The sequence below is a fragment of the Xanthomonas sp. NCPPB 3218 genome (assembly GCF_056725185.1).
The window spans coordinates 4,454,902-4,560,000 of record NZ_CM161516.1 but is presented as its reverse complement, the minus strand read 5'-3'; the positions used below and the strand labels follow the sequence as shown (position 1 = coordinate 4,560,000).

Below are 105,099 nucleotides of genomic sequence, written 5' to 3'. Positions count from 1 at the left end.
AGTCGTATGTTCGCGTTGGTGGCTTTGTACCCCACACAACACGGCATGTAGCTCCGAGGCAACTTGGGGTTATATGGTCAAGCGAATAAGCGCACACGGTGGATGCCTAGGCGGTCAGAGGCGATGAAGGACGTGGTAGCCTGCGAAAAGTGTCGGGGAGCTGGCAACAAGCTTTGATCCGGCAATATCCGAATGGGGAAACCCACTGCTTCGGCAGTATCCTGCAGTGAATTCATAGCTGCTGGAAGCGAACCCGGTGAACTGAAATATCTAAGTAACCGGAGGAAAAGAAATCAACCGAGATTCCCTAAGTAGTGACGAGCGAACGGGGAGCAGCCCTTAAGCTGGAATGGCTTTAGAAAAACAATCTGGAAAGATTGGCCATAGAAGGTGATAGCCCTGTATTTAAAAGGGCCACTCCAGTGAAGACGAGTAGGGCGGGGCACGTGAAACCCTGTCTGAATATGGGGGGACCATCCTCCAAGGCTAAATACTCCTGACCGACCGATAGTGAACCAGTACCGTGAGGGAAAGGCGAAAAGAACCCCGGAGAGGGGAGTGAAATAGATCCTGAAACCGTGTGCGTACAAGCAGTAGGAGCTCGCAAGAGTGACTGCGTACCTTTTGTATAATGGGTCAGCGACTTACTGTTCGTGGCAAGCTTAACCGTATAGGGGAGGCGAAGGGAAACCGAGTCTGATAAGGGCGCATAGTCGCGGGCAGTAGACCCGAAACCGGGTGATCTAGTCATGGCCAGGGTGAAGGTGCCGTAACAGGTACTGGAGGCCCGAACCCACGTCTGTTGCAAAAGACGGGGATGAGCTGTGATTAGGAGTGAAAAGCTAATCGAACCCGGAGATAGCTGGTTCTCCTCGAAAGCTATTTAGGTAGCGCCTCGGACGAATACTACTGGGGGTAGAGCACTGTTATGGCTAGGGGGTCATCGCGACTTACCAAACCATTGCAAACTCCGAATACCAGTACGTACTATCCGGGAGACACACGGCGGGTGCTAACGTCCGTCGTGAAAAGGGAAACAACCCAGACCCACAGCTAAGGTCCCAAATTCACTGCTAAGTGGAAAACGATGTGGAAAGGCATAGACAGCCAGGAGGTTGGCTTAGAAGCAGCCACCCTTTAAAGAAAGCGTAATAGCTCACTGGTCGAGTCGGTCTGCGCGGAAGATTTAACGGGGCTAAGCAGTGAACCGAAGCTTGGGGTGCATAAAACTTGTTTTATGCGCGGTAGAGGAGCGTTCCGTAAGCCTGCGAAGGTGGATTGAGAAGTCTGCTGGAGGTATCGGAAGTGCGAATGCTGACATGAGTAACGATAATGCGGGTGAAAAGCCCGCACGCCGAAAGCCCAAGGTTTCCTTGCGCAACGTTAATCGACGCAGGGTTAGTCGGTCCCTAAGGCGAGGGCGAAAGCCGTAGTCGATGGGAAGCAGGTTAATATTCCTGCACCTCGCGTGAGTGCGATGGAGGGACGGAGAAGGTTAGGTGTACCGGGCGTTGGTTGTCCCGGGGAAAGGCGGTAGGTTTGGATCTTTGGCAAATCCGGGATCCTTTAAGACCGAGCACCGAGACGAGCCTTTATGGCGAAGTCACTGATACCACGCTTCCAGGAAAAGCTCCTAAGCTTCAGCTCACGAAGACCGTACCGTAAACCGACACAGGTGGGTAGGATGAGAATTCTCAGGCGCTTGAGAGAACTCGGGTGAAGGAACTAGGCAACATGGCACCGTAACTTCGGGAGAAGGTGCACCCTTTTTGGTGGCTCATGCGAGCTATAGCTGAAGAGGGTCGCAGAAACCAGGCCGCTGCGACTGTTTATCAAAAACACAGCACTCTGCAAACACGAAAGTGGACGTATAGGGTGTGACGCCTGCCCGGTGCTGGAAGGTTAATTGATGGGGTCAGCCGCAAGGCGAAGCTCTTGATCGAAGCCCCAGTAAACGGCGGCCGTAACTATAACGGTCCTAAGGTAGCGAAATTCCTTGTCGGGTAAGTTCCGACCTGCACGAATGGCGTAACGACAGCGGCGCTGTCTCCACCCGAGACTCAGTGAAATTGAAATCGCTGTGAAGATGCAGCGTTCCCGTGGCAAGACGGAAAGACCCCGTGAACCTTTACTATAGCTTTACACTGAACGTTGAGTTCGTCTGTGTAGGATAGGTGGGAGGCTATGAAACTGTGGCGCTAGCTGCAGTGGAGCCATCCTTGAAATACCACCCTGTCGTGCTTGACGTTCTAACCTAGATCCGTTATCCGGATCAGGGACCGTGTATGGTGGGTAGTTTGACTGGGGCGGTCTCCTCCTAAAGAGTAACGGAGGAGCACGAAGGTACGCTCAGCGCGGTCGGACATCGCGCACTGTGTGCAAAGGCATAAGCGTGCTTGACTGCAAGATCGACGGATCAAGCAGGTACGAAAGTAGGTCTTAGTGATCCGGTGGTTCTGTATGGAAGGGCCATCGCTCAACGGATAAAAGGTACTCCGGGGATAACAGGCTGATACCGCCCAAGAGTTCATATCGACGGCGGTGTTTGGCACCTCGATGTCGGCTCATCACATCCTGGGGCTGTAGTCGGTCCCAAGGGTATGGCTGTTCGCCATTTAAAGTGGTACGCGAGCTGGGTTCAGAACGTCGTGAGACAGTTCGGTCCCTATCTGCCATGGGCGTTGGAAGTTTGAGAGGGGCTGCTCCTAGTACGAGAGGACCGGAGTGGACGAACCTCTGGTGTTCCGGTTGTCACGCCAGTGGCATTGCCGGGTAGCTATGTTCGGAAGCGATAACCGCTGAAAGCATCTAAGCGGGAAGCGCGCCTCAAGATGAGACTTCCCGGGGCACAAGCCCCCTAAAGGAACCATATAGACTATGTGGTTGATAGGTCAGGTGTGTAAGTACAGCAATGTATTGAGCTAACTGATACTAATGATCCGTGCGGCTTGACCATATAACCTCAAGTTGCCTTGGTCCCAACGAACGTTGGTAGATCACCAAACGCAAGCTACGTCACAAGTTACCTATGCGAGACGAGCGCTATCAAGCGCTGCTCCAACCGTCTCCCTGGTGAAATTAGCGCTGTGGAACCACCCGATCCCATCCCGAACTCGGAAGTGAAACGCAGCTGCGCCGATGGTAGTGTGGCTCAAGCCATGCGAGAGTAGGTCATCGCCAGGGGCTTTACCCGAAACCCTCAGTCCAATAGGACTGAGGGTTTCTTTTTGTGCAAAATTCAGTCGCGAAAAGCCAAAGCCAAAGCCAAAGCCAAAGCCAAAGCCAGAGCCAGAGCTAAAGCCAGAGCTAAAGCCAGAGCTAAAGCCAGAGCTAAAGCCAGAGCTAAAGCCAGAGCTAAAGCCAGAGCCAGAGCTAAAGCCAGAGCTAAAGCCAGAGCCAGAGCTAAAGCCAGGCCAGAGGCAGAGCTAAAGCCGAGTAGCGCCAGGGCAATCGGGCACTCGGACGCTCCAGGCGCATCCCTTGGCACCCTGCCACGCTGTGATCTGGGGGCTCATCGACATGTCACGCAGCACCTGACGCGTCTGCCTATGCATGTCACTGACACCGTCCAAGGTTGAGCTTCTTTCTCACCTCTGTCCCCCGATTTTCACGTCGATGCCGAGAGGTAGGTACTCGCAGCGATGCTGTTGTGTAGCAATGACCTCCCGCTTACTTCTACGCAATGCAGATCTACGAGCACAGCACCTTATGCGGACATCTCGGCACAACAAAAAACCCCGCGATGCGGGGTTCTTGTTTTCCTCAGCAAGCCAAGAGAGATGGCCTGATAGTAGTGGGCCTGGCCCTCAGTCGCCCAGTGTCAGAAGCGAGGCGTTGCCGCCTGCGGCCGTCGTATTGACGGTGACGACCTTCTCGGTGGCAAAACGAAGCAGGTAATGCGGGCCGCCGGCTTTCGGGCCGGTACCTGACAGTCCCTGGCCGCCGAAGGGTTGTACGCCGACGACCGCACCGATCTGATTGCGGTTGACGTAGACATTGCCGACCGCAACACGCGTGGTGATGCGATCGATGGTCTCGTCGATGCGCGAGTGCACGCCCAGGGTCAGTCCGTAACCGGTGGCATTGATCTGATCGATGACGACGTCGAGTTGGTCGGCTTTCCAGCGGATGACATGCAGGACCGGCCCGAAAATTTCGCGCTGCAGCTGCGCGAGCGAGGCCAGCTCGTACGCACGCGGGGCGAAAAAGCTGCCGTTGGCAGTGGCGGGGTCCAGGGTGATGGTGCCGATCAGGCGGGCTTCGCGATCCATGCGCGCCGCATGATCGTCGAGGATCTTGAGCGCATCTGCGTCGATGACGGGGCCAACATCGGTGGACAGCAGCGCAGGATCGCCGATCTTCAGCTCTCCCATTGCACCGGCCAGCATGGTCATGACCTTGTCGGCGATGTCGTCCTGCACGAACAGCACGCGGGCCGCCGAGCAGCGTTGGCCGGCGGACATGAAGGCGCTGGAGATCGCGTCCTTGACGACGGCTTCCGGCAACGAGGACGAGTCGGCGATGAACGCGTTCTGGCCACCGGTTTCGGCAATCAGCACGCCGATCGCGGCATCGCGAGACGCCAGGGTACGGTTGATGACGCGCGCGGTCTCCGTGGAGCCAGTGAAGGCGACGCCCGCCACGCGCGGATCATTGGTCAGCGCAGCGCCGACGGTGGCGCCGTCGCCCGGCAGGAACTGCACGACCGCTTCGGGGATACCCGCTTCGTGCAGCAGCTTCACTGCAGCGTAGCCGATCAAGTTGGTTTGCTCTGCAGGCTTGGCGATCACGCTGTTGCCGGCAGCCAATGCGGCGGCGACCTGGCCGAGGAAGATAGCGAGCGGGAAGTTCCAGGGGCTGATGCAGACGAAGACACCGCGGCCATGCAGCTGCAGTTCGTTGGATTCGCCGGTTGGCCCGGGCAGACGCTCGGGTGCGCCGAACTGCGCGCGTGCCTGGGCGGCGTAATAACGCAGGAAGTCGACCGCCTCACGCACTTCTGCCACGGCGTCGGGCAGGGTCTTGCCGGCCTCCTTGACGCAGATCGCCATGAACTCGGGCATGCGTGCTTCGAGCAGGTCGGCGGAATGCTCCAGGATGGTGGCGCGGCTGGCCGCCGGCGTGCGGTTCCAGGCCGGCTGCGCGGCAGCGGCGGTTGCCAGCGAGGTCTGCACGGTGGCCGGATCGGCCGGCTGCCAGTGCCCGACCGTTTCGCGTCGGTCAGCCGGGTTGCGCACCGCCTCGCTCTGCGTGCTGATCACCGCGCCGGGCACTAGTGGGGTGGCCTTCCACGGCTTGATGGCGGCATTGAGTTGCTCGGCCAGCTGCCGCAGATCGTTGTCGTTGGCGAGATTGGCGCCCATGGAGTTTTTCCTGTGTTGGTTCTGGCTGCGCAACAGATCGGTGGGCAGCGGAATCTTGGGATGCGGAATGGAGCCGAACGAGGACACCGCTTCGACCGGATCGCGGATAAGGTCTTCGATGGCGACGTCCTCGTCGGTGATGCGATTGACGAAGCTGGAATTGGCGCCGTTCTCGAGCAGGCGACGCACCAGGTACGGCAGCAGATCCTCGTGCGAGCCGACCGGTGCGTACACGCGACAGGGCAGCCCCAGGCGATCGGCCGGAATCACTTCGGCATACAGGTCATCGCCCATGCCGTGCAGTTTCTGGTGTTCGTAATGCTTGGTCGTTGCGATTGCGCGTACCGCCGCGATGGTCTGCGCGTTGTGCGTGGCGAACATCGGATACAGCGCATCGCTGTGCGCGAACATGCGGCGCGCGCAGGCCAGATACGACACGTCGGTATTCTGCTTGCGGGTAAAGACCGGGTAGCCGGGGTGACCTTCGATCTGGGCGCGCTTGATCTCCGCGTCCCAGTACGCGCCCTTGACCAGACGCACCGGAATGCGACGGCCGACGCGGCGCGCCAGATCGGCGAGAAAATCGATCGTATACGGCGTGCGCTTCTGATACGCCTGCACCGCCAGGCCATAGCCCTCCCATCCATCCAGCGACGGGTCGGAGAAGGTGGCCTCGATGATGTCCAGCGACAGTTCCAGACGGTCGGCTTCTTCGGCATCGACGGTGTAGCCGATGCCGTAGGACTTGGCCAGTTGCGCCAGCTCGAGCACGCCCGGCACCAGCTCGGCCATCACGCGTGCGCGTTTGGCATGCTCGTAGCGCGGATACAGCGCGGACAATTTGATCGAGATGCTGGGCGCCGCAAAGACATCGGTACCGACGAAGCTGCCGCTGCGGCCGATCGCGTGGATGGCATCGCGGTACGCCTGCAGATAGCGCTGCGCATCCTTCATGGTCAATGCGCCTTCGCCGAGCATGTCGAACGAATAGCGGTAATCGGCGTTGTCGCCCTTGCGCGAGCGCGACAGGGCCTCACCGATGGTGCGGCCCATGACGAACTGGTGGCCCATGATCTTCATCGCCTGGCGCACTGCCAGGCGAATCACCGGCTCGCCGACGCGGCCGATCAGGCGCTTGAACGCACCCGGCACGTCGGCGCGGGTGAGGTCGTTGAGCTGCACCAGCTTGCCGGTGAGCATCAGGCCCCAGGTCGATGCGTTGACCAGCACCGAGTCGCTGCCGCCGACATGTTTTTTCCAGTCCGCATCGCCGAGCTTGTCGCGGATCAGCTTGTCTGCGGTGTCCTGGTCGGGAATGCGCAACAGCGCTTCGGCCACGCACATCAGCAAGACGCCTTCTTCGCTGCCCAGGTCGTACTGGCGCATGAAGGCTTCGATCGCGCCCTGGTCCTGCGCACGTGCGCGGACGCGGGTGACCAGATCGGCGGCCACCGCCTGCACCTTGGCCTGTTCGGCGGCGGGCAGACGCGCCTGGTCGAGCAATTCGCGGACGTGCTCGGTTTCGTCCTTGAGCCAGGCGGCGGTGATCGCCGCACGCAATGCGCCGGGTGCGGCAGGCAGCTCGGGCGCCAGCAGCGGGCGCGCAACTGAGGGAGAGGCAAGCGGGTCGAGCTGAGCGTTCATGCGAAGGGTGCCTGGGAATCCTTGCTCATTCTAGAGAGCCGCAGCCCCTGCGCACTTGTGTGGAAGCGGCAACTTTTCCGCCGTTTTGTGCACGTGGCCGGCGCAGGCCCAAAACGGACTCGCTCCCTGCCGGCCGCAGCCGCGGGCATCGGCACATGCACCGGGAAGTGATTGATTTACGCGTGTTTTTAGCTGCACTGCAGCAATCGAATGATTGCCGGAAACGCTTGCCGCATGCGTTCGTGCGGGTCTACCATCGGGCCATTCCCGCAGTGCGCTGCGTGTTGCCAATGATCGAAGTACTGCCGTTGATGTCCGAAGGGGTCGGGACGCAGTTGCGGTTGCGGCCTCCGCAGGCATTGTCGGCCAGGCAATTCGTGCAGCTGTTCGCAGTGTTGGCGGGAACGATGTGGGTATTTGCGGGCCTGGGGTGGTGGACCGGCAATGCATTCGCGCCGGTGTTCGCCCTGTTGCACAGTGGTGTGGTGGCGCTGGCGCTACGGCAGTTGTGGCGAAGTGGCGAGCGCGAAGAAGCGATCCGGGTAGGGGAGACCGTTGTCGAGGTGTTTCCATCCGGACATGCGCCACCAGCGTTTCAGGCACATCCGCATTGGGTGCGGTTATGCATGGAACGCGACGACAGGGTGGTGCTGGTCAGCAGCGGCAAGCAGATCGAGATTGGAAGTTTTCTCGGGCCGGCCGAACGTGTGGAACTGGCAACTACGCTGAAACGCTTGCTCGCGGCCGCCAATGGCCGTCACCGATGACGTAAGGGTCTAGGCAATGACGCAACGCAGCAGCTGGAAGGCGACGTATCCGAAATTGGCTTTGGCGATGCTGGCGCTGTCGAGCGCCTCGGTTGCCTGGGCGCAATCGGCCGACCCGAAGGAATGGCAGCTCAACATGGGCCGCGGGGTCACCCAGACCGCGCGCATGGCCTACGAGGCGCACATGGTGGCGCTGTGGGTCTGCGTGGTGATCGGCGCGCTGGTGTTCGGTGCGATGGGCTATGCGATCTTCAAGTTCCGCAAGTCCAAGGGGGCGGTGGCCGCGCAATTCAGCCACAACACCACGGCAGAGGTGCTGTGGACGGTGATCCCGGTGCTGGTGCTGATTGCGATGGCCTGGCCGGCAACGGCCAAGCTGATTGCGATGTACGACACCCGCGAGTCGGAAATGACCGTCAAGGTCACCGGCTACCAGTGGATGTGGAAATACGAGTATCTGGGCCAGGGCGTGGAGTTCACCAGCCGGCTGGCGCGCGAATCCGATCGCATTCGCCAGAGTGGCGAGCGTCCGACCGCTGCATCGCAACCGCATTATCTGCTGGACGTGGACAATCGCCTGGTGCTGCCGGTCAACACCAAGATCCGTTTCGTGATCACCGCCGACGACGTGATCCATGCGTGGTGGGTGCCGGCCCTTGGCTGGAAGCAGGACGCGATCCCCGGCATCGTCAACGAGGCATGGACCAATATCGAGCAGCCGGGCGTGTATCGCGGGCAGTGCGCCGAGTTGTGCGGCAAGGATCATGGTTTCATGCCGATCGTGGTGGAAGCGCTGCCCAAGGCCGAATTCCAGCGCTGGCTGGCGGCCCGTCGCAGTGCCAGCGCAGCGCCTGCCGCACCGGCCGGCACCCCGGCGCCGGCGTCCACACCTGCAGCACCGCCTGCCGGTGAGGCCGCTCCAGCCGCAGCGCCTGCTCCGACCGCCGCACCGACCGCCGCTCTTTAATCGCCCGCAACCGCACCGCTTCGTAGAGGTCGTTCCGTCATGGCGCATACCGCAGTCGATCACCACGGACACCACCAGCCCGGTTTCGTCGAGCGCTGGTTTTTCTCGACCAATCACAAGGACATCGGCACGCTGTATCTGCTGTTTTCCTTCGTGATGTTCATCATCGGCGCGGCGATGAGCGTGGTGATCCGCGCTGAACTGATGCAGCCCGGGCTGCAGTTCGTCAAGCCGGAATTCTTCAACCAGATGACCACCGTGCATGCCCTGGTGATGATCTTCGGCGGGGTGATGCCGGCCTTCGTCGGCCTGGCCAACTGGATGATTCCGCTGCAGATCGGCGCGCCGGACATGGCGTTGCCGCGCATGAACAACTGGTCGTTCTGGTTGTTGCCGGTGGCGTTTACCTTGCTGCTGCTGACGCTGTTCCTGCCCGGCGGTGCGCCGGCCGGCGGCTGGACGCTATACCCGCCGCTGTCGCTGCAGGGCGGCTACAACGTGGCCTTCAGCGTGTTCGCGATCCATGTGGCCGGCGTCAGTTCGATCATGGGCGCGATCAACATCATCGCCACCGTGCTCAACATGCGCGCGCCGGGCATCGACCTGCTGAAGATGCCGATCTTCTGCTGGGCCTGGCTGATCACCGCCTTCCTGCTGATCGCGGTGATGCCGGTGCTGGCCGGCGCGGTGACCATGCTGCTGACCGACAAGTTCTTCGGTACCAGCTTCTTCAATGCGGCCGGCGGCGGCGACCCGGTGATGTACCAGCACATCTTCTGGTTCTTCGGGCATCCGGAGGTCTACATCATGATCCTGCCGGCGTTCGGCGTGGTCAGCGAGATCATCCCGACCTTCAGCCGCAAGCCGCTGTTCGGCTATCAGGCGATGGTCTATGCGATCGCGGCGATCGCGTTCCTGAGCTTCATCGTGTGGGCGCACCACATGTTCACCGTGGGCATGCCGCTGGGCGGCGAAATCTACTTCATGTTTGCCACGATGCTGATCTCCATCCCGACCGGGGTGAAGGTGTTCAACTGGGTCAGCACGATGTGGAAGGGCTCGCTGACGTTCGAATCGCCGATGCTGTGGGCGGTGGCGTTCGTGATTCTCTTCAGCATCGGTGGATTTTCGGGCCTGATGCTGGCAATCGTGCCGGCGGATTTCCAGTATCACGACACCTATTTTGTGGTCGCGCATTTCCATTATGTGCTGGTTACCGGTGCGGTCTTCGCGCTGATTGCGGCGGTGTACTACTGGTGGCCGAAGTGGACCGGGCGGATGTACAACGAGACCTGGGCCAAGTTCCATTTCTGGTGGACGATGGTGTTCGTCAATCTGCTGTTCTTCCCGCAGCATTTCCTTGGCCTGGCCGGCATGCCGCGGCGGATCCCCGATTACAACGTGGTGTTTGCCGACTGGAACCTGATCAGCTCTATCGGCGCGTTCGGCATGTTCGCCACGCCGTTCCTGATGGCCGGCATCCTACTCGCCTCGCTGCGCAGCGGCGCCAAGGCCGACGCACGTGCCTGGGAAGGCGCCAAGGGACTGGAGTGGACGGTGCCGTCGCCGGCACCTGCGCATACCTTCACCGTGCCGCCGGTGATCAAGCCTGGAGATCTTGCGCATGAAGACATCGGTCACTGAGTCCGCGCCGCCGGCTGTGGCACGTCTGCTCTCCGCTGCCGAACGGCAGGCGCAACAGCGTCGTGCGGTGCGCCGCACGGCGATCACCGTCGGCATCATCGCGCTGCTGATCTATGCAGGTTTCATTGCGTCGGGAGTCATCGGGCGGTGAACGCGCGGGCGCCCGTACCTGCACCGACGGCCGGCCTGTTCAAGCTGCTGGGCGTGGTGTTGGGCGTGTTCGTGCTGACCTTTTCGCTGGTGCCGTTGTATCGCATCGCGTGCGAAAAAGTCTTCGGCATCCGCATGGAGCGCGCGCCGGGCAGTACGCGTGGCAATGCAGCTGCGATTGCAGGGGCTGGCAAACGCACGGTTCGGGTGGAGTTCGATGCCGGGGTCAATTCCAAACTGCCGTGGACCTTTCATCCCGAGCAGATGACGATGGATGTGGTGCCGGGCGAACTCAATGAGGCGCTGTACTTCGCACGCAACGACAGTGCGCGGGCAGTGGTCGGCAGTGCGGTGCCATCGGTCGCACCGGCGCGGGCATCCGGATACTTCAACAAGACCGAATGCTTCTGTTTTACCGCGCAGACCTTGCAGGCCGGCGAAACGCGCGACATGCCGCTGCGTTTCATCGTCGACCCGGCACTGCCGCCGGAAGTCACCACGATCACCCTGTCCTACACGTTCTATCGCAACGACACCCTGACCTCGGAGTTGCAGGGCGGTGGCGCATCCAGCGCGCCGCGCGCGGCGCCTTGATCCTTCATCCACACGCAGCACCGACACGGAAGCAACGCCATGGCCGACCATAGTCCCAACGCCGATGCGTATTTCGTCCCGAGCCAGAGCAAATGGCCCTTTGTCGGGTCGATTGCGATGTTCGTGATGATGATCGGCGTGGCCAGCTGGCTCAACGATGCGGCATGGGGGCGCTGGACGTTCTTCGTCGGCATGGCGATGTTGCTGGCGACCTTGTTCATGTGGTTTGGCGATGTCATCCGCGAATCCAACGCCGGGCACTACAACCGCCAGGTGGACGGCTCCTTCCGCATGGGGATGGTGTGGTTCATCTTTTCCGAGGTGATGTTCTTCTGCGCCTTCTTCGGCGCGTTGTTCTACACGCGTGTGCTGACGCTGCCCTGGCTGGGCGGCGAAGGCGATGGCGTGATGACCAACGAACTGCTGTGGAACGGCTATTCCGCTGCATGGCCGACCAATGGCCCCGGCACGATCGGTGGGCAGTTCCAGACCATTCCCGCCTGGGGCCTGCCGCTGATCAATACGCTGATCCTGCTCAGTTCCGGCGTGACCTTGACCATTGCGCACCACGCGCTCAAGGGCGGCCGTCGTGGGGCGTTATTGCTGTGGCTGGGCCTGACCGTGCTGCTGGGCTGCGTGTTCCTGTTCCTGCAGGCCGAGGAATACATCCACGCCTACACCGAGCTCAATCTGACGCTGGGATCGGGCATCTACGGATCGACCTTCTTCATGCTCACCGGCTTCCACGGCATGCACGTGCTGCTGGGCACGATCATGCTGGCGGTGATGTGGCTGCGGGTGGCGCGCGGGCACTTTACCCGCGACAACCACTTCGCCTTCGAAGCGGCGGCCTGGTACTGGCACTTCGTCGACGTGGTGTGGCTGGCGTTGTTCCTGTTCGTGTATGTACTTTGAGGGCGGGGATTGGGGAGTCGGGATTGGGGATTCGCAAGAGCGATCCGCGTTTGCTGTTACCAATCCCCAATCCCCAATCCCCAATCCCATCGGCCGCGTCAGCGGCCGAGCCCATGCGGCTTGATCCAGCCGGTGTAGATGCCGAGGATCACGACGGCGATCAGTGCGACCGATAGACCGATGCGCCAGGTCAGTGCGTTGACGGTGCGCTTGGTTTCGCCACGGTCGGTGAGCAGGTAGTACAGGCCCGCACCCAGGTTCCACAGGATCACGATCAGGAAGGCGACAATCAGCAACGTCTTGAGCGAATCGTTCACAACAGCCCCGGTGGTCGTCGGCGTGGTAACGGCATTGCACGCCTTTTTGCGTCGCTTGTCATGATGCGCAGGCACACGGCGATGTTGGGATGGTGTCTGGCCGTGCTGGTCAGTGCGGGGTTTGCGGCGCTGGGTCAGTGGCAGCTGCAGCGCATGCACGACAAACAGGCCTTGCTGGAACGCGCAGCGCATGTGCGGCAGACGCCGTTGACCCTGGTGCAGGCGCTGGCCACGCCGCATGCGCTGGCCTGGGTGAGCGGAGAGGTGCGGTTCCTGCCGCAGCAGGTGCTGCTGGACAACCAGCTGCATGCCGGGCGCGCCGGTGTGCGGATCTATCAACTTGCCGCGCCGCAAGGCAGCCCGGTCACGCTGCTGGTCGATCTGGGCTGGCTGCCGTTGCCGGCCAATCGGCAGTTGCCGACGATCACCCCGCTGCAAGGCACCCGGACACTGCAGGGCTTGCTGAGTGCGCCGCCGTCGGCCGGACTTGCGATCGGGCCGGCGTTGGCCGCCGGCAATGCGCCGCAGACCTGGCTGGCCACGCGCCTGGATACCAGCGCCCTGCGCAGCGCGTTGGGCAGGCGCGACATTTCGTCGCAGGTCCTGCGCCTGGATCCCGCCCTGCCGGTCGGGTATGCACGCGACCTGGAGATGCTGCCGAACACGCTGCCACCCGCGCGGCACTTGGGTTATGCGGTGCAATGGTTCGGTCTGGCCGCGGCCGTGCTGGTCACCGCGACGCTGCTGAGCTGGCGTGCGCGTCGCCGCCGTCGACGCGGGCACTGACGCCTGCGGCATGAGAAAATCGCCGGCATGACGTCCTCCACATCGGCCACGCCGCATTCGGTCAAACGCGGCCGCAGGATGCTGATTGCCCTGGCGGTGCTGTTCTTCGGCTCGATGTTGCTGGCCGGCGTGCTGCGCTTCTCCGGATGGCAGCCGGCATCGATGCGCAATCACGGCGAACTGCTCAAGCCGCCCGCCGACCTGCGCGGGTTGGTGCCGGTGCGCGCGGACGGGCAGCCGTATGCCTGGACGCCTGCCGAACGTGTGTGGCGGATTGCGCTCGCACCGCCTGCCGGCTGCACGCAGCAGTGCGTGATGTTGGCGGCCGAACTGGACAAGGTATGGCAGCTGCTCGGCCATCGCGCCGACAAGGTGGAGGTGTTGTGGATCGGCGCCCCGCCGGCCGGTCTGCCGCCGATGCCGGCCCTGCGTGTGCTGCGCGACGACGCGCGGCTGCGGCAGGGCCTGCCGCGTGCCAACGATGCCGCCGGCGTGCCGGTGTATGTAATCGACCCGAATGGCTTCGTGATCCTGCGGTACGCCCCGGGGTTCGACCCGGCCGGCCTGCGTGCCGATCTGGTCAAGCTGCTGAAACTGATGTGAGCCCGTTTCGATGAATCTGTTTGCGCCACCGGCATTGTTCCGCCACTTCCATCGCATGGCCTGGCTGGCTGCGTTGTTCACTGCGAGCACGATCCTGTTCGGGTCGTTCGTGCGCCTGTCCGATGCCGGCATGAGCTGCCCGGACTGGCCGACCTGCTACGGCCGCGTCACCTGGCCGCAGACCAGCGACGAAGCCAATACGCATGTGGCCAGCAAGATCCGGCCGCTGGAGTCGCACAAGGCCTGGCGCGAGCAGGTGCACCGCTTCCTGGCCGGCGCACTCGGGGTGGAGGTGCTGGTGCTGTCGTTGCTGGCGGTGCGCCGCCGCCGCATGGGCATCGCCCAGGTGGTTTCTGCCGCGGTGCTGGTGGCCTTGTCGATTCCGCTGTACATGTCCGGCTGGCACGCGCCGGCGTTCGGCGTGGCGATTGCCGGCGAGGCCATCCTGCTGCTGGCGGCGCTGCGCTGGAGCAACATCGACCTGGCGCGTGCGGCGGTGCTGACGCTGGCGGTGGTGATCTTCCAGGCGCTGCTGGGCATGTGGACGGTGACGCTGCTGCTCAAACCCATCGTGGTGATGGGCCATCTGCTCGGCGGCATGCTGATGTTCTCGCTGCTGGTGTGGATGGCCTGGCGCGCGACGCACCTGCCGATCACGCTGGCCGATGCCTCGCGGCTCAAGTGGCTGCTGCGCGCGGGCGTGGCGGTACTGGGCCTGCAGATCGCCCTCGGCGGCTGGGTCAGTGCCAATTACGCGGCGCTGGCCTGTGGCGGCGGTAGCTGGTCGGCCGACAATTTCCCGCGCTGCGTCAGTCAGTGGTGGCCGCCGCATGACTTCCGCGAAGGCTTCACGCTGTGGCGCGGGATCGGGGTGGATTACGAAGGCGGTGTGCTCGATGGCGCAGCGCGCATTGCCATCCAGATGGCGCACCGGTTGTGGGCAATTGCGACGGCGCTGTATCTGTGGTGGCTGGCCTGGCGCCTGTCGCGCTCCCCGGGCATGCGGGTGTGGGCCGGTGCGCTGGCGGTGCTGGTGGCGGTGCAGGTGACGCTGGGCATGCTCAACGTCAAGTTGGCGTTGCCGCTGGAAGTGTCGGTGCTGCATAACGGCGGCGCGGTCGCATTGTTGTTCGTGCTGGTCTCGCTGCTGGCGCGGCTGCGCGCGCCGGAGTGAGCATGGCTATCAGCGCACGCGATTACTGGGATCTGACCAAACCCAAGGTGGTGGCACTGATCGTGTTCACCGCCCTGGTGGGCATGTTCCTGGCCATCCCCGATGTACCGACGTGGGTGCAGGTACGCACCGGTGCGTTGGGTTTTCTGGGTATCTGGCTGGCGGCGTCGGCGGCGGCAGCGATCAACCAGTTGCTGGACGCCAAGATCGACGCGCAGATGGCGCGGACCTCGTGGCGCCCGCTGGTGGTGGGTAAGGTACGGCCGTGGCAGGTACTGCTGTTTGCCGGCGTGTTGATCGTGATCTCCATGACCATCCTGGTGGTCTGGGTGAATGTGATCACCGCGGTGCTGACGTTCGCGTCGCTGATCGGTTACGCGGTGATCTACACCGTGTACCTGAAGCGTGCGACCTCGCAGAACATCGTGATCGGCGGCCTGGCTGGTGCCACGCCGCCGATGCTGGGCTGGGCCGCAGTGACTGGCTTGCCGACCAGCGCCGACTGGATCAACGCCTCGCTGCTGGTGCTGATCATCTTCATCTGGACGCCGCCGCATTTCTGGGCGCTGGCGATCTTCCGCCGTGCCGATTACGCCAAGGCGGCGATCCCGATGCTGCCGGTCACCCATGGCGTGCCGCATACGCGCAAGCAGATCCTGGTGTACACGGTGCTGCTGGCGATCGTGACCCTGCTGCCGGTGGCGGTGGGCATGAGCGGGCTGTTCTACCTGGGCGGCGCGGTGGTGCTCAACGTGGTGTTCCTCTGGTACGCCTGGCGCATGCTCGACCCGCCGGACGAGCTGTTCTCGATGAAGATGTTCGGTTATTCCATCGTCTACCTGATGGCGCTGTTCGCGTTTCTGATGGTGGACCACCTGCTGTTGCCGTGGGTGCGCTAGCGGCAGCGAATGCCCGCTGCTGCCATCAAGGCGATCGATAGAGCTGCGACCGAGGCAGCCGTCAGGCGGATGCGGCCGGTGGCTGGGACCGGCCCATCTCGCTCTCACACATCCGTTGTGTGCGCCGTTGAGCATCCGGCGCGCAATCGCTACTTAGCGCACTCAAATTCGCCGCGTAGCGGGCTGCTCGCTCACGCCAGCTCAGCTCAGCCAGCTGGCGCACTCGCTGGTGTTCTTGCTGTCGCAGCTGCTCTGCATCTTCTGCTGCAGGCGCGTCAGCACCGCATTGCCTTCCTGGCGATGCTGCTTGCTCCAGGTCTTCAACGTGGCGCCCAGCGTGGCGAAGCGCTGCCGGGTGCGTTGGCGGTAGCCATCGGGCTGCCCGGCCAGCTCGCCGATCACCTGCGTGGCAGCGGCCTCGATGCCGGCGGTGTCGTCCGGGCTGAGCCGGATCAGGCCATCCACGTACATTACGCCCCATTGCACGCGGGTGGCGGGGCCTTGCGCGCTTTCGTACGCCTTCCTCAGCCAGGACAGCGCGGTCTTCTTATCGCCGCGTTGTTCGGCCAGATCGGCCAGCTCGGGCATGTAGTAGTAAGGCGTCTTGCTGCGCGTCAACTCGGCCAGCAGCAACTGTTCGGCGCCGCTGCGGTCGCCCACCTCGCCGAGCAATGCCGCGGCGGTGCTGATGGTGGATTGGCGCTCCTCATCGGTCCTGGCGGTGTCGGTCGCCCATTGCACGCGTTGCTGCACGGTGTCGACCACGGCCTTGGGCAACGGCGGTTGCGGGCCCTTGGCCTCGGTTTCGGTGGGCTGGCCTTGTGCCAGGCGTGCCAGCTGGATGCGCGCATACGCGGTGCCGAGCCGGTCGGCGATCGGCAGTGCGGTGTCGGCGTAGACCTTGTCCAATGCCAGATTCAGCGCATTGGACAAGGCAGTACGCTCACCGGCATCGCTGCTGGCAGCGGCGACCAGCCGTGCAGGCATGTAGCTCAGCGTGCCGAGATTGGCGCGCACCTCTGCCGGATCGGCCAGCACTGCTTCCAGCAACGTGCGTGACGCCGCGCTGGGTGCAGGCGGTTCCTTGGCTGCGGTAATCGCTGCCAGGGCGAAGCTGCGTTGCAGGGCCGGCTGTGGCGCCGACCTGGACAGGCGCGTGAGCACATCCACGGCCTGCTCCGGCTTGACCAGCCGATCGTCGGTGCCCCAGGCATAGTTGCCGAGCACGGCCCAGTCGTCCGCGCTGAGCTGCTGCGGGGTCTGCAATGCGGTGTCGAGCAGTTGCCTGGCGGTACTGGTGCTCTTGGCCGCGACCCGCAGCACATCGGCCAGACGCGCGTTGTCGGCATCGCCGGCCAGGCGGGTGATCTCGCTGCGATCCGGGCGCAGCACGATGATGGTCGGGTAACCCTTGATGCCGAAGCGTTCGCCCCAGGCCTGTGCGCCCTCCGAATCGCCGTCCAGATGCACCGCCACGAATTGCTGCGTGCGGGCGATGAAGGCCGGGTCCTTGAACAAGGTGGCCTTCAGGCGATTGCAGGGCGGGCACCAGGCCGCACCCCAGTACAGCAGGATCGGCTTGCCGCTTTCCCTGGCCTCGGCGAAGGCATCTTCGACATCGCCCTCGCGCCAGGCGATGCTGGACGCAGGCGCCGGCGTGGCGGCCGCCTTGGTCGGTGTCGGTGTCGGGGCTGGCGGCGTGGCGGGCTTGTTGCAGGCAGTGAGCGTGGCCAGCACCGCCAGCAGCGCGATCAGGGACGGGGCAGGGCGTCGGAACGATAGCGTCATGGCAATCACCGATGGGGGCGGCAGCAAGGTGGATCGAACACTCTAGCGAGCGGCACCGTGCCAGCGTCGGAGTGCGTCATAACCGTTGTATATCTGCTTACAACCGGCGCCGGCACGCAACGCGAACCGGTGTCGCGCCGGGCGTAGCGGGCCGGCGATGGCGCGCAGGCAACGCACCGGCGGCAAGCAAGCCTTTGCAGGGCACGCAGCGTGGGTTGCGCCATGTGTCGTCGATCAGACCACCGCGGTGCAGTGGCCGTTACCTTCAATGACCACCGGGAGTGATCTGCGGCTCGCCCGGCGCGTTGCGCGCATAACGTGCGGCCACGAATGCGCAGACAATGAGCTGTAGCTGGTGATACAGCATGATCGGCAACACGATCGCGCCCAGGCCACCGCCGGCGAACATCACCTTGGCCATCGGTACGCCGGTGGCCAGGCTCTTCTTCGAACCGCAGAACACGATCGCGATCTCGTCGGCGCGGTTGAAGCGCAGGCGCCGCGCGATGAAGGTGATCGAGAGCATCGCCACCGTCAGCAACAGCGCGGCGGCACCGAGCACCGCGAGCAAGGCCGGCAACGGCGTCTTCTGCCACAGGCCTTCGTTCACCGATGCGCTGAAGGCGGTGTAGACCACCAGCAGGATGGTGCCCTGGTCGGTGTAACGCAGCACCGCGCGATGCCGTTCGACCCAGCCGCCGATCCACGGGCGCATGAAATGGCCAGCCAGGAACGGCACCAGCAACTGCAGCAGGATCTTGCCGATTGCCTCGGCCGGGTGCGCCATCGCGCCCTGGCTGCCGACCAGGGCGCCCATCAGCAACGGTGTGAAAAACACCCCCAGCAGGCTGGAAAGCGAGGCGGCACACACGGCCGCCGGCACGTTGCCGCGCGCCATCGAGGTGAAGGCGATCGACGATTGCACCGTGGACGGCAGCGCGCACAGGAACAGCACGCCGATATACAGCTCCGGTGTCAGCGCAAGATGCGCGAGCGGTTTGAACAACAGCCCGAGCAGCGGGAACAGCACGAAGGTGCAGGCCAGGATCACCAGATGCAGGCGCCAATGCAGCGCGCCCGCCTTGACCGCCTCGCGCGACAGGCGCGCGCCGTGCAGGAAGAACAGCGCGGCGATCGCCACGTCGGTGACATCGTCCATGACCGCCGCGGCGGTGCCGGAGACCGGCAGGAACGAGGCCAGCGTGACCGTGCACAGCAGCGCGAGGGTGAATGGATCAATGCGCAACCGCGCCAGCCAGTGTTTGATCATCGTGCGTATTCAGGGGGAGGGCTGTCTGCAGAGTGCCATTGTAGAGGCCAGCGTGCACCGTGCGAGTCGGCCGCGCAGCGCAGGCCGAAGACGCATGCGTGCTCGCACCGGCTCCGGCAGCAGCGTGCGCTTGCGCCTGCCTGCAGCACTGCAGACGGCGCCGCGTGGGGTGATGAGCGATTCGTGCGATGCGTCGAGATTCCGCTGCGCGGGCGCTTCTGGCACGCACATCCTTTGTTAGATTCCGGTTGCACACGCCGTGCGCATCCGTGCCCGAACGGTGCCCGTGCGCCGCGTCCGTGTTCGATCGTGTATTCCACGCAAGGCCTAAGGAAAGGAGCCAGTCCATGCACTACGACCAATATCAACAGACCTTTGCGCTTTCCGCCCTGGCCAACTGGGTGGGCGATCGCAGGGGCAGCCAGCCGGCGTTGCAGGCGGACTACCAGGCCACGTTGCTGCAGACGCTGGCATCGGCCGACACCCAGGACAGGATCGGCGACTGGCAACTGGTGTGGGGGCCGCAGGTCTGGCAGGCGGCCGATTCGTCGCTGTCGGGCAATGCCATGTACGTGGCCCATACCGATGCCATGCCGGGCATCGGCGAGGCGTATGTGGTCGCGCTGAGCGCCACCAACCCGGAGTCGCTCTACGACTGGTTCACCGAAGACTTCGATGTGTCCTCGGTGGTGGATTTTGCGACCTACACGCCGTTGCTCGGCACCGCGCCGGTTGCGGCGAAGAAACCCGTCAAGCCAGGTTCGGCGGTCATCTCGATGGGCGCCGCCACCGGTGTGTGGCATCTGCTCAACATGGTCAGCCCCTCCACCGCACTGGCGCCGAACACGACGCTGCTGGATTTCCTGCAAGCGCTGGATGGCAGCAAGGCGACGGTGATCTTTGCCGGGCACAGCCTGGGCGGTGCGCTGTCGCCGACCTTGGCGACCTGGTTGAAGACCAACGGCAAGCTGGACAATTTCAGCGCCGTGCACTGCTATCCCACCGCCGGCGCCACGCCGGGCAACGGCGGGTTCGCCGCGCTGTATGCGCAGGCATTGCCCTCTCCAGCGCCGGGCGCGGCGCCGTATCAGATCTGGAATGCCGACTTGTGGAACACGCTCGATTGCGTGCCGCATGCCTGGACCGTGCCGATGCTCAGTCAGATCAAGACGCTATACGGGAATGCGCCGATCAAGGAGATCGATGTGCTGGTCGATGTGGCCATCGCCAATGCGGTGGCGTCCACGGTGAACTACCGGCAGATCGCCAACCAGCCGCTGACCGGCACGCTCACCGGCACCCCCACCACGGTCCTGCAATTTCTCGAGCAGATGGCCTACCAGCACACCACCGCCTACCAGGCCTTGATTGCCCCGTGTCTCACGCCGGTGTCCGGTACGCCGCAGAGCCAGAGTGCCGACGAAGCGCCCGCGCGCGATGCCCTGATCGAGCGGCTGACCGCGCATGCCGGCCAGGCCGCACTGGCCGATGCCGACAAGATCGAAGCGGTCAGCGCGGCGCTCGGCTCGATGGCCAAGACCTTGTTCAAGCAGCTATGAGCGCGCACCTGCATGCGACGGCCAGGGCTGGCCGGCTGCGTCGGCAACAGCTGGTCTGACAGCATGCGCCGGGTGCTCAGTGCGCGCCCGAACGCAGGCGCGGCAATGCGCAGTGCGTGCTGGTCGATCTCGTCGAGTCCGTGTGCGCGTTGCCTTGTCTGCAGCGCTTCAATGCGCTGCTGCAGCAGTTGCCGGTGCAACTGGGCCATGGCGTCGTGCAGCGTGCGCGCCTGGCCCGCACACGACAGCGTAAGTCGATCCCCTCGCGCTACCCGCACTACAACGCAGCAAGCGCCTTGAACAGCTCGCGCAATTCGTACTTGTCGGTGTCGTCCAGGCCCTGCGCGCGCTGCTTGTCCTGCAGTTCGTCCAGGCGCTGGCGCAGCAATTGCTTGTCCAGTTGCGCAACGACGTCATGCAGTTCCATCGCCCAGCTGTGCTCGTCGCCGGGCAATGCCTGTGCGGCCAGTTTCTGCAGCGCGGCCTGTTCGTCGCGTTCGGCGAAGTGTTCCAGCAGCGCGCCCGTGCTGATTTCCGGGCGTTGCCGCACCAGTGCCAGCAGTTCCATCAACAGGTCGATGCCGGGCAGGCGCAGGCCGGAAAAATCGTGGTCGCCCTCCAGGCTCATCGCCAGCGACGGCCGCTGCAGCAGGATCGCGATCGACGCGCGCACCAGGCTGCGTTTCTGCGCGGGCGCGCCCATGCGGGCAGGTGGCCGTGCCTGCGATGTGGACGCCTGCGCCGCCTGAGTGACGCCCACGCCGGTCAGGCGCGACAGCTCCTGCTTCATCAGGTCGCCGAATGCGCCTTCGGGGATTTGTGCAAGCATCGGCTTGGCGCGTTCGGCCAGCCGCGCCTTGCCATCGAGCGTGTGCAGGTTGATCTCGCGCGACATCTCGTCGAAGAAGAACTGCGACAGCGGCGTGGCCTGCTTCAGACGCTGATCGAAAGCCTGCGCGCCCTCCTTGCGCACGATGGTGTCCGGGTCCTCGCCATCGGGCAGGAACAGGAAGAACGCCTGGCGGCCGTCCTTCATGCGTGGCAGCACCGATTCCAGTGCACGCCAGCCCGCCTTGCGGCCAGCGTTGTCGCCGTCGAAGCAGAAGTACACATCCGGCGCGTTGCGGAACAGCAACTCGGCATGTTCGGGCGTGGTCGCCGTGCCCAGCGTGGCCACCGCCTGGGTGACGCCAAACTGGAACAGCGAGACCACGTCCATATAGCCTTCCACCACGATCAGCCGCTCGATCTTCTGATTGGCCTGGCGCACCTGCCACAGGCCGTACAACTCGCGGCCCTTGTGGAACAGCGCGGTTTCCGGTGAGTTGAGGTACTTCGGCCCCGGGTCGCGGCCATCGGCCGGCGCACCCATGATGCGTCCGCCGAACGCAATCACGCGGCCGCGGCGGTCGAAGATCGGGAACATCACCCGGTCGCGGAACTTGTCGTAGACATGGCCGCGATCGTTCTTGGAAAACAGCCCGGCGCGTTCGAGCACGCTCATGCGGCGCGCATCGGTGCCCAGTGTGTCCTTCAGTGCGCTGTAGCCATCGGGCGCGTAACCGATCTGGAAACGCGCGCGGTTGTCGGCATCCACGCCGCGGCCGTCCAGATAGTCGCGGGCGCGTTCGCTGCTCTCGAGCTGACGCTGGAAGAACTTGGTCGCCGCTTCCAGTGCCGAATACAGCTCGCGGCTGTCGTCCTGCTGCTGCGGGGTGCGTTGCTGGGTCTCGCGCGGAATTTCCATGCCGGCACGCTTGGCCAGCTCGTCGACCGCATCGAGAAATTCGAGGCGGTCGTAATTCATCAGGAAGCTGATCGCGGTGCCGTGCGCGCCGCAGCCAAAGCAGTGGTAGAACTGCTTGGTCGGCGAGACCGTGAACGAGGCCGAGCGCTCGTCATGGAACGGGCAGCGCGCCGAGTATTCCTTGCCCTGACGCTTGAGCGGCACGCGACCGCCCACCACCTCGACGATGTCGGTGCGTGCAAGCAGTTCGTCGATGAATGCGTCGGGGATGCGGGCCATCCCGCTAGGATATCCCAGCCGCCGGCGTGCGCCGATTTCAGCGAGCGAGGGACCTCAGCGAAGCGCTGGATGCCGCCTGGGTACGTGCGGCAACCGGCGCGGCATGCGCAATCAATTGCGCGTGGGTGCTTCCTGCGGCAGCGGCGCGGCATCCGGTTCGGCGGCGACCGGCGGCAGGTTGTCCGTATCCACCCCGGCCTCGCGCAGCTTGCGATGCGAGCGTACGCGCTCGTCGATCACCGCGGTCAGCAGGGCGCCGACGAAGAACACCACCGAGGCGTAGTACATCCACACCAGCAGGATGACCAAGGTGCCCATCGAACCGTATGCGCTGCCAGGCGCGGCCTTGGCGATGTACAGGCCAATGCAGTAGCGGCCCAGTGCGAACAACAATGCAGTGATCACGCCGCCGACAAAGGCCTGCCGCCAGTTGACGGTGCGATCGGGCAGATAGCGATACAGGAAAGCGAAGGCGAGCGAATACAGCGCCAGGGTGGTGACGTAGCCGATCGCCGGCAGCACCGATGGCAGCCGTGCGAACACTACCTGCAACGCGGTGGTGGCAATCATCGACACGATCAACAAGAAGCCCAGGGCCAGGATCACGCCGAACGAGAACACGCGCTTCTTCAGCCACGCCATCAGGCCTTCCAGGCGCTGCTTGTCGGTGCGGAAGATCAGGTTCAGGGCGTTCTGCAACTGCGCAAACACCGCCGTGGCGCCGATGAACAGCAGCAACGTGCTCCACAGTCCGGCCAACGATCCTACGCCGGGTTGATCGGTGGCGTTGCGGATCACCGTGTCGGCCACCTCCGCCGCGCTGCCACCGGCCAGTTGCGCGATCTGCTGCACCAGCGCTTCCTGCGCAGGCGGATACAGCGATGCGGTCAGCCACAGCAGCAGCACTAGCAGCGGTGCCAGCGACAGCAAGGCGTAGAACGACAGCGACGCGGCCTGCGTCATCACGTCGATCTCGAGAAAGCGATTGAGCAGTGCCATCGGCAGGCTGCGCTGCAGGCGGCTCAGATGTTTCTGCAGGTGTTCGGTTGAGAGCTTCGTCACCGGCGGGAGAATCCTTGGACATACCGTTGTGTGCGCAGGCGTCGTAAGGCGAAGCCGGCATGCGGAATGCTTCACCCGGACCTGTGCTGGCGAAGGTGTTCTAACAGGGCGTGTTCAAAGATCGGGTGAAAGCGGGCGCTGGATGTTGCGCGTGTGCTGCCGTTGAAACTGCGCTGCAGCCAGCCGCACGCAGGCGGCTCGCTACAGTGCCCTGGCCATCGGGCACAGGGCACTGTGCAGGCGAAGACTCAGCCTGCCAGATGCTGCTTGACCAGCGTCGAGACCAGGCCCATGTCGGCCTGCCCGGCCAGCTTGGGCTTGAGTGCGCCCATCAGCTTGCCGATGTCGGCCGGGCTGCTGGCGCCGGTCTGCACGATGGCTGCCTGGATGGCAGCGACGATCTCGGCTTCGCCCATCTTGGCCGGCAGGTAGCGCTCGATCACCACGATCTCCTCGCGCTCGACCTGCGCCAGGTCGTCGCGTGCGGCAGCTTCGTACTGGGTGACCGAGTCCTTGCGCTGCTTGACCATCTTGTCGAGCACGGCGATCACGGCGGCATCGTCCATCTCGACGCGCTCGTCCACTTCCTTCTGCTTGATCGCGGCATTGATCAGCCGGATCACGCCCAGGCTGTGCTTGTCGCCGGACTTCATGGCGGCTTTCATGTCATCGGTGAGCTGTTGCTTGAGGGGCATGGTGTAACTCCTGGGAGTGCGTGTTGCAGATGTGCCGATGCGCCACGACGGGCGCAGTGCATCGGCAGGAAGTCGGGCCGGGCAGGCGCGGATCGCGGCAGCGATGCCCGTCGGCTCTGCAGCTGCGCAGAACGCAGCGGCCGCCTGGCATCGAACCAATGCAAAAAGCCGGCGACGCTTGCGCGTGCCGGCTCTTGGGTTCCACTCCGATGGGCCGCGCCTTCAGCGCATGCCCGTCGGTAAGGAACCGCGTTCGATCAGTACAAGCGCTGGCGCTTGGTGACGTCGCGCGAGGAACGACGCAACTGACGCTTCACAGCAGCGGCAGCCTTACGCTTGCGCTCCTGGGTCGGCTTTTCATAGAACTCGCGCTTGCGGGTTTCGGCCAGCACGCCGGCCTTTTCGCAGGTGCGCTTGAAACGACGGAGCGCAAATTCGAAGGGCTCGTTCTCGCGGACTTTAACGCTGGGCATGGGTTCTCCAGATAATGGGATTTCCGTCCGGGAGCCCCGGGCGGGTGCGAGCGGACTCGCGTGACGGAATTTCCGGGTTGCCCCGGCGAGCCGCGCATTATAACGACTTGCCAACGACCTGCAAGCCCCCTGCGGCATCTGCGCGAGCAAGCCTGATAAAGCCTGCGCTTGCGGGTGATCCGGTGGCGAGCACACGGCCGCGCAGCAGATCGCCCCTGGCCGATCTGCGCAGGGCAAAAGCTGCGAAAATAGGCCGCATGTCCCTGCCTGCCGAGTTGCCGTGAAAGTTCTTGGGATCGAATCATCATGCGATGAGACCGGCGTGGCGGTCTACGACACCGCGCTGTCGGGCGTGCCGGCGCTGCGGGCCCACGCGGTCTACAGCCAGATCGCGCTGCATGCCGAATACGGCGGCGTGGTGCCCGAGCTGGCCAGTCGCGATCATGTGCGCAAGCTGCTGCCGCTGATCCGCCAGACCCTGGACGAGGCCGGATTGCGGATCGACGAACTCGATGGGGTGGCCTATACCGCCGGCCCGGGCCTGGTCGGCGCACTCCTTGTTGGTGCCGGTGTGGCGCGGTCGCTGGCCTGGGCGCTGGACGTGCCGGCGATCGGCGTGCATCACATGGAAGGCCATCTGCTGGCGCCGCTGATGGAAGACGACCCGCCGCAGCCGCCGTTCGTGGCGCTGCTGGTCTCCGGCGGCCACACCCAGCTGGTATCGGTGAAGGCGCTGGGCGAGTACGAGGTGCTTGGCGAGACGCTGGACGATGCGGCCGGCGAGGCTTTCGACAAGACCGCCAAGATGATGGGCCTGCCGTATCCGGGCGGGCCGCAACTGGCGGCGCTGGCTGAAACCGGCACCCCGGGGCGCTACAAGTTCGCGCGGCCGATGACCGACCGGCCCGGGTTGGATTTCAGTTTCAGCGGGCTCAAGACCCAGGTGCTGCTGGCCTGGCGCGGCAGCTACCAGTCCGACACCACGCGGGCGGACATCGCGCGCGGGTTCGAGGATGCGGTGGTGGAGACGCTGGCGATCAAATGCCTGCGCGCGCTGGATGCGGCCGACTGCAACACCCTGGTGGTGGCCGGCGGCGTGGGCGCCAACAAGCGCCTGCGCGCACGCCTGCAGGACGCGGCGCAGCGGCGCGGCGGCCGGGTGTGCTTCCCGCGGCCGGCCCTGTGCACCGATAACGGCGCGATGATCGCCTTCGCCGGCGCGCTGCGGCTGGAGGCCGGCGAGCGCGCCGACGCGGCAGTGCATGTGACGCCGCGTTGGGATATGGCTGGCTTGCCGTCGCTGGCGGCGGCGCGGGATTCGGGAGTGGGGATTGGAGATTCGTAGAAGCTAGTCCCTCTACCTGCTGTCTGTCGCGCTCTTGCCAATCCCCCAATCCCGAATCCCCAATCACGGCTCCCAATGGACAAAGTTTTTATCGAAGGCCTGGAAATCGATGCGCTGATCGGCATCTACGACTGGGAGCGGCGCATCCGCCAGACGCTGCGGTTCGATCTGGAGATGGGCTTCGACAACCGCATTCCGGCCGCCAGCGACGACATTGCCGATACCCTGAACTACAAGGCGGTGAGCAAGCGGCTGATCGAATTCGTGCAGGCCTCGGACTTCGGGCTGGTGGAGACCCTGGCCGAGCGCTGCGCGGCGATCGTGCTGGACGAGTTCGGCGTGCACTGGCTGCGGTTGAAGCTGAGCAAGCCCGGTGCGGTGCGCGGCGCGCAGGCGGTGGGAGTGATCATCGAGCGCGAGCGGGCCCGCTGACGGCCACCGGCCGCCGGCTCGCTCAGCGAGCTCCGATCCTTGGCCGCGCCCCGGAAAACCTAGGTGGCACCGGACCGAGATCTACGACCACGCCAACGATCCACAGCCCTAAGGCGCGGTTCAACCGGACCCGACAAATCCCGAATCCCGAATTCCAAATCCCGGCACTTGCCCCCTCGCGGTCGCCTCAGGCTAGAATTGACGGCCATGTAAACGTTTTCTCAAGGATCTCATGGCTGCTGATCGTATCGAAACCCTGATTGCCCAGATGACCGTCGAAGAGAAGGTCGGACAGTTGGGTGTGTTCGCCGACATGGTGCGGCCGTTCGCGCCGGACGTGAATCCCGAAGCCAATGTGCTCAACGCCGACGAGGTGCTGCAGCAGGTGCGCGCAGGCCGGGTCGGCTCGTTGTTCAATGGCGTCGGCGCCGCGCTGGGCGTGCAGATCCAGAAGGTGGCGGTGGAAGAAAGCCGCCTGGGCATCCCGGTGATCCTGGCGGCGGACGTGATCCACGGCATGCGCACGGTGTTCCCGATCCCGCTGGGCGAGGCGGCCAGCTTCGAGCCCGAGCTGGCCGAGCGCACCGCGCGCGCCACCGCGATCGAGGCGACCGCCGCCGGCCTGCACTGGAGCTACGCACCGGCCGTGGATATCGCGCGCGATCAGCGCTGGGGCCGTGGCGCGGAAGGCGCCGGCGAAGACGTGGTGCTGGGCGCGGCGTTTGCCGCCGCCCGCGTACGCGGCTTCCAGGGCAGCGATCTGAAGGCCGACGATTGCCTGCTGGCCACCCCCAAGCACTTCGCCGCCTACGGCGCCGTGGCTGCGGGCATGGAATACAACACCGTGGACATCGCGCCGCAGACGCTGCGCGATGTGCACCTGCCGCCGTTCAAGGCCGCCTTCGATGCCGGCGCACTGACCGTGATGTCTTCGTTCAACGACATCAACGGCGTGCCGGCCAGTGCCAACCACGAATTGCTGACCGAGATCCTGCGCGGCGAATGGCAGTTCCCCGGCGTGGTGATTTCCGACTACACCGCCGACATGGAATTGATTGCGCACGGCTATGCGGCCGATGAGCGCGATGCGACCAAGAAGGCGTTCCTGGCCGGCCTGGATCTGAGCATGCAGAGCGGCTTCTATGCCGCGCATCTGCCGTCGCTGGTGGAAAGCGGCGAGGTGCCGATGGCCACGCTGGACGCCAGCGTGCGCCGCATGCTGCAGCTCAAGGAGGCGATCGGGTTGTTCGACAACCCGTACCGTTCGCTGGATCCGGCACGCGAAGCCGACACCGCGCATCTGCCCGCGCACGATGCGTTGTCGCGCGATGCGGCGCGGCGTTCGATCGTGTTGCTGAAGAACCAGGGCGAGGTGTTGCCGCTGAAGAAAAGCGGGCAGCACATCGCGTTGATCGGGCCATTCGTGCAGGACCGCGAGAACATCGAGGGGTGCTGGACACTGTTCGGCGACAAGCAGCGCTACGTGACCCTGGAGCAGGGTGTGCGCGCGGTGGTCGACAGCGAGCATCTGACGGTGGTGCCGGGCTGTGGCCTGGAAGACACGCTGCCGGGCGGTATTTCCGCCGCCATCGATGCGGCGCAGGCCGCCGACGTGGTGGTGCTGGCGCTGGGCGAGCCGCAGCGCTTCAGTGGCGAAGCGCAGTCGCGCACCGAGATCGTGTTGCCGCCGGCGCAGCAGGCATTGGCCGAAGCCATCGCCGCCACCGGCACGCCGATGGTGGTGCTGCTGCGCAATGGCCGCGCGCTGGCCCTGAGCGGTGCGGTGCGCGATGCCGATGCGATCGCAGTGACCTGGTACCTGGGCACGCAGACCGGTACCGGCGTGGCCGACGTGTTGTTCGGCGACTACAACCCCTCCGCGCGTCTGCCGATCAGCTTTCCGCAGGTGACCGGGCAACAGCCGTATTTCTACAACCATCTGCGCACCGGCCGCCCTGAACTGCCGACGCTGTCCGAGTACAAGGCACGCTGGCGCGAGATGCCCAACGAGCCGTTGTATCCGTTTGGCCATGGCTTGAGCTACACCACCTTTGCGTATGCGCAGCCGCAGCTGAGCAGTGCGCAGCTCGGCTGGGACCAGACCCTGACCATCACCACGCGCGTCACCAATACCGGTCGCGTGGCCGGTGAAGAAGTGGTGCAGCTGTATGTGCACGATCGCGTGGCCAGCCGGGTGCGCCCGGTGCGCGAACTCAAGGGGTTCCGCAAGGTGTTGTTGCAGCCTGGCGAAAGTACGGACGTGGTGTTCACCCTGACGCGTGATGCACTGGCCTTTACCAACCACAAGAATGTGTTTGGCGCCGAGCCGGGCGTGTTCGATGTGTGGGTGTGCGCCTCGGCCAAGAGTGGCGAGGCGGTGACGTTCGAGTTGCTGGAGGCCTGAACACCCGCGGGCGTGGTAGGGCGCACTCACGCGACACGCAGCGGAGTGCGGCTGCTACGCGGGATTTGAGATGACGGTGACGGACGTGGCCCAAGGGCGCGCCGTCATCGGGTCAGGGAAGATGTAAGCGCATGCCTGGTCGATGTGACCACGGCTCTGCTCGCATCTGTGTGTATCGCGCCATGCACCGCACCGGATCGAACGCGGCTTCGCCGCGAAAATCGTGGCCACCGCCAGCACGCATTCGACGCGTGGCGGTGGCACGACTCCCCTGGGCGCGATCTTGCGGAGTTATGCCTCGTTCTCGACTGCTGCCTTGCTCTTGGGCGTCAGCTTGAGCAGGCGCCCGGTGCTGCCGCTGGCTTCGTCTTCCAGCAACCACAGCGTGCCGTCCGGACCCTGTTCCACTTCGCGAATGCGCGCGCCCATGTCGTAGCGGGCCACCTCGCGCGGCTGATCGCCGAGCGAGACCTGCACCAGCGACATCGACGACAAGCCGCCGATAAAGCCGTTGCCGCGCCACGCCGGGAACTGCTTGCCGCTGTAGATCACAAAGCCGGCTGGCGAGATCACCGGTGTCCAGCTGATCTTGGGCGCGGCAAATTCCGGGCGGGTGTTGTGATCCGGGATCGGGGTGCCGTCGTAGTTGTCGCCGTTGGAGACGATCGGGTAACCGTAGTTGGCGCCGCGCTGGATCAGGTTCAACTCATCGCCGCCAAGCGGACCCATCTCGTGTTCCCACAGGCGCCCCTTGCCATCGAAGGCCAGGCCGAGAATATTGCGGTGACCCAGCGACCACACCTGTGCGGCAACGCCGCCCTGCGCGGCGAACGGGTTGTCGGCCGGCACGCTGCCGTCATCGTTGAGACGGATCAGCTTGCCGAGATTGGCCTGCATGTCCTGGGCGGGGGTGAACTTCTGGCGTTCGCTGGAACTGATCCACAGCTTGCCGTCCGGGCCGAACGCTAGCCGGTGGCCGAAGTGGCCGTTGCCGGTGACCTTGGGATCCTGGCGCCAGATCACCTTCAGGTCCGACAACGTGCCGCCGCCGCTGGCATCCAGCGTGAGCTTGGCGCGTGCCACCGCTGCGCCGCGGGTATCGCCCTGTCCCGGTTCGGCGTAGCTGACATAGACCAGGCCGTTCTTGGCAAAGCGCGGATGCGCCAGGACATCGCCAAAACCGCCCTGGCCGCCGTAGGCGACCGCCGGAATGCCGGTGATGGCGCTCTTGCGGTTGGTCTTGAGATCCAGCCGCATCAATGCGCCACGTTTTTCGCTGACCAACAGGCTGCCGTCGGCCAGGAAGGTCATTGCCCAGGGTTCGTCGAAATCGGCAACGGTGGTGGCCTGGAACGGCCACTGCGCCTTGGGAATGGCGGCCGCGGGCGCGACGGCAGGCGCGGCACATGCGGTGGCGGCGGTGAACAAGCTGGCCGAGCAGGCCAGGGCAAGCAGACGTCGGACAGACATGAGGTCCTCCAGGGAATGGGCGCAGTGACGTTGCAGCCCTCCCGCAACGTGTCCTGCGTCGGGTTTTAAAGTACCTTACACGACGCCTTCAAGGCCGCCTTGTCGTAGATCACTTTCTTTGTGAGACGTGTGCGTCCCACATCACTGCTTCACCATGAAAAGGAGTTTCCATGGCTGCCACGCAAAAAACGTCACCTGCTTTTATCGCCGCATCCTGGGCTGCATTGCTGCTGGGTGGCATTGCCTACCTGGTCGGGCTATGGAATGCGCAGATGATGCTCAACGAAAAAGGCTATTACTTCACGCTGCTGTTGTTTGGCCTGTTCGCATCGGTGTCGTTGCAGAAGAGTGTGCGTGACCGCGCAGATGGAATTCCGGTGACGGGCCTGTACTACGCGATCTGTTGGTTCTCGCTGGTCATCGCGCTGCTGCTACTAGCAATCGGACTGATCAACGCGACTTTATTGCTGAGCGAGAAAGGTTTCTACGCGATGGCCTACGCATTGAGCCTGTTCGGCGCAGTTGCGGTGCAGAAGAACACCCGCGATGCGATGGATGTCGCCAACGCATCGCATTACTCTCGCGCAGTACCGCCGCCGCTGGACTGATGCACTACAGACAGATTGATACAACAACGCCACCTCCACGGTGGCGTTGCTGTCTTCAGGGCTTGGACTTGTTGTCGCCAGTCACGAGGTCTGTCGCATTTTCCCAGGCACGCTTGACGGCGTGACGGGCCTTGCTCCAGCTCAAGCCATCGGTGCCGCGGTTGGCTTCCCACTCGCGGTGCAATTCTGCTTCGACCTGATCGTAGGCGCGGGCGTTTTCGCGGATACGCGCTTGGTGTCCTACGAGATAGGCGCCCTCGTAATCTTCGTAGCGGTCACCTTCGGTGTAATACGATTCTTCGGTGAAGCGCTCGCGCCAATAATTGGATACGTTCTGGCTGCGGTCTTCGTCCGGTGCGCGGCCCGGAATCTGATACGGCACGTTCATGCTCGTCTCCGTGTTGAATGTGCGCCCTAACCTAGGCGGGCAGGTGTTAAATCCGTTGCCAGGGCAGGTGAGGAGGGCATCAAGGCATGCTGCACTTGGTAGCGCTCTCTGGTGCGTCCCTGCGCCATGCGGCGCGCTGCGCACCGCGATTCAGCCGGTGTCGGCGTATGTCACGTCGCCGCCGATGCAGCCTCGTACGGCAGCGGCGTGGCGCCGGCGGCACGCAGGCTGGCTTCGGCATGCTGCAGCGAGGACTCGTCGGCGTCGATGATGACCAGGACGCGCCCTGCCTGGATTTCGTCCTCGAATTGGCGGCGGACCGGATCGGGGACGGTGGCGCCGATCAGTGCAGACGACCAGGTGCCGACCAGGGCGCCTGCCAGCGCCATGACGCCGGCGCCGGCGATGGTGAGACCGATCGGAGGCACGGCGATGGCAACCAGTCCGGCGACCAAGCCCGCAGCGCCCCCGGTGGCGGCGCCGCGCGCGGCAGCAGGGAGAAAATCCGTCTTGGCATCCTTGCGCTCATCGGGAATGCCTTGCAGCTCGATATCCGAACGGGCAATCAAGGACAGCGCATCGTTGTCGATGCCGGCGCTGCGTGCGGCTTGCATGACGCGTTGCGCACTTTCGATATCGGGCGTGCTGTAGACACGGCGCAGTTTCATCGCAAACTCCCATGCAGGTTAGAACTGCAGCGTTGGACGGGCACGGTTAGTCGTGCGTGATCGCTGTGCGAGCGTCCTGCGAAAACCGCTACGCGGGCTTGCGCGGAAACAGGTAAATCAGCCAGCCCACCAGCAATGCCGCCCCGGCGGCCGCCAGGTTCTGCCAGCTGGCGCTGGCCAGTAGGCCCAGCGACAGCAGCAGCGCTGCGATGGGAATGGCCGGCCCGCCAGGTAGGCGCAAGGTGTCGGTGCGTTGCCGGTAGCGACGCGCCAGCACGATCACCGCCGCAGCAGTGCCGATGTAGGCAAACAGCCGCGTGACCATCGACAGCAATGCCAGCTGCGTAAACGAGCCGGACACCGCCAGCGCCAGCGACAGCACGCCCTGGGTCAGCACTGCCGCAGCCGGGGTGTGGAAGCGCGGATGCACACGTGCCAGGAATGCGGGGCCGTAGCCATCGTGTGCCAACGCGAACAGAAAGCGCGGCCCGAGCATGACCGTATTGCTGGTGGTGCCGAGGATGGAAATGGTGGCACCCACGGTGAGGATCAGCGCCAGCGCCTCGCCGCCGAAACGGCTTGCGGCATCGGCCAATGGCGTGGGCGAGGCGGCAAGATTGGGCAGCGTGCCCTGTGCGACGACCTGGACCGCGGCGTAGATCAAGGTGACCGTGACGATCATGGTGATCAGCGCAAACGGCACGTCGCGGCGTGGGTTGCGGTATTCGCCAGCGGCCGCAGGAATGTTTTCAAAGCCTGCATAGGCAAACAGCAGCAGCAAGGCCGCTTCGCCCAGATTGCCCAGGTCGCGCAGATCCGGCGTGGTGCCGGCAAAGGCCCACGACCAGTCCACGTAGAACAGACCGATGGCCACGAACAGCAGCAACGGCACCAGCTTGCCGATCACCAGCGCGATGCCGGTACGCGCAGCCGATTTCACGCCGATCACGTTGATGGCGGTGAGCAGACCCAGGGAACCGACGACCACCAGCAAGCGTGCCCAGTGATCGGTCGCCACGGTCGGCCAGAACCGCGCCACCGCATCGGCCAGGCCGTTGCTCAATGCCGCTGCCGAACTGATGCGCGTGAGCCAGATCATCCAGCCGATCTGAAAGCCGACAAACGGGCCAAACGCCTCACGCGTGTACAGGTAACTGCCGCCCGGCGTGTCGAAATAACTGGCCGCCTGCGCGTAGCACAACACCAGCAACGCCACCGCCAGACCGGCCAGCATCACCGCCCACAGGCTCATCGGCCCCAGCAGTGCCGCGGTGGCCGCGGGCAGCAGATAGATGCCGCTGCCGATGACATCGTTGATCGACAAGCCGACGATCTGCCAGCGGCTGACCACGCGGACCAGGCCAGTGGAATCGGGTGCAGGAGCCGGGGTGGTCATCGTGCCGCCTCCTTCAATTCGGGCAACTGCCAGTGGGCTTGCAGGCGTGCATATTCGGCACGTGGCAACAGCACGAACAGCGGTTTGTCGTCGGGCTTCAACCAGGCCAGCAGGCGTTGCATGTCGGCTGGCGCCATCGCGGTGCAGCCGGCGGTGAACTGGCCCGGCGTGCGCCACAGGTGCGCGAAGATGCAGCTGCCGCGCCCGGGAACCGCATCGGGATTGTGGGCGATTACGAAGCCCTCGCTGTAACGCGCATCGCCGGGATGTTGCAGGTCCAGGCGCATCGGTTCGGTCGACCCGGCCACTGCGGCCTCACCGACCTGTGCGGCATCGACGATGCGGTTGTACAGCGGCGAACTCGGCACATCCATGCAGTAGTGGGTGGCGCGCATCGCCTGGTACGGCATGGCGCTGTCGATCTGCTGGGCGTAACCGAAGGCCGGGCCGATCGCGAATACACCGGCCGGGCTGCGGCCGTCGCCTTCGCGCTTCTGCGGGCCTTGCGCCTGCGCCGGATGCAGGCCATCGCCCCAGGCACTGCCATGCCGCCCGAGCGCGACCGCGAAGCCCGGTGCGGCCGGTTGCCAGTGGCCGTCCACACGGGTGAATGTCTGCAGGCGCGCCTGGGTGCTGTCCCAGTCCGGCGTGGTCACCACGATCAATGCGCGCGCTTGATTCAGGGCATCGATCGGCCCGGCAGCGACGGCAACGCTGCCGCAGCTCGCCAGCGCCAACAGCACAGCGGATCGAAACAAGGTGGCAAGGCGCATGCAGGCTCCGGGGGGAATGGGTCGAGCGGGGGACGAGTCTGGGGGCGATACACGGTTGACGGAGACAGTACGCTGCTTTGGTGCCGCGTTGGGCACACCATCATGTCGCTACTGTACTCAGCAATGTGGCCGTGTGCCGCATGCGCGCGCCTGGTTCGTGCGACTGCTTGGCCGGGCTTCGAGTGTGTTTTGTTGTTCTCGGAGAGTTGGCCTCTGTGGCTGGCTGCAGAGCGGCTGATCTGGGGCATGGTTGCAGGGCCCTTGCCCGCCCACCATCGCAGGACACGCCGCAAGTACATCCTTGTAGGCTCTTACGCGGCATCCATGCCGCGTAAGGTCCCGCGACGGTGAGCGGGCAAGGACCTGTCGAGATGATCGGTGGGCATGGTGCAAGCAATGCACGACGTTCGCTGTCCGGGTGACTGCATGCGCAGAAGTGGTGAGGCATCGCGCCTGGACCGATGCGGCCTGGAGACCCTACTGACGTTTTAAGCCGGCAAGAGCTCCAGCCCACGGATGCGGCGGATGCCCAGGCCGGGCGAGTCGTCGATATGGATCTGCGCATCGTCGAAGTGCACGCCGCCCTCGGTGGGATCGAACTGCCCGAGCGCGGGCGCATCCAGATCCGCCAGGGTGATGCTGCCGGCCTTGGCCACCGCCAGATGCACTGCCGCAGCCACGCTGATGCTGGATTCGATCATGCAGCCGATCATGCAGGGCACGCCGTACAGGCCAGCGATATCGGCAATGCGGATTGCGTTGGATAGCCCGCCGGTCTTCATCAGTTTGATGTTGACGATATCGGCGGCACGGCGCTGGATGAGGTCGATCACCTGGACCGGCGAGAACACGCTTTCGTCGGCCATCACCGGCGTGTCGATCCGCGCGGTGACAAACGCCAGCCCGTCGATGTCCGCGGCCTTGACCGGCTGCTCCACCAGTTCCATCACGATGCCGGCGTGTTCCAGTGTGCGCATGGTGCGCACCGCCTGTTTGGGCGTCCAGCCTTGGTTGGCATCCAGGCGCAGCGGTGCGCGGCCAGCGACAGCGGCATGTATCGCGGTGATCCGCTCGAGGTCCGAGCCGCTGTCCTTGCCGACCTTGATCTTCAGTGACCGATAGCCACGTGCAAGCGCGGATTGCGCCTGCGCCACCATCACGTCGATGCTATCGACGCTGATGGTGATGTCGGTGGTGATGCGCGGCATGCCACCGCCGAGCGCCCGGTAGAGCGGGGTGTCCAGAGCCTGCGCCCACAGGTCGTAGAGCGCGATCTCCACTGCCGCCTTGGCGCTGGTGTTGCGCTCCAGCGCGTGTTGCACCAGCGCGCATAGCCGGTTGAGATCGGCCACGTCCTGGCCGATCAACGTCGGCCCGATGCAATGCTGGATCGCAGCGATGATGGAGCCGTGCGTATCGCCGGTGATCGGGGCGGTGGCCGGCGCTGCGCCATAGCCGATGTGGCCGCTGTCGGTCTGCAGCAGCACCACCACATCCTCGATCGCCTGCACGGTACGCACTGCTGTCTTGAACGGGGTCTTCAATGGCACGCGCAGCATGCCGAGGCGGAAGCCGGTGATCTTCATGGAGAGCCAATCGGTGCGATGCGTTGGATGCGGGTGATGTGGTCGACGAATGGTGTGCCGTCGCTGGCGAGCAAGGGCAGCAGCGGCGTCACCGACACACCGTTCAAGCGCGCGCGCTGCACGTTGCCGGCTGCGTTGCGGTAATTGGCGCCGGCCACGTCATGGATCACCCATGGCGCACCGCGCTCGTGTCCGATCACCAGCATCACATGACCAGGGATGTAGATCAGGTCGCCGACCTGCAGCCGGGCAAGTTGTTGCAGGCGCTGCGGCAGTGCGGCCTGCGCCTGGAACGGAACGCCCAGCAGCGCAGGGCTGCGTGCCTGATCGCCGGTATTGCGCGGCAATGCGATGCCCAGGCTGCGATACACATCCAGCACGAAACCGCTGCAGTCGCGCGCATCGTAATCGTTGCCCCAGCCATAGCGTTCGCCAAGAAATTTGAACGCCTGCTGCAACAACGCTGCAGGCGTGGCCGGCAACGGGCCCACGCGCACGTCGGCGCCGCGCGGGATCAGTGCCGGCACCAGCTGCAAGCGACCATCACTGTTGCGCAGCGGCAGCTGCACGACATGGGCGGCCTGCGGCAACTGCCCGTTGACCGGCTGCTGCGGCGGCCAGTCGCCAAGCAGTGGCACGCTGGTGCCCATGTCCAGCGCCAGTGCGGAGATGGCGGGTACCTCCGGGGTGTAGGCGCTTTGCACGCGTGCGCCGGTGACCACCAGTCGTGGGCGGCGTCGTGCATAGTCCAGCACTTCCTCACGCGTGCCCACGGCAATCCGGTCGGCGGCGATCCAGGCCGCATAGTTGGCTGCCAGCACAAAGTGCCATGCACCGTCGGCGCTGGTATGCAGCACCGCCACTGGTGTACCGGGGTAGAGCGCCGATTCCTGGAAGCGGTCGATATCATGGTCGTCGGTGGTGCTGAACACGCGTTGCGCGGTGGGGAAGGTGCGCAGTGCCGCGCGCTGCACCACCAGTGCAAACCGTGGCGTGACCTGCGCAGGCAGTGCATCCAGTGCCAGGGCGTGGCGCAGCGTCGCAAGGCGGGAGGCATCGATGCTGCGACCTTCGCTGTCGTACAGCGCACGCGTCGGCATGGCCGACAGCGCTTCGATGCGCGCGCGCACCTCGGCCGCCGGCAGCACTTCGGCCAGCTGCGACAGGTCGTGCATGGAGCGATCGTCACGCAGCAAACGCGCATTGAAGCCGGTGATCTGTGCGGTAGTCATGTGCAGCGTCTGCGCGTTGCCAGTGCGCTGGATCCAGTAGTCGGCGGTCAGCTGCGCATCGCTGGCCGCCAACGGTGCCGTGTGCGGTATCGGAGTGGCAGGCGTTGCCGCAGCGGCATCCCAGGACAGTCCAGTGACCAGCAGCAACAACGTCAGCAGGCGGCGCGACAGTGGCATGAAGAGGGCTCTTGATGGGATACAGCGACTGGCGAGGCTCTGTGCGGGAAATCACTACGGCAAGCGCATGGTGGACCTGCGCCGACCGCGCCGGCCTTTAGTGTACGCATGCGCATTATCACGGGTGCGTGTCGCATGGCGCAGCGGCGCTGTAAGGTCTGTCGGTCTCTGCGCACGTGCAGTCTGCCTGCCACCGGCCGCAATCGCGTGCTGCACGCCATCGTCCGCACGGCAGATAATGGGTGCATCGCCTGCGCGGCCCATCAGGGTGCTGGTGCAGCGCAAGCCCTTGCCGTTTTGCCAGGAGAATCCGATGTCATCTGCTCCCACGCTGTCGCCATCGCCCTGGCTACGCGCCGCGCTGTGCCTGGTGGTGCTGTCACTGGGTGCGTGCGCGCATGCGCCGCAGCGCAACCCGCTGGCCCAGTGGGTGCCCTCGCCCAATTACGACACGCGGCGGCCGATCCTGATCGTGCTGCACTTCACCGACCAGCAATCGGTGCCGCAGAGCCTGGGTACGCTGCGCGGGCGCAATAGCGGCGGCCGGGTCAGTGCGCACTATCTGATCGGCGAGGATGGCGCGCGCTATCAACTGGTCAGCGACGACCAGCGCGCCTGGCATGGCGGCGCCGGGCGCTGGGGCACCATCACCGACATCAATTCCGCCTCGATCGGCATCGAACTGGACAACGACGGCAGCGAGCCGTTCGCGCCCGCCCAGATCGACAGCCTGCTGGTGCTGCTGGACGACCTGTGCACCCGCCTGCGCATTCCGCGCACGCAGATCGTCGGCCATGAAGACGTGGCCCCGACCCGCAAGAACGATCCCGGCCCGCTGTTTCCGTGGAAGCGCCTGGCCGACGCCGGCTTCGGCCGCTGGCCTGCCGCCGATGCCCCCCGCCGCGCCGGCAGGCTTCGATCCCTGGCAGGCGCTGGCCCTGCTCGGCTACAGCCTCGACGATCCCGCCGCCACGCTACAGGCATTTCATCATCACTACCGCGGCAGCGACGCCCACACGCTGGATGCCGAGGATTTGCGCATCCTGCATGCGTTGACCGGGCCGCTGCGACCACTCAGCGTGCCAGTTACTGCCAAGCAGCTTGAGAGCGAAGGCTCATAAGTGCATCGTGGTCGCGTTCGCCAGCGCCATCCTGGCGACCGATTCGGGCGTGATGCCTGATGTGCAATGTCCCCATTGATTACAAGGGAAAAAACGATGAGGCAAATCAGGTCGGTGCGGACATTGCGTCGGCGGGTTCGGGGAGCGGTATGTCAGGCACTGCTGTCGATCGCGGTGGTGCCGTTGGTTGCCGCAGCTGCCGAGGTGCATGTCTCTTCGGCAACAACCGCCGCACAAGCCGGTCTGGTCAATGTGCACGGCCTTGCGCCCGAGATCGCGGTGGACATGCGTTATGCGGGCAGCAACAACTTCACCGGGCGTGTGGTGCCGGGGTATGAGGCGCCCACGTGCTATTTGCTGCGTCCGGCGGCGGAGGCGCTGGCACGGGTGGCGCGGTCCCTCAAGTCCCAGGGATATCGACTGCAGGTGTTCGACTGCTACCGGCCGGTGCGGGCGGTGCAGGCGTTCGTGGCCTGGGCTGCGGATCTGCAGGATCAGTCGACCAAGGCGCAGTACTACCCGCGTGTGGACAAGCGCGCGCTGTTGGGCGACTACATTGCCGAGACTTCGGGGCATAGCCGTGGCGCAACGCTGGACCTGGGCCTGCTCGATTGCCGGCAGGGCCCATGCCAGCCGGTGGCGATGGGCACCGACTTCGATTTCTTCGATGCGCGTGCGCATACCGATGCGCGCGACATCAGCCCCGCCCAGCGTGCCCACCGCCAGCAGCTGTTGCGTGCCATGGCGGCGGAGGGATTTGCCAACTATCCGATGGAGTGGTGGCATTTCACCTTCCGCCCCGAGCCGATGCCGGATACCGCGTTCGATGTGCCGGTCAACTGAGCAACCGCGCCGCAGGCGGTGACTCGGCCACCGGCCTGTCCATGTTGTGCATCACCCCAAATCGCTGCAAGGAATTGCCATGTCCGACCCGGAACGCTTTATCGATATCGCCTGCCCGTATTGCGGGGAGTGGATCACCCTGACGCTGGATCTGACCGGCGGCGACCAGCACTACATCGAAGATTGCCAGGTGTGCTGCAAGCCGATCTCGGTCAGCGTGCAGTGGGATGAGGAAGGCGAGGCGCAGGTGAGTGCGCGCGGGCAGGACGATGCGTGAGCGCGGCGTGCCGCAGCATCGGGCACTCGTAGCGCGCGGCCGGTCCGCGTTCGCGTAAGCGCTCGCGCTTGCTGCCTGGGCAGGGATCCATCACCCGCAACCGCTAGACTGATGCGCCTGCTGCCTGGATCCTCACGATGAATCTGCCTCTGCACTTCGGTCTGCTCGGTTCGCTGGAGGCTGGCCTGATCGCGTTGGTGCTGGGTGTGCTGGTCTTCGCCGGGGTCGAGCACATCGGCCGGCGTGTGCACTTCACCCACGGGCACACGCTGGGTATTGCCTGTCTGCTCGCAGTCGCCATCGGCGGCGGCTACGACATCTGGAATCTCGTCTACACCAGCATCGTGCGGCTGGAGTCGCCGCTGTATGCGCGCCTGGCATTGGCCAAGATCCACGATCCCAACGAATTGGGATCGCGGGTGATCCTGGAAGTGGCTGGGGCGATCGCCGGTGTGGTGCTGGGTTGGAAAATGTTCAGCTCCGGAAGCTGGGATGACGAGGCACCGAATGCGTAAATTTACGTTATGAAATGCGGCACGGTTCGCATATTTCGATGCATCGAATGAGCTGCTTCTGTTTGGCTCACCGATGTCTAACAGATGGCTAGGCGCAAACGTCCGACGCGTGGTTAAGAGGATGTTTTGCGGGAACTTGCGGCGGGTTTTGCGTTCATTCGGGCTGGGTAAGGTGGGGCCATGTGCGGCGACACCGCGCATTCCCAAGCCAAGGAGACCACCCAATGAAGAATCGCAACCGCACCTCGCTGCTCGCCGCCACCGCCGCTCTTGCCGCCGCCCTGGCGCTGCCGGCGATGGCGCAGAGTACGCAGCAGGATGCCGCCGCGACGTCGGCCCAGTCGGGAAGCTCTGCCACAAGCGCGGCACAGCCTGCGCAGTCCGGCGGCGGCCAGACCTGGGCGAGCGTCGACACCGATAGCGACGGCGCCATCAGCACACAGGAGGCCCAGGTCAATGCCGGGCTCGCGCAGATCTTCAATGACGCCGATTCCGACAAGAACGGCAAGCTGACCCCGGACGAATACAAGGCGTTTGTCGCCAAGCAGCAGGGCGGCGCAGCGGGTAGTGGGTCGCAAGGCAACTGAGGTAGTAGGTCGCAAGGTAGTGAGTTCGTTTGCTGACGTGTTTTTTCGACATCAGGAGGCAGCTTTCGCGATTGCAGTCATTTGAGCTTTGTTGTCGTTTGATCCGTGGCATCGCTTTGTGGATGCCCGTGATCGGCAAGTAGCAGCATGACCACGCAACAGGATGGACACGCGGGAGCGATCTGCCAGGGTCGCTCCCGTTTTCTTTACGTGCACCGCGCTAGATTGCCCGCTCGTCCCTTCGGCACACTCTCATGCTGCTGCGTATCGCCATGCTGGTCGGCCTGTCGAGCCCACTGTGGGCGCTCGCGGCGCCGCCGGAGTTGCCGCCGGCCAACCCGTCGCGTGCGACCTCCACCACAGGGCCGGCAACACCGACAATGGCGCCGTTGCCGATCGACCCACCACCGCCTGCCACCACGCCCTTGCTGCCGGCCGACGCTGCAGCGCCATCGGCTGCCAAAGGCGGTGCGGAGGCCGCACTGGCGCCGCAGGCCGGCACGTTGGCGCCACGGACCTTCCGCAGCCTGGACAGCGACGCCGACGGCTCATTGACCGTAGACGAAGCCGGCGCCGACCCCGTCCTGCGCGAGAATTTTGCCGGCTTCGACAGCAATGGCGATGGGCGCCTGTCGCGCGACGAATTCGCCAGCTACCAGCCCGGTCCAGGCGACGCGGCGGGGGATTGACCGCGGCAGCGCTCCAGTGCGCTGCTAAACTGGCGCGATGACCTCTTCTGCACAGCGCGACGGCCAGGCGATCCAACTGGTCGGCTTCGACGGCGACGATACCCTCTGGAAAAGCGAGGACTATTACCGCACTGCCGAAGCGGATTTCGAAGCGATCCTGGCCGATTACCTGGATCTGGGCGACAGCCGCATGCAGCAGCACCTGCTGGCGGTGGAGCGGCGCAATCTCAAGGTATTCGGCTATGGCGCCAAGGGCATGACGCTGTCGATGATCGAGACGGCGATCGAACTGACGCAGGCGCGCATCGCCGCACGCGACATCCAGCGCATCGTCGAGATCGGCCGTGCCACGCTGCAGCATCCGGTGGAGGTGATTGCCGGCGTGCGTGAGGCGGTCAGCGCAATTGCCGCCGACTATGCGGTGGTGCTGATCACCAAGGGCGACCTGTTCCATCAGGAGCAGAAGATCGAGCAATCCGGTCTGGCCGATCTGTTTCCGCGCGTGGAGGTGGTGTCCGAGAAGGATCCCCAGACCTATGCGCGCGTGCTGGGCGAGTTCGACCTGCCGGCGCAGCGCTTTGTGATGATCGGCAATTCCTTGCGCTCGGACGTGGAGCCGGTGCTGGCCATCGGCGGCTGGGGGATCTACACCCCGTACGCGGTGACCTGGGCGCACGAGCAGGAGCACGGCGTGGCCGCCGACGAGCCGCGCATGCGCGAAGTGCCCGACGCTGCCGGCTGGCCGGCGGCAGTGCATGCGCTGGATGCAGTGGCCCGGCAGCACGCGCTAAGCTGAGCTCCGTCGCGGCCAGCGCCGCGACCTGGATCTGCCGGCGCAACCAGCGGCGCCCAGCAACAGGACGTTTCCGGTCAGGCGTGCATGCCTGGCCGACTAGGAGGGATCACCGATGCGCATGTTGTCGTTTACCTGCCGTGTCAGCCTGGCCGTATTGCTGGCTCTGTCAGGCGGCGCGCCGTCACTGACGGCTGCCGAGCTCGAGGAAGAAGTCATCAACCCGAGCGAAGTGATCTTTCGCGACGGTCAGCCTTACTACGACGATGGCGGCAACTATGTCCGCCTGCGTACGCGTCGGGACGCGGGAGAGCTGGTGTATTTCCGCATGGTGCGCTTCGACCGCGAGCAGGGTTATGTGGATGCCCAGGGCCAGAGCATCGCGACCTTGCAGACCCGGCCGGACCGGCATGAGCGCAGCAGCGTATTTGCTGCCGACGGATATTCGGGCGAGCGCTACGGCCTATACGGCGGCGACGCCCGTGGATACCTCGGGTATGGCGCCGGGCTACGGCTAGGCGCGTCGCGCAACCGCCCGTACGGCCAGATCTATTACGGCAATGGTCTGTACGGCCCGGACCCTTACAGCAGCCCGCACAATCGCGATGCGCGGCAGCGTTACATCGGCCCGGGCTATGTGGGTGCCTGCGATCTCAGCGGCTGCCGCGAAGTGCACTACGGCGGCTTTTACGATCTGCGCTGAGCGCGGCCGGCGCCGCTGTGCGCGCGCCAGACATGCGAATGCTCGTGGCGAGCCGGCGCTACGCATCCGTTCCGACTCGGGGCATCCCATACGGCTGGCGCGCTGACGGCGCGCCGCCTGTGTCGGTGGCGCAAGCGCTCGGCCTGACAGCGACGCGGGCATGCGGCATCATCGGCGCATGCCTTCACTGCTTACCTCGCTGTTGCGATCCCTGCCGCTGCTGAGTGCGCTGCTGCTGCCGATGCTGGCAGTTGCGCAGACGTCGCCTGCGCCTGCCGCTGCGGCACCGGCTGCTGCGCCGGCAGTGACGCCAGGCACCGGCGATGCCTGGGTGGACCAGCATCTGGCCGACATGGGCAGCTACGCACAGCGCTACCCGGACAGCTTCATCGGCGAAGTTGCGCGCTACACCGGCACCCCGCGCGGCTATGTGCAGGCATTGTTGCAGGTGCATGGCTGGCACGCCGGCGACATCTATTTCGCCTGTTTCTGGGCGCAGACGCTGCAGTTGTCCTGCCGCGACACCGTGCGCGCCTACAGTCGCGACCATCATGACGGCTGGGAGGGCGTGATCACGCGGCTGTCGGTCACGCCGGAGACCGTGCATATGCGCGCGCTGCGGCACGCCATCGTCGCCAGTTACGACCGCTGGGAACGTCCGATCACCCTGGACGCACTGCTGCGCCGCCAGCTCGGCGATCACGCGCAACGGCTGGAAGCCGCGCGCCAGGCCAGCGAGGCGGCCGAGGCAGCGGCGCAGGCCGGGCTTTAGAACGGCTGGCAAACCGACGGCGTAGCCACCAGGCGGGTGTGGCGGTGCTAGGAACCGGCGTGTACCACTCGCACGCTGCGTTTACTGCGCGCCGTCCACGCACATCCGGTGGCTGCCGGCTCAAGGTGGGGTTGGCTACCGGCGCGGCAGCGTGCTATTCGGCTTCAACTCGCTGCAGTATTGGCACCGGAGCCGTGCCGGCCGTGCGGTGCGCGCCGGGTCGGCCTGAGCCTGGGCGAGGCTGGCGGCCTCTCGCGCTTGTTGGCCATCCCCGGAGCGACCCACAAGATGACTGTGCTCCCGGCCACACAGGCGCAGCCGGCAGTAGGACCGACATGGACCACGCCGTGCGCTGGGGTTCCAAGCTTGTGCGCCATCCGCATCCAGCGGACGACTGCTCGCCACGGATCGCCAGCCGCCACTCGATGCGTTTCACGCCTGGTGGGAACCTGCGCAGCGGCAAGACGTGAGGTGACCGATCGGCTGCGCGCCTGTCTGCGCGCCAACACAGGCGCCGGCATGCTGCCGTGCAGCTGGCCGCCGCAGGGCGCGGTCGGCGAGAATGCCGCAACGCCGGCGTTGGCCGGCCCTGCCAAGACCAGCCCATGCGCGATACCGTGTTTGTCTCCCCCGATCACATCCGCAGCCTGTTCGCGCAGGCGATGTCGGACATGTATCGCGCCGAGGTGCCGTTGTACGGCGACCTGATGACGCTGGTGGCGCAGGTCAACGCCGACACCCTGAGTGCCGATCCCGCCCTGGCCGCGCGCCTGCAACGCAACGACGAGCGCGCGCGGCTGGATCTGGAACGGCATGGCGCCATCCGGGTCGGCACGGCGCAGGAACTGGCCACGTTGCGGCGGCTGTTTGCGGTGATGGGCATGCATCCGGTGGGCTATTACGATTTGTCGGTGGCCGGTGTGCCGGTGCATTCCACTGCGTTCCGCCCGATCGACGAGGCGGCGCTGTCGGTCAATCCGTTCCGCGTGTTCACCTCGTTGCTGCGGCTGGAGCTGATCGAAGACGCCGCGCTGCGGGCGCAGGCGGCGCAGATCCTGGAGCAGCGGCAGATCTTCACCGCCGCCGCGCTGGAGCTGATCGAGCAGCACGAGCGCCACGGCGGGCTGGAGGCGGCGCAGGCGCAGCAGTTCGTGGACGAAGCGCTGGAAACCTTCCGTTGGCATGGCGATGCCACGGTGTCGCTGCCGACCTACCGCGCGCTGAGCGAAGCGCACAAGCTGATCGCCGACGTGGTGAGCTTCCACGGGCCGCATATCAACCACCTGACGCCACGCACGCTGGATATCGATGCGGCGCAGGCGCAGATGCAGCGCGCCGGCATCGACGCCAAGGCGGTGATCGAAGGGCCGCCGCGTCGGCGGGTGCCGATCCTGCTGCGCCAGACCAGTTTCAAGGCACTGGAGGAGCCGGTGCGCTTTGTCGGCGACAGCGGGCAGGCCGAGCACGGCACGCACACCGCGCGCTTCGGCGAGATCGAACAACGCGGGCTCGCGCTGACGCCCAAGGGCCGCGCGCTGTACGACGCGCTGCTGGCGCAGGCACGCGACAGCGATGGCGCGGGCAGCACCGGTACCGATTACGCCACGCGGCTGCAGACCGCGTTCGTGGCGTTTCCCGACGACGAAGCCGTGCTGCGTCAGGAAGGCCTGGGCTATTTCCGCTATGCGCTGACCGAGGCCGGACGTGCCGACCCCGCGCAGGTGGCGGCAATGCCGGCAGAAACCGCGATTGCGCTCGGTCTGCTCAGTGCCGATCCGATCATCTATGAAGATTTCCTGCCGGTGAGTGCGGCCGGTATCTTCCAGTCCAATCTCGGTGGCGCCGAACAACGCGCCTATGCCGCCCATTCGAGCAAGCGCAGTTTCGAACAGGCGCTGGGCGCGCAGGTGCAGGATGAGTGCGCGTTGTATGCGCAGCTGGAGCGGGCGTCGCTGCAGGCGTTGCTGGTGTAGCGGTCACGGCGCGCCGTCGCCCGAACAACGCATGTAACGCACGGTTTGCATCTTGCACACCGACCATCTCGACAGGTCCTTGCCCGCCTACCGTCGCGGGACCTTACGCGGCATGGATGCCGCGTAAGAGCCTACAGGGACGTACTTGCGGCGTGTCCTGCGATGGTGGGCGGGCAAGGGCCCTGTAACCAGGCCGCAGCCCCGCCGCGCGACAACTGATCCATCCCTGATCCATCCATACCGTCCAACACGTCAAGACAGCCGAACTCCGGATCGCAGTGTCGTCTGGATGCGGTCAAACACGTGGGCTCTGGCCAAAAGCCGCGTGAGTCGAGCGTGCATTTGCAGCTCGCATCACTGTGCCGCGTTTGAATGCACTACCAGCAGCGATGCCCCTGCGGCATGCCGGCAATCGACGAGCGATGGCGAAAGATGCGGGCCACCGGCATACCGGCCGGCACGCGTGAGTCCGTGCAGACCGGCGCGCGTGGGGCATCGCTCAGTGCGCCGACGCCGGGCGCCGTGCCGCCGCGCGCTCTGCCCGGCGTGCACGTGCACGCGCGCGACGCGCCTTCCAGCGTTCGCTCAGGCAGGAGAAGATCACGTACAGCGCCGGCGTGCTGAGCAGGGTCAGGCTCTGCGAGAAGATCAGCCCGCCGATCATCGCGATGCCCAGCGGGCGGCGCAGTTCGGAGCCCTCGCCCAGGCCGACCGCCAGCGGCACCGCGGCCAGGATCGCCACCATTGTGGTCATCATGATCGGGCGGAAGCGCACGATCGAGGCCTCGCGTGCGGCCGCGCGCGCATCCATGCCGTGCACGCGCTGCGCCACCAGCGCGAAGTCGATCATCATGATCGCGTTCTTCTTGACGATGCCGATCAGCAGCACCAGCGCGATCATCGAGATCACCGACAACTCGGTGTTGGTGAGGAACAACGCCAGCAGTGCGCCGACGCCGGCGGCCGGCAGCGTGGACAGGATGGTCACCGGATGGATCAGGCTCTCGTACAGCATGCCCAGCACGATGTAGACGGTGAGCACCGCGGCCAGCAGCAACACGCCCATCGAGTTGGGGCTGAGTTGCACATTGAAGCTGTCATCGCCACTGAGGCGGATGCCGTCTGGCATGCGCAAGCCTTCCACGGTGGACTTGATGATCAGGTCCGCCTCGCCGGTGCTCACGCCCGGTGCGAGGTTGTAGCTCAGATCCATCGTGGTGTACTGGTTTTCGTGGACGATCTGCGGCGGCGCCAGCCCGGGCACCTGGGTGGCGACGGAGGTGATCGGCACCATCAGGCCGGCGCGGTTGGGCACGAAGACCTGGTCCAGCGCCTTGGGCGTTGCCGTTTGCGAGGGCAGTGCATTGACCACCACGCTGTACTGGTTGAGATCCGAATAGATGGTGGAAATGGAGCGCTGGCCGAAGGCGCCATACAGCGCGCCATCGATGGCACCGACCGAAATGCCCAGGCGCGCGGCCTTGGCGCGGTCGATCACGATGTTCTGGCGCAGGCCCGATGTATCCACGTCGGTGCCGACATCGCGCAGGCGCGGATTTTTCTTCAACGCCGCCTGCAGTTTGGGCAGCCATTCCTGCAGCTGCGCCAGGTCGTTGCCCTGCAGCGAAACGCGGTACTGCGCACCCTGGCTGGTGCCGCCACCGCCGTCGCTGGGCAGGTCCTGGATCGCGCGCAGGCGCAGATCCAGATCCGGGTAGCGGTCGGCCTTGGCGCTCAGGCGTGCGACCACCTGCGCGGTGGTGTCGCGGCGGCCTTCGTCGCGCTTCTTCAATTCGATATTGAACGAGGCGCTGGAACCCTGCCGGCCGGAGCCCAGCCGCGCGCCGACGGTCTTCACCGCCGGGTCGGCCATCAGCATGTCGGTGATGCGGCGCTGGCGGCTGACCATGTCGGCAAACGACACCGTGGCGCTGGAATTGGCGCGGCCCCAGATCAGGCCGGTGTCCTGCGCCGGGAACGAGCCCTTCTTGACTGCGCCGCCGAGAAAGACGGTGGCGGCGATCAACAGCAGCGGCGTCAGCGACAGCAGCAGGGCGTGCCGCAGCGAGAAATCCAGCGCCACCGTGTACACCGCGAGCATGCGCTCGTGCATGCGATCCAGCCAGGCGCCGAAACGGCTGGGTTTTTCCGGTTCGGTGTGTGCGGAAAGAAAGCGGCTGCACAGCGCCGGCGTCAGGGTCAGCGACACCAGCATCGACACCACGATCGCCGCCACCAGGGTCACGGTGAACTCGCGGAAGAACGCGCCGATCATGCCGCTGGCAAACAGCATCGGAATGAACACCGCCACCAGCGAGGCAGTGATCGACACGATGGTGAAGCCGATCTCGCGCGCACCGGCCAGTGCGGCATCCAGACGCGGCATGCCTTCGTCCAGATGACGCATGATGTTTTCGATCACCACGATCGCATCGTCGACCACAAAGCCAATGGCGATCACCAGCGCCAGCAGGCTGAGGTTGTTCAAGGTGAAGCCCAGCATGTACATCACCAGCGCCGAGCCGGCCAGCGACAGCGGCACGGTGACCGCCGCGATCAGCGTCGGCGCCAGGCGGCGCAGGAATAGCGCCATGGTCAGGACCACCATCGCCAGGCTGATCAGCAGCGTGGCCTGCACCTCGTGCAGCGAGGCGCGGATGGTCGGGGTGCGGTCGAAGTAGGGCGTCAGCTTGGTGCCGGGCTGCAGGTAGGCGCGTAGCTCGGGAATCTGCGCCTTCACCTGGTCCACGGTTTCGACGATGTTGGCGCCGGCGCGGGTGAAGGCGTACATCACCACCGCCGGTTTGCCGTCGAACCAGGCCGCTTGATAGGCATCCTGTTGGCCGTCGTAGACGGTGGCCACGTCGCCCAGCCGCACGATGCGGCCATTGGACTGGGTGGAGATCGCCAGCTGGGCGAAATCGGCGGCCTTGGATACCGAATCGTTGGCCACGATCGCCATGGTGGTGTTGCCGTCGGACAGGAATCCGGTCGGCGAGGTGACGTTGGCCGCGCGCACCGCATTGCGCAGATCGTCCGGGGTCAGGCCCAGCGCGTTGAGCGCGCGCAGATCCACATCCACGCGGACCGCCGGCGTGGAGGCGCCGGCGATATCGACCGAACTGATGCCGGTGATCTGGCGCAGCCGTTGCGCCAGCAGCGAGTCGGCAACGTTGTAGAGCTCATCGGCCGATTGCGTGTCCGAGGTCAGCGCGATGGCAATGACCGGGTCGTCGTTCGGATTGGCTTTCGAATAGATCGGCGTGCCGAGCCCGGACGGCAGGTCCGATTGCGAGGAGTTGATCGCCGTCTGCACATCCTGCGCGGCCGAATCGATGTTGCGATTGCTCTGGAACACCAGCACCACCAGGCTGCTGCTCTCCGAACTGGAGGAGCGCATGCGGTCGATGCCTGGCAGCTGGCCCAGGTGGCGTTCCAGGGGTGCGGTGACGGTGGAGGCCATGGTGCTGGCATCGGCGCCGGACTGCGTGGCGTGCACGAAGATCACCGGAATCTGGATGTTCGGCAACGCCGCCACGCCCAGCCGCAGGTAGCACATCAATCCGATCACGAACAAACCGATCGCCAGCAGCGCGGTGCCGATCGGGCGCTTGATGAAGGGCGCGGAGATGTTCATGGGGTGACTGCCGGGAATCGGGATTCGGGATTCGGGAATCGGGAAAGGCAACGGCCAGCGCAGCTGCCATGCGTGCGTGCGAGAAGGCGAAGCCGTGGGCAGGCAGACCGATCAGCGATGACGCCATCGGTCATCATGCCGGGCGCTCCGAGGTGGAGGCCGGGGGCACGCCGTCGCGGCGGGCGGCACGCCGTGCGCGCCAATCGCGTAGCCGCTCGCCGGCACGTTCCATGTACAGGTAGATCACCGGCGTGGTGTAGAGCGTCACCAGCTGCGACAGCAGCAGGCCGCCGACGATGGCGATGCCGAGCGGACGCCGCAGTTCCGAGCCGATGCCGGTGCCCAGCGCCAGCGGCAGCGCGCCCAGCATCGCGGCGGCGGTGGTCATCATGATCGGGCGGAAACGCAGCAGGCAGGCGCGCCGGATCGCCTCGTGCGCATTGGCGCCTTCGCGGCGGGCGTCGATGGCGAAGTCGATCATCATGATCGCGTTCTTCTTGACGATGCCGATCAGCAACACGATGCCGACGATGCCGTCCACCGACAGGCTCAACCCGCACATCATCAGCGCCAGCAGCGCGCCGACGCCGGCCGGCGGCAGCGTGGAGATGATCGTCAGCGGGTGGATGTAGCTCTCGTAGAGCACGCCCAGCACGATGTAGATCACCACGATCGAGGCCAGCAGCAGCCATACGATATCGGTCTGGCTGCCGGTGAATTCGGCCGCCTTGCCGACGAACGCCGCATGCACCTGGGTGGGGATCTTCAGATCCTGGCGCGCCTGCTCGATCGCCTCCACCGCCTGCGACAGCGAATGGCCGGGCGCCAGATTGAACGAGATCGTGACCGCCGGCAGCTGTTGCTGGTGGCTGACCACCAACGGCGTGTTGGTGACCTTGGCCTCGGCCAGTGCGGCCAGCGGAATGATGCTGCCGGCGCCGACCACGATGCCGGTGTTCTGCGCGCCCACGCCGGTGGCGGTGGAGGAGTTGGACGAGGTCAGCTGGCCGAAGCTGGTGGCATTGGTGCCGGTCAACGCGCCGCTGCCGTTGCTGGCCACCGCCAGCTGGTTCATCAAGGCGGTGCTGCTGCGGAATTCCGGCGCCACTTCCAGCACCACCCGGTACTGATTGAGCTCGGTGAAGATGGTGGAGATCTGGCGTTGGCCAAAGGCGTCGTACAGCGTGTCGTCGATGGTCTGCATCGGCACGCCGAGCATGCTGGCCTTGTCGCGATCGATGCTCAGCTCCAGCGCCCGGCCCTGGTTGGCCAGGTTGTTGTCCACGTCGGCCAGCTCGGGCAGCTTGCGCATCGCCTCGGTCATGCGCCCGGCCCAGGTGGCCAGCTCGCTGCTGTCCACATCCGACATCGAATACTGGTACTCGGTGGCGGCCACGCGGGTGTCCAGGGTGACGTCCTGCACCGGCTTGAGGAACAGCGCCACGCCGGGAATGCCGGCCACCGCCTTTTGCAGGCGCGGCAGCACCTCGTCCAGGCCCTCGCGGTCGCCACGCGTCTTCAGCACGATCGACAACTGGCCCTGGTTGATGGTCGGGTTCATGGTGCCGGCGCCGATGAAGGCGGCCACGCCGGTCACGGCGGGGTCCTTCTGCAGCGCCGCGGCCACCGCCTGGGTGCGCTGCTCCATCTGCGGGAACGCCACGTTCTGGTCGGCCTGCACCACGCCGGTGATCAGGCCGGTGTCCTGCTCGGGCAGCAGGCCCTTGGGGATCGCCATGTACAGCACCACGGTCAGCGCCACCGCGCCGATCGCCACCGCCAGGGTCAGCGGCTGGTGCGCCAGCACCCAGTCCAGGCTGCGCTCGTAGGCGCCCACGGTGCGCGTCCACAGGTTGGTCTTGCCGGCGGCGGCGGCGCGTTCGTGCGCGTCCTCGCCTTCGGGCAGGGCGTCGGGCTTGAGCAGGTAGGCGCACATCATCGGCGTCAGCGTCAGCGACACCAGCATCGAGATCACCACCGCAATCGACAGCACCCACGCAAACTCATGGAACAGGCGCCCGGTCACGCCCGGCATCAGCAGCAGCGGCAGGAACACCGCCACCAGCGACACGGTCAGCGACAGCACGGTGAAGCCGATCTGCTTGGCGCCGATCTCGGCCGCTTCCGGCCCGCTCTTGCCCTGTTCGATGTAGCGCACGATGTTTTCGATCATCACGATCGCATCGTCGACCACGAACCCGGTCGCCACCACCAGCGCCATCAGCGACAGGTTGTCCAGCGACATGCCGGCAAACGCCATCACCCCGAAGGTGCCGGCCAGCGACAGCGGCACCGCCACCGAGGGAATGATGGTGGCCCACAACCGGCGCAGGAACACGAAGATCACCGCCACCACCAGCGCGATGGTCAGCACCAGGGTGAACTTCACCTCGTGCACCGAGGCGCGGATGGTTTCGGTGCGGTCGGAGAACACCTCCAGGTGCACGTCGGCCGGCAGCACCGCCTGCAGCTGCGGCAGGATGCTGCGGATCTGCTCCACCGTCTGCACGATGTTGGCACCGGGCTGGCGGCGGATTTCCAGCAGCACCGCCGGCTTGCCGTCGGCCCAGGCGGCGAGCTGGTCGTTCTCCACCCCGTCGACCACCTTGGCCACATCGGCCAGCCGCACCGGGCGGCCGTTGCTGTAGCTGATGATGGTCTCGCGGTACTGCGCCGCGTCGGTGAGCTGGTCGTTGGTGCCGATGCTGTAGGACTGGGTCTTGCCGTTGAGCGAACCCTTCGGCGCGCTGACATTGGTCTGGGTCAGCGCGCTGCGCAGCGACTCCATGGTCAGGCCCATGTTCGACAGCTGCGCCGGGTTGACCTGGATGCGCACCGCAGGCCGCACATTGCCGGCGATCGACACCAGGCCCACGCCCGGCACCTGCGACAGGCGCTGGGCCAGGATCGCATCGGCATAGCGGTTGACCTCGCGCAGCGGCAGCGAGTCGGAGGTGAGCTTGAGGGTCAGGATCGCCGCGTCGGCCGGATTGACCCGGTTGTAGACCGGTTGATACGGCAGCGACGAGGGCAGGGTGGCCTGACGGATCGCCGCCTGCACATCCTGCGCGGCGATGTCGATGTCGCGGTCCATCGAGAACTGCAGGATGATCGTGGACAGGCCTGCCGACGAATCGGAGGTCATCATCTGCAGCCCGGAGATCTGCCCGAACTGGCGCTCCAGCGGCGTGGTCACCAGCGAGGCCATGGTGGTCGCGTTGGCGCCGGGATACTGGGTGGTGACCACCAAGCTGGGAGCGTCGATCTCCGGCAGCGCCGAGACCGGCAATTGCCGGTAGCCCAGGATGCCCAGCAGCAGGATGCCCGCCATCAACAACGAGGTGGCGATGGGACGGCGGATGAAGATGGTCGAAAAGCCCACGGGGGGTGTCCTTGCTGAAGACGTCAATCGATGCCGGCGCGCGCAGCGCCGATGCACACCGGCGACGGAAGGCCCGTCGCCGGTGCTCGCGAGTTAGCGCGGACCGCCGCCGCCACGTCGGCCGCCGGCGCCGCCACGGCTCTTGTCCTGCGCGGCCTTGAGTTCGGCCTCGGTCGGCTCCGGCGGGGTCTCGCCCGGCTTGAGTGCGCTGACCTTGCTGCCCGGCTTGAGCCGGAACTGGCCTTCGGTCACCACGCGCTCGCCTGGCTTGAGCCCCTTGGTGACCTGCACATGGCTGTCGTCCACTTCCACGCCCTGCACCACGGTGCGCATCTGCGCGGTGTTGTCGTTGCCGACCACGTAGACGTAATCGCCATCCGGGCCGCGCTGCACGGCCTGGGTCGGCACCACGGTGCCGCCGGAGATGGTGCGCAGCTGCAGGCGCACGTTGACGAACTGGCCCGGCCACAAGGCATTGTCGGTGTTGGCGAAGATCGCACGGGCACCGAAGGTGCCGCTGTCGGCGGCGATGCGGTTGTCGATCACCTCCAGCTTGCCGTCGCCGCTGATCACGTGCGCATCGCCGCGGTCCAGCGCCGCCACGTCCAGCGGGGCGGCCGCCTGGCCGCTGCGCACCGCCTGCAACTCGCGCTCGGGCAGGTTGAAGGACACGTAGATCGGGCGGATCTGGGTCAGGGTGACGATGGTGGAACTGGCGCTGACGATATTGCCCACATCCACGCCGCGGATGCCGGCGATGCCGTCGATCGGCGCGGTCACGCGGGTGAACTGCAACTGCACCTGCGCCGAGCGCATCTGTGCATCGTTGGCCGATACCGCCGCCTCGTACTGCGCTACCTGGTTACGCTGAGTATCCAGGTCTGTGCGCGAGACGTACTGCTTGTAGGCCGGGTCGTTGGAGCGCTGGTAGTTCACCCGCGAGGTCGCCAGCAGTGCCTGGTTCTGGCGCTTGGCCGCCAGTGCCTGGTCGTAGCTGGCCTGCAGGGTGCGCGGGTCGATCTGCGCCAGCAGCTCGCCCTTCTTCACTTCCTGGCCCTCCTTGAAATTCAGGCTCATCAGCTGGCCGCCGACCTGCGGGCTGACCGTGACGGTATTGAGCGCGGTCACCGTGCCCAGCGCGCTGGCGTAGACCGGCACATCCTGGGTGGTGGCGGCCACGACCGTGACAGGTACCGGGCCGCTGTTCTCGGTGCCATTGCCGTCCGGCGCGTCCGCCCGCTTGCCGTGGTTGCCCCCACCGAACATCCGCATTGCGACGAACACCACGACGAGCACCGCTACGACCAGCAGTGTGATCTTCCAAAAACGCGACATGCGACAACTCCTGAGGGCGGGCCGGGCGCTGGTGCGACCGTAGGGCGGCTGTGCGAAGCATATCGTTGCGATCAGGCAATTGAGCGTTACTGAAGTAACGGCCCGCCGGACGAAACGACTGCAGCGTTCACAGATGCAATGCAGCGGCAACGCGTCAAGGCCGATGTGGTTGACCGCAGGACTGAATCGAGCCCCACTGCAGCCCACCGAGCGGGCACCTGCACTACATTAAGCAACCATCTTTAGAGGATTGCTGATGCGCCACTCCTGCCTGCTGACCAGCGCGTTGCTGCTTGCCCTGCCCACCCTGGCCGCCGCCCAGGCCGCGCCCCGGCCCGACGTCCAGGCCGCCGCCGCGCCGTTGCAGAGCAAGCTGGTGCAGTGGCGCCGAGACTTCCACCAGCACCCGGAGCTGTCCAATCGCGAGGAGCGCACCGCCGCCACCGTGGCCGCGCAGCTGCGCAAGCTCGGCCTCAAGCCGCGTACCGGCATCGCCCATCACGGCGTGGTGGCCATCATCAAGGGCGGCAAGCCAGGTCCGAAGATCGCCTTGCGCGCGGACATGGATGCCTTGCCGGTCAAGGAGCAGACTGGCCTGCCGTATGCCTCCAAGGTCACCGCCGAGTACCGCGGCGAGCAGGTCGGGGTGATGCATGCCTGCGGCCACGACGCCCACACCGCGATCCTGCTGGGGGTGGCCGAAGCGCTGGTCGGCATGCGCGAGCAGCTGCCCGGCGAAGTGATGCTGATCTTCCAGCCCTCCGAAGAGGGCGCGCCCGGCAACGAGGAGGGCGGCGCCTCGCTGATGCTCAAGGAAGGCCTGTTCGCCGACTTCAAGCCACAGGCGGTGTTCGGCCTGCATGTGTTCTCCAGCGTGCAGGCCGGCAAGATCGCGGTGCGCAGCGGCCCGCTGATGGCCGCCTCGGACCGGTTTGCGATCAAGATGATCGGCCGCCAGACGCATGGCTCGGCGCCGTGGAACGGCATCGACCCGATCGTGGCCAGCGCCGACATGATCGGTGCCGCGCAGACCGTGATCAGCCGCCGCGCCAACCTGTCCAAACAACCGGCGGTGTTGAGCTTCGGCGCGATCAAGGGCGGCATCCGCTACAACATCATCCCCGACGACGTGGAAATGGTCGGCACCATCCGCACCTTCGACGAAGCCATGCGCCAGCAGATCTTCGCCGACCTCAAGACGGTGGCCGAGCACACCGCCGCCGCCCACGGGGCCAAGGTTGAGGCGCAGGTACCGGACCAGCCCGGCAACCCGGCCACGGTCAACGACCCGGCGCTGACCGCCAGGATGCTGCCCAGCCTGCAGGCCGTGGTCGGCGCCGACAATGTCTACGAGCCGCCGCTGCAGATGGGCGCGGAAGATTTCTCCTTCTACGCCCAGCAGGTGCCGTCGATGTTCTTCTTCGTCGGCTCCACCGCCAAGGGCATCGACCCGGCGACCGCGCCCAGCAACCATTCGCCGCAGTTCCTGCTCGACGAATCGTCGCTGGATGTGGGTCTGCGCGCGCTGTTGCAGGTGTCGCTGGATTACCTGCATCAGGGGGAGGCTGGTTGATTCGGGAATGGGGAATGGGGAATGGGGAATGGGGAATGGGGAATCGGGAATCGGGAATCGTGTGCAGTTGCGCGGTTCCCGCTGAGCGTTGGTGATTGTGTGGGGCGGCGGGCCGTTTGACGGCCCGCTGCTTCTGTCGCCAGTCGCTCCAGCGTCTGCTATACACCTCACGGCCAGCCCGCTCGGCCTAAAATGGCGTGATGAATACCCCAGAAGATTCCACCCTCGGTCGTGAGGTCGCCTATCCCAATGGCTACGATCCGTCGCTGTTGTTCCCGATTCCGCGCGCGGCCGGGCGCGAGGCGATCGGCCTGACGGGGGCCTTGCCCTTCATCGGCCGCGACCGCTGGCATGCCTACGAACTCAGCTGGCTCGATGCGCAGGGCAAGCCGTGCGTGGCCACTGCCACCTTGCACGTGCCCAGCGAGTCGCCGTCGTTGATCGAATCCAAGTCGCTCAAGCTGTATCTCAATTCGCTCAATGCCACCCGCTTCAATAGCGCCGAAGCGGTGCGTATGCGCATCGCCTCCGACCTGTCCACGCGCGCCGGTGCCGATGTGGTGGTGGAATTCGGTCTGCCGCCGATCGATGCGGTGGGTGAGGGCGAGTCGATCGACGCACTGGATGTCAGCATCGACGATTACGGCCCGCCCAATGCCGCATATCTGGCGGCGCACGCACAACAAGTGGTGGAAGAAGTGCTGACCTCGGCCCTGCTCAAGTCCAATTGCCCGGTCACCGGTCAACCGGATTGGGCCAGCGTCACGTTGCGCTACCGCGGCGCCCCGATCGACCGCGAAGGCCTGCTGCGTTATCTGGTGAGTTTCCGCGACCACGCCGAGTTTCACGAGCAATGCGTGGAGCGTATCTTCCATGACGTGCTGCTCCGCTGCGCGCCCGAATGGTTGGTGGTGGAAGCGCGCTATACCCGCCGTGGCGGGCTGGACATCAACCCCTTGCGCAGCTCGCCCAGCGTGCCGACGCCGCTATCGATCTTCCGCGACCTGCGCCAGTAATCGCGCCCATTCAAGGCTCGCGCCAGCTTCACGGTGGCGCGATCCACGCTTAACAGCGCGCCGCGCACCCTGCAGTCATCGTGATGCAAAGGGATTGCGGCAATGAATGTCGACAAGAAAGCAGATTTTTCCAACGTGACGTCCTCGGTCGACAGCACCGCAGACGTCGCGCCAGCGGCGGATTTCTCCAACGTGCGTACCAGCGTGCAGAGCACTGCGCAGCTGGTCGGCGAATCGGTCACCGTGCAGGCGGGCGACAGTCTGTCCAGCATCGCCAAGCGTCATTACGGCGACGGCAACCTGTGGCCGCGGATTTTCGAGGCCAACCGCGAAACGCTCAAGGATCCGGACAAGATCTTTCCAGGTCAGGTCCTGCAGTTGCCGCCGAAGTCATAGGCGCACCGCACCCCTGGCACCTTTCGAAACCCACTTTTATTCTGATATCCGGAGATCGATCCATGCGTACTACATCCGTTTCTAGCACCCTCGCCATTGCCCTTGCCGGCGTTCTCGCCCTGTCGGGCTGCAGCAAGAAGGCCGACGACGACAGCGTGTCCAAGGATCCGACCTCCGGGGCTGCCACCGAGGCGATGCCAGGCCCGGCGGCAACACCGCCGGCGAGCGATCAGGCGGGTCAGAGCACCGCGACCGGCGCCGCCAGCACCGATACCGCAGCCGCAATGGGTTCCGCAGTCACGGTGTCAAGCGTAGTGGTCGGCACCACAGCGACTGCCGACAAGTCGGTGACCCCCTCGGCCAATATCGGCAGCAAAGACACCATCATCGTCTCGGTGAAAACCGATGGCAGCGCGAGCAATGTGGCGGTCGCAGCCAAGCTCACCTATCAGGATGGCCAGGTGGCCGGCGAGCAGAATGCCACCTTGACCACGACTGGCCCGGAAACCACCAACCTCAGCTTCAGCAAGCCAGATGGCTGGCCGGCTGGCAGCTACACCGCGCAGGTCATGGTGGATGGCAAGCCGGCGGGCACTCCGCAGACCATCACGGTCAAGTAAGCAGCCACGCGAGCAGGCAGTCTGCAGATAGGGATGCGTGCTCGCAACCTGGGTAGCGCACTGATCCCAAGCATGTCGGACACGCGCGTCCATCGCGCTGTCCCAACGCTCATCAAGCAGGCCATCGGGGCGCGATCACACGATCGCGCCCTTTTTTCTGCGTAATTCTCTCAGCCGGCAGATTCGTTACAGCTGCATCCATCGCATTGGCCGAGTGGCGGGATGGAGCATCCGCCTGTGGTCGCTTTACCCGGGCGCGGCTCAGACGCGACAATGCCGTGCTGATCCATCGCCGCGTTCCACGCGCCGGCCGATCGGCGTGCCAGCAGCGACCCCCGTCGCGCACGCCAACGCCAGTGCCAACAACGCCGGCGCTCCTTCCGACCACACGAGCCATCGCACCTTATGTCGAAGACACCGAAGATCATTTACACGCTCACCGACGAAGCACCGTATCTGGCCACGCAGTCGCTGCTGCCGATCATCGATGCCTACACCAATACTGCAGGCATCGTGGTCGAAACCCGCGACATCTCGCTGGCCGGCCGCATCCTGTCGCTGTTTCCCGAGCACCTGAGCGACGCGCAGAAGATCGCCGACGACCTCGGTGAGCTGGGCGAGCTGGCCACCACGCCGGAAGCCAACATCATCAAGCTGCCCAACATCAGCGCCTCGGTGCCGCAGCTCAAGGCCGCCATCGCCGAACTGCAGGGTCAGGGCTATGCGCTGCCGGCGTATCCGGACACGCCCAAGGACGATGCCGAAAAGGACATCAAGGCGCGCTACGACAAGGTCAAGGGCAGCGCGGTCAATCCGGTTTTGCGCGAAGGCAACTCCGACCGTCGCGCGCCGCTGTCGGTGAAGAATTACGCGCGCAAGCATCCGCACCGCATGGGCAAGTGGAGCAGCGATTCGAAGTCGCACGTGGCCCATATGGACGACGGCGACTTCTTCGGCAGCGAGCAATCCGCCACCGTGGCGGCCGCCGGCGCGTTGAAGATCGAGTTCGTCGGTAACGACGGCAGCAGCAGCGTGTTGAAGGACAAGGTGGCGGTCAAGGCCGGCGAAATCGTCGATGCCGCGGTGCTGAGCAAGCGCGCGCTGGCCAGCTTCATCGACGCGCAGATCGCCGATGCCAAGGCCAAGGATGTGCTGTTCTCGGTGCATCTGAAAGCCACCATGATGAAGGTCTCCGACCCGGTGCTGTTCGGTGTGGTGGTCGGCGAGTTCTACAAGGACACGCTGAGCAAGCATGCCGAAGCGCTTGCGTCGGTCGGCTTCGACCCCAACAACGGCATCGGCGACCTGTACGCACGCATCGCCACGCTGCCGGACGACCAGCAGGCGCAGATCAAGGCCGATATCCAGGCCGAATACGCGCAGCGTCCGGCCCTGGCCATGGTCAATTCGGACAAGGGCATCACCAACCTGCATGTGCCCAGCGACGTGATTGTCGATGCGTCGATGCCGGCGATGATTCGCGACTCCGGTCAGATGTGGAATGCCGAAGGCAAGCTGCAGGACACCAAGGCAGTGATCCCGGATCGCTGCTACGCCGATGTCTATCAAGCGGTGATCGACGACTGCAAGGCGCATGGCGCATTCGATCCGTCCACCATGGGCTCGGTGCCCAACGTTGGCCTGATGGCGCAGAAGGCCGAGGAATACGGCTCGCACGACAAGACCTTCCAGATTGCCGCCGCCGGGACCGTCAAGGTCACCGACGACACCGGCGCCACCGTGTTCGAACATGCGGTGGAAGCCGGCGACCTGTGGCGCATGTGCCAGGTCAAGGACGCGCCGATCCAGGACTGGGTCAAGCTGGCCGTCGAACGCGCGCGCCTGAGCCAGACGCCTGCGGTGTTCTGGCTGGACAAGGCCCGCGCGCACGATGCGCAGGTCATCGCCAAGGTCGAAACCTATCTGAAGGATCACGACACCAACGGCCTGGATATCCGCGTCCTGCCGCCGGTGGAAGCGACCACCTTCTCGCTGGAGCGCATCCGCAAGGGCCAGGACACCATCTCGGTCACCGGCAACGTGCTGCGCGACTACCTCACCGACCTGTTCCCGATCCTGGAGCTGGGCACCAGCGCCAAGATGCTGTCGATCGTGCCGCTGATGGCCGGTGGCGGCCTGTTCGAGACCGGTGCCGGTGGCTCGGCGCCCAAGCACGTGCAGCAGTTCGTCGAACAGAACAGCCTGCGCTGGGATTCGCTGGGCGAGTTCCTGGCCCTGGCCGCCTCGCTGGAGCATCTGGGCAACCGCTACGACAATCCGTCGGCCACGGTGCTCGCCAAGGCGCTGGACGTCGCTAACGGTCAGTTCCTGGACAACAACAAGTCGCCAGCGCGCAAGGTCGGTGAACTGGACAACCGCGGCAGCCACTTCTATCTGGCGATGTACTGGGCGCAGGCCCTGGCTGCGCAGACCGAGGACACCGCCCTGCAGGCCAAGTTCGCACCGCTGGCCAAGGCCCTGACCGAGAACGAAGCCACCATCGTGGCCGAGCTCAACGGCGCCCAGGGCAAGCCGGTCGAGATCGGCGGCTACTATCACCCCGATCTGGCCAAGGTCAGCGAGGCGATGCGCCCGAGCAAGACCTTCAACGACGTGTTGGCCACGCTGAAGGCCTGATCCAGCGCACCGCCTGGCGGTGCGTCCAGCAGGTGCAACAACAGGCAGGGCCCGCCTCGATGAGGGGCGGGCCTTGTCGTTTCCGGCGTTTGCGCGCAATAGCGAGAACACGGTCGTTGCGTGCCAGCCTCACGACCTGGCAATGCCGTGCCTGCGAGAGAGCCTGCGCCTCGGTGCGAGCAGTCTCGGCATTTGGCTGACTGTGCGCCTGTTCGATGGATCGTTTGTCTCCGCTGCACGCCGCAACATGCGCTGGGTACACTGCCGGCATGAGCCAGCTCCCGTTACCGCCACAGTCCGAGCGCCGTGCGCTGGCGATCGCCCATGCCGTGTACGACGCCTTCGAGGATTACCACGCCCGGTTTGCCGAGATCACCGCACGCGCCAAACAGCGCTTCGAAACGCGCGACTGGAGCGGCGCGCGCGATGATGCGGTGGCGCGGATCGCGCTGTACGACCAGTACATCAGCGAATGCATGCTGCGCTTGCGTGCGGTGCTGCTGGGGCAGGCGCACGATCGCGCGCTGTGGATGCGTGCACGCGTGCATTACGCCGCGCTGCTGAGCGGGCTGATCGACCAGGAGCTGTACAAGACCTTCTACAACACCCTGACCCGGCGTTACTTCGGCACCCACGGCGTGGATGCGGAGATCGAATTCATCGCGCTGGATATCGAGCCGACCGACGCGATCACGGTGCCGGTTGCGCGGCACACCTATGCGGTCTCGCCCGGCCGGCTGACCGACATGCTGGTGCGCGTGCTCGGCGATTATTCCTTCGACGTTCCGTATGCGCATCGCACCCGCTGTGCAGCGGCGATCGCGGTGCGCCTGCTCGATGATCTCGCGCACTGGGGCGAGCACCCGGTGCGCAGCGTGGAATTGCTGGAGACGGTGTTCTATCGCGAACGGCGCGCCTACCTGGTCGGCCGCGTGTTCGGCGAACATCGCTTCTCGCCATGCGTCATCGCCCTGGTCAACGACGACGCCGGCCTGCGTGCCGAAGCGGTGCTGACCAAACGCAGCGACGTCGCGCAATTGTTCAGCAACTCGCGCAGTTACTTCCAGGCCGATCTGGCCACCGTCGGCGACGCGGTGGTGTTCTTGCGCAGCCTGCTCACCCACAAGCCGGTCGACGAGCTGTACACGATGCTCGGGCGCGCCAAGCAGGGCAAGACCGAACGCTATCGCACGTTTTTCAGCCATTTCCAGGCGCATCCCTCCGAGCAACTGGTGCATGCCGATGGCACGCCCGGCATGGTCATGGTGGTATTTACCCTGCCCAGTTATCCGTTGGTGTTCAAACTGATTCGCGACCGCTTTGCCTATCCCAAGACCATGAGTCGTGCGCAGGTCGAAGGCAAGTACGAGCTGGTGTTCCAGCTCGATCGCATCGGTCGCTTGCTGGACGCGCAGCCGTATCGCTTCCTGCGGTTTCCCAAATCGCGTTTCTCGCCCGCGTTGCTGGAAGAGCTGCAGACCAGCTGTGCGACGAGCCTGAGCGAAGATGGCCAGGACGTGCTGATCGCGCTGTGCTACGTGCAGCGCCGCCTGCGCCCGCTCAATCTCTACCTGCGCGAACAGCTGCCCGAAGCCGCGCATGCGGCCGCGCTGGACTACGGCCAGGCGATCAAGGACATGGCGCGCAACAATATCTTTCCCGGCGACATGCTGCTGAAGAACTTCGGCATCACCCGCCATCAGCGCGCGGTGTTTTACGACTACGACGAGCTGTGCCTGATCACCGAATGCACCTTCCGCGACTGGCCAACCGCCACCACCTATGAAGAACAGATGGCTGCCGAGCCCTGGTTCCACGTCTGCCCGCGCGATGTGTTTCCCGAGCGCTTCGCGCTATTCATGGGCTTGCCCCCCTCGCAGCTGGAAGCGGTCAAGCACCTGCACCCGGAACTGTTCGACCCGCAATGGTGGCGCGACCTGCAAACCCGCCTGCGCGAGGACGACTACCCCGACACCCCGCCCTACGCAGACTCGCGAAAACTGGCCTGACGATTTACGCGTATGCGCCAAGCTGGTACAACGAAACTCAATAACCATGGAGTGCGGTCATGCAGTGGAAGCAACGCTTTGGCTTGGGCATTTTGTTGGCAATGGCGAATGTCAGCGGCGTGCAGGCAGTTCCCAGTGCCGCGCAGGTACAGGCACAGATGGAGGCCAGCATGAATATCGCAGGCGAATTGACGCTGACGCCGGACGGTACCGTTACGGAGGTCAAGCTCACCGACGAAGCAAGCCTGCCGCCAGTGGTCCGCGACCGCGTCAAACAATCGATCGCTTCCTGGCGCTTTGACCCTGTCAAAGACGATGGAAGCGCCTTGCCCGCGCAATTGCTGATGAATCTGCTGCTGGTCGCCAAGCCGGCCGATAACGGCACCTATTCCGTATCGATTCGCAGCGCGCATTTCGGCAGCCAGGAGCAAGCTGCAGCCAGCGTCGCTGCCAAGGACATGCCGGCACCTGCGTACCCTGAGCATGCGTTTCGAGAAGGTGTGACCGGGGTGGTCTATCTGCTGCTCAAGGTCGGGCGCGATGGCAAGGTCGAAGATCTGGTCGCCGAGCAGGTCAACCTGACCACGCTGGCGCCGGAATCCAAGCGCCCGCGCTGGCGCAAGGCGTTTGCCGACGTTGCAATCGCCAAGGCGCGAGGCTGGACATTTGTGCCGCCAACGCAAGGCGCCGAGGCCGACGCGCCGTACTGGGTCATGCGGGTTCCGGTCACCTTCGCCATCGAATCCTGGCCAGGCAATTCGATCGCTGCAAAGCAAGCCAAAAAGTGGCAATCCTATCTGCCGGGCCCGCGTCAGCCGGCGCCCTGGCACGAGCAGCGCGATGCGTCGGCATCGACCGACAGTCCGGATGCGCTGCCGGGTAGTGGCTTGTTCTCCGCACGCGGAGAAGGTGTGCGGCTGGTGACGCCGCTGCAAGGAACTTAAGCGCGAAGCCAACATCAGCGCGGCTGGCGAAGGTACCTCACGCCTGTTGCATGCAGAGCGGATGGTCTTGATCGTTGCCTGCCTGACGGCTTATCAGGGCTTGGCTACAAGGCCGCTGATCTGCCAGTTGGCTGCAGGGCCCTTGGCCCGCCCACCCTCGCGGGACACGCCGCAAGTACGTCCGTGTAGGCTCTTACGCGGCATCCATGCCGCGTAAGGTCCCGCGACGATGGGCGGGCAAGGACCCGTCGAGATGGTCGGTGTGCATGTTTGCGAGCAGAGCATGAGGTTTGTTGTTTGAGTCACAGCGCGTCCCACCAGCGTTCCATTTCAAGCCGAGAGAAGGCAGGCTTTTCAACAAGCACCCTGCAAAGCCTTCTGGCATCCCAACGCAGACGCGGCGATAGGCAGGTATTGGCCCCGCCGATCAACTTCCTGGTGCGGTGTCCTCGCCGCTTGCGGGACCGCGGGCGGCGAGGATGCCGCTCCCGAGCCTACACGTACGTACCTGCGGTGTGTCCCGCGAGCGGCGAGGGCACCGCGCACTCGACCAACCCGACTTGTGATTGCAAGCAACCACGCACCCACAAAAAAAGCCCCGCAATGCGGGGCTTTTTCTTGTCGAGAATACCGACCGACTCAGCGCTTCATCGAACTGAAGAACTCGTCGTTGGACTTGGTGGTCTTCATCTTGTCCAGCAGGAATTCCATCGCCGCGATTTCGTCCATCGGGTGCAGCAGCTTGCGCAGGATCCAGATCTTCTGCAGCAGCTCCGGCTCGATCAGCAGGTCTTCGCGACGCGTGCCCGAGCGGTTGATGTCGATCGCCGGGTACACGCGCTTTTCAGTGATGCGACGGTTCAGATGCACTTCGCTGTTGCCGGTGCCCTTGAACTCTTCGTAGATCACCTCGTCCATCTTGCTGCCGGTTTCCACCAGCGCCGTGGCGATGATGGTCAGCGAGCCGCCTTCTTCCACGTTACGGGCCGCACCGAAGAAGCGCTTCGGACGGTGCAGCGCGTTGGCGTCCACACCACCGGTGAGCACCTTGCCGGAGCTGGGCACCACGTTGTTGTAGGCGCGTGCCAGACGGGTGATCGAGTCGAGCAGGATCACCACGTCCTTCTTGTGCTCGACCAGGCGCTTGGCCCGCTCGATCACCATCTCGGCGACCTGCACGTGGCGCGCGGCCGGTTCGTCGAAGGTGGAGGAGATGACCTCGCCGCGCACGGTGCGCTGCATTTCGGTCACTTCTTCCGGGCGCTCGTCGATCAGCAGCACGATCATGTGCACTTCGGGATGATTGCTGGTGATGGCCGTGGCCACCTGCTGCATCATCATCGTCTTACCGGCCTTGGGCGGGGAGACGATCAGCGCACGCTGGCCTTTACCCTGCGGCGCCATCAGGTCCAGGATGCGGCCGGTGATGTCCTCGGTCGATCCATCGCCACGCTCCAGACGGAAGCGGCGACGCGGGAACAGCGGGGTCAGGTTCTCGAACAGCACCTTGTTCTTGCTGGCTTCCAGCGGCTCGCCATTGATGGTGTCGACGATCGACAGCGCAAAATAGCGTTCGCCGTCCTTCGGGAAGCGGATGCGGCCGGACAGGTGATCGCCGGTCCGCAGGTTGAAGCGGCGGATCTGGCTGGGCGAGATATAGGTGTCGTCCGGGCCGGCCAGGTAGCTGGCTTCTGCGGCACGCAGGAAGCCGAAGCCGTCGGGCAGGATTTCCAGTACACCGTCGGCGGCAACGCCTTCGCCGTGGCGGGTCAGCACCTTGAGCAGTGCGAAGATCACGTCCTGCTTGCGCGCGCGCGCCACGCCTTCCTGGATGTTGAGCTGGTCGGCGATATCCAGCAGCTTCTGCGCCGGCATCCGCTTGAGATCGCTCAGCGAGTAGACCGGGAAGCCTTCCGGCACGGCCGGGTGCGGGCGCGCGACGAACGGCTCGTTGCTGCCATCCGACGACGGCATGCCGCCGCCACCCTCGTTGCCGAAGCGGTCGCGTCCACGGTCGCGGCGATTGCGGAAGCGGTCACGGCGGTTGCCCTGCTGGTTCTGCCCCTGGCCCTGGCCTTGCTGATGCTGGCCGCCATTCTGGGCCTGGTCCTGACCCTGACCTTGCGCCTGGGGCTGAGCCTGGTTCTGGCCCTGGCCCCGGTGTTGCGCCTGATTCTGATTCTGTTGCTGCTGCGCCTGATTGAAGCGCTGCTGCTGTGTCTGGCCACCCTCGCGGGAGTCGCCATGGGTGTCGTTGCCCTGGTTGCCCTGGTTGCCCTGGTTGGCGCTGGGGGCGTTACCGGCATAGGACGCGCCATCGCCGGACGTCTGCGCCGGTGCCGAATCGGCAGCGTGCGACGGGGCCTGCGGGGCACGTGGAGCGTCGGGTACGGGGCTGGCGGGCAAGGGCAGGTTGGGCTGCTGCGCGCCACCGTCGTCGGTGGCAGCGGCGGTCTTGCTCACGCGCGGCTTGCGCACGCGCTTCTCGACAGGAGCGTCGACGCTGCTCCCGGTATCGGAGGAAGGATGATCGGACAAGTGCGTGATTCCTCGCTAAGAGTGCGAGCGCCCGGCTGGGGGGCGAACTTTAGGTGATGGGAGTCTAGAAGAGGTTTCTAGAGGGGTACGTCGGCGCACGAACGTGCTCCGGATCAACTGACACTATCACCGCTGCGCGCAACCGCGCAAGCGCCTGCCGCAGCAGGATTTAACTGCTGGCGCATCACGGGGCGCCCATCGCTGGACGCCCGCTCGCTCAGGCGGCCGCGCCGCCCAGGGTCTTGTCGATCATCTGGGTCAGCTGGCCCTTGCCAACCGCACCGATCTGGGTGGCCTGCACCTGGCCATCCTTGAACAGCAACAGCATCGGGATCGAACGCACGTGGTACTTGATGGCCAAGGCGCGGTTCTGGTCCACATTGACCTTGGCAACCTTCAGTCTGCCCTGGTATGTATCGGCCAGATCGTCCAGCACCGGGGCGATCATCTTGCAGGGTCCGCACCACTCGGCCCAGAAATCCACCAGCACCGGTTCGCCGGATTGCAGTACAGCTGTATCGAAGTCGGCATCGCCGACATGTTGAACCTTATCGCTCACGTTGGGTCTCCTGGAAACCAAAACGGCCCGCCCGAACGGGCAGGCCGCTACATTGCGTTAAACTGGGGCATTGCGCGACTGAATCAAGTGTCAGTCCTGAAGCCGCGCTGTCCGCCACAACAGCCGCAGTTTGCGACGCTGTCGGCATCGATGCAAGCCGCGCCCGGGCTGCCCAGGGCGCCTCACGAAGACGGAATAATGAGCGACAAACCGCTGACCGATTTGACTTTTTCCACGTTCGACCTGCATCCGGCGCTGATCGCCGGGCTGGAGAGCGCCGGGTTTACCCGCTGTACCCCGATCCAGGCGCTGACCCTGCCGGTCGCGCTGCCGGGCGGCGACGTCGCCGGCCAGGCCCAGACCGGCACCGGCAAGACCCTGGCGTTCCTGGTGGCGGTGATGAACCGCCTGCTGATCCGCCCGGCGCTGGCCGACCGCAAGCCGGAAGACCCGCGCGCGCTGATCCTGGCGCCGACCCGCGAGCTGGCGATCCAGATCCACAAGGATGCGGTCAAGTTCGGCGCCGACCTGGGCCTGCGCTTTGCGCTGGTCTACGGCGGGGTGGACTATGACAAGCAGCGCGAGCTGCTGCAGCAGGGCGTGGACGTGATCATCGCCACCCCGGGCCGGCTGATCGACTACGTCAAGCAGCACAAGGTGGTCTCGCTGCATGCCTGCGAGATCTGCGTGCTGGACGAAGCCGACCGCATGTTCGACCTGGGCTTCATCAAGGACATCCGCTTCCTGTTGCGGCGCATGCCCGAGCGCGGCACCCGCCAGACCCTGCTGTTCTCGGCCACGCTCAGCCACCGCGTGCTCGAGCTCGCCTACGAGCACATGAACGAGCCGGAGAAGCTGGTCGTCGAAACCGAGAGCATCACCGCCGCACGGGTGCGCCAGCGCATCTATTTCCCGTCTGACGAAGAGAAGCAGACGCTGCTGCTGGGCCTGCTGTCGCGCAGCGAAGGCGCACGCACCATGGTGTTCGTCAATACCAAGGCGTTCGTCGAGCGCGTGGCGCGCACGCTGGAGCGGCATGGCTACCGGGTCGGCGTGCTGTCAGGCGACGTGCCGCAGAAGAAGCGCGAGTCGCTGCTCAACCGCTTCCAGAAGGGCCAGCTCGAAATCCTGGTCGCCACCGACGTGGCCGCGCGCGGCCTGCACATCGACGGCGTCAAGTACGTCTACAACTACGACCTGCCGTTCGATGCGGAAGACTACGTGCACCGTATCGGCCGTACCGCGCGGCTGGGCGAAGAGGGCGATGCGATCAGCTTCGCCTGCGAGCGCTATGCGATGAGCCTGCCGGACATCGAGGCCTATATCGAGCAGAAGATTCCGGTCGAGCCGGTGACCTCCGAGTTGCTGACGCCGCTGCCGCGTACCGCGCGTGTACCGGTGGAAGGCGAAGAGGCCGACGAGGATGCTGGCGACAGCGTGGGCACCATCTTCCGCGAGGCGCGCGAACAGCGTGCTGCCGAAGAGCAGCGCCGCGGCGGTGGTCGCAGCGGTTCGGGTGGCGCATCGCGCAGCGGCAGTGGCGGCGGTCGTCGCGACGGCGGCAGTGCCGATGGCAAGCCGCGTCCGCGTCGCAAGCCGCGTGTGGAGGGCGAAGCCCCGGCAGCGGCAGCGCCGACCGAAGCGCCGGTGGTTGCGGCGGCGTCGGTCGAGGCGCCTTCCACCATCGTGGCCGATGCCGAGCGCGCACCACGCAAGCGGCGCCGTCGTCGCAACGGCCGTCCGGTCGAAGGTGCCGAGCCGGCAGTGGCCTCCACACCGGTCGCCGCACCTGCCGCACCGCGCAAGCCCACCCAGGTGGTCGCCAAGCCGGTGCGCAGCGCCGCCAAGCCGTCCGGCAGCCCGTCGCTGTTGAGCCGCATCGGCCGTCGCCTGCGCTCGCTGGTGTCCGGCAACTGATCGCCTGCGGCCTGCGTCGCATTGCCGGGCTCCGGCGATGCGACGCAAGCGCTGGCGCTCCGGCATAATCGCTGGATGACCGTTCTGCGTTTCGACAACGTCAGCAAGCACTACGCCGGTGGCCACCAGGCGCTGACCGATGTCAGCTTCGAAGTGGCCGATGGCGAGATGCTGTTCGTGACCGGCCACTCCGGCGCCGGCAAAAGCACCCTGCTCAAATTGATCCACCTCAGCGAGCGGCCCAGCCAGGGCGCAGTACTGCTGGGCGAACGCAACCTGCTCAAGGTGCGCGGCCGGCAGATTCCGCTGCACCGTCGCCAGGTGGGTGCGGTCTATCAGGACCATCGCCTGCTCAACGACCGCAGCATCGCCGAGAACGTGGCGTTGCCGCTGATCCTGCGCGGCACCCGGCGTGCCGAGATCGGCAAGCGCGTGCGCTCGGCATTGGAGCGGATCGGGCTGGCCCATCGCGAGCGGGCCTTGCCGTCGCAGTTGTCGGCCGGCGAGCAGCAGCGCGTGGGCATCGCCCGCGCCATCGTCGGCGAACCGCGCCTGCTGGTGGCCGATGAGCCCACCGGCAATCTGGATCCGGCGCTGGCCGCGGAAATCATGCAGTTGTTCGCCGAGCTGCCCGCGCGCGGCACCAGCGTACTGGTGGTCAGCCATGACCTGGCCCTGCTCAAGCAGATGCGCAAGCGCGTGCTGATCCTGGACCACGGCCGCCTGGTCGACGACATCTCGCCGCAGGATCTGGCCGAATGAGCAAGCCCGCCAATACCGAAGCCGTCGCCCCTTCGCGGGTCGGCGTGTGGATCGACCACCATCTGCACAGCATCGCCTTCAGCCTGGGCCGTGCCATGCGCAAGCCGTGGGCCACCTTGCTGACCATCGTGGTGATGGCGCTGGCGCTGGCCTTGCCGCTGGGGCTGTCGATCGCGCTGGACAACGTCAAGTTGCTGGCCGGCAGCGTGCAGCAGTCGCGCGAGATCAACCTGTTCCTGAAGGTCGAGATCGGCGCCGAGGCCGCGCAGGCCCTGGCCGGCGAACTGCGCGCGCGCCCGGACGTTGCCCAGGTCGCGCTGCGCACGCCGGCGCAGGGGCTGACCGAGCTGCGCGAGAGCGCCAAGCTCGACGAGGCGATCGATGCGCTGGGCGACAACCCGCTGCCGACGCTGCTGGTCGTCACGCCCAGCGAGACGGCCGACGATGCGCAGCTGGCCGGCGCGCTGCAGGCCTTGCCGCAGGCCGACCAGGTGCAGCACGACGCGCTGTGGCGCAAGCGCCTGGATGGCTGGCTGCACTTCGGCGAGCGGCTGGTGCAGGTGCTGTCGGCACTGCTGGGTGTCGGCGCGGTGCTGGTGGTCGGCAATACGGTGCGGCTGGACATCCAGTCGCGGCGCGAGGAAATCGGCGTGCTGCAGTTGCTGGGTGCCAGCGATGGCTTCATCCGGCGTCCGTTCCTGTACCTGGGGGCCTGGTACGGGCTCGGTGCCGGCGCTGTGGCGCTCGCGCTGATCGCCGCCTCCGGGCTGGCGTTGCGCGCGCCGTTGGCGACCCTGGCCGACAGTTACGGCAGCTCCTTTACCCTGCACGGGCTGGATCTGCTGCATTCTGCGCTGGTGCTGGTCGGCACCCTGGTCCTGGGCTGGCTGGGTGCCTGGCTGGTCACCGGCCATTTCCTCCGCCAGACCCGTCCCACCGAGACCTGAGGCCTGCCATGCATCCACCGGATCTCAAGCACCTGATCAGCGACGCGCCGCGCGTGATGGTGGTCGATGGCTCCAAGCTGGTGCGCAAGCTGATCGCCGATGTGTTGCAGCGCGATCTGCCCAACGTGCAGGTGATCGGCTGCTCCAGCATCGCCGAGGCGCGCCAGGCGCTGGAAGCCGGGGCGGTGGATCTGGTCACCACCTCGCTGTCGCTGCCCGATGGCGATGGCCTGACCCTGGCGCGCAGCGTGCGCGAAGCGGCCGGCCAGGCCTATGTGCCGGTGATCGTGGTCTCCGGCGATGCGCAGCAGCATCTGGTGGAGCGCCGCTTCACCGAATACGTCACCGATTATTTCGACAAGGCGCTGGGCCACGAAGCCCTGGCGACCTTCATCCGCGGCTATGTGCAGCCCGAGCCGGTGGTCGGCGCGACCGTGCTGTACATCGAGGACAGCCGCGTGGTGGCCGAGGCGACCAAGCGCATGCTCGAGCGGCAGAGCCTGAAGGTGGTGCATGTGCTCACCGCCGAGGATGCCTTTGCGCTGCTCACCGCCGAATCGCTGGGCCGCACCGAGCGCCGCATCGACGTGGTGCTGACCGATGTGACCCTGAAGGGCGAGCTCAACGGCCGCGACGTGGTCGAGCGCATCCGCATCGACTTCGCCTACGGCAAGCGTCGCCTGCCGGTGCTGGTGATGACCGGCGACACCAATCCGCGCAACCAGTCCGAGCTGCTGCGCGCCGGCGCCAACGACCTGGTGCAGAAACCCATCGAAGAACGTCTGCTGGTGACCAAGGTGCTGTTCCAGCTGCGCCTGGCTCGGCTCGAGGACCAGGCTGTCACGCTATGACCGAAGTGGCTGAAGTGGAAGCGCGTATCCAGCTGGAACCGTCGTGGAAGGCGCGGGTGGGCGATTGGTTGCTGCGCCCGGAAATGCAGGAGCTGTCCGCATTCCTGCGCCAGCGCAAGGCGGCCGGGGCGCGGGTGTTCCCGCCGGGCCCGCAGATCTTTGCGGCCTTCGACGCCACCCCGTTCGAACATGTCAAGGTGGTGATCCTGGGCCAGGATCCGTATCACGGCGAAGGCCAGGCGCATGGGCTGTGCTTTTCGGTGTTGCCCGGCGTGCCGGTGCCGCCGTCGCTGCTCAACATCTACAAGGAGATCCAGGACGACCTGGGCATCGCGCGGCCGGACCATGGCTATCTGATGCCGTGGGCGCGCCAGGGCGTGCTGCTGCTCAATGCGGTGCTGACGGTGGAGCAGGGCCGTGCCGGCGCGCACCAGAACAAGGGCTGGGAAGGCTTCACCGACCATGTGGTGGAAACTCTCAACCGCGAGCGCGAAGGCCTGGTGTTCCTGCTCTGGGGCAGTTACGCGCAGTCCAAGGGCAAGGTCATCGACCAGGCGCGCCATCGCGTATTCAAGGCCCCGCATCCCTCGCCGTTGTCGGCGCATCGCGGCTTTCTGGGCTGCCAGCACTTCTCCAAGACCAACGAGCACCTGCAGCGCCGCGGGCTGGGCCCGATCGACTGGTCGCTGCCGCCCCGCAACGCGCTGGACACCACTCCGGCCAGCGGCTGAACGGTACCGGCGCCGGCCCGTTTCGCGGCGGCTTTGTCACGGTCTGCGCAGGGCGGCGGTGGTAGCGTAGATGCTCGAAGTCGGGAGTTGCGCCGTAGAACGACGGCGATACCAAAAGCCCGAACGTCCTATAAATGGAACGCTGGGAACTCTTTCTGTACCCGGCAGTCCAATAGTTCGACTGCTAAGATGGTGCCCTATGAACCAGATCACCTCGACTGCCCTAGTGGCAAACAATCTCCCGATTCCCAGTGCGCTCGGTTCGCTGGACGCCTACATCGGTGCCGTGCACCAGATCCCGGTGCTGTCGGTCGATGAGGAACAGAACCTTGCCCGTCGCTTCCGTGACGAGCTGGATCTGGACGCCGCGCGCGAGCTGGTCCATTCCCACCTGCGCTTCGTGGTGCACGTCGCTCGCGGCTACAACGGCTACGGCCTGCCGCTGGGCGACCTGATCCAGGAAGGCAACATCGGCCTGATGAAGGCGGTCAAGCGCTTCGACCCGGAAATGGGCGTGCGCCTGGTCAGCTTCGCGGTGCACTGGATCCGTGCCGAGATGCACGAGTTCATCCTGAAGAACTGGCGCATCGTCAAGGTCGCCACGACCAAGGCGCAGCGCAAGCTGTTCTTCAACCTGCGCAAGTCCAAGACCCGCCTGGGCTGGCTCAATGCGTCCGAGGTGACTGCGGTCGCCAAGGACCTGAACGTCTCCGAGCGCGAAGTGATGGAGATGGAGTCGCGTCTGTCCGGTCGCGATATCGGCTTCGATGCCTCGTCCGACGAAGACGACGATCATGGTCCGCCGTCGCCGGTGAGCTATCTGGTCGCCAACGACGAAGATCCGTCGCAGGCCTACGAGCGTCACGACAGCGAGGACAATCAGCTGCAGTTGCTGCGCGAAGGCATGGCCGGCCTGGACACGCGCTCGCGCGACATCGTCAAGCGCCGCTGGCTGGACTCGGACTCCAAGGTGACGCTGCAGGAGCTGGCCGACGAGTACGGCGTGTCGGCCGAGCGTATCCGCCAGATCGAGGCGAATGCGCTGAAGAAGATGAAGGCACTGTTCGTGGCCTGATCCTTCGATCGTGCCTCAGGTGTTGCACAAACGGCCCGGTCTTCCGGGCCGTTTGCATGTGGGCTGCTGGTGCTGCGTCGAGTCCGACGACGCGTGGTGGTTCGTCGTGGTCGCTCGCCGATGATCGACCGCGCGCTGCGCCTGCCGGCGCTATTCCGGCAGGCGCGCCACCGGCAGATGCCAGCCGTAGCGGATGGCCATGAAGCGCAGCCCGAAACAGACCAGCGCACCGGTCGCCAGCGACCAGGCCTGCGGTACCGCGAGCATGTGCCCGATCGCGACCAGGCCGCCACCGGCCAGCGCGGCGACCGCATATAGCTCGGCCTGCAGCACCACCGGCGTCCGCGCCACCAGCAGATCGCGCGCGATGCCGCCGCCGATGCCGCTGAGCATGCCGAGCAAGGTCGCGCTGAGCGGGCTGAGCTGGTAATCGAGCGCCTTGCTGGTGCCGTACACCGCAAACAGCGCCAACCCGGCCGCGTCGAACAGTTGCACTGGGTTGCGCAACCGTTCCACCGCCGCATGCCAGTAGAAACCGGCCACGCCGGCCAGGCAGGCGACCAGCAGGTACTGCGGATGCACCAGTGCGGCCGGCGGGGTGGCGCCGATCAGCACATCGCGCACGATCCCGCCGGACACCGCCGCCGCGCACGACAGCACCAGTACGCCGAACAGATCCAGGCGATTGCGCACCGCCACGGTCGCGCCGCTGAGGGCGAACACGAAGGTGCCGAGCAGATCCAGCAGGAACAGGAGAGTGGTCACGATCAGACCGTCGCATCAGGCCGCACAGCATCGCGCACGGCCTGCGCCGCTGTCATCCGTCCTTGCTGCTGGGCGGCGGATCGTCGGTGGCACCGCCGAAGATGATGCGCGCGGCGCGCTGGTAGCTCCAGTACGCCATCGCCCAGTTCACCAGCACCACGAACCGGTTGCGGAAACCGATCAGGAAGTACACGTGCGCGGCCAGCCAGAACCACCAGGCCACGATGCCGGAGAGCTTGAGCTTGCCGACATGCACGATGGCGGCCATGCGGCCGATCGTGGCCAAGTTGCCGTAGTCCTGGTAACGGAAGGCTGGTGCAGGCTGGCTGCGGTGGCGGGCGCGGATCGCCTTGGCGATGTGCTTGCCCATCTGCTTTGCTGCCGGTGCCACACCTGGTACCGGGCGGCCGTCTTGCTGGACCGAGGCCAGGTCGCCGCCGACGAAGATCTCCGGGTGACCGGGTACGCTCAGGTCCGGCTCCACCAGCACGCGGCCGGCACGATCCAGCGGCACGCCCAGCGTGCGCGCCAGCGGCGATGCCGCCACGCCGGCGGCCCACACCACGGTGCGTGCAGGCACGAAGGTGTCGCCGAGCTGATAGCCCAGCGCATCGATGTGGGTGACCGGCGTGCCGGTGTGCACCTCCACGCCCAGGCGCTCGAGCTGCTTGCGCGCCTTGGCGGTGAGATCGTCCGGGAACGAGGGCAGCACGCGCGGGCCGGCTTCGACCAGGCGCACGCGCGCCTGCTGCGGGTCGATATGGCGGAATTCGTTCTTGAGCGTGTGGCGGGCGATCTCGGCCAGCGTGCCGGCCAGCTCGACGCCGGTCGGGCCGCCGCCGACCACGGCAAAACTCAGCCAGGCTGCGCGTGCGGCCGGGTCGGATTCGGCTTCGGCGCGCTCGAAGGCGAGCAGCAACTTGCGCCGCAGCACCAGCGCGTCGTACAGCGTCTTCAGGCCGGGCGCATGCTCGGCCCATTGATCGTTGCCGAAGTAGGCATGGGTGGCGCCGGTGGCCAGCAGCAACATGTCGTAGCCGAGCGTGCTGCCGTCGGCGAGCACCACCTCACGGCGGGCCGGTGCGATTTCGGCGACGTCGCCGAGTAGCACTTCGACATTGCGCTGCTCGCGCAGGATGTGGCGCAGCGGCGCGGCGATATCCGGTGCCGACAGGCCGGCGGTGGCGACCTGGTACAGCAGCGGCTGGAACAGGTGATGGTTCTGGCGGTCGATCAGGGTGATGCGGATGCCGGGATCGTCGAGTGCGCGGGTGGCCCATAAGCCGGCGAAACCGCCGCCAACCACAACCAGGTGCAGCGGAGCTTGGGAGGGGGAAGAAGTCATCGTAAGGTCCGATGGATTGCGACGCGGGCTCATCAGCATGCCGCATCGGTAATGAACATGCCGCCTGGACCCGGCCTGCCTGCGGCATCATGTCGCATCTCATCCACATGATGATCGCATGCCGTCACTACCGCCGCCGTTGCCGCCGCTGTCGCCACCGCCATCCGCTTCTCCGGCGATGGCACCGGCTGCCGCGCGTGCGCCCGGACAGAAACTCAGCGGCGTCTCACTCGGCCTGATCGGGCTGGCGGCCTGCGTGGTGCTGTTCGGCATGCTGGTGCTGGGCGCGCTCGGCTGGCTGATCGTGTTCGGCTGGTCGCTGTTTGCCGACCAAGCACGCGCCGCGCTGCAGGGCGATGCGGTGGTGCAGGAACAGATCGGCCAGATCCACACGATGCGGGTGGATCTGGTGCGCACCGGTCTGGCGCCGGGTGACGACGATTTCGTGTTCACGGTGGAAGGCGATCGCGGCCGCGGCCGCGTGCATGCCACCTGGGTCAGTGGCGGCTCCGAGCGCGAGATCCTGAGCGATGGCGTGTTGACCATGCACGATGGCAGCCAGTACACGCTGCCGTCGGCCGATGCCGCCGACACCGAAATCGACACCGCAAGCGACACCGACTCTGCCGACACCTTCGAGGAATGACCATGATCGACAATCCCGACAAACGCATCGCCTTGCTGATCGATGCCGACAACGCGCCGGCCGGCAAGATCGACGTGGTGCTGGCCGAAGTGGCGCGCTATGGCGTGGCCAACGTGCGCCGCGCCTACGGCAACTGGAAGAGTCCGCACCTGAAGAGCTGGGAAGCGGCGCTGCACGAATACGCGATCCGGCCGATCCAGCAATTTGCCTACAGCTCGGGCAAGAACGCCTCGGACATGGCGATGGTGATCGATGCGATGGACCTGTTGTATGCACGCAATCTGGATGGCTTTGCGATCGTTTCCAGCGATGCGGATTTCACTCCGCTGGTGATGCGTCTGCTCACCGATGGCATGAAGGTGTACGGCTTCGGCGAGAAGAAAACCCCGGCGCCGTTCGTCAATGCCTGTTCCAAGTTCACCTATGTCGAAGCGCTGGGCGAGCAGGCGGCAGCGGCCAGCGACACCGCTGCCGGCCGCAAGGATGCCACCGCGCTGCGCGGCGACACCCGGCTGGTGCAGATGCTGCGCAATGCGATCGACAGTGCCTGCGAAGACGATGGCTGGGCGCATCTGGGCGCGGTGGGCAAGCAGGTGGCCAACCAGGCCTCGTTCGACCCACGCAACTACGGTTATCGCAAACTCAGCGACTTGGTGCGTGCGATCGGCCTGTTCGAGATCAAGCAGGACGAGCAGGCCCTGTGGGTGCGCGATGCGCCCAAGGGCGGGCGGGCGAAAGCAGCGCAGCCAGCTGCCGCCGTCGCCACGCAGGCGTCCACCGCGAAGCGTCCGGCGCGCGCGACGCCCAAACCGCCAGCAGGGAAATGACGATGGCTGACGCTGCAATGCAACCGGCGGCAGGAAACGCCTCGATCACGCTATGGGGGCGGCGCAATTCCAGCAATGTGCGCAAGGTGCTGTGGTGCGCCGAAGAAGCCGGGGTGCCCTATACCTCGATCGAAGTCGGTGGTGCGTTTGGTCGTAACGACACGCCCGAGTATCGCGCGTTGAATCCCAACGGTCTGGTGCCGACGATGCAGGATGGTGAGTTGGTGCTGTGGGAGTCCAATGCGATCGTGCGCTACCTGGCCGCGCAATATGCGCCGGCCCTGTATCCGCAGGCACCGGCCGAACGCGCGCTGGGCGATCGCTGGATGGACTGGACCACCTCGACGTTTGCCGGCGTGTTTCGCGACCTGTTCTGGGGCGTGCTGCGCACACCGGAACCCGAGCGCGATCCTGCGCGCATCGCCGCGGCGCTGGCGCACTCGGGCGACCTGCTCGCACGCGCGGATGCGGCCCTGGCGCAGCAGCCGTATCTGTCCGGCGCGCAATTTGCGATGGGTGATATTCCGCTGGGCAGCTTCATCTACGCCTGGTTCGAAATGCCGATCGAGCGGCCCGAGCTGCCACATCTGCAGGCGTGGTACCAGCGCCTGCGCGCACGGCCTGCGTACCAGCGTGGCGTGATGACCGCGCTGACCTGAGTTTCGCGTTTCCGCTCAGGCCAACATGGCCCATGGCAGACACCGCACGCGCTGCCGACACGGCACGTTGCTGCAAGGACATGCGCCTCGTACATCACGCGGCCAAATAGCCCGCGTTCTCTGTAGGAGCGCACTTGTGCGCGAGGGCATTCCCGGTAACGCCCCATCGCGCGCAAGCGCGCTCCTACGAAAACGTGGGGACACTTGTGGCCTGTTCGCTCGCGTTTGTTTGTAGGAGCGCACCCGGGCGCGAGGGCATTCCCGGTAATGCCCCATCGCGCCCAGGTGCGCTCCTACGCAAGCTGGGTACACGGTGGTCTGTCTGCTGCTCCGCGTGCGATACGCCCGCCCTAATACAGATCGATCGGATCCACATCCAGCGACCAGCGTACGCGCCGCGCCTGCGGCAACGCATAGATCGCAGGCAGTTGCGCATCCAGCAGACGATGCAGCGCCGAGCGCTGTTGCGCGGACAACAGCAACTGGGTGCGCTGGAAACCGGCGCGACGTGGCATCGGTGCCGGCATCGGGCCGTAGCACTCCACTGCGGCAAACGCAGGCGATTGTGCGGTGCTGTCTGCCGTGGTCAGGCCGCGCACCGCCATCAGGAACTGGTTGGCCGCGGCCACGTCCTTGGCCTCGGCGCGGAACAGCGCCAGATGCGCGAACGGCGGAAATCCCGCGGCCTCGCGCTGCTGCAATTCGGCATCGGCGAAGGCGTGGTAGCCGCCGTTGACCAGGGTCTGCAGCAGGGGATGTTCGGGGTGATGGGTCTGCAGCCAGACCTCGCCGGGGCGGTCGGCGCGCCCGGCGCGTCCGGCCACCTGGATCAGCTGCTGGGAGAGTTTTTCGGCGGCACGGAAGTCGGCCGAGAACAGGCCTTCGTCGATGCCGACCACCACCACCATGGTCAGCCGTGGCAGATCGTGGCCCTTGGCCAGGATCTGGGTGCCGACCAGGATGCCGGCCTCGCTGCCCAGGCGCGCCAGCTGGGTCTCCAGCGCGTCGCGGCGCTGGGTGGTGCTGCGGTCGATGCGCACCACCGGAAACTCCGGGAACGCTTCGGTCAGGCGTTCTTCCAGCCGCTCGGTGCCGATGCCTTGCGGCTGCAGCGCCAGGCTGGCGCAGGCCGGGCAGGCCAGCGGTGCCTGCTGGCGCGCGCCGCAGTGATGGCATTGCAGGCGCCGCCCGCCGGCGTGCACGGTCATCGGGGTCTGGTGCAGCGGCGTGCTGCAGCGCTGGCAGGCGGCAGTCCAGCCGCAGTCGTGGCACAGCAGCACCGGTGCATAGCCGCGGCGGTTCTTGAACACCAGTACCTGCTCGCCGCGCGCCAGGGTGGCGCCGATGCCGGCCAGCACTTCCGGCGACAGGCCGTCCTTGAGCGGGCGCTTGCGCACGTCGAGCACGCGCACGCGCGGCGGACGCGCCTCGCCGGCGCGGCGCGACAGGCGCAGATGCCGGTAGCGGCCGGAATAGGCGTTGTGCAGGCTCTCCAGCGACGGCGTGGCGCTGCCCAGGATCACCGGCACATCCAGCGCCTTGCCGCGCACCAGCGCGAAATCGCGGGCGTGATAGCGGATGCCGTCCTGCTGTTTGTAGCTGCCGTCGTGTTCTTCGTCGATCACGATCAGCCCGGCATTGGGCAGCGGGGTGAACACCGCCGAACGCGTGCCGACGATCAGCTTGGCTTCGCCGCGCCAGGCCGCCGCCCACACCCGCGCCCGCTCGCCATCGGACAGCCCCGAATGCAGCGCGTGCACCGGCACGCCCAGGCGGGCGCGGAAGCGGCCCAGGGTCTGCGGGGTCAGGCCGATCTCCGGCACCAGCACCAGCGCCTGGCGGCCAGCCGCCAGGCAGTCGGCGATCGCCTGCAGGTAGACCTCGGTCTTGCCGCTGCCGGTGACGCCATCGAGCAGATAGGTGGCAAAACCGCTTTGCGCACGGATGGCGTCGGCGGCGGCCTGCTGTTCGTCGTTGAGCTGCGGGCCGCTGCCGGGACGGGGCGGGATGCTGTCGGCAGGCACCGCCACGCGCTCGGCATGGCCGCGCTTGGCCAGGCTGCGTGCGGCCTCGCGCCACTGCGGCAGCAAGGGGTCCAGCTGTTCTTCGCCCAGCGTACCGGTCAACAGCAGGGCGGCCAGCAAGGCGGGGCGGCTGCCGGCGCGCAGGCTGGCGGCGCCGGTGCGCCCGGCCTCGGTGAGCTGCCAGGCCCAGGCATGGGTGTCGGCCAGCGGCTCGCCGCGGCGCAACGGGCCGGGCAGGGCGCTGGACTGGGCCTCGCCCAGCGGGGCGTGGGTATAGCGCGCCAGCCACTGCAGCGAACGCGCCAGCTCCTCGACCAGCAGCGGGGCGTCGTCGCACCAGGCCAGCGCCGGGCGCAGTCCTTCGGCGGAGGCCAACTGGCCGATCTCCACCACCACCCCGACCAGCTCGCGCGGCCCGAACGGCACCCGCACCCGGCAGCCGACCCGCGCGGGGTCGGTCAGCGGCGCGTCGGCCGGAGGCAGATAGTCGAACAGTTGTGGCAGCGGCACCGGCAGGGCGACGCGCAAGGTGGCGACGGTCGAAGACATCCGGTCAGTCTACCGACCCTGTCCAGCACCCGGCAGACGCCGCTCGGTCGTCTCCGAATCGGTGCTTCGGCTTACGACGCGTTTGTGTGACGGAAGTGATAAATCCGACGTAAACCTATGTGAGGGCTAAGGAAACGGGTTTATCCACACTGCCTGTGGATAAGCCTGTGAATTAGTCTCGTGCTCCACGCTGTGAAGGCGGATTCACTAGCCTCTGCAACCTGTTGGACATTTTTTCGCCAATCGGCTTAAAGCGATAAGGATCAATCACTTAGGCGTGAAACACGAATGCAACAAAGAAAAATCAACAGTTGACAGACGCCCGCGTATCGGCATGTCTGCCGCTGTGCACAACCTGCGCAGGTGACGGCAGTCGATGGCACCGGGACGCAGCGCAGCCGGGTCGATCTGTCAAGCCATCGGCGGGGGCCGATTGCGTCGGTATCATGCCGGCCGATGCTGGAGTTCCCATGACCGTAGTCCCCGACGCCCCCGTCACCCCTGCCGCGCTGTCTGCTTTCCTGCGCGGTGTCGAACGCCGGGGTCTGGTGCTCGCACAACTGCAATGCGGCGATGGCGCGGCGGCCGAGCGGGCCTTGGCGGCGGCGTTGCGTGCATTCAGCAGCCAGGCGGCGGGTCGCCCGATGGCCGGCTGGCCGATGCGCTTCTGGAGCCTGCTGGCAACGGCACCGCCGCTGCGGCGCGAGCCCATGCCGGGGACCTGGCTGCCGCCGTTCACCGCACTGGGGCGGATGCAGACCAGCGACCGGCTGGCGCTGCTGCTGCGTATCGTGGCCGGGCTGGAAGAAGAGCCTGCCAGCGAGGTGCAAGGCATCGAGGTGGCGGCCTATCGGCAGTCGCTGGCCCGTGCCTGCCCACGCGATGCGGCCGGCAACCCGGATGCGCAGGCCTGGCGGGCCCTGGCCGAGGCGGCGCAGCAGGAGTTGCGCGAGCTCAGCCCGGCGCAGGTCAGCCGGCTGGCACAGCTCCGCGAGTCGGCCCTGGCCGGCATGCCGCTGCAGCCTGTCGCGGCCGCGCCTGCGGCCGCCGCCGAAGCGCGCCGCCCGGCCGCGCCGCGCCACCGCCCTGCACGCCAGTGGCAGTGGCCGCGGATCGACCGCCGCCACGCCGGCCTCGTGCTGGCCGTGCTGGCGTTGGCGCTGCTGCTTGCGGCGCTGGGCTGGTGGTGGACGCATCGCCGCCCGGCCCTGCCGCCCGAGCCGGTCTCGCAGGCCCCGGCCGGCGTGCTGCACGTCACCGATGCCGCGCCGGTGCTGGTGGAAGACCTTCCCGCCGCCGACTTGCCGGGGGCGGTGGCAAACCCCGGCCTGGATCCGCGCGACCAGGCGATGCTGGCCGACCCGGACCTGGAACTGGCGCGTTCGGCCGACTTCTACGCCTGGTATGCGGCCGGCCATCCGGTGCCGGCCGACGAATCCGGCGCGCATGCCACCGCCGCCGACCAGCCTGCCGCCACCCTGAAGACCGTCGATGACGACAATTAAGTGGTGCGGCCTGCTGGCGTTGGCTGTTGTCGGCATGGCCGCTGCGCAGACCCTGCCGGCGCCGTTGGAGGAAGGCAACGCGACTGCGCCCGCCGGCATGCCGACGCCCGCCGCCGCCACTGCCGCAACCCCGAGCGCCGCGCAGCAGCGCGCGCGCTGGGACGCATTGACGCCGGCCCAGCGGGCCGAGCTGCGCGCCCGTTATGCGGCCTGGAAAGGGCTCACCGCCACCGACCGGGTGGTATTGCGGCAGGCACGCGAGCGTCTGCATGGCTTGCCCGACGACCAGCAGCGCGCGCTGCGCACGCAGTTCACCGCAATGGATCGCCTGCATCGCGATGGCTGGCGCCTGGGCTCGCAGCTGGGTGCGTTCTATCCGCAGTTGCAGCCCCTGATCGGCTACGTGCCGCCAGCGCAGCGCGACACGCTGCTGGCGGCGTTGCGCAGCCTGGACGCCGGGCAGCTGGAACAGCTGGCGATGCTGGCACAACGCACCCCGCCGCAGGAGCGCGATGGCTTGCGCGATGCCCTGCTTGCGCAGGCGCCGGCAACGCGCAGCGCCTGGTTGAAGCGCCAGCTGGCGCGCTGATTGGCAGCGGCGGGACTGCGCCGCTGCAGCCCCCTGCGTCGGCGTCGTCTCCACGCGTGCTCGCTGCCCATCCTCGATACCGGGCAGTCGGGCCGGACACCGAGCCGAGAGCATGCAGGTCTGCCGCCTTCGACGATGCGTGCGCGAAGCGGCGGGCGTCACGAAGGACACGGACCGCGCTGAAGTCCAGGCATCCCGTTCCGCTGACCAGCCACGCCGGCCGCTCATTGCCGCATCTCCCGGCTTGCGCCTTGCCGCTGCCCGTGTCGCAAGTGCGGGTAAGATAGCGGCCCCACGCGACCCGGTGCCAGCGCCTCCCGGCACGGCCGTAGTCCGCGCAGCGATCGGTTGTCATGTCTGTCTCTCCTGTACCCACCTCCGCGACGCCGCGTTTCGGCGCGGAAGTGCGCACCACCGGCCTGCTCGCATTGCCGCTGGTACTCGGTCACGTCTCCACCGGCCTGATCGGATTTGTCGATAACGTCATCGCCGGTCACCACGGCACCGCCACGCTGGCGGCGGTCACCATCGGCACCTCGCTGCTGTGGCTGCCGATGCTGGTGCCGATCGGCACGCTGATCTCGTTGACCGCCTCGGTCTCGCAGCTGCGCGGCGCCGGCCGCGAGCGCGAGATCGGCCCGCTGTTCCGCCAGGCCCTGTGGTTGTCGCTGGGACTGGGCGCGGTGATGTTCGCGTTCCTCAGTGCGGTGCCGCCGCTGTTGCCCACCTTCGGGATTGCGCCGGACATCGTGCCGGGCGCGACCGACTTCCTGCACGCGGTGCGCTGGGGCGGGCCGGCGCTGACGTTCTACTTCTGCATGCGCTATCTCAGCGAGGGCATGCACTGGACCCTGCCGACCATGCTGCTGGGCTTTGGCGGCCTGCTGGTGCTGGCGCCGCTGGGTTATGCGCTGACCTATGGCAAGTTCGGCGTTGCCGAGCACGGTGCGCAGGGCCTGGGCATGGCCTCGGCGGTCACCATGTGGGTGCAGGCCAGCGTGTTTGCGCTGTATCTGTGGCGCTCGCGCCGGTTTGCGCACCTGCAGTTGTTCGCCCATTTCGAAGGCCCGCGCTGGCGTGCGATCGGCGATCTGTTGCGCACCGGTCTGCCGATCGGCATCACCGTGCTGATGGAGGGCGGCCTGTTCATCGTCACTGCCTTGCTGATCGGCCGGCTCGGCTCCACCGAAGCGGCCGCGCACCAGATCGCGATCAACGTCGCGCAGCTGTGTTTCATGATTCCGATGGGCGTGGCCGAGGCGACCACCGTGCGGGTCGGGCATGCGGTCGGGCGCGGCGATCCGCTCGGCATGCGGCGCGCGGCCTGGGCCGGTTACGCCATCGTGCTGGGCACCCAGGCGCTGTCGGCCAGCGTGCTGTTGCTGGGCCACGATGCCATCGTGAGCGTGTATACCGACGATGTGGCGGTGGCCGCGCTGGCCTCGGTGCTGCTGCTGTTTGCCGCCACGTTCCAGTTCCCTGACGGCATCCAGGTGCTTTCCAGCGGCGCGCTGCGTGGGCTCAAGGACACCCGTGTGCCGATGTTTCTGGCGATGTTCTCGTACTGGGGTGTCGGCATGCCGATCGGCGCGGGGCTCGGCCTGGGGCTGGGCTGGGGGCCGCAAGGCATGTGGATCGGCCTGATTCTGGGCCTGACCGTGGCGTCGGTCCTGATGGGCTTGCGCTTCCGGCAGACCAGCCGGCGGCTGACTGCCGGCACGGCCCCCTGACTTCCAGCGCATGCCGCGCGCACCGCGCAGCCGGTATGCTGGACACCATTGAATTGTATGCAGCGTCTTTCGACGGAGTTTTCCATGAACCACCCCGTGCATCGCAGTCCCATCGCCAGTTTCTTCGTCGGCCTGTGGGATGTGATGAATTTCACCCGGCGCCTGATCTTCAACCTGGTGTTCTTCGGCTTCCTGTTCCTGGTGCTGCTGCTGTTTGTGGTGGCGATCGCGCGTGGCGACGGCAGCAAGCCGCTGGCCGAGCGCACCACCCTGGTGATCAACCCCGAAGGCACGCTGGTCGAGCAGTTCAGCGCCGACCCGGTGAGCCGGTCGCTGGCCAAGGCGGTCGGTGACAAGAGCGCCGAGGAAGTGCAGCTGCGCGACCTGGTGCGGGTGATCGAGGCGGCCGGCAAGGACCGCAAGATCGAGCGGGTGGTGTTGAACCTGGACAAGTTTCAGCCCGCCGGTTTCGCCTCGCAGCGCGAAGTGGCCGCGGCGTTGCAGAAGCTGCGCGCCTCTGGCAAGCAGATCGTCGCCTTCAGCGAGAGCATGAGCCAGGGCCAGTACCTGCTGGCCGCACAGGCCAACGAGGTCTATCTCGACCCGATGGGCAGCGTGCTGCTGGAAGGGCTTGGCCGTTATCGCCAGTATTTCCGCGAGGGCCTGCAGGACAAGCTCGGCGTGGACGTGCATCTGTTCCGCGTGGGCGAGTACAAGTCCGCCGCCGAGCCGTACATCCTCGATGCCGCTTCGGCCGACGCCAAGGAAGCGGACCTGTTCTGGATGAACGACGTGTGGCAGCGCTACCTGGCCGATGTCGGCAAGGCGCGCAAGCTGAGCCCGGCGCAGCTGACCGCCGGCATCGACACGCTGCCCGAGGGCGTGGCCGCCGCCGGTGGCGATCTGGCCAAATTCGCGCTGCAGCAGAAGCTGGTCGACGGGCTCAAGACCCGCGAGGACGTCGACGCGCTGCTGACCAAGCGCGGCGTGGCCGACAGCGACGCCGACAGCGGCTTTCGCAACATCGGCTTCAACGATTATCTGAGCCAGCTGCAGGCGCAGCGCTCGCCGATGGACAGCCGTCCGCAGGTGGCCGTGGTGGTGGCCGCTGGCGAGATCAGCGGTGGCGAGCAGCCGGCCGGCCGCATCGGTGGCGAGTCCACCGCCGCGTTGCTGCGCCAGGCGCGCGACGACGACGAGGTCAAGGCGGTGGTGCTGCGCGTGGATTCGCCCGGCGGCGAAGTGTTCGCCTCCGAGCAGATCCGTCGTGAGGTGGTCGCGCTCAAGCAGGCCGGCAAGCCGGTGGTGGTGTCGATGGGCGATCTGGCCGCCTCGGGCGGTTACTGGATCAGCATGAACGCCGATCGCATCTATGCCGACCCGTCGACCATCAGTGGCTCGATCGGCATCTTCGGCATGGTGCCCAACCTGACCCGCGCGCTGGACAAGATCGGCGTGCACACCGATGGCGTGGGTACCACGCGCTTTGCCGGTGCCTTCGACATCACCCGTCCGCTGGACCCGGCCGCCGGCCAGGTGATCCAGGCGGTGATCAACAAGGGCTACGCCGACTTCACCGGCAAGGTGGCGCAGGCGCGGCATCAGTCGGTGGACGCCATCGACAAGGTCGCACGCGGCCGCGTGTGGAGCGGTGCGCAGGCCAGGCAGCATGGCCTGGTGGACGCGTTCGGCGGCATGTCCGAAGCGGTGGCCGATGCGGCCGACCGCGCCAAGTTGAGCCGCGGCAAGTTCCGCGTGCGCTACGTGGAAAAGCCGGCAACGCCGTTCTCGCAGTTCATGAGCGGATTTGCCGGCAGCCGCATGGGCGCCTGGATGCTGGGCGACTCGGGCATGGCGCGCGCACTGCTGGCGCGCTCGCTGCCGGAAGTGGACACGCAGTTGCGCTTTGTCGAAGACGCCGTGCACGACAGCAAGGCGGGCGGTACCCCGGTCAAGTCGCTGGCGTACTGCTTCTGCGGCTTCTGACGCGGCAGGTCCGCAACCTGATGGATCGACAACGCCGGCCTTGTGCCGGCGTTGTTGTATCTGCGCTCAGGCGATGCAGCAATGCGGGCGCGCCAGCAGCGCAAAAATGGCAGAACGCACGGCGCCACGATCACAGGCAATCAGCCATCGGTCGAGCGACCTCACGCGTGTTTGCCGTGCGCGCAGGTGCAGCGATCGCCTTGCGCTCAATCGCAGGCGCGCACGCGCAGTTGCTGCGTCGACAAAAAACGCGCGTGCTTCAGCCAGCAGGCTTCGGTTACTGCGTGGCCGCATCGATCGCCTTGCGTTGATCGTCTGCGGCCTGGTCGCTTGCCGCCTGCACTGCGTGCGCCTTGTTCAACGGTTCCTGGATGTGGTCGCGCAGGGCGGTGGCCTGCGGCTCGGGCTTCTGCTCGGTGGGCGCAGGTTGCGGCCGCTGACAGGCGCCCAGCAGCAACGTCAGGCTGATCGCAAGAATCCAATGCCGTTTCATCGTCGTGACCTCGCTCGGGGTGGCGGTATCCTAACGCCCGGGCCGCAGGCATGCGTCAAGCGCGCTGCTGCGGCCGTTTCCTGCGTCTTGAAAGAGGATGACCCACGTGACAACCCACCGTTGGCGGCTGGATGGACAGACCGCGCTCATCACCGGCGCCAGCGCCGGCATTGGCTTTGCCATCGCGCGCGAATTGCTGGCCTTCGGCGCGGATCTGCTGATGGTGGCGCGCGATGCCGATGCGCTGGCGCAGGCGCGCGACGAGTTGGCCGAGGAATTTCCCGAGCGCGAGCTGCATGGGCTGGCCGCCGATGTGGCCGACGACGAAGAGCGGCGCGCGATTCTGGATTGGGTGGAAGACCATGCCGATGGCCTGCACCTGCTGATCAACAATGCCGGCGGCAACATCACCCGCGCGGCGATCGATTACACCGAAGACCAGTGGCGCGGCATCTTCGAAACCAATGTGTTCGCCGCTTTCGAGTTGTCGCGTTATGCGCACCCGTTGCTGACCCGCCACGCGGCGTCGGCGATCGTCAACGTCGGCAGCGTCTCCGGCATCACCCATGTGCGCAGCGGCGTGCCGTACGGCATGACCAAGGCCGCGCTGCAGCAGATGACCCGCAACCTGGCGGTGGAATGGGCCGAGGACGGCATCCGCGTCAACGCGGTGGCGCCGTGGTACATCCGCACCCGTCGCACCTCCGGGCCATTGTCGGATCCGGATTACTACGAGCAGGTCATCGAGCGCACCCCGATGCGCCGCATCGGCGAACCGGAAGAAGTGGCCGCCGCCGTCGGTTTCCTGTGCCTGCCGGCCGCCAGTTACATCACCGGCGAATGCATCGCGGTGGATGGCGGCTTCCTGCGCTACGGGTTCTGACACGCCTGCGTGTGTGGTCGCGCGGACAGTGCCTGCGCATGGCATCGGAAGCTGCGCAGGCAGGCGCCGAACCGTCGCTGCGCCTGCAGTGTTCGCCCGCCGCGTCTGCACGCAACGCAGGCGACAGTGCGGCGGGCTTGCTCGCATGCGGCTCGCTGCACCGCGCAGGTCATCCGGTGATCGCTAACGGTTGCAGTGGCTCGAAAGAATCAGCCCGGCAAGCACTGCACCGGCACACTGGCTGGCATGCGCTGCCACGCCGGCTGCAGCGTCATGGCGTGGCGGACGGATTCGCGCAGCGGCTTTCGTCCAGCACCCGACGCATCTGCAAATAGCGCTGCTTGCGCTCGGCCGCTTGCGCCTCGTCGGAGAAGCGCCAGGTCGATTCGGCCTGCTCGGCACGCTGGCGCCAGGCCTCGCACAGGCTCTGGTCCGGCACCGGTGCGCAGCGGTCGGTGACCACTTCGCAGGCGCTGCCGCCGCCGGTTGCCGGCCCGCCCGCCAGGTTGGTGGTCTGCATCGGCAGGCAGCGCGTGGCCGGCTCGCGGTCTTCGGTGAAATAGCGCCCGTTGTCGTGCGCGGTGCATTCGAACAAGGGTGGCGGTGGCAGCGTGGAGGTCGAGGCCGCGGCAGGTGGCGTCGGTGCCGGCGTTGCAGCCGGGACGGCGGCGCGCACATCGGTCTTGGGCATGGTGGGGGGCTGCGCAGCGGGCGTGCTACGCGCAGGCGATGCTGCGCCTAACCCGCCTAACCCGCCTGCCGTCAACGGCACCGCGGCCGGTGCCGTCATCAGTTTCTTCTGCTGCTGCATGCCTTTCGGGCAGGGCATGTTCTGCACGGTAAGCGCGCCGCTGGAGTCGGTGCACCGGTAGATCGCCACTTCCTGTGCGCCGGCCACCGAGGCACACGCCAGCAATACCGCCCACGGCCAGCGCCTCATGCGCCGCCGCAATCGCGCTGCAGGCGCGCGTCGATACCGCGCTGTTCGCGGCTGAGATCCTGGCGCTCGCTCTGCAGGGCATTGTTGTAGCGGCGGATCAGTTCCCAGCGACGGTCGGCCAGGCGCGCGCAGACTTCCTGTTCGGGCAGGGCATGGCATTCGTCGCGGATCTGCACGTTGCCGTACGGCACGATCACCGTGCCGCCGTAGCCGCCGCCGTTGTAACCGCCTTGATAGCCGCCCTGATAACCGCCGCCGCCGAAGCTTGCGCTGCCGCGCAGGCTTCCTCCGCGACCGGCGCTTCCCTGCACCGACATCGCCGGGCGTGGGCGGACCGAAATCGGCGGGCGCTGGATGCCGCCGCCGCTGACCGGCGGGGCAATGCCGTTGCCCACATAGGCCGGTCCCCAGGTCGGCACCCAGCGCGGATTGCCTTCCGGGCTGTCGCTGGTATAGCGGTTGCCGTCTTCGGTGGTGCACTCGTACATCGGCTGCGGCGGCTGCACGGTGATGATGCGCACCTCGCGCGGTGGCTGCGTCGCGACGGCGGCCGGGGCGACAACGGCGCGCTGCGGCCGCGGCGGCGGATCCTGCGGGCGCTGCAGGTCCAGCACCTGCTGGCGGCCGCTGCTGCAAGGCGCATCCTGCAAGGCGACGGTGCCGGTGCTGCTGACGCAGCGGTAGATCCGCACATTCGGATCCGGTTTGCTGGCGGTATCGGCCGCAGCGACAGGCAGCGCGGTGGCCAGCAACAGAAGGGTCAGGACGGTACGCATGGCCGCAGTGTGCGCGTCTACCCGGCTGTGGGCAAAGGGGCAGACGGTGTCGAGGCCAAGCGCGCCGACAGGCGGCGCGTGGCGGCTGCTCAGTCGCGCAGGATCTGTCCGCTGCGGGCGTCGCGGATCTGGGTCGGTTGCGCCAATGCGCCCACCTCGCCATCCGTCACCCCGTCGATGCTGGCCAGCAGGGCCGGGTCCAGCGCCTGGCGGCTGCGCGCGGGCGGTTCGCCGGCCAGGTTGGCGCTGGTGGACACCAACGGGCCGCCCCAGGCCGCACAGAGCGCAGCGACCAGCGGGTGCGCGCTGATGCGCACCGCCAGCCCGTCATGCGCGCCGGTGACCCAGCGTGGCGCCTGGGCGGTGATCGGCAGGATCCAGGTATGCGGGCCCGGCCAGCTGGCCAGCACCTGCTGCTTGCGGGCCGGCGCCAGCGCGTCCAGGTCCACCCAGTCGTGCAGCACATCCACGCTGGCGGCCACCACGATCACGCCCTTGTCGACCGGGCGGCGTTTGATCTCCAGCAGTCGCAGCACGGCGGCCTGCTGGCGCGGGTCGCAGCCCAGCCCCCACACCGCTTCGGTGGGATAGGCGATCACGCCGCCCCGGGTCAGGGTGGCGACGGCGCTGTCCAGGCTGAGCGTGTGCTGCATGCGGCGGCCTTAGCTTGCGGCCTTGCTCGCGGTCTTCTTGACCACGCGCTTGCTGGCCTTCTTGGCAGCGGCCTTCTTGGCCGGCGCCTTCTTCGCCGCGGTCTTGGTGGCGGTCTTCTTTACCGCGGTCTTCTTGGCAGCGGCGTCCTTGGCTTCCTTGGCCGAATCCTTCACCGCGTTCTTCTTGAGCGTGGCCTTCTTGGCACCGAAGCCCTTGCGCACCGGCTTGCCGGTGTCGGCCAGCAGCTGCTGCACTTCCTCGAACGTCAGCGACGCCGGCTCGCGATCCTTGGGGATCTTGCCATTGAGCTTGCCATCGCTGATGTACGGGCCGAAGCGGCCGTTGAGCACCTGGATGTCGCTGCCTTCGAAGTCCTTGATCACGCGGTTGCGCGCGATCTCTTCCTTCTCCTCGATCAGGAACACCGCGCGCGCCAGATCGATGGTGTACGGGTCGTCTTCCTTTTTCAGCGACGCATAGACGCTGCCGCGGCGCGCGAACGGGCCGAACCGGCCGATGCCGACGCTGACGTCCTGGTCCTTGTCCTGGCCCAGTGCGCGCGGCATCTTGAACAGCTCCAATGCGTCTTCGATGGAGATCGAGTAAATGCTCTGGCCTGGCCGCAGCGAGGCGAAGGTGGGCTTTTCCTCGTCTTCGACGGTGCCGATCTGCACCATCGGGCCGAACCGGCCGATGCGCGCGCTGACTTCCTTGCCGCTGACCGGGTCGGTGCCCAGTACGCGCACGCTGCCGGCGTCGGTCTTGTCCAGCGAATCCTTCTTGTCCTCGACCAGTTCCTTGAACGGGCCCCAGAACTTCTCCATCAGCGGGATCCACTCTTCCTCGCCACGCGAGACCGCATCCAGGTCGTCTTCGAGCTTGGCGGTGAAGTCGTAATCCACATAACGGGTGAAGTGCCCGGACAGGAACTTGGACACCGCGCGGCCCACGTCGGTGGGGCGGAAGCTGCGGCCTTCCATTTCCACGTACTTGCGGAACTGCAGGGTCTGGATGATCGAGGCGTAGGTGGACGGCCGGCCGATGCCGTATTCCTCCAGTGCCTTGACCAACGCCGCTTCGGTGAAGCGCGGCGGCGGCTGGGTGAAATGCTGGTCGGTGACGATGCGGTCCAGCGGGATGTTGTCGCCGGCCTTCATCAGCGGCAGCTTGCGGCCTTCGTCCTCGTCCTCGCTGCTCTTGGTGTCCTTGCCTTCCTCGTAGACCGCCAGGAAGCCGGGCACCACCACGGTGGTGCCGCTGGCGCGGAACACGTGCTCGCTGCCGGCCGACAGATCGACGCTGACGGTGTTGAGCGTGGCCGGGATCATCTGGCAGGCCACGGCGCGGCGCCAGATCAACTCGTACAGGCGACGCTCGTCGTCGGACAAAAAGCGCGCCACCTGCGCCGGGGTGCGCAGCGCCGAGGTCGGACGTACCGCCTCATGCGCTTCCTGCGCGTTCTTGGATTTGGTGGTGTAGGCGTTAGGCTGGTCCGGCAACGAGGCGGTGCCGAAATCGCGCGCGATCACATCGCGGATTTCCGACAGCGCGTCCTGCGACAGGTTCACCGAGTCGGTACGCATATAGCTGATCAGACCGACCGAGCCTTCGTCGCCCAGCGCCACGCCTTCGTACAGCTTCTGCGCCACCTGCATGGTCTTGCGGGTGGTGAAGCCGAGCTTGCGCGAGGCTTCCTGCTGCAGCGTGGAGGTGGTGAACGGCGGGGCCGGGCGACGCTTGCGCTCCTTGCTGGCCACATCGGTGACATGCAGCACGCCTTGCGCGGCCTGCTGGATGCGCAGCCGCGCCGCTTCGGCGGTATCGCCATCGGTGACGGTGAACTGCTCGAACTTCTGCCCGTCCAGCTTGATCAGGCGCGCATTGAACGGCTGCGACGGATGCCGGCAATGCGCATCGATGGACCAGTACTCGCGCGCGATGAAGGCTTCGATCTCTTCTTCGCGCTCGACGATCATGCGCAGCGCCGGCGACTGCACCCGGCCGGCCGACAGGCCGCGCTGCACCTTGCGCCACAGCACCGGCGACAGGTTGAAGCCGACCAGATAGTCGAGCGCGCGACGGGCCTGCTGCGCATCGACCAGATCGGCCGCGATCGCGCGCGGCTTGAGCATGGCTTCCTTGATCGCACGCGGGGTGATCTCGGTGAACACCACCCGCTGCATCGTCTTGTCCTTGAGCAGCCCGCGCTCTTTCAGGATCTCGGCAATGTGCCAGCTGATCGCCTCGCCCTCGCGGTCCGGGTCGGTCGCCAGATAGATGTCGTCGGCGCTCTTGGCCGCGCGTGCAATGGCTTCGACATGCTTCTCGTTCTTTTCGATCAGGTCGTAGCGCATTGCGAAGCCGTTGTCCGGATCGACCGCGCCTTCCTTGGGGACGAGATCGCGCACGTGCCCATACGAGGCCAGGACGGTGAAGTCCTTGCCGAGGTATTTATTGATCGTCTTGGCCTTGGCAGGCGATTCGACGATGAGCAGGTGTTTGGGCATGGTGGCGAATTCTTTGGGCAGGGCCCGGGGGGCGGGTAGCGTGGCCTAATTGGCCGGTGGAGGGAAGCAGATCGACCGTTTCCCACAGGTCAACGCCCGGGAAACGAGCCCGGGCGTTCAGTTCTCTTATTAGAAAGATCACGGCGGACGCCGCCGTGTCAAGCGGCCAGGGCTGCCAACTGCTAGCTCTGGCTCATTCCGATGGCGGCCAGCATGAAGCCCACCACCACCACCGAGATCACCAGCATCACCGCATAAATGGCCAGCACCACGATGGTGACCGTGTCCAGACCCCTGGATTGGCGCTCCGGGTGATCCGTAAACGCCCAGCGGTCCACCACCAGGGTGTCGCAGACCTTGTCGTGCGGAGCCTGCTTGCGCGCGGTCATGCCGGCCATGAACGCGGCCACGACCACGCCGATGCCCAGGGTGAGCACGCTGATCAGCATGTAGGCCAAGTAGCGCAGCACATTGCGCCAGAAACCGACCCGGCCGCCGTTGCTGTCGGCGCGCACCAGCTTGATGCCGCAGGCGAGCTTGCCCAGGCTGGCCTGGTGCCGGCTGGACTGCATCCAGGCGAAATACAGCGTCGGGATCGCCAGGCCGATGCCGTAGGACATCACCAGGATGGCGATGCTGAGCGCGCTGCCGTCGTCCAGCGCCGAGCCGGAATCGCCCCGGCTGGTCGCCAGCGCCACGACGAACACCAGCGGGATCACGATCAGGTACACCGCAAAGCTGGTGATCAGGCTGTCCAGGATGCTGGCGGCCACGCGCCGCCACAGGCCGGCGTAGACGACCGGGGCATCGTGCAATGCGACGCTTGCCGCGGGCGCGGCGACGGAATCCCAGGCGCTTGGAAGCGGCGCGCCGGCCGGTGGTTGCGACACGGCATGCGCGGGTGTTGCAGGCGCGTGGGAGGTGTCGGTCAGGAGCGGGCTCGATGCCGCCGGGGTTGCCGCAGGGTCTGCCGGCGTCGTGGGCCACGCCGCTGGATCTGTCAGCGCAGCCTGCCCGCTCGGCGGACGCTGCAGGTGGTCGGCTACGGGAGGGTGATCGGCAAGGCCGGAGTCGGACCGCCCGAGCGCAGCGTCTGCTGCCGGGCCGGCAAACGGCGCATCTGCGGCAGGCGTGTGATCCACCGCGACGCTGGTCGGGTGAACCGTCGCCTGCGGCTCACTGTGCGCAACGTTCACCGGCACATCTCCGACGCTCGGCGCGGCGGGCGCTGGAACGGCGGTGTCGATCCCCAGCTCGGCCATGACCTCGCCAAGTGCCACCCACTGCGGAAAGCCTTCGCGCCAGACCAGGCTGGATGCATCAATCAGGCCTTCCGACAGGCGCGCGCGAAGCGTGTCCGTGTCCACCGGCCCCTGGCGCTCGCGTTGTGCGTCGGCGTAATACCACTGCGTCATTGAAGTCCCCTTGCGTAGAGCGATTGACTAGCCGCGGCAGTCCGGCGGAAGTTGGTTGTCGTCGATCTCGGAGCTGCACTGCCAGCTGCCGGCGTCCGCGTCGAAATCCAGCCACAGCGCCTTGCCGTCAATTTTGGTCATTTTCGGCGCATGCAGCAGCGCCTCGACGCCGCAGTTGGTGGTGTCGAAACGGCCGATCCGCACGCTGCTCAGGACATCGTTTGCATACTGCTCGGGCGCGAGAAAGCCGGCGTCGCCGTTGACCGGGCAACGGCCTTGCTGCGCGAGAAATTCGGTGATCTGCGGCTTCAGGGGCGTCAGCGCCGCGATCGCCTGGGCGACCTTGGTACGCGTGGTGTAGTCCTGGTACGCCGGCAGCGCGATCGCCGCCAGGATGCCGATCATCGCCACCAGCACGAACATGCCCACCACCGCGCCCAGCACCAACGCCAGCGGCCACCCCGGCCCGTTGCCAGGCAGGCGATGTGCTGACGAAGAGGGTGCACTGGCGGCTGCGTTGTGAACAACCGCTGGCGGAACCGACGGCAGGGGCGGCGGCAGCGCTGCGGCGCGCAGATCGGTGGAAATCGGTGGCCCAAGCTCGTCGGCGCACGCAGACAGCGGCACCCATCGGGCAAATCCTTCGCGCCAGACCAGGGTGTCCAGTGCAATCGCGTGATCGCGATACAGCGCCAGCAAGGCCTCGTCGGCCACCGGGCCACGCCGGTGGCGGTTGCCCTCGGCGTAATACCAACTACTCATTGCCGTCCCCTCGCACGCGTCCGTTGCGGCTTCCGTCTCAGTGTACGGGTTCAGGCTCGTCCAGGAACATCTGCGTTTCCATCCAGGCGTAGGCCGCTTCGGCACCCGGCTGGTTGAACAACACCATCAAGACCACCCATTTGAGGTCGTCCAGGTCCAGTTCGTCCTGGTCCAGCGCCATGGCGCGATCCAGCACCAGCTCGCGCTGGTCGGCGTCGAGGATGCGGTGTTGCTCCAGGAACAGCAGGAATCCACGGCAGTCCACATCGAGCTTGTCCAGCTCCGGGCCGTGGTAGATGCGTACCGGTCCATCGACATGCGGGCGCGCCACGCTTGGCCGCTGCTCGGAGAGCGCGTCCAGCCAATCGAAGGCTTTGCTGATTTCTGCGGGGCTGAAACCGGCCTGGATCAGGCCATTCTGAAGCGAGTCACGGTCGCGGACCAGGTCCGCATCTTCGCTGAAATAATGTTCGAACAGGTACAGCAGTACATCAAGAATGCTCTCTTTCATTGCCCCTCGGCCTGCGTCGCGCGACGCTGTGGAGGTGAAGAAACTAGGGATTGCGGGTATAGCGACCGTGCTCGGTGACCACGTCTCCCTCCAGTTCCATGATGAGCAGCATGGAGGACAGCGCGGCGGCCGTCAATCCGGTGCGTTCGACCAGGGAATCCATAGGGGTTGGGTCATGGCCCAGCGCCTGCCACAAGCGCTGGTAGTCCGGATCCGGGCGCGCCGGGCCGGCTTGCGGCGGTGTCCTGGCCTGATCAGTGGGGGCGGCCAGGCGCTGGCGCAAGGCGCTTGCCAGTTCGCCCGACAGCAGGCGCAGGCCGTCGATGACCTGGGCCGGCTCCTGGGCCAGGGTGGCGCCCTGCCGGATCAGGTGATGGCAGCCCCGCGCGAGCGGATTGTGCAGCGAGCCGGGCAGGGCGAACACCTCGCGCCCGGCCTCCGCCGCCAGCCGCGCGGTGATCAGCGCGCCCGAGCGCATGGCCGCTTCCACCACCAGGGTGCCCAGGGCCAGCCCGGCGATGATCCGGTTGCGGGCCGGGAAGTGCCCCGCGACCGGCCCGGTGCCGGGCAGGTATTCGCTGACCACCGCGCCACGCGCGGCGATGCGATCGCGCAGGGAGTGGTGATTTGCCGGGTAGGCCACATCCGCGCCGGTGCCCACCACCGCCACGGTGATGGCCCCGGCACGGGCAAGCGCGGCCTCGTGTGCGATCGCGTCCACGCCGGCGGCCATGCCGCTGACGATGGCCAGCCCGGCGCCTGCCAGGCCGGAGGCGAACGCGCGGGTGTGGTCGCGGCCGCCGGCGGTGGCGGAGCGGCTGCCGACCACGGCTACGCCCGGGTGCCAGAGCGCGTTCGGGTCGCCGTCCACGAACAGGGCCAGCGGCGGATTGACGATGTGGCGCAGCAGGGCGGGGTAGTCGGGATCGTTCAGGCCGATCAGGTGATGGCCGGGCTGCTCGCACCACTGCAGGGCGGCGTCCAGCGAGCGCGCATCGGGGGTCTGCAGCCGTGCCGCCTGCAACTCGTCGCAGCCGGCGGCAAGCCAGGCCTCGGGCCCGGCCGCCAGTAGCTCGGCCGGGCTGGCGAAGCAGTCCAGCAGCGCATGGCGCGGCGGGCTACGGCCGCCCGCCAGGAGCAGGGTCAGGAGTGCGCGCAGGTCGGAAGTGGGGAGGGCCATGCGTCCAGCCTGAACCGCAAACGCCGACGGCGCCCTCAGGCGCCGTCGTATTACCGCATCGGAATTTTCGCTTACTGCGCGTCGGGATGCTTGACGAAGTAGCCCAGGCCGGTCGGCTTGACGCTTTCCATCACCAGCGCATAGCTGACCTTGTCGAAGGTACGGAACACCATCGCGTGCGAGGCGTATTCGTCGGGCAGGCCGACGGTGGAGCCGGCCGGGCCGCTGAAGTCGTCGTCGGTCCGCGAGAAGCGCGAGTGCTTGACGCGGTCGCTGACCGTGCGGCCCTTGCGCCAGATCGAGAACACCGTGCCGTTGTTGATGCCTTCGCGGGCACCGCCGGAGATGGCGATCACGTCGCGGGTGCCGCCGACGGTGAAGGCATCGGAGATGGCCAGTACCCGCAATTCGGTCTGCAGGGCCTGTTCCGACGGCGGATGCGGGATGAACTGCAGGTCGTAGGGCTGCGCCTCGACGGCGACGATGCGATCGCCGGCGCGTACTTCGCGGCCGCTGTCCTGCAGCAGCAGGGTGGCCGCCTTGGAGTTGCCGCCCGCCGCGCTGCGCGTGATGGTGCCGACGTTGACCTGTGCCAGTTCGTAGCCGAGGAACTCGCGGCGCGTGCTCGGCGCGATGTAGTTCTCCCAGATGTTGCCGGCGCCTGCGGTGATGTTGCCGGCCGCATCGAGGTCTTCGTTGTGCTTGGGCAGGCTGAACTTCACCGTCGGGCGTACCACCGCAAAACGCTGGCCCGGCTGTGCATCGTCCAGGCCGACCACATAGGCCACCTGGCCGGTGGTGGCGCGCGTGCGGCCGCCTTCCAGGCCCACCACATACGGCAGCTGGTCGAAGTCGTCGGTGACGCGCAGGTTCTTCAGGAACGGCTCGACATCGGCCAGCGGAATCGCATTGATCGGCGCTTCCTGGCGCGGACCGGGCTGGACGGTGCCCTTGGCGACGCGATCCAGGTAGGCCAGGCTGATCACGTCACCGGGATAGATCAGGTGCGGATTCTGGATCTGCGGGTTGGCCTGCCAGATTTCCGGCCACAACCAGGGTTTTTGCAGGAAACGTCCAGCGATGTCCCACAGGGTATCGCCCTTGCGGACCACGTAAGTCTCTGGATGCTCGCCCACCGCTTGCGCGGCAGCGTAGGTCGCGACGGTCAGCATCGCCGCAGCGACGACCGTACGAAGTCGGTTCAACATGAGTGCCTTCTTGCCTGATTCCCCAACAGGTCTGCGCACTATAGTCCAGAAACCGGGGCGTCACGCAAGCATTGCGCTAGAATGACAGCGTCTTGCCGGCGCAGCGCCGGTGTTCCCAGACGGGTAATCCCATGGCTTTGCTCCCTATTCTCGAATTCCCCGATCCGCGGCTGCGCACCAAGGCCGTGCCGGTCGACGCTGCCGAGCTCACCAGCCCGGCATTCCAGACCCTGCTCGACGACATGTTCCAGACCATGTACGAGGCGCCCGGCATCGGCCTGGCCGCCAGTCAGGTGGACGTGCACAAGCGTTTCATGGTGATCGACGTCAGCGAGGAGAAGACGCTCCCGCAGGTGTTCATCAACCCGGAGATCGTGAGCAGGCAGGGCGAGCAGGTCTACCAGGAAGGCTGCCTGTCGGTACCCGGCATCTATGCCGACGTCGCCCGCGCCGATGCGATCACCGTGCGCTATCTCGACCGCCAGGGCAACGCGCAGGAACTGAGCACCGACGGCCTGCTGGCGGTGTGCATCCAGCACGAGATGGACCATCTGGACGGCAAGTTGTTCGTCGATTACCTGTCGCCGCTCAAGCGCGAAATGGTGCGCAAGAAACTGGCCAAGCAGCGTAAGCACGTGGCCTGAGGGCAGGGATTGGGGAGTTGGGATTGGGGATTGGTGAAGCGGGTTTTCTGGCTTGCCGGATCCGTTGGTCCCCATCCCAATCGCCGGGCGCGGCGCTATCGCGCGTGATTAAAGCGATGGCGCAGGCCGTCGCTGCGCGCGCTCCGCGTACACGGATGGAGCGACACGTCGGGATTGGGGATGTGGATTGGCCAGCCACTGCGCTGTTGCCCAAGCCCCCTGCTGCGAATCCCGATGCCCGAATCCCCATTCCCCGCTACTGCCACTCACAAATCCCCACTCCCGAATCCCCGCCCTATGAGAATCGTATTCGCCGGTACGCCGGATTTTGCCGTCGCCTCGTTGCGCGCAGCCGCGCAGCGGCATGAAGTGGTGGCGGTCTACACCCAGCCGGATCGGCCTGCCGGCCGTGGCCGCGGGTTGACGCCGTCGCCGGTCAAGCTGGAGGCGATTGCGCGCGGCATCCCGGTCTTCCAGCCGCAGACGCTGCGCTCGCCGGAGGCACTGGCCGCGCTGCGCGCGCTCAATGCCGATCTGATGGTGGTGGTGGCCTACGGCCTGATCCTGCCCAAGGCGGTGCTGGCCGCGCCGACCCATGGCTGCTGGAACGTGCATGCCTCGTTGCTGCCGCGCTGGCGTGGCGCCGCGCCGATCCAGCGCGCGATCGAGGCCGGCGATACCGAAACCGGCGTCTGCCTGATGCAGATGGAAGCCGGACTGGATACCGGCCCGGTGCTGCTGTCGCAGCGGCTGGCCATCGGCGAGCAGGAAACCGGCGGGCAGCTGCACGACCGCCTGGCCGCGCTGGGCGCGCAGGTGCTGGCCGATGGCCTGGGCCTGCTGCGTGCCGGCATCCGCCCGGTGGCGCAGCCGCAGCCGGCCGAAGGCGTGACCTATGCGCACAAGCTGGACAAGACGCAGGCGCGGCTGGACTGGACCCAGCCGGCGCAGGAGCTGGCACGGCGGGTACGCGCGTTCAATCCATGGCCGGTGGCCGAGGCGGTCCTGGCCGGCGAGCGCGTGCGCCTGCATGGTGCGGTGGCGCTGGAGCTGGCCCATCAGCAGGCGCCGGGCACCCTGCTCGCCGCCAGCAAGCAGGGCATCGACATCGCCTGCGGGCAGGGCGCGCTGCGGGTGCGCGTGCTGCAGCGCGAGGGCGGCAAGGCGATCACCGCTGCCGACTACCTCAACGCGCGCCGCGACCTGCCGGCGCTGCGCTGATGTCGGCAGAGACCGCAACCGCCGGCGTCGGCTCGCGTCTGGCCGCAGCACGGGTGCTGACGGCGGTGTTCGACCAGGGCCGCTCGCTCAAGGCCGAACTGGCCGCGACCTTGCCCGGTCTTGATGATCCACGCGACCGCGCGCTGGTGGAGGCGATCTGCTTTGCGGTGCTGCGCCGCCGCCCGGCCTATGACGTGGCATTGCGGCAGTGGCTGGAACGCCCGTTGCCGCCGCGCGATGCGGAACTGAAAGCGCTGCTGATGGCCGGCTTCGCCCAGCTCGACGTGCTGCAGCTGCCCGCGCATGCGGCCTTGTCGGCCACCGTGGACGCGTGCCGCGCGCTGGGCCGGCCGCGGCAGGCCGGCATGGTCAACGCGATCCTGCGGCGCGCCCAGCGCGAGGGGTTTCCAGCGGTGTCCGCCGATGCGGGCTGGCCGTCCTGGCTGCGCAAGCAACTGCGCGCCGATTGGGGCGAGCAGGCCGAACGCATCTTCGTGGCAAGCGCGCAGATGGCGCCGATGTGGCTGCGCGTGCAGCGCTCGCGGATCGACCCGGCCGGCTATGTGGCCCGGCTGGCCGCGCTGGGCATCGGCGCGGACACGGATGCGCTGTTGCCGGATGCGGTGCGTCTGCACGGGGCGGTGCCGGTGAGCCAGTTGCCCGGCTTTGCCGACGGCGATGTCTCGGTGCAGGACGGCTCTGCCCAGCAGGTTGCCGATGCGCTGGCGCTGGCGCCGTCGGCACGCGTGCTCGATGCCTGCGCGGCGCCCGGCGGCAAGGCCGCGCATCTGCTGGAACGTCATCCTGGCCTGCAGCTCACCGCGCTGGATGTGGATGCGCGCCGGCTGCAGCGGGTGCAGCAGACCTTGCAGCGCACCGTGCCGGCCGCACAGGTGACCTTGCACACCGCTGACGCCGCCGATACCGCCGCATGGTGGGACGGCCAGCCGTTCGATGCGGTGCTGCTGGATGCGCCGTGTTCGGCCACCGGCGTGGTGCGCCGTCAGCCCGACGTGCTGCTGCATCGCCGTGCCGACGATATCGACGCCTTGTGTGCGTTGCAGGCGCGTCTGCTCGACGCCACCTGGCGCACGCTGCGGCCGGGCGGGCAGCTGCTCTACACCACCTGTTCCCTGCTGGCGCGCGAGAACCAGGCGCAGGTGCAGGCATTCCTGCAACGCACTGCCGATGCGCAGGCGCAGCCGCTGGGTGCGCAATTCGGTCATGCGGCAGGTGCCGGACGCCAGCGTTTTCCCGGCGAGCAGCACTGCGACGGTTTTTTCTACGCGCTTTTGCTAAAAGCGTCCTAACCGCGCGCCGATCCCGGCGCTCCACCTGTGCATCCACTGCCGCCCGTCATGCTCAAGACTCGTGCTTCCAAGGATTTCTGGCTGCTGGCCATCACCGCCGTTCTGGTGATCGGTGCCGGCCTGGGACTGCGCGACCCCTGGCCGTCGGACGAGCCGCGGTTTGCACTGGTCGCCAAGCAGATGGTGATGAGCGGCGACTGGCTGTTCCCGCATCGCGGCAACGAGCTGTACTCGGACAAGCCGCCGATGCTGATGTGGCTGCAGGCGCTGTTCTACACGCTGCTGGGCAACTGGCGGGTGGCGTTCCTGCTGCCGTCGCTGCTGGCGGCGCTGGGCACGCTGGCCTGCGTGTACGACCTGGGGCGGCGCCTGTGGACCCGGCGCGTGGGCGCGTATGCGGCGTGGATGCTGTTGTTCACGCTGCACTTCACCTTCCAGGCCAAGAAGGCGCAGATCGATCCGCTGGTGGTGTTCTGGATCACCCTGGCCAATTACGGGTTGCTGCGCCATCTGCTGCTGGGGCCGGCCTGGCGCTGGTGGACGCTGGGCTGGTTTGCCGCCGGGCTGGGTGTGATCACCAAGGGGGTCGGCATCATCGCCCTGCTGATGCTGATCCCGGCCGGCATCGCGGCGGCGCGCGGCTGGCCGGGCGTGCGCGTGCATGTGCGCGATCGGCGTTTCTGGCTGGGGCCGCTGTTCTTCTTCGTCGCGATCCTGCTGTGGTTCGTGCCGATGATGGTGACCGCGCTGACTGCCGGTCAGCCCGAGTACCGCGTCTATCTCAACGACATCCTGCTGCGCCAGACCGCCAAGCGCTATGCCAATTCCTGGGATCACGCGCAGCCGGTCTGGTACCACTTCAAGGGCATGGCCACGATGTGGCTGCCGACCATCCTGGTGCTGCCCTGGGCGATCCCGGCCTGGTGGCGCCGGCTCAAGCGACGCGATGCGCGCTATCTGTTGCCGCTGGCCTGGTGGCTGCTGGTGCTGGTGTTCTTCACCATTCCCAGCGGCAAGCGCGATGTGTACATCCTGCCGGCGCTGCCGATGTTCTGCCTGGCGCTGGCGCCGCTGGCGGCAGGCCTGCTGCGTCGCGCCGGGGTGCAGCGGCTGCTGTTCGGATTCGTGCTGCTGCTGACGGTGGCCTTCGCTGCCGGCGGCGCGGCGATGCTGATCGGGCACCCGGGCTTCGAGCAGAAGATCATGGACAGCCGCGGGGTCGGCAGCGAGGCCACCGACCCGCTCGGCTGGCTGCTGCTGGCAGTCGGTCTGTGGGGCGTGGCCAGCCTGTTGCTGCTGCGGGTGCGCCGCTCCGCGTTTGCCGCTGCATCGCTGCTGGGCGCGTGGTGGGTGGCGTTCGGCCTGGTCTGCTATCCGATCTTCAACGACTCCAGTTCGGCGGGCGCGGTGATGCGCGAGGCCGGGCGCCGGATCGGCCCGGACGCGCAGCTCGGGCTGGTGGCCTGGAAAGAGCAGAACCTGCTGATGGCCGACCGCCCCGCGCAGACCTTCGGCTTCAAGGTGCCGTGGGAACAACAGCTGCAGCGCGCGGTGGCCTGGCAGGCAGAGCGTCCCGATCGACGTTGGCTGATGGCGCAGGAGACCGCGCTGCTGGCCTGCGTGGACCGCAGCCGCAGCCAGATGGTGGGGGTGGCCAACCGCCGTCGCTGGTGGCTGGTGCCGGCCGATGCCGTGCACGGGAGCTGCGTGGCGAGCTCCGAGCAGCGGGCAGTGGAAGCGCAGGAGCAGGGCAACCTGGACACCGAATGAGCCGGCGCAGCGCAGGTGTCTGCCGCGATCGGCGGCCCGTCAATGCCGTCGCCGGCCGCTGTCTAGCATGGATTCATGCGGGGCATCGTTAGCTTGGCCGGCGTCGCTGACGCGTGTTGCCCGATGTCACCCCCACTTGCCACCGATGTCTGAATGAATTCCTTGCCCACCCAGCCCGCTGCGCTTTCCTCGTCGGCCCCCATCGCATCACCTGCAGGTGTGGGCATTGCCGAACTGGGCGTTTTCGCGTTGACCGCCTTGGTGGTCAGCATGCCGAGCGGGTTGCTGCCGTTCGGGCTGTGCCTGTTGCTTGGCTCGCTGGTGGGGTGGCGCAGCCTGCGCGCAGGCGTTGCCATGCGCCCCTGGTCGCTGCGTGCGCTGGGGTGGTTGGCCGCGGCGGTGATCGCGATGTCGCTGTTGTCGATCGTGCTGTTCGAACACGGGCTGCGCGATGTCGACAACCGCTCGCGCTTTCTGGTGCTGCCGTGGGCGGCGGTGTGGGCGTACGCACTGCGGCCGCGCCAGGTCTGGCTATGGCGTGGCGCGCTGGCCGGCGTGTTCGCGGCAATGTTGATCGCCATGCTGCAGGTGATGAACGGTGCCGACCGCGCGGAAGGCTGGACCAATGCGATTGTATTTGCCGATATCGCGCTGATGTTGCTGGTAGTGGCGGTGTTCTGCCGCCCGCCTGGCAAGGTGCGCTGGCTGGTGGGCGCGGCCATCGCCACGGTGGTGGTGATCGTGCTCAGCGGCAGCCGCGGGGTGTGGTTGTCGCTGCTGGTGACCTTGGGCGTGCTGATCTGGGGCGCGCCCTGGCAGAGCGCACGCATGCGCTTGCTGACCTTCGTCGGCAGTGCGGTGCTGGCGGTAGGCGTGGTGCTCAGCGTGCCGGCGTTGACCCAGCAGATGCGCCTGGGCGAGTTGCAGAGCGACCTGCAGCGCTACGAGGTCGGCGACAGCGACTCGTCCGCCGGTGCCCGGATCGAGCGCCTGCATGTGGCCTGGGACACCTTGCGCGCGCATCCGCTCACCGGCATCGGCGTCGGGCGCTTCGACGATGCGATGCGCGAGCTGCCGGTGTGCGCCGGCGACACCTGGCTGCTGCGCTGCCATCTGGGCCATGCGCACAACGATCTGGCCGAGTGGGGCGCCACCCAGGGCGTGCCGGGCCTGTTGCTGCTGTTTGCGGTCTACGGGGTGCCGTTATGGGTCTTCGCGCGGCTGCATCGCCGCAGCGGCCAGCGCCAGTTCCGCGGACCGGCCGCGGCCGGGGTGATGATCGTGGTGAGCTATGCGCTGTGCGGACTGACCCAGTCGATGTTTGCGCACCAGGTGTCGGCCAGCTTCTATACGGCGATGGTCGGTGTGCTGGTCGGGCTGGCAGCGCGTCAGGCGCAGGAGTTCCCGGCTCGAGCGGCCGACAAGGTCTAGCAAGCGGGCTTGCGGTGGCGATGGGTTATTCGCGCGTCACCGGAATTGACGTGGTGGACTGCCGGCTTCGAGCGCGTCTTGCGCCGACGTAGCGGCGAACGCAGTCGTGTTGCTGGCCGCTCTCAGTCGCCGCGCCGCTCGTCCGCACGCGGCGGGTCCTGCACCGGCTGGTTGTGCTGCAGCAGCCACAGCATGATGGTCTTCTGGCGCACGTAGTTGGCGCGCACGTAGGCATAGATCAACCCGTGCCAGCCATCGCGAAACCCGCCGCGCAGCAGGTAGCCGCGCCAGAAGCGCCAGGCCGGCGCCAGCACCAGCTTGCTCCAGGTCGCGCGCTTGCCGCGCGCATGCTCGTGCTCGGCCATCATCTGCGCATAGCGCTGGGTCTTGGCCAGTTGCTGCGCCAGCGAGCGGTACGGATAGTGGATCAGATCGCCGGCCAGGGTCACCACTGCACCGTCGACACTGGCCGCCTCGTGGATCTCGCGCTTGCCGCGCCAGCCGCCGCGGCGTCGATCGAACAAGCGCAGCACCCGATCCGGATAGGCATTGCCATGGCGCAGGAACCGGCCGAAATAATCCGACAGCCGTGCGAAGCGATAACCTGCCGCACCGGCAAAGCCGCCATCGCGCGCGGCAACGATCGACGCCCGCAGGGCATCGCTGACGCGTTCGTCGGCGTCCAGGCACAGCACCCAGTCGTGGCTGGCCTGCGCAACGCAGAACGCCTTCTGGCTGCGGTAGCCATCGAAGGCGCGCTGCAGGACGCGTGCGCCGTGCGCGGTGGCCAGCGTCACGGTGGCGTCGGTGGAGCCGGAGTCCACCACCAAGATCTCGTCGCAGAACGCCAGCGAGCGCAGGCAGTCGCGTAGGCGATCGGCCTCGTTGAACGCGATAATGCAGGCGCTGATGCGCGGCCGTTCGTCGGGTGCGGTCGAAGAGGACATGTGATGGCTCAATACCTGCTGTTCGCAACGGAGCGTTACGCGTTGCCTATTCTGGCGCCATTGGCGCAGGCATTACAGGCCCGCGGGCACGCCGTGTCGGCGTGGTTCGAGGGCGGTGCACGCGGGCTGGTGTTGCCGGACGTGCGCGAGGTCGGCCTGCGCGAGGCGCTGGCGTTGCGTCCGCGTGCGGTGTTCAGCGCGGCCAACTGGGTGCCGCCGTTCATTGCGGGCGCCAAGGTGCAGCTGTTCCATGGGTTCAACGTGCAGAAACGCGAAGACAACCGCGGGCACTTCCGCGTGCGCGGATTGTTCGATCTGTATTGCACGCAGGGCCCGGCCACCACGGCGCCGTTTCGCGCGCTTGCCGAGCGCGAAGGGCATTTTGCCGTGGTCGAAACCGGCTGGCCCAAGCTCGACCCGGTGTTCCGCGACGATGGCGGCCGCAGCGCTGCACTGCGCGCGCCCGCCAACGGGCGCCCGGTGATCCTGTTCGGCTCCACGTTTACCGAGCGCTTGAGCGCTGCGCCCGCGCTCTACGACGAGATCGCCGCCGATATCGCACGCGGTGCGCATTACTGGCTGCTGACGCTGCATCCGAAGTGCGCGCCGGAGCTGTTCGATCGCTATCGCGCGCTGGCCGGGCCGCATGCCCGCTTTGTCGAACCCGAAGAAGTGATGGCCGCGCAGCGTGCGGCCGATGTGCTGGTGTCGGATACCTCGTCGATCGTGTCCGAGTTTGTGGTGCAGCACAAACCGGTGGTGACCTTCCGCAACCGCGTGCCGCAGCCGCATATGCTGGACTTCCAGCAGCCCGGGCAATTGCCGCAGCAGCTGGCGCGCGCGCTGGCGCCGGATGCGTTGCTGCGTAATGCACTCGCCCGTTATGCCGATGCGATCCACCCGTACCGCGACGGGCAGTCGTCGGAGCGGGTGATCGCAGCGACCGAGGACTTCATCGCCGGCAAGCTCGGCCCACTGCGGCGCAAGCCGCTGGGCGCAGTGTGGCGAGGCCTGCAGATCCGCCGCGAACTCGGATACTGGGGCCCGGTACAACGCTGATCACTGCGAGTTGCGCATCGACGAGACCGCTGCCAATCAGCACTTCACCCAATCCCGAATCCCGACTTCCCAATCCCGATTCCCAATCACCAACGCAGCTTGCGTCGCGCCAACGCGGCACCCAACTGCGCCTGCAGCGCCTGCGCCTGCGCCAACGGCACAAAGCGCAGCCGCAACCCCGGGCCGGCCGCGCTGGCGCCGGCAGTGTCCAGCCACAGCGTTGCGGTGCCGGACAGACGGTCCAGCGGCGAGCGTTGCAGTTGCAGCGCCTGCAGCTTGTCCAGCTCGGCCAGCCGCCACCAGCGTTTCCACCAGCCGCCGCGCACGGCGACAAACCGTGCATCCACCGCGTAGCCCATGCGGTGCACCTGGCGATGCGCCTTGAA

86 protein-coding genes, 2 rRNA genes and 2 pseudogenes (1 of these 90 only partly in view) are annotated in these 105,099 nt (G+C 66.3%); 55 read left to right on the top strand and 35 right to left on the bottom strand.

The genetic code is table 11. The features are described 5' to 3' along the window. Positions 1-75 precede the first annotated feature (75 nt). Positions 76-2,956, top strand: a 23S ribosomal RNA gene (locus AC1PLS_RS19120). A gap of 112 nt (positions 2,957-3,068) precedes the next feature. Then, positions 3,069-3,183: ribosomal RNA gene (gene rrf, locus AC1PLS_RS19115) — 5S ribosomal RNA — on the top strand. 623 nt (positions 3,184-3,806) lie between these two features. Here rrf and putA read toward each other — a convergent pair. Beyond that, positions 3,807-7,007 (bottom strand): bifunctional proline dehydrogenase/L-glutamate gamma-semialdehyde dehydrogenase PutA, encoded by a 3,201-nt coding sequence (gene putA / locus AC1PLS_RS19110; protein ID WP_184433082.1) that lies wholly within the window; start codon positions 7,005-7,007, stop codon positions 3,807-3,809. 290 nt (positions 7,008-7,297) lie between these two features. On the opposite strand from putA, the gene AC1PLS_RS19105 reads away from it, so the two are divergent. From AC1PLS_RS19105 to AC1PLS_RS19080, 6 genes are read left to right on the top strand one after another with little or no spacing between them, the layout of a single operon-like run. After that, entirely contained in the window at positions 7,298-7,774 is a 477-nt protein-coding gene (locus AC1PLS_RS19105; RefSeq protein WP_104575592.1) for a DUF2244 domain-containing protein, read from the top strand. 16 nt (positions 7,775-7,790) lie between these two features. Continuing rightward, a complete protein-coding gene (gene coxB / locus AC1PLS_RS19100; RefSeq protein ID WP_024938844.1) occupies positions 7,791-8,741 on the top strand; it encodes a cytochrome c oxidase subunit II in 951 nt (316 codons plus the stop codon). Between the two features lie 39 nt (positions 8,742-8,780). Next, positions 8,781-10,385, top strand: coding sequence for a cytochrome c oxidase subunit I (ctaD, locus tag AC1PLS_RS19095; RefSeq protein WP_016902803.1), 1,605 nt, complete (start codon positions 8,781-8,783; stop codon positions 10,383-10,385). Beyond that, on the top strand, positions 10,366-10,536 hold the full coding sequence (locus AC1PLS_RS19090; protein WP_024938846.1) for a hypothetical protein: 171 nt from the start codon (positions 10,366-10,368) through the stop codon (positions 10,534-10,536). The genes ctaD and AC1PLS_RS19090 overlap by 20 nt, the downstream gene beginning before the upstream one ends. Beyond that, positions 10,533-11,129, top strand: a complete 597-nt coding sequence (locus AC1PLS_RS19085) for a cytochrome c oxidase assembly protein (RefSeq protein WP_184433084.1) — start codon at positions 10,533-10,535, stop codon at positions 11,127-11,129. Before AC1PLS_RS19090 ends, AC1PLS_RS19085 begins: the two co-directional genes overlap by 4 nt. A 39-nt stretch (positions 11,130-11,168) precedes the next feature. Beyond that, positions 11,169-12,044, top strand: a complete 876-nt coding sequence (locus AC1PLS_RS19080; protein ID WP_016902806.1) for a cytochrome c oxidase subunit 3 — start codon at positions 11,169-11,171, stop codon at positions 12,042-12,044. Positions 12,045-12,142: 98 nt separating this feature from the next. On the opposite strand, the gene AC1PLS_RS19075 is transcribed toward AC1PLS_RS19080, so the two are convergent. Next, positions 12,143-12,361, bottom strand: a complete 219-nt coding sequence (locus AC1PLS_RS19075) for a twin transmembrane helix small protein (RefSeq protein WP_006449736.1) — start codon at positions 12,359-12,361, stop codon at positions 12,143-12,145. Positions 12,362-12,421: 60 nt separating this feature from the next. On the opposite strand from AC1PLS_RS19075, the gene AC1PLS_RS19070 reads away from it, so the two are divergent. From AC1PLS_RS19070 to cyoE, 4 genes are read left to right on the top strand one after another with little or no spacing between them, the layout of a single operon-like run. After that, positions 12,422-13,147, top strand: coding sequence for an SURF1 family protein (locus AC1PLS_RS19070; protein ID WP_184433087.1), 726 nt, complete (start codon positions 12,422-12,424; stop codon positions 13,145-13,147). A 27-nt stretch (positions 13,148-13,174) separates the two neighbouring features. Then, positions 13,175-13,750, top strand: coding sequence for a hypothetical protein (locus AC1PLS_RS19065; protein ID WP_039816002.1), 576 nt, complete (start codon positions 13,175-13,177; stop codon positions 13,748-13,750). Between the two features lie 10 nt (positions 13,751-13,760). Beyond that, positions 13,761-14,924 carry a COX15/CtaA family protein gene (locus AC1PLS_RS19060; RefSeq protein ID WP_184433089.1) on the top strand — a complete coding sequence of 388 codons (1,164 nt, stop codon included), beginning with the start codon at positions 13,761-13,763 and terminating at the stop codon, positions 14,922-14,924. Positions 14,925-14,926: 2 nt separating this feature from the next. Next, complete coding sequence (cyoE, locus tag AC1PLS_RS19055; protein ID WP_481103987.1) at positions 14,927-15,823, top strand: heme o synthase; 897 nt, start codon at positions 14,927-14,929, stop codon at positions 15,821-15,823. A gap of 201 nt (positions 15,824-16,024) precedes the next feature. Here cyoE and AC1PLS_RS19050 read toward each other — a convergent pair whose 3' ends face one another. Continuing rightward, positions 16,025-17,611, bottom strand: a complete 1,587-nt coding sequence (locus AC1PLS_RS19050) for a thioredoxin family protein (protein WP_481103986.1) — start codon at positions 17,609-17,611, stop codon at positions 16,025-16,027. Positions 17,612-17,876: 265 nt separating this feature from the next. Continuing rightward, the gene (locus AC1PLS_RS19045; protein WP_039524893.1) at positions 17,877-18,881 is read right to left on the bottom strand and encodes a bile acid:sodium symporter family protein; all 1,005 of its coding nucleotides are present in this window, start codon (positions 18,879-18,881) and stop codon (positions 17,877-17,879) included. 347 nt (positions 18,882-19,228) lie between these two features. On the opposite strand from AC1PLS_RS19045, the gene AC1PLS_RS19040 reads away from it, so the two are divergent. Then, on the top strand, positions 19,229-20,440 hold the full coding sequence (locus AC1PLS_RS19040) for a lipase family protein (RefSeq protein WP_481103985.1): 1,212 nt from the start codon (positions 19,229-19,231) through the stop codon (positions 20,438-20,440). A 277-nt stretch (positions 20,441-20,717) separates the two neighbouring features. Here the strand turns inward: AC1PLS_RS19040 and dnaG are convergent, their stop codons facing one another. The 4 genes from dnaG to rpsU form a co-directional block, all read right to left on the bottom strand. After that, positions 20,718-22,466: a DNA primase gene (gene dnaG / locus AC1PLS_RS19035; RefSeq protein WP_024938854.1), complete on the bottom strand. Its 1,749-nt coding sequence runs from the start codon at positions 22,464-22,466 to the stop codon at positions 20,718-20,720. Positions 22,467-22,577: 111 nt separating this feature from the next. Then, entirely contained in the window at positions 22,578-23,528 is a 951-nt protein-coding gene (locus AC1PLS_RS19030; protein WP_046344763.1) for a YihY/virulence factor BrkB family protein, read from the bottom strand. A gap of 248 nt (positions 23,529-23,776) precedes the next feature. Continuing rightward, positions 23,777-24,223 carry a GatB/YqeY domain-containing protein gene (locus AC1PLS_RS19025; protein ID WP_046344761.1) on the bottom strand — a complete coding sequence of 149 codons (447 nt, stop codon included), beginning with the start codon at positions 24,221-24,223 and terminating at the stop codon, positions 23,777-23,779. Between the two features lie 257 nt (positions 24,224-24,480). Continuing rightward, positions 24,481-24,696 carry a 30S ribosomal protein S21 gene (gene rpsU, locus AC1PLS_RS19020; RefSeq protein ID WP_002808376.1) on the bottom strand — a complete coding sequence of 72 codons (216 nt, stop codon included), beginning with the start codon at positions 24,694-24,696 and terminating at the stop codon, positions 24,481-24,483. Between the two features lie 280 nt (positions 24,697-24,976). Between rpsU and tsaD the strand changes: the two genes are divergently transcribed. The 3 genes from tsaD to AC1PLS_RS19005 all read left to right on the top strand — a co-directional run bounded on the left by tsaD (position 24,977) and on the right by AC1PLS_RS19005 (position 28,877). Further along, positions 24,977-26,041: a tRNA (adenosine(37)-N6)-threonylcarbamoyltransferase complex transferase subunit TsaD gene (tsaD, locus tag AC1PLS_RS19015; protein WP_481103984.1), complete on the top strand. Its 1,065-nt coding sequence runs from the start codon at positions 24,977-24,979 to the stop codon at positions 26,039-26,041. Between the two features lie 75 nt (positions 26,042-26,116). Beyond that, entirely contained in the window at positions 26,117-26,473 is a 357-nt protein-coding gene (gene folB, locus AC1PLS_RS19010; protein WP_024938857.1) for a dihydroneopterin aldolase, read from the top strand. Between the two features lie 232 nt (positions 26,474-26,705). After that, positions 26,706-28,877, top strand: a complete 2,172-nt coding sequence (locus AC1PLS_RS19005) for a glycoside hydrolase family 3 N-terminal domain-containing protein (RefSeq protein WP_184433099.1) — start codon at positions 26,706-26,708, stop codon at positions 28,875-28,877. Between the two features lie 291 nt (positions 28,878-29,168). Here AC1PLS_RS19005 and AC1PLS_RS19000 read toward each other — a convergent pair whose 3' ends face one another. After that, complete coding sequence (locus AC1PLS_RS19000) at positions 29,169-30,347, bottom strand: PQQ-dependent sugar dehydrogenase (RefSeq protein ID WP_184433101.1); 1,179 nt, start codon at positions 30,345-30,347, stop codon at positions 29,169-29,171. A gap of 170 nt (positions 30,348-30,517) precedes the next feature. Here AC1PLS_RS19000 and yiaA point away from each other — a divergent pair, with 170 nt between their 5' ends. After that, on the top strand, positions 30,518-30,955 hold the full coding sequence (gene yiaA / locus AC1PLS_RS18995) for an inner membrane protein YiaA (RefSeq protein WP_046344757.1): 438 nt from the start codon (positions 30,518-30,520) through the stop codon (positions 30,953-30,955). A 55-nt stretch (positions 30,956-31,010) separates the two neighbouring features. On the opposite strand, the gene AC1PLS_RS18990 is transcribed toward yiaA, so the two are convergent. The 6 genes from AC1PLS_RS18990 to AC1PLS_RS18965 form a co-directional block, all read right to left on the bottom strand. Next, positions 31,011-31,343, bottom strand: coding sequence for a hypothetical protein (locus tag AC1PLS_RS18990; RefSeq protein ID WP_104575610.1), 333 nt, complete (start codon positions 31,341-31,343; stop codon positions 31,011-31,013). Between the two features lie 170 nt (positions 31,344-31,513). Continuing rightward, positions 31,514-32,011 carry a hypothetical protein gene (locus AC1PLS_RS18985; RefSeq protein WP_184433103.1) on the bottom strand — a complete coding sequence of 166 codons (498 nt, stop codon included), beginning with the start codon at positions 32,009-32,011 and terminating at the stop codon, positions 31,514-31,516. Between the two features lie 88 nt (positions 32,012-32,099). Next, positions 32,100-33,407, bottom strand: a complete 1,308-nt coding sequence (locus tag AC1PLS_RS18980) for an APC family permease (protein ID WP_184433105.1) — start codon at positions 33,405-33,407, stop codon at positions 32,100-32,102. Then, complete coding sequence (locus AC1PLS_RS18975) at positions 33,404-34,180, bottom strand: L,D-transpeptidase family protein (RefSeq protein WP_126966505.1); 777 nt, start codon at positions 34,178-34,180, stop codon at positions 33,404-33,406. Before AC1PLS_RS18975 ends, AC1PLS_RS18980 begins: the two co-directional genes overlap by 4 nt. A 488-nt stretch (positions 34,181-34,668) precedes the next feature. Then, the gene (locus AC1PLS_RS18970; RefSeq protein WP_184433109.1) at positions 34,669-35,766 is read right to left on the bottom strand and encodes a dipeptide epimerase; all 1,098 of its coding nucleotides are present in this window, start codon (positions 35,764-35,766) and stop codon (positions 34,669-34,671) included. Further along, a complete protein-coding gene (locus AC1PLS_RS18965) occupies positions 35,763-37,175 on the bottom strand; it encodes an SH3 domain-containing protein (RefSeq protein ID WP_102256990.1) in 1,413 nt (470 codons plus the stop codon). The genes AC1PLS_RS18970 and AC1PLS_RS18965 overlap by 4 nt, the downstream gene beginning before the upstream one ends. A gap of 313 nt (positions 37,176-37,488) precedes the next feature. On the opposite strand from AC1PLS_RS18965, the pseudogene AC1PLS_RS18960 reads away from it, so the two are divergent. The 11 genes and pseudogenes from AC1PLS_RS18960 to hglS all read left to right on the top strand — a co-directional run bounded on the left by AC1PLS_RS18960 (position 37,489) and on the right by hglS (position 45,448). Continuing rightward, positions 37,489-38,296 (top strand): annotated as a pseudogene (locus AC1PLS_RS18960) (N-acetylmuramoyl-L-alanine amidase). A gap of 96 nt (positions 38,297-38,392) precedes the next feature. After that, positions 38,393-39,139 (top strand): M15 family metallopeptidase, encoded by a 747-nt coding sequence (locus AC1PLS_RS18955; protein WP_240307503.1) that lies wholly within the window; start codon positions 38,393-38,395, stop codon positions 39,137-39,139. A 79-nt stretch (positions 39,140-39,218) separates the two neighbouring features. Then, positions 39,219-39,416, top strand: coding sequence for a CPXCG motif-containing cysteine-rich protein (locus tag AC1PLS_RS18950; RefSeq protein WP_016903162.1), 198 nt, complete (start codon positions 39,219-39,221; stop codon positions 39,414-39,416). Between the two features lie 137 nt (positions 39,417-39,553). Then, positions 39,554-39,931 (top strand): hypothetical protein, encoded by a 378-nt coding sequence (locus AC1PLS_RS18945; protein WP_184433112.1) that lies wholly within the window; start codon positions 39,554-39,556, stop codon positions 39,929-39,931. 224 nt (positions 39,932-40,155) lie between these two features. Further along, complete coding sequence (locus tag AC1PLS_RS18940) at positions 40,156-40,518, top strand: EF-hand domain-containing protein (RefSeq protein ID WP_024938867.1); 363 nt, start codon at positions 40,156-40,158, stop codon at positions 40,516-40,518. 254 nt (positions 40,519-40,772) lie between these two features. Then, a complete protein-coding gene (locus tag AC1PLS_RS18935) occupies positions 40,773-41,207 on the top strand; it encodes an EF-hand domain-containing protein (protein ID WP_439655000.1) in 435 nt (144 codons plus the stop codon). A 37-nt stretch (positions 41,208-41,244) separates the two neighbouring features. Continuing rightward, positions 41,245-42,003 carry an HAD family hydrolase gene (locus tag AC1PLS_RS18930; RefSeq protein ID WP_046344739.1) on the top strand — a complete coding sequence of 253 codons (759 nt, stop codon included), beginning with the start codon at positions 41,245-41,247 and terminating at the stop codon, positions 42,001-42,003. A gap of 112 nt (positions 42,004-42,115) precedes the next feature. After that, on the top strand, positions 42,116-42,703 hold the full coding sequence (locus AC1PLS_RS18925; protein ID WP_184433117.1) for a hypothetical protein: 588 nt from the start codon (positions 42,116-42,118) through the stop codon (positions 42,701-42,703). A 160-nt stretch (positions 42,704-42,863) separates the two neighbouring features. Continuing rightward, a complete protein-coding gene (locus AC1PLS_RS18920) occupies positions 42,864-43,475 on the top strand; it encodes a hypothetical protein (RefSeq protein ID WP_184433120.1) in 612 nt (203 codons plus the stop codon). Positions 43,476-43,599: 124 nt separating this feature from the next. Then, positions 43,600-43,754 (top strand): annotated as a pseudogene (locus tag AC1PLS_RS18915) (beta-ketoacyl-[acyl-carrier-protein] synthase II); the annotation flags it as partial. Between the two features lie 326 nt (positions 43,755-44,080). Further along, the gene (gene hglS, locus AC1PLS_RS18910; protein WP_102256982.1) at positions 44,081-45,448 is read left to right on the top strand and encodes a 2-oxoadipate dioxygenase/decarboxylase HglS; all 1,368 of its coding nucleotides are present in this window, start codon (positions 44,081-44,083) and stop codon (positions 45,446-45,448) included. 499 nt (positions 45,449-45,947) lie between these two features. Here hglS and AC1PLS_RS18905 read toward each other — a convergent pair whose 3' ends face one another. The 3 genes from AC1PLS_RS18905 to AC1PLS_RS18895 all read right to left on the bottom strand — a co-directional run bounded on the left by AC1PLS_RS18905 (position 45,948) and on the right by AC1PLS_RS18895 (position 53,802). Further along, positions 45,948-49,085: an efflux RND transporter permease subunit gene (locus tag AC1PLS_RS18905; protein WP_024938873.1), complete on the bottom strand. Its 3,138-nt coding sequence runs from the start codon at positions 49,083-49,085 to the stop codon at positions 45,948-45,950. 133 nt (positions 49,086-49,218) lie between these two features. Then, positions 49,219-52,467, bottom strand: coding sequence for an efflux RND transporter permease subunit (locus AC1PLS_RS18900; RefSeq protein ID WP_181141072.1), 3,249 nt, complete (start codon positions 52,465-52,467; stop codon positions 49,219-49,221). 93 nt (positions 52,468-52,560) lie between these two features. Further along, positions 52,561-53,802, bottom strand: coding sequence for an efflux RND transporter periplasmic adaptor subunit (locus tag AC1PLS_RS18895; protein WP_046344730.1), 1,242 nt, complete (start codon positions 53,800-53,802; stop codon positions 52,561-52,563). Positions 53,803-54,058: 256 nt separating this feature from the next. Between AC1PLS_RS18895 and AC1PLS_RS18890 the strand changes: the two genes are divergently transcribed. From AC1PLS_RS18890 to AC1PLS_RS18860, 7 genes are all read left to right on the top strand, one after another. Further along, positions 54,059-55,375 (top strand): M20 family metallopeptidase, encoded by a 1,317-nt coding sequence (locus AC1PLS_RS18890; RefSeq protein ID WP_481103983.1) that lies wholly within the window; start codon positions 54,059-54,061, stop codon positions 55,373-55,375. Between the two features lie 200 nt (positions 55,376-55,575). Next, positions 55,576-56,391, top strand: coding sequence for an NADPH-dependent 7-cyano-7-deazaguanine reductase QueF (gene queF, locus AC1PLS_RS18885; protein ID WP_435005039.1), 816 nt, complete (start codon positions 55,576-55,578; stop codon positions 56,389-56,391). A 102-nt stretch (positions 56,392-56,493) separates the two neighbouring features. Continuing rightward, positions 56,494-56,787, top strand: a complete 294-nt coding sequence (locus AC1PLS_RS18880; protein ID WP_102580498.1) for a LysM peptidoglycan-binding domain-containing protein — start codon at positions 56,494-56,496, stop codon at positions 56,785-56,787. A 62-nt stretch (positions 56,788-56,849) separates the two neighbouring features. Then, entirely contained in the window at positions 56,850-57,407 is a 558-nt protein-coding gene (locus AC1PLS_RS18875; RefSeq protein WP_054591074.1) for a hypothetical protein, read from the top strand. A 405-nt stretch (positions 57,408-57,812) separates the two neighbouring features. Next, positions 57,813-60,044, top strand: coding sequence for an NADP-dependent isocitrate dehydrogenase (locus AC1PLS_RS18870; RefSeq protein ID WP_481103982.1), 2,232 nt, complete (start codon positions 57,813-57,815; stop codon positions 60,042-60,044). Positions 60,045-60,313: 269 nt separating this feature from the next. Then, complete coding sequence (gene aceK / locus AC1PLS_RS18865) at positions 60,314-62,053, top strand: bifunctional isocitrate dehydrogenase kinase/phosphatase (protein WP_481103981.1); 1,740 nt, start codon at positions 60,314-60,316, stop codon at positions 62,051-62,053. 59 nt (positions 62,054-62,112) lie between these two features. Then, positions 62,113-62,997 carry an energy transducer TonB gene (locus AC1PLS_RS18860; protein WP_184379483.1) on the top strand — a complete coding sequence of 295 codons (885 nt, stop codon included), beginning with the start codon at positions 62,113-62,115 and terminating at the stop codon, positions 62,995-62,997. A gap of 639 nt (positions 62,998-63,636) precedes the next feature. On the opposite strand, the gene rho is transcribed toward AC1PLS_RS18860, so the two are convergent. Together rho and trxA are read right to left on the bottom strand one after the other, a co-directional pair. Beyond that, positions 63,637-65,535: a transcription termination factor Rho gene (gene rho, locus AC1PLS_RS18855; RefSeq protein ID WP_184433132.1), complete on the bottom strand. Its 1,899-nt coding sequence runs from the start codon at positions 65,533-65,535 to the stop codon at positions 63,637-63,639. Positions 65,536-65,752: 217 nt separating this feature from the next. Then, on the bottom strand, positions 65,753-66,094 hold the full coding sequence (gene trxA, locus AC1PLS_RS18850; protein ID WP_005923050.1) for a thioredoxin TrxA: 342 nt from the start codon (positions 66,092-66,094) through the stop codon (positions 65,753-65,755). 198 nt (positions 66,095-66,292) lie between these two features. Here trxA and rhlB point away from each other — a divergent pair, with 198 nt between their 5' ends. The 6 genes from rhlB to rpoH all read left to right on the top strand — a co-directional run bounded on the left by rhlB (position 66,293) and on the right by rpoH (position 72,377). Next, the gene (gene rhlB, locus AC1PLS_RS18845) at positions 66,293-68,011 is read left to right on the top strand and encodes an ATP-dependent RNA helicase RhlB (RefSeq protein ID WP_184433135.1); all 1,719 of its coding nucleotides are present in this window, start codon (positions 66,293-66,295) and stop codon (positions 68,009-68,011) included. A 75-nt stretch (positions 68,012-68,086) separates the two neighbouring features. Next, positions 68,087-68,773 carry a cell division ATP-binding protein FtsE gene (gene ftsE / locus AC1PLS_RS18840; protein WP_016903688.1) on the top strand — a complete coding sequence of 229 codons (687 nt, stop codon included), beginning with the start codon at positions 68,087-68,089 and terminating at the stop codon, positions 68,771-68,773. After that, on the top strand, positions 68,770-69,720 hold the full coding sequence (ftsX, locus tag AC1PLS_RS18835) for a permease-like cell division protein FtsX (RefSeq protein ID WP_016903687.1): 951 nt from the start codon (positions 68,770-68,772) through the stop codon (positions 69,718-69,720). Before ftsE ends, ftsX begins: the two co-directional genes overlap by 4 nt. A gap of 8 nt (positions 69,721-69,728) precedes the next feature. Beyond that, entirely contained in the window at positions 69,729-70,571 is an 843-nt protein-coding gene (locus AC1PLS_RS18830) for a response regulator (RefSeq protein WP_016903686.1), read from the top strand. A gap of 5 nt (positions 70,572-70,576) precedes the next feature. Continuing rightward, entirely contained in the window at positions 70,577-71,302 is a 726-nt protein-coding gene (ung, locus tag AC1PLS_RS18825; protein WP_184434326.1) for a uracil-DNA glycosylase, read from the top strand. Between the two features lie 199 nt (positions 71,303-71,501). Further along, a complete protein-coding gene (rpoH, locus tag AC1PLS_RS18820; RefSeq protein WP_024938885.1) occupies positions 71,502-72,377 on the top strand; it encodes an RNA polymerase sigma factor RpoH in 876 nt (291 codons plus the stop codon). Between the two features lie 150 nt (positions 72,378-72,527). On the opposite strand, the gene AC1PLS_RS18815 is transcribed toward rpoH, so the two are convergent. After that, positions 72,528-73,142, bottom strand: a complete 615-nt coding sequence (locus AC1PLS_RS18815) for a trimeric intracellular cation channel family protein (protein WP_016903683.1) — start codon at positions 73,140-73,142, stop codon at positions 72,528-72,530. A gap of 52 nt (positions 73,143-73,194) precedes the next feature. Next, a complete protein-coding gene (locus AC1PLS_RS18810; RefSeq protein WP_024938886.1) occupies positions 73,195-74,487 on the bottom strand; it encodes an NAD(P)/FAD-dependent oxidoreductase in 1,293 nt (430 codons plus the stop codon). A gap of 118 nt (positions 74,488-74,605) precedes the next feature. On the opposite strand from AC1PLS_RS18810, the gene AC1PLS_RS18805 reads away from it, so the two are divergent. From AC1PLS_RS18805 to AC1PLS_RS18795, 3 genes are read left to right on the top strand one after another with little or no spacing between them, the layout of a single operon-like run. Next, on the top strand, positions 74,606-75,133 hold the full coding sequence (locus AC1PLS_RS18805) for a hypothetical protein (RefSeq protein WP_184433138.1): 528 nt from the start codon (positions 74,606-74,608) through the stop codon (positions 75,131-75,133). Next, the gene (locus AC1PLS_RS18800; RefSeq protein ID WP_024938888.1) at positions 75,130-75,960 is read left to right on the top strand and encodes an NYN domain-containing protein; all 831 of its coding nucleotides are present in this window, start codon (positions 75,130-75,132) and stop codon (positions 75,958-75,960) included. The genes AC1PLS_RS18805 and AC1PLS_RS18800 overlap by 4 nt, the downstream gene beginning before the upstream one ends. Positions 75,961-75,962: 2 nt before the next feature. Next, positions 75,963-76,619: a glutathione S-transferase family protein gene (locus AC1PLS_RS18795; RefSeq protein WP_160955060.1), complete on the top strand. Its 657-nt coding sequence runs from the start codon at positions 75,963-75,965 to the stop codon at positions 76,617-76,619. A gap of 350 nt (positions 76,620-76,969) precedes the next feature. Here AC1PLS_RS18795 and AC1PLS_RS18790 read toward each other — a convergent pair whose 3' ends face one another. After that, the gene (locus AC1PLS_RS18790; RefSeq protein WP_184433141.1) at positions 76,970-79,192 is read right to left on the bottom strand and encodes a primosomal protein N'; all 2,223 of its coding nucleotides are present in this window, start codon (positions 79,190-79,192) and stop codon (positions 76,970-76,972) included. A 470-nt stretch (positions 79,193-79,662) separates the two neighbouring features. Between AC1PLS_RS18790 and AC1PLS_RS18785 the strand changes: the two genes are divergently transcribed. The 4 genes from AC1PLS_RS18785 to sppA all read left to right on the top strand — a co-directional run bounded on the left by AC1PLS_RS18785 (position 79,663) and on the right by sppA (position 85,002). Further along, entirely contained in the window at positions 79,663-80,697 is a 1,035-nt protein-coding gene (locus AC1PLS_RS18785; RefSeq protein ID WP_481103980.1) for a hypothetical protein, read from the top strand. Next, entirely contained in the window at positions 80,684-81,286 is a 603-nt protein-coding gene (locus AC1PLS_RS18780; protein ID WP_039515368.1) for a DUF3106 domain-containing protein, read from the top strand. The genes AC1PLS_RS18785 and AC1PLS_RS18780 overlap by 14 nt, the downstream gene beginning before the upstream one ends. Before the next feature lie 353 nt (positions 81,287-81,639). Further along, positions 81,640-83,016, top strand: coding sequence for an MATE family efflux transporter (locus tag AC1PLS_RS18775; protein ID WP_024938536.1), 1,377 nt, complete (start codon positions 81,640-81,642; stop codon positions 83,014-83,016). Positions 83,017-83,100: 84 nt separating this feature from the next. Next, positions 83,101-85,002 carry a signal peptide peptidase SppA gene (gene sppA, locus AC1PLS_RS18770; protein WP_024938535.1) on the top strand — a complete coding sequence of 634 codons (1,902 nt, stop codon included), beginning with the start codon at positions 83,101-83,103 and terminating at the stop codon, positions 85,000-85,002. A gap of 277 nt (positions 85,003-85,279) precedes the next feature. Here the strand turns inward: sppA and AC1PLS_RS18765 are convergent, their stop codons facing one another. Further along, complete coding sequence (locus AC1PLS_RS18765) at positions 85,280-85,495, bottom strand: hypothetical protein (protein WP_016903674.1); 216 nt, start codon at positions 85,493-85,495, stop codon at positions 85,280-85,282. Between the two features lie 106 nt (positions 85,496-85,601). Here AC1PLS_RS18765 and AC1PLS_RS18760 point away from each other — a divergent pair, with 106 nt between their 5' ends. After that, positions 85,602-86,378: an SDR family oxidoreductase gene (locus tag AC1PLS_RS18760; RefSeq protein ID WP_184433147.1), complete on the top strand. Its 777-nt coding sequence runs from the start codon at positions 85,602-85,604 to the stop codon at positions 86,376-86,378. A gap of 271 nt (positions 86,379-86,649) precedes the next feature. Here the strand turns inward: AC1PLS_RS18760 and AC1PLS_RS18755 are convergent, their stop codons facing one another. The 9 genes from AC1PLS_RS18755 to AC1PLS_RS18715 form a co-directional block, all read right to left on the bottom strand. Beyond that, positions 86,650-87,318, bottom strand: coding sequence for a DUF4124 domain-containing protein (locus AC1PLS_RS18755; RefSeq protein ID WP_184433150.1), 669 nt, complete (start codon positions 87,316-87,318; stop codon positions 86,650-86,652). Next, positions 87,315-88,094, bottom strand: a complete 780-nt coding sequence (locus tag AC1PLS_RS18750) for a DUF4124 domain-containing protein (protein ID WP_481103979.1) — start codon at positions 88,092-88,094, stop codon at positions 87,315-87,317. The genes AC1PLS_RS18755 and AC1PLS_RS18750 overlap by 4 nt, the downstream gene beginning before the upstream one ends. A gap of 89 nt (positions 88,095-88,183) precedes the next feature. Beyond that, positions 88,184-88,747 (bottom strand): L-threonylcarbamoyladenylate synthase type 1 TsaC, encoded by a 564-nt coding sequence (tsaC, locus tag AC1PLS_RS18745; RefSeq protein ID WP_104555131.1) that lies wholly within the window; start codon positions 88,745-88,747, stop codon positions 88,184-88,186. 9 nt (positions 88,748-88,756) lie between these two features. Further along, positions 88,757-91,255, bottom strand: a complete 2,499-nt coding sequence (locus tag AC1PLS_RS18740; protein WP_104555132.1) for a DNA topoisomerase I — start codon at positions 91,253-91,255, stop codon at positions 88,757-88,759. Positions 91,256-91,437: 182 nt separating this feature from the next. Further along, entirely contained in the window at positions 91,438-92,670 is a 1,233-nt protein-coding gene (locus tag AC1PLS_RS18735) for an RDD family protein (protein ID WP_184433156.1), read from the bottom strand. A gap of 27 nt (positions 92,671-92,697) precedes the next feature. Then, positions 92,698-93,432, bottom strand: a complete 735-nt coding sequence (locus tag AC1PLS_RS18730) for a pilin (protein WP_102256967.1) — start codon at positions 93,430-93,432, stop codon at positions 92,698-92,700. A gap of 37 nt (positions 93,433-93,469) precedes the next feature. Beyond that, complete coding sequence (locus AC1PLS_RS18725) at positions 93,470-93,943, bottom strand: DUF494 family protein (RefSeq protein ID WP_003484452.1); 474 nt, start codon at positions 93,941-93,943, stop codon at positions 93,470-93,472. 43 nt (positions 93,944-93,986) lie between these two features. Beyond that, positions 93,987-95,123: a DNA-processing protein DprA gene (dprA, locus tag AC1PLS_RS18720; RefSeq protein WP_481092085.1), complete on the bottom strand. Its 1,137-nt coding sequence runs from the start codon at positions 95,121-95,123 to the stop codon at positions 93,987-93,989. 71 nt (positions 95,124-95,194) lie between these two features. Further along, on the bottom strand, positions 95,195-96,331 hold the full coding sequence (locus AC1PLS_RS18715; RefSeq protein ID WP_481103978.1) for a LysM peptidoglycan-binding domain-containing protein: 1,137 nt from the start codon (positions 96,329-96,331) through the stop codon (positions 95,195-95,197). A 131-nt stretch (positions 96,332-96,462) separates the two neighbouring features. On the opposite strand from AC1PLS_RS18715, the gene def reads away from it, so the two are divergent. From def to AC1PLS_RS18690, 5 genes are all read left to right on the top strand, one after another. Continuing rightward, on the top strand, positions 96,463-96,975 hold the full coding sequence (def, locus tag AC1PLS_RS18710; protein ID WP_046344678.1) for a peptide deformylase: 513 nt from the start codon (positions 96,463-96,465) through the stop codon (positions 96,973-96,975). Between the two features lie 297 nt (positions 96,976-97,272). After that, positions 97,273-98,196, top strand: a complete 924-nt coding sequence (gene fmt / locus AC1PLS_RS18705; protein WP_047124865.1) for a methionyl-tRNA formyltransferase — start codon at positions 97,273-97,275, stop codon at positions 98,194-98,196. Next, positions 98,196-99,506, top strand: a complete 1,311-nt coding sequence (gene rsmB, locus AC1PLS_RS18700) for a 16S rRNA (cytosine(967)-C(5))-methyltransferase RsmB (protein WP_184433161.1) — start codon at positions 98,196-98,198, stop codon at positions 99,504-99,506. Before fmt ends, rsmB begins: the two co-directional genes overlap by 1 nt. A gap of 48 nt (positions 99,507-99,554) precedes the next feature. Further along, on the top strand, positions 99,555-101,276 hold the full coding sequence (locus AC1PLS_RS18695) for an ArnT family glycosyltransferase (protein ID WP_184433164.1): 1,722 nt from the start codon (positions 99,555-99,557) through the stop codon (positions 101,274-101,276). 153 nt (positions 101,277-101,429) lie between these two features. Further along, on the top strand, positions 101,430-102,707 hold the full coding sequence (locus AC1PLS_RS18690; protein WP_126966527.1) for an O-antigen ligase family protein: 1,278 nt from the start codon (positions 101,430-101,432) through the stop codon (positions 102,705-102,707). Between the two features lie 122 nt (positions 102,708-102,829). Here AC1PLS_RS18690 and AC1PLS_RS18685 read toward each other — a convergent pair whose 3' ends face one another. Then, positions 102,830-103,654 carry a glycosyltransferase family 2 protein gene (locus tag AC1PLS_RS18685; protein WP_184433167.1) on the bottom strand — a complete coding sequence of 275 codons (825 nt, stop codon included), beginning with the start codon at positions 103,652-103,654 and terminating at the stop codon, positions 102,830-102,832. Between AC1PLS_RS18685 and AC1PLS_RS18680 the strand changes: the two genes are divergently transcribed. Continuing rightward, positions 103,655-104,713: a CDP-glycerol glycerophosphotransferase family protein gene (locus AC1PLS_RS18680; RefSeq protein WP_184433170.1), complete on the top strand. Its 1,059-nt coding sequence runs from the start codon at positions 103,655-103,657 to the stop codon at positions 104,711-104,713. Between the two features lie 86 nt (positions 104,714-104,799). Here AC1PLS_RS18680 and AC1PLS_RS18675 read toward each other — a convergent pair whose 3' ends face one another. Continuing rightward, a protein-coding gene (locus tag AC1PLS_RS18675) for a PH domain-containing protein (RefSeq protein ID WP_184433173.1) crosses the window boundary here: on the bottom strand, positions 104,800-105,099 show its final stretch. Its footprint extends 1,206 nt past the window's final position; the window shows 300 of its 1,506 coding nt (coding positions 1,207-1,506); its start codon lies off the right edge, out of view; the stop codon is at positions 104,800-104,802.

Bases quoted from the DNA above. Each gene is read 5' to 3' on its own strand.
- putA (WP_184433082.1), bottom strand. From the start codon at position 7,007: ATGAACGCTCAGCTCGACCCGCTTGCCTCTCCCTCAGTTGCGCGCCCG.
- AC1PLS_RS19105 (WP_104575592.1), top strand. From the start codon at position 7,298: ATGATCGAAGTACTGCCGTTGATGTCCGAAGGGGTCGGGACGCAGTTG.
- coxB (WP_024938844.1), top strand. From the start codon at position 7,791: ATGACGCAACGCAGCAGCTGGAAGGCGACGTATCCGAAATTGGCTTTG.
- ctaD (WP_016902803.1), top strand. From the start codon at position 8,781: ATGGCGCATACCGCAGTCGATCACCACGGACACCACCAGCCCGGTTTC.
- AC1PLS_RS19090 (WP_024938846.1), top strand. From the start codon at position 10,366: ATGAAGACATCGGTCACTGAGTCCGCGCCGCCGGCTGTGGCACGTCTG.
- AC1PLS_RS19080 (WP_016902806.1), top strand. From the start codon at position 11,169: ATGGCCGACCATAGTCCCAACGCCGATGCGTATTTCGTCCCGAGCCAG.
- AC1PLS_RS19070 (WP_184433087.1), top strand. From the start codon at position 12,422: ATGATGCGCAGGCACACGGCGATGTTGGGATGGTGTCTGGCCGTGCTG.
- AC1PLS_RS19065 (WP_039816002.1), top strand. From the start codon at position 13,175: ATGACGTCCTCCACATCGGCCACGCCGCATTCGGTCAAACGCGGCCGC.
- AC1PLS_RS19060 (WP_184433089.1), top strand. From the start codon at position 13,761: ATGAATCTGTTTGCGCCACCGGCATTGTTCCGCCACTTCCATCGCATG.
- cyoE (WP_481103987.1), top strand. From the start codon at position 14,927: ATGGCTATCAGCGCACGCGATTACTGGGATCTGACCAAACCCAAGGTG.
- AC1PLS_RS19050 (WP_481103986.1), bottom strand. From the start codon at position 17,611: ATGACGCTATCGTTCCGACGCCCTGCCCCGTCCCTGATCGCGCTGCTG.
- AC1PLS_RS19045 (WP_039524893.1), bottom strand. From the start codon at position 18,881: ATGATCAAACACTGGCTGGCGCGGTTGCGCATTGATCCATTCACCCTC.
- AC1PLS_RS19040 (WP_481103985.1), top strand. From the start codon at position 19,229: ATGCACTACGACCAATATCAACAGACCTTTGCGCTTTCCGCCCTGGCC.
- dnaG (WP_024938854.1), bottom strand. From the start codon at position 22,466: ATGGCCCGCATCCCCGACGCATTCATCGACGAACTGCTTGCACGCACC.
- AC1PLS_RS19025 (WP_046344761.1), bottom strand. From the start codon at position 24,223: ATGCCCCTCAAGCAACAGCTCACCGATGACATGAAAGCCGCCATGAAG.
- rpsU (WP_002808376.1), bottom strand. From the start codon at position 24,696: ATGCCCAGCGTTAAAGTCCGCGAGAACGAGCCCTTCGAATTTGCGCTC.
- folB (WP_024938857.1), top strand. From the start codon at position 26,117: ATGGACAAAGTTTTTATCGAAGGCCTGGAAATCGATGCGCTGATCGGC.
- AC1PLS_RS19005 (WP_184433099.1), top strand. From the start codon at position 26,706: ATGGCTGCTGATCGTATCGAAACCCTGATTGCCCAGATGACCGTCGAA.
- AC1PLS_RS19000 (WP_184433101.1), bottom strand. From the start codon at position 30,347: ATGTCTGTCCGACGTCTGCTTGCCCTGGCCTGCTCGGCCAGCTTGTTC.
- yiaA (WP_046344757.1), top strand. From the start codon at position 30,518: ATGGCTGCCACGCAAAAAACGTCACCTGCTTTTATCGCCGCATCCTGG.
- AC1PLS_RS18990 (WP_104575610.1), bottom strand. From the start codon at position 31,343: ATGAACGTGCCGTATCAGATTCCGGGCCGCGCACCGGACGAAGACCGC.
- AC1PLS_RS18985 (WP_184433103.1), bottom strand. From the start codon at position 32,011: ATGAAACTGCGCCGTGTCTACAGCACGCCCGATATCGAAAGTGCGCAA.
- AC1PLS_RS18980 (WP_184433105.1), bottom strand. From the start codon at position 33,407: ATGACCACCCCGGCTCCTGCACCCGATTCCACTGGCCTGGTCCGCGTG.
- AC1PLS_RS18975 (WP_126966505.1), bottom strand. From the start codon at position 34,180: ATGCGCCTTGCCACCTTGTTTCGATCCGCTGTGCTGTTGGCGCTGGCG.
- AC1PLS_RS18970 (WP_184433109.1), bottom strand. From the start codon at position 35,766: ATGAAGATCACCGGCTTCCGCCTCGGCATGCTGCGCGTGCCATTGAAG.
- AC1PLS_RS18965 (WP_102256990.1), bottom strand. From the start codon at position 37,175: ATGCCACTGTCGCGCCGCCTGCTGACGTTGTTGCTGCTGGTCACTGGA.
- AC1PLS_RS18955 (WP_240307503.1), top strand. From the start codon at position 38,393: ATGAGGCAAATCAGGTCGGTGCGGACATTGCGTCGGCGGGTTCGGGGA.
- AC1PLS_RS18950 (WP_016903162.1), top strand. From the start codon at position 39,219: ATGTCCGACCCGGAACGCTTTATCGATATCGCCTGCCCGTATTGCGGG.
- AC1PLS_RS18945 (WP_184433112.1), top strand. From the start codon at position 39,554: ATGAATCTGCCTCTGCACTTCGGTCTGCTCGGTTCGCTGGAGGCTGGC.
- AC1PLS_RS18940 (WP_024938867.1), top strand. From the start codon at position 40,156: ATGAAGAATCGCAACCGCACCTCGCTGCTCGCCGCCACCGCCGCTCTT.
- AC1PLS_RS18935 (WP_439655000.1), top strand. From the start codon at position 40,773: ATGCTGCTGCGTATCGCCATGCTGGTCGGCCTGTCGAGCCCACTGTGG.
- AC1PLS_RS18930 (WP_046344739.1), top strand. From the start codon at position 41,245: ATGACCTCTTCTGCACAGCGCGACGGCCAGGCGATCCAACTGGTCGGC.
- AC1PLS_RS18925 (WP_184433117.1), top strand. From the start codon at position 42,116: ATGCGCATGTTGTCGTTTACCTGCCGTGTCAGCCTGGCCGTATTGCTG.
- AC1PLS_RS18920 (WP_184433120.1), top strand. From the start codon at position 42,864: ATGCGGCATCATCGGCGCATGCCTTCACTGCTTACCTCGCTGTTGCGA.
- hglS (WP_102256982.1), top strand. From the start codon at position 44,081: ATGCGCGATACCGTGTTTGTCTCCCCCGATCACATCCGCAGCCTGTTC.
- AC1PLS_RS18905 (WP_024938873.1), bottom strand. From the start codon at position 49,085: ATGAACATCTCCGCGCCCTTCATCAAGCGCCCGATCGGCACCGCGCTG.
- AC1PLS_RS18895 (WP_046344730.1), bottom strand. From the start codon at position 53,802: ATGTCGCGTTTTTGGAAGATCACACTGCTGGTCGTAGCGGTGCTCGTC.
- AC1PLS_RS18890 (WP_481103983.1), top strand. From the start codon at position 54,059: ATGCGCCACTCCTGCCTGCTGACCAGCGCGTTGCTGCTTGCCCTGCCC.
- queF (WP_435005039.1), top strand. From the start codon at position 55,576: ATGAATACCCCAGAAGATTCCACCCTCGGTCGTGAGGTCGCCTATCCC.
- AC1PLS_RS18880 (WP_102580498.1), top strand. From the start codon at position 56,494: ATGAATGTCGACAAGAAAGCAGATTTTTCCAACGTGACGTCCTCGGTC.
- AC1PLS_RS18875 (WP_054591074.1), top strand. From the start codon at position 56,850: ATGCGTACTACATCCGTTTCTAGCACCCTCGCCATTGCCCTTGCCGGC.
- AC1PLS_RS18870 (WP_481103982.1), top strand. From the start codon at position 57,813: ATGTCGAAGACACCGAAGATCATTTACACGCTCACCGACGAAGCACCG.
- aceK (WP_481103981.1), top strand. From the start codon at position 60,314: ATGAGCCAGCTCCCGTTACCGCCACAGTCCGAGCGCCGTGCGCTGGCG.
- AC1PLS_RS18860 (WP_184379483.1), top strand. From the start codon at position 62,113: ATGCAGTGGAAGCAACGCTTTGGCTTGGGCATTTTGTTGGCAATGGCG.
- rhlB (WP_184433135.1), top strand. From the start codon at position 66,293: ATGAGCGACAAACCGCTGACCGATTTGACTTTTTCCACGTTCGACCTG.
- ftsE (WP_016903688.1), top strand. From the start codon at position 68,087: ATGACCGTTCTGCGTTTCGACAACGTCAGCAAGCACTACGCCGGTGGC.
- ftsX (WP_016903687.1), top strand. From the start codon at position 68,770: ATGAGCAAGCCCGCCAATACCGAAGCCGTCGCCCCTTCGCGGGTCGGC.
- AC1PLS_RS18830 (WP_016903686.1), top strand. From the start codon at position 69,729: ATGCATCCACCGGATCTCAAGCACCTGATCAGCGACGCGCCGCGCGTG.
- rpoH (WP_024938885.1), top strand. From the start codon at position 71,502: ATGAACCAGATCACCTCGACTGCCCTAGTGGCAAACAATCTCCCGATT.
- AC1PLS_RS18810 (WP_024938886.1), bottom strand. From the start codon at position 74,487: ATGACTTCTTCCCCCTCCCAAGCTCCGCTGCACCTGGTTGTGGTTGGC.
- AC1PLS_RS18805 (WP_184433138.1), top strand. From the start codon at position 74,606: ATGCCGTCACTACCGCCGCCGTTGCCGCCGCTGTCGCCACCGCCATCC.
- AC1PLS_RS18800 (WP_024938888.1), top strand. From the start codon at position 75,130: ATGACCATGATCGACAATCCCGACAAACGCATCGCCTTGCTGATCGAT.
- AC1PLS_RS18795 (WP_160955060.1), top strand. From the start codon at position 75,963: ATGGCTGACGCTGCAATGCAACCGGCGGCAGGAAACGCCTCGATCACG.
- AC1PLS_RS18790 (WP_184433141.1), bottom strand. From the start codon at position 79,192: ATGTCTTCGACCGTCGCCACCTTGCGCGTCGCCCTGCCGGTGCCGCTG.
- AC1PLS_RS18785 (WP_481103980.1), top strand. From the start codon at position 79,663: ATGACCGTAGTCCCCGACGCCCCCGTCACCCCTGCCGCGCTGTCTGCT.
- AC1PLS_RS18780 (WP_039515368.1), top strand. From the start codon at position 80,684: ATGACGACAATTAAGTGGTGCGGCCTGCTGGCGTTGGCTGTTGTCGGC.
- AC1PLS_RS18775 (WP_024938536.1), top strand. From the start codon at position 81,640: ATGTCTGTCTCTCCTGTACCCACCTCCGCGACGCCGCGTTTCGGCGCG.
- sppA (WP_024938535.1), top strand. From the start codon at position 83,101: ATGAACCACCCCGTGCATCGCAGTCCCATCGCCAGTTTCTTCGTCGGC.
- AC1PLS_RS18765 (WP_016903674.1), bottom strand. From the start codon at position 85,495: ATGAAACGGCATTGGATTCTTGCGATCAGCCTGACGTTGCTGCTGGGC.
- AC1PLS_RS18755 (WP_184433150.1), bottom strand. From the start codon at position 87,318: ATGAGGCGCTGGCCGTGGGCGGTATTGCTGGCGTGTGCCTCGGTGGCC.
- AC1PLS_RS18750 (WP_481103979.1), bottom strand. From the start codon at position 88,094: ATGCGTACCGTCCTGACCCTTCTGTTGCTGGCCACCGCGCTGCCTGTC.
- tsaC (WP_104555131.1), bottom strand. From the start codon at position 88,747: ATGCAGCACACGCTCAGCCTGGACAGCGCCGTCGCCACCCTGACCCGG.
- AC1PLS_RS18740 (WP_104555132.1), bottom strand. From the start codon at position 91,255: ATGCCCAAACACCTGCTCATCGTCGAATCGCCTGCCAAGGCCAAGACG.
- AC1PLS_RS18735 (WP_184433156.1), bottom strand. From the start codon at position 92,670: ATGACGCAGTGGTATTACGCCGACGCACAACGCGAGCGCCAGGGGCCG.
- AC1PLS_RS18730 (WP_102256967.1), bottom strand. From the start codon at position 93,432: ATGAGTAGTTGGTATTACGCCGAGGGCAACCGCCACCGGCGTGGCCCG.
- AC1PLS_RS18725 (WP_003484452.1), bottom strand. From the start codon at position 93,943: ATGAAAGAGAGCATTCTTGATGTACTGCTGTACCTGTTCGAACATTAT.
- dprA (WP_481092085.1), bottom strand. From the start codon at position 95,123: ATGGCCCTCCCCACTTCCGACCTGCGCGCACTCCTGACCCTGCTCCTG.
- AC1PLS_RS18715 (WP_481103978.1), bottom strand. From the start codon at position 96,331: ATGTTGAACCGACTTCGTACGGTCGTCGCTGCGGCGATGCTGACCGTC.
- def (WP_046344678.1), top strand. From the start codon at position 96,463: ATGGCTTTGCTCCCTATTCTCGAATTCCCCGATCCGCGGCTGCGCACC.
- fmt (WP_047124865.1), top strand. From the start codon at position 97,273: ATGAGAATCGTATTCGCCGGTACGCCGGATTTTGCCGTCGCCTCGTTG.
- rsmB (WP_184433161.1), top strand. From the start codon at position 98,196: ATGTCGGCAGAGACCGCAACCGCCGGCGTCGGCTCGCGTCTGGCCGCA.
- AC1PLS_RS18695 (WP_184433164.1), top strand. From the start codon at position 99,555: ATGCTCAAGACTCGTGCTTCCAAGGATTTCTGGCTGCTGGCCATCACC.
- AC1PLS_RS18690 (WP_126966527.1), top strand. From the start codon at position 101,430: ATGAATTCCTTGCCCACCCAGCCCGCTGCGCTTTCCTCGTCGGCCCCC.
- AC1PLS_RS18685 (WP_184433167.1), bottom strand. From the start codon at position 103,654: ATGTCCTCTTCGACCGCACCCGACGAACGGCCGCGCATCAGCGCCTGC.